The sequence below is a fragment of the Pseudomonas sp. W2Aug9 genome (assembly GCF_023127755.1).
Taxonomy (GTDB): Bacteria; Pseudomonadota; Gammaproteobacteria; order Pseudomonadales; family Pseudomonadaceae; genus Aquipseudomonas; species Aquipseudomonas synxantha_A.
Genome location: NZ_SPKL01000035.1, coordinates 118,191 through 233,533 on the forward strand (window position 1 = coordinate 118,191; position 115,343 = coordinate 233,533).

Sequence of the window (115,343 nt, forward strand, 5' to 3'; positions counted from 1 at the left end):
CAAGGTCATGCGTCCTCGATCAAAAGGTCCGTCATCGCGAAATCATTACCGCTAGCTCCCGAAGCGAGGTGAGACACAACTTGCATCTGCATCGACGAGCTGGAAGCGACGAAGACCCCCTCTATTCTTTTCCACGCCATGGCTGTGAACAGCGTTGCCGCAGTAACGGCACCTGCATTCGTACGTAGCGACAACTGTGGGAACGGGGCAGCCCCGTTATAAGTACAGCCAAGCATACTGAAGCGATAACTACGCCCCACCTCAAGCCCAGTCACATTTTTGTATAGAATGACGCCAGCGGTGCCTGAACTGGCAGTACCGTTGGCGATGCAAGACTTTCCAAAAAACGAGGCGTATCTGTTTTCCCCCTGAGAGGCCGCCCCATCGAGCCAACCATTCCGACTGCCGCCTGTAAACGATGTGAAATCCCGGTACTCAGAACGGAAAATCAACCTTAACGATGGGAACATGACCTCGTAACCTTGGTCAGAACGCGGGTTGGGCCTGGCAAAAAATGTAAACGTCAGCGCAGAGTTATTCTTCAAAACCGCCAAGTCAGATCGCTTCACGATATCTGATAATCCTGCGCTGGTATCTGTCACTGGCTTTTTCAGATACACATCAAAGGCGTAGAGACCACCGTTTTGTCGAGTGCCTTCCGCCCGCATCCTGCCTTTCTGCTGCAGCAGGATAAACCACCACTTCTCTACGTCGATATCAGCGTTGCCGGCAAACGCACTTAGGTTCAGAACACCATCCTGAGTAGCGACCGGTGTCGCTTGCCGTACCACAGGAGTCGGTAAACGGTGGGGCACGAGGACTTTCAACAGCAGACTTTCGGACGTTTTAATCCCACAGCGGGTGGTCACTGTGTATTTGATTTCCACGGAGCTACCGATGGAAGCAATCACCGCTGGCGCTGGCAAACGGAAGGTGACAGAGCCTGTTCTGTCACCGGTTTGAGGATCCAACGGCCAACAATTGTCTTCATCATCCTTCCAGCAAAGCTCGATGGTTTGCCTGTCGCTCATACGTAGATAACTCACCACCACGTCTACGCCATCTCGCGCATTCCAGGGTTCCAATTCATCACCCTCAGCCTTGTCGACTTCGGGCGTGGGCAGCACCAGGTCTTCCTGGACGATATGGAAAGTCGCCGCCGGAGCCTCGATAGCTTCTGATCGGTCAGAGGCCTCGCAGAAACTCACGGCAAAATGCAGTTCAAAATCACTGCAATCAGCCAGTTGTTGCAGCTTGTCTCTCGAGATAAACGTCTCAACACCTTTATTCTTCCAGTCCTCAGTAACAGGCGCCTTCGTCAAAATTTCCGATTGGTAGCTACTTCCGTCCTCATGTTCACCGGTGATCCACATCCAGCAGAACGTTGAGCATGTGGCATAGTCGCCAATATGAACAAACGCCGATGCGTCCTCATCGAAAATATTGAGGTTAACCTTGCCGTGAGTGGCCTCTGCAATTTCCGACTTGGAAAGTCTAGGCTTCAGCACATCGACCACCCGCTCCGGCGACTGAGGCTCTGGACCCATCAGATTAGGAAATTGAACGGTATAGCTCAGCGTCATCGGCTTATTAAAGAAACAAGCAATCACACAGCGCGGTAACTTGACGGACGCCGGGTCCCCATCGCTTTCAATATCCACACAACCCAGTAACTTCGATCCGTAGCCGGGACCGCTTACGTAGAAGCAGATCTGATCACCGGCATAAGTGTCCAGCTCCGGCGCATCTATATCTCCCCCATTTTTAGTGAGCTCCGGATTGAGGCACCACTTATCATCGAAAAACGCAGACTGCCGCAAATGGGGAGGCAGCAAATTCTCCAGGCCTTGATCCCCAATGAAAGCAGCGGTACGACGATGTTGGATTTGAAGAGCGTTCCTGGGAAGACGGGTCTCTTCATCAGGGTTTTCAACTTCAGCCGGCGGTTGGGGCTCCTCGCCACTGGTGATCCAGGCAGCCTGACAAGTAATTGATTCGTAACGTGGCTTTTGACGTGCCAGCCAACCACGAGGAATCGGAAATTCAAGTTTTTCGCCTGATGCTATATCTTCGAGCGTTAATGCATACCCGTAAGCCACGATATAGAAAACGGGTTTTCCACTGAATTGCTCAATAACGACACTGCAATAAATTTTATCTCCAACCTGGGCAAGTGGAGGAATAGGTATTTCAACTATCTCATCGCCTTTGTGATCGTGCATGTCATAGGTTGGCGTATTTTGGAATATCTTTTCATCTCTTAATCGAGGCGCTAGCGCTTTACTTTGTTCTGCAGAGTAAAAAGTCACCCCCACTTCCTTGGTCAGTGAAACGGCTGGTTTACCGCTCACTGTGCCCTCGTACCATACGATCAGCGTGTACCCCATGGACGTGGTCAGGTATTTCTGAGGAATCAGGATTTCCCTGGCACCCGGCTGCCCGCTTGAGTCAACAACATCATTCAAGCGGATCTCTGGCGCCTCCTTTATGCTGAACTTTACGGTAATGTCCAACCTGTCCATGCGCGAGTCGACAGTCAGGTATGAGTCCTTCTCCATCGCTTCTGCCGTAATCGTCCCGTACAGCTCACTGGAGATGATGGGCGCGTCGACTTCTAGCGCCTGCGGCTGTGGCGTAATTGAAGGCGTTGACGCATTGTCGGTATTTGAGGGGGTTTCAGGAATGGATGTTTGCTTGGCCACTTTCAGAACTCCGTGTTCAAGAGAGGTAGGTATCCTCGACCAGCCCAGTCCGGCCAAGGCACTCCCTTAAGTGAGTCCTATTTTTTCGCCCCCGCCTACTGTCAGAATTGACAGTTCGCGCTAAAAAAACGGCGCTGCCCGACCAACGGACAGCGCCCTTTGCGCCTTAGAGCCCCTCCAACTCCGCCATCAAATCACTCAACCGATCCACCTTCTCGGCACTGATTTCATTGGCGGCCAACCCGTGGATATACGCGGCCAACTCCGCCACCGTGCTGCACTCGAACATCGCCCGCAGCGGCACATCGCGCTGCAACGTCTTCTGCACCCGCGAAGCGATCTGCGTAGCCAGCAGCGAGTGCCCACCCAGTTCGAAGAAATTGTCCTGCACCCCTACCCGCTCGACTTTCAGCACTTCGGCCCAGATAGCCGTCAACGTGGCTTCCAGTTCAGTGCGCGGCGCCACATAGTCCTGGCTGTGCAACTGGCCGATCTCCAGGGCCGGCAGGGCCTTGCGGTCGAGTTTGCCGTTGGCATTCAGGGGCAGGCGATCAAGCCATAGCCAATGCAGCGGCACCATGTATTCGGGCAGTTCGGCACGCAGGCGTTGCTTGATGCGCTCCAAGTGTTCGCTCGGGTCCAGCGTGGCGTCGGCAGCCACCAGGTAGCCAACCAGATGTTTGCCATTGACGCCCTCTTGCACACCCACCGCCGCGTCGCGCACCTGCGGTTGCTCGTGCAGGCGCGCTTCGATTTCACCCAGTTCGATGCGGTAGCCGCGAATCTTCACCTGGTGGTCAATACGACCGACATACTCCAGCACACCATCGCTGCGACGCCGCGCCAGGTCGCCGGTACGGTAGAGGCGCTCGCCGGGCGCGCCAAAGGGGTTGGGTACAAACACCTGGGCGGTGCGCAGCGGATCGCTGACGTAGCCGCGACCGACACCGGTGCCGGCGACGCACAATTCGCCGACAGCTCCTTGTGGCACCAACTCCAAGGCGCCATCGAGCAGGTACAAACGGTTGTTGTCGGTCGGCGTACCAATCGGCAGGTAAGTGCCACGGGTCGAGGCCAGGTCGACGCGGAAGAACGCCACATCATCCGAGCACTCCGCCGGGCCATAAGCGTTAACCAGACCAATCTGCGGATAGCGCAGTAACCACTGGTGCGCCAGTTCCGGAGGCATTGCCTCACCCGTCGGCAACATCCAGCGCAAACCATCCAGGCCGATACGCTCCTGGGCCAACATGCCCTGGATCAGCGACGGCACACTCTCCAGCACAGTGATGCCCTGTGCTTGAACGTGCGCCAGCAACCCCTGCGGATCATGGGCAATGGTGTTCGGCACAATATCTACCCGCGCACCAAACAGAGGCGCGGCGAGGAACTGCCAGACGGAAATATCAAAGCTTTGCGAAGCGGTCTGGGCGATCACATCCGCGTCGCTCAGCCCCAGATACGGCACCTTGCTCAACTGGTTATTGAGCATCCCGCGCTGTTCGACCATCACGCCCTTGGGCAAGCCGGTGGAGCCCGAGGTATAGATCACGTAGGCGAGGTTGTCCGGGCCGCTATAGAAGCCTGGGTTATCGCCACGGGCAGGGATTTCCTCCCACACCAGCAGTTGGCAATCGACCCCTTCGAGCAGTTCGATGGCCTGTTCCCGGCACGCCTCGGTGCACACCAGCAAGGGCGTGCGGCTCAGGTCGATGATGCGGCTCAGGCGCGGACCCGGCAGCCCCGGATCCAGCGGCAGGTAGCCGGCACCGGCCTTGAAGCTGCCGATGATCATGCCCAGCAGGTCCAACCCACGTTCAGCCAGCAACGCCACCGGTTGGTCCAGGCCCACACCCGCCGCAATCAGCGCGTGGCCCAGGCCATTGCTGCGGCGGTTCAGCTCGTCATAGCTCCATTGCTGGTCGAGGCAACTGGCGGCGATACGCTGCGGATGCTGCGCCACCTGTTGCTCGAACAACTCGATGTAGCTGCGCTCCAGCGGGTAGGCATGTGCGCTCTGGTTACAGCCTTCCACCAGGAATTCACGTTCCTGCTCGCCAATCAGCGGCAAATCAGCCATGTCGCCATGGAAGCCTTGCACCAGCGCCAGCAGCAGGCGCTTGAACTCACTGAGCATGCCTTGCACGGTGCTTTCGTCGAAGTAGCGCTGGTCGTAGGACAGGTGCAAACCAAGGTCATCCCCTGGATAACACACGGCTGTCAGTGGGAAGTTGGTGTGGGTGCGCCCGGAATCGGACGTGGCATTCAGGCTTTGCGCACGGTCCAGCACCGAGACTTCCACCGGGGCGTTTTCGAACACAAACAGGCTGTCGAACAACGGCTGGCCCTTGGGCAATTCGCTGTGCTCCTGGATGGTCACCAGCGGCAGGTATTCGTACTCGCGCAGCTGCATATTGCTGTCGAGCAAACCGCTCAACCACTGGCGCACGCTGCAAGGCTGGCCGTCCTCGGGCAGTTTCACCCGCAGTGCGATGCTGTTGATAAACAGGCCGACGGTACGTTGCATCTCAGGCATCTCTACCGGGCGCCCGGCCACCGTGACACCGAACAACACATCGCGATCGCCACTCAAGCGACGCAGCACCAATGCCCATGCCGCCTGGGCAAAGGTGTTGACGGTGAGCTGGTGCGCCTGCGCCAGTTCACGCAGTTGCGCACCGTCACGGGCATCGAGGCGGGTGTAGCAGTCGCCCACCACCATGCCGCCGCTGCCGCCGGCATGTTCGCGCAGGAACGGGCGATCGCTCGGGATCGGCGTGGTGCGTTCGAAGCCTTGCAGGTTTTGTTGCCACCACTGGCGCGCTTCATTGAGGTTCTGGCGTTGCAGCCAGGCGATGTAGTCGCGGTAGCGCGGCGGCGTCGCCAGTTGCGCGTCGCGACCCTCGCCCAGGGCCATGTAGATATCGAAGAAGTCATTCATCAACAGCGAACGGCACCATGCATCGATGAGGATGTGGTGGTTGCTCATCATGAACCAGTAACGTGCCTCCCCCACGCGGATCAGGCGCAAGTGGAACGGGGCCTGGTTGAGCAGATCGAATCCTGCTTCACGCTCGGCCTTGAGCAACGCTTGCAGGCGCGGTTCCTGCTCATCCTGCGGCTCGGCGCTCCAGTCCAGGTATTCAATCGGCGTGCTGCCGGGCTTGTGGATCACTTGCAGCATGTCTTCGCCGACGTTCCAGCAGAACGAGGCGCGCAAGGCTTCATGGCGGGCGATCACCGTTTGCCAGGCCTGGGCGAAACGCTCGGGGTCCAGGGCACTGTTGATGCGGTAACGGTCCTGCATGTAATACAGGCCGGTGCCCGGTTCCAGCAAGGTATGCAGCAACAGGCCCTCTTGCATCGGGGTCAGCGGATAGACGTCTTCGATGGCGCTGGCCGGAACCGGCAAGGCATCCAGTTGCGCCTGGGTCAGGTGCGCCAAGGGGAAATCGGACGGTGTGAGGCCACCGGCATCGTCCTGCAGGCAATGGGCGATCAGGCTGCGCAGTTCGGCCAGGTAGGCGTCGGCCAGATTGCGGATGGTGTGCGCATCGTGGCGCTCACGGCTGAAGGTCCAGCGCAGCACCAGCTCACCGCCGTAGACCTGGCTGTCGACACTCAGCTCATTGGGCAGCGGTGCGTCCGGATCATGGGCCAGGCCGGCGGACTCATCCAGCGGGTGGAACAGCGCCTCGGCGCCAAAGCTCTGGTCGAACTGACCGAGGTAGTTGAAGGTGATGTCGGCGCCTGGCAATGCCGCCATGCTGCGTTTGCACAGGTCGTCCGCCAGGTAGCGCAGCACGCCGTAGCCCAAGCCCTTGTGCGGCACGCCGCGCAGTTGCTCCTTGATCGCCTTGATCGAGGCGCCCTGCTCGGCCAGCGGGGTCAGACGCAACGGGTAGGCGCTGGTGAACCAACCGACGCTGCGCGTCAGGTCGATCTCATCGAACAACGGTTCGCGGCCGTGGCCTTCCAGCTGAATCAAAGCCGAGTCGTGGCCGCTCCAGCGGCACAGCACGCGGGCCAGGGCCGTCAACAACAAGTCGTTGACCTGGGTGCGGTAGGCGCTCGGCGCTTGCTGCAACAGTTGGCGCGTGGTCTCTGCGTCCAGGCGCACGCTGACCGTCTCGGCGTCACGATTGCGCAAGCTGCCTTGCGCGCGTGCCACCGGCAGTGTCACGGCCGGGCCGGCCAACTGGTCCGGCCACAGGCTTAACTCTTCGCGCAGGGATTCGCTGCCGGCGTACGCCTGCAAACGCGCGGCCCAATCGCGCAACGCGCTGGTCTTGGCCGGCAGGCTGACAGACTGGCCGTCACTGAGTTGGCGATAAACGTTTTGCAGATCCTCCAGCAATACACGCCACGACACGCCATCGACCACCAGGTGATGGATCGCGATCAGCAAGCGCTGCTGGCCCTGCGGCCCGTCCACCAGCAACGCACGCAACAGCGGCCCGTGCTCAAGGTCGAGGCTGCGCTGGGTATCGGTGAACAGCGCGGTGCATTGCTCCATGTCGCGCACCTGCGCCTGCATCAGCACGCCGCCTTCCGGCACGGCCAGGTGTTCGGCATGCCACTGCGCGTCGCGCCGGGTGAAGCTCAGGCGCAGCGCGTCGTGATGTTCCAGCACCGCCAGCAACGCTTGCTCCAGGCGATGGGGGTCGAGCAGTTGCAATGGCTTGAGCACCAGCGCCTGGTTCCAGTGCTGGCGCGCCGTAATATCGGTGTCGAAGAACCAATGCTGGATCGGCGTAAGCCCAGAGCTGCCGGTCAATACACCTTGCTCGGCGGTGACCTGCTGCGAACGGGTGGCGACAGCGGCCAGGGTTTGCACGGTCTGGTGCTGGAACAGGTCACGGGGGCTGAAATGGATCCCGGCCTGGCGCGCCCGGCTGACCACCTGGATCGACAGGATCGAGTCACCGCCCAGCTCAAAGAAGTTATCGTCGAGGCCGACTTGCTGCACATTCAACACCGCGCACCAGATGGCGGCCAGGCTGTGTTCCAGCTCACTGCGGGGCGCCACGTAGGCTTGGCGATTGGCCTCAGGGTCCGGCTCAGGCAAGGCGCGGCGGTCGAGCTTGCCGTTGGCGGTCAGCGGCATACTGTCCAGCACGATCAAATGCGCAGGCACCATGTAGTCCGGCAGTTGCGCCTTGAGGTGCGCCTTCAGCGCCTCGCGCAAGGCGACAGGGTCGGCATCGCTGACCAGGTACGCCACCAGTTGCTTGCCGCTCGGTGCATCCAGGGCCAGCACTACCGCTTCGCGCACGGCGGCATGTTCGAGCAAGCGCGTTTCAATCTCGCCCAACTCGATACGGAAACCGCGAATCTTCACCTGGTGGTCGATACGCCCCAGGTATTCCACCAGGCCATCGGCGCGTTGGCGCACCAGGTCGCCGGTGCGGTACAGGCGCCCGCCCTTGGCGGCAAACGGATCGGCGACAAACCGCTCCGCCGTCATCCCTGGCCGGCGGTGGTAGCCCTGGGCCAGGCCGGCACCGCCGATATACAACTCACCACTGGCGCCTTGGGGCACCAGCGCCAGGTCGGCGTCGAGAATGTAGGCCACGCGCTCACCGATGATGCTGCCAATCGGCACGCTGCCGGCGCCCTCCTCCAACTGCTGCGGCGCCAGGCTGGCCAGCGGCATCACCACGGTTTCGGTGGGGCCATAGGCGTTGAAGAACACCTCAGGCATGAACGCCGCACGAATACGTTGCAGGTGCTCGCCGGTCAAGGCTTCGCCACCGGTGATGCACATGCGCACCGGCAAGGTCTGCTGCCGGGTCGCCAGCCACTGCGCCAACTGGCTGCCATAGCTGGGGGTAAAGCCAAGGACATTGATGCGATGGGTACGAATCAGCGCGCAGATTTCTTCGGCATCCCACTGGCCCTGGGCGCGCAATACCACGTGGGCACCGCTGAGCAGCGGCACCAGCAAACGCTCGGTGGCGGCGTCGAAGTTGATCGAATAAAAGTGCAGCTCGCAGTCATCCGGACGCATACCGAACCGTTCGATCACCGCCTGACAATGCATGGCGATTTCACCGTGGGACACCACCACGCCCTTGGGCTTGCCAGTGGAGCCGGAGGTATAGATCAGGTACGCCTGGTGTTGCGCCAGGCTCACAAACGGCAGCGCATCGGCAGGGTAATTCTCTAGCACCGGCAGGTCGTCTTCCAGGCACCAGCACGCCACGGTCGTCGGTAATTCGCCGAGGGCTTCGAACATCGCCGCATCGCTGAGCAGCAGGCCGATGTCGCTGTCCTCGATCATGTAATGCAGGCGGTCCAACGGGTATTCCGGGTCCAGCGGCACATAGGCGCCACCGGCCTTGAGGATCGCCAGCAGGCCGATGACCATTTCCAGCGAGCGCGGCAGTGCCAGGCCGACCCGTACCTGCGGGCCCACCCCGCGCTCGCGCAGCATCCAGGCCAGGCGGTTGGCGCGGGCGTCCAGCTCTGCATAAGTGAGGGTCATACCGGCAAAGGTCAGCGCTGGGGCATCGGCACGCTGGCTGGCTTGATGGCTGAACAGCTGATGGATGCATTGGTCGAGGCGATGCTCGCCCTTCTCAACCCCGAGGCTGTCCTGCAATGCGCGCTGTTCATCTGCGCTCAACAACGGCAATTCGCTGAGACGCTGCTGCGGGTTGGCGATCAAGGCGTGCAACAGGTTGCGCCAATGTTCGGCCATGCGCGCAATGCGCGGTTCATCAAACAGGTCGGTGCTGTAGGTCAGGCAGCAACCCAGGCGATGGTCGAGGTCGGTGACTTCCAGGTTAAGGTCGAACTTGGTCGCCCGCGCATCGTTGGCCAGGTACTCGACGGTCATGCCCGCCAGTTGGCGGCTCTGCTGGAACTCCCAGCGCTGCACGTTGCACATCACCTGGAACAGTGGGTTATACGCGGCACTTCGCGCCGGTTGCAGGGCTTCCACCAGATGATCGAACGGCAGGTCCTGGTGAGACTGGCCCTCGATCACCGTATGACGGACTTGCTCGAACAGCTGGGCGACACTCATCTGCCCATCGAGCTGGCAACGCAGCACCTGGGTGTTGAGGAACGCGCCGATCAGCCCTTCGCTTTCCGGACGAATGCGGTTGGCGACCGGCGCGCCGATGCGCAGGTCGGTCTGGCCGCTGTAGCGGTAGAGCAACACGGCCAGGGTGGCGGTCATGGTCATGAACAGCGTGAGGCCACGCTCGGCATTGAAGGCGCGCACGCGGGCGGCCAACTCATCGCTCAGGTCAAAGCGGTACAGCTCGCCCTGGTGGCTTTGTACCGCAGGCCGTGGGCGATCACCGGGCAGTTCCAGCAGAGGATGTTCAGTGCCCAGTTGCGCGGTCCAGTAATCCAGCTGGCGTTGGCGCTCGCCGGACTCCAGCCACTGGCGCTGCCACACGCTGTAGTCGAGGTACTGCACCGGCAGCGGCACCAGCGGCGAATCGCGTTCGTCGATAAAAGCTTCGTACAAGGCGCTGAGTTCACGGGCAAAGATGTCCATGGCCCAGCCTTCGGTGACGATATGGTGCAGGGTCAGCACCAGGTAGTGTTCCTGCTCGCCGGCCTTGACCAGGCAGGCCCGCAGCAGCGGCCCGGTTTCCAGGTTGAACGGCGTGTGCGCTTCTTGATCCGCCAGTTGCTGCAAACCCAGCTGGCGTTCAGCTTCACTAAGCGCTGAGAAATCCTGCCAGTCCATGCGTACGCCGGTCTGCGGTGCGACCTTCTGGCGCGCCACGCCGTCGACGCTCGGGAAGGTGGTACGCAGGGTTTCGTGACGCATGATCAATGCCTGCAACGCCGCCTCGAAACGTTGCACATCCAGCACGCCGCGCAGGCGCGCCATGCCGCCGACGTTGTAGGCCGGGCTGTCCGGTTCCATCTGCCAGAGGAACCACATGCGCTGCTGGGAATAGGACAACGGCACCGGCGCGCTGCGGTCGACCTTGGCGATTGCGCTTTGTTGGTTGCGCTGCCCCGCCGCCTGGATCAGCCCGACCTGCTCGACAAAGGCGCCCAACTCACTGGCTTCGAACAGGGTGCGCAACGGCAGTTCGACGTCACACGCCTGGCGGGTGCGCGAGATAATTTGTGTGGCCAGCAACGAGTGCCCGCCCAAGGCGAAGAAGTCATCGCGCAGGCCAATGCGCGGCAGGCCCAAGACCTCGCGCCAGATCGCGGCGATTTGCAGCTGCAAAGGCCTGTGCGGTTCGACGTGTTCGCGGGCTTGCCAGACCGGCTCGGGCAAGGCGCGCCGGTCGAGCTTGCCGCTGGGGCTCAGGGGCATGGCGTCCAGGCGCATCAGCAGCGCGGGCACCATGTATTCCGGCAATTGGGCGGCTAGGGCGGTTTTGACCTGTTGCTCATCCAGTTCGGTGTGGGCGGTGTAATAGCCGATCAACTGCGCGTCGCGCACCAGCACCACGGCTTGGGCGATACCGTCCTGGGCCAGCAGGCGTGCTTCGATTTCTTCCGGTTCCACCCGGAACCCACGCAGTTTGACCTGCTGGTCCAGGCGCCCGAGGTATTCAAGCACGCCATCGGCACTCCAGCGCGCCCGGTCACCGGTGCGATACAGGCGTGCGCCCGCCTCGCCCAACGGGTCCGCAACAAAGCGTTCAGCAGTCAGCCCGGCACGACCAAGATAACCACGCGCCAGGCCGATGCCGCCGATGCACAACTCGCCCGGCACCCCGGCCGGCAGCGGGTTGAGCTGCTCGTCGAGCACGCGGCAGATCACATTGCCCAACGGCCGACCAATCGGCGAGCGCTCACCATCGGTGGCGGAACAATGCCAATGAGTAACGTTGATTGCGGTTTCGGTCGGGCCATAACGGTTGTGCAACTGCACTGCCGGCAACTGCGCCAACACGCGGTTGCGCAACTCGGCGGGCAAGGCTTCGCCGCCGGAGAACATACGGCGCAGGCTGGTGCATTCGGCTGCCAGCGGTTCATCGATAAACAGCTGTAACAACGGTGGCACAAAGTGCAGCGTGGTCACGCCATGTTCCTGCACCAACTGCGCGATGCGGTGCGGGTCGCGGTGTTCACCCGACCCCGCGAGCACCAGGCGGCAACCGGTGATCAGCGGCCAGAAACACTCCCACACCGACACGTCGAAACTGATCGGCGCCTTTTGCATCAGCACATCGGTTTCATTCAATTGATAGGTGGCCTGCATCCACTGCAAACGCTCGGCCAGCGCGCCATGGGTGTTGCCCACGCCTTTGGGCAGGCCGGTGGATCCGGAGGTGTAGATCACATAGGCGAGGTTATCGGCGTGCAGGTGCAAGCCTGGCGCTTGGGTCGGCCAATTGTCGAGGTGCAGGCTGTCCATGGCGATCACGCACACGCCTTCGGCAGTCGGCAACTGCTCCAGCAACGCGGTTTGGGTCAGCAGCAGGTGTACGCCACTGTCCTTGAGCATGTAGGCCAGGCGCTCGGCAGGGTAATCCGGATCGAGCGGCACGTAGGCGCCACCGGCCTTGATGATGGCCAGCAGGCCGATCAGCAGTTGCGGCGAACGCTCGGCGGCGATGGCCACACACACGTCCGGGCCGACGCCTTTGTCGCGCAGGTAGTGAGCCAGGCGGTTGGCCTGGGTATGCAGTTGGGCGAAGGTCAGGCTGCCGTGCTGCCAGACCAGCGCAGTGGCGTCCGAATTCTGTTGGCTGAGCAACTCAGGCAACCACTGCCGGGCCGGCTCGCAGGGCGCTTCGCCCCAGGGTTGCTGCTGGCCGGGCGGCATCAACGGCAGGTCGCCGATGGCCTGTTGCGGTTGATCGCAGACCGCTTGCAACACGCTGACGTAGTGCTCGGCCAGGCGCTGGATAGTCGCGCTTTCGAACAGCTCATCGGCGTAGTCGAACGACAGGCTGAAGCGCCCGTTGCGGTCTTCTTCGCTATGCAGTTGCAGGTCGAACTTGGCTTCGCGGCTGTGCCATGGCAGTTCATCGGCCAACAGCCCCGGCAAGCGGCGCAAGGCACTCAGGTCACGTTGCTGGTGGTTGAACATCACCTGGAACAGGCCCTGTTCACGGGCCTGGGGGAAGGCTTCCAGCAATTGTTCGAAGGGCAAGTCCTGATGGGCCTGGGCCCCCAACGCACTGTGGCGGGTGGCGGCCAGCAGTTGGTCGAACGGCAGGCGCCCGTCCAGCTCGGCACGCAGTACCAGGGTGTTGATAAAGAAACCGATCAGGCCCTGGGTTTCCTGGCGCGGGCGGTTGGCATTGGGCACGCCGATGCGAATATCGCGCTGGCCGCTGTAGCGATGAAGCAAGGTCTGGAACGCCGCCAGCAACAGCATGAACGGGGTCGACTCATGAGCCTGGGCGGTTTGGCGAATCGCGGCGCTGAGGCGTGTATCCAGACGCAGACTGTGGCGCGAGGCGCTGTGCCGATGCTGGGCCGAACGCGGATGATCGGTGGCCAGGTTCAAGGCCGGATGCTCCTCACCCAACTGCGCCGTCCAGTACGCCAGCTGGCGCGAGCCTTCGCCTTCGGCCAGCCATTGGCGCTGCCAGCTGCCGTAGTCGGCGTAGTGCAGGGCCAGCGGCGGCAGCTCAAGGGGCTGGCCCTGGACGGCAGCGGCGTATAGGCGCGAGAACTCGTCGATCAGGATATTCAGCGACCAGCCGTCGGCAATGATGTGGTGCAGCGTCACCAGCAGTTGGTGGTCTTCATCGTCCAGGCGCACCAGGGTGACCCACAGCAGCGGGCCTTTCTCCAGGTCGAACTGGGTACGCGCTTCATCTTCGCGAATCTGCTGCGCACGCGCTTGGCGCTCGGCAGCGGGCAAGTCACTGAGGTCGATGACTTGCAGCGCAAAATCCGTCGCGGCCTCGACACGCTGAAAGCCCTGACCATCGCGCTCGTAAAAGCGCGTACGCAGGGCTTCGTGGCGTTGGATCAGTTGCTGGAAGCTTGCGCGCAACGCCTCTTCATCCAGCTCGCCACGCAGGTGCAAGGCGCCGGGAATGGTGTAGGCGCTGCTGTGCGGGTCCAACTGCCAGGTGATCCACAGGCGGTTCTGTGCCAGAGACTGGGGCAGCTCTTCCTGGCGCGACAACGCGTGAATCACGCCCTGGGCAACGCCGCCGTCCTGTTGCAATTGCGCCACGCCCGCCGCAAAGGCAGACAGCGTCGGTGCTTCGAACAGCAGGCGCAGGTTCAGTTCCAGGCCCAGGGTTTCACGCAGGCGGGCGACCACTTGGGTGGCGCTGATGGAGTTGCCACCCAGCAGGAAGAAATGGTCATCGGCGGCCACGCTGGGCAGTTGCAGTTGCTCGCACCAGATCGCCGCGATCTGTTGTTGCACATCAGACGCCAGCGCCGCCCCGCTCGCAGCCTCTTGTACTCCGGGGTATTGCGCATAGCTATCGAGGCTGCCATCGGCGTGGCGAATCGCACAGGCTGCGCGCTGTACCTTACCGCTGGACGTCTTCGGCAGCGCACCGGGGTTAAGCAGCACCACCACGCTCGGGGCTTGCTGGCAGGACTCGGCCACCGCTTGGCGGATCGCTTTGATCAGTGCTTCTGGCGGCAGGATTTTCTGCACGCTGCGGCTGATTTCCGCAGCAATGCCGATGCCCTCCAGGCCCTGGTCATTCACGGCAAAGGCGGCGACGCGACCTTTGCGCACCACCTCCACTTCACGCTCGATGGTCTGTTCAATGTCCTGGGGGTAGAGGTTGTGGCCGCGCACGATCAGCAGGTCTTTGAGGCGACCGGTGATATACACCTCGCCGTCGCGGATGAAACCCAGGTCACCGGTGCGCAACCAGGTGCGGCCGGCGTGCTGAACGAAGGTCTTGGCGCTGGCTTCGGGGTTGCGCCAGTAACCGTGGGCGATACTCGGCCCCGTGGCCCAGAGTTCGCCGACACAGTTGTCGGCAAGCTCGGTGAGGGTATGCGGGTCGGCGATCAGCACAGCGTGGTCCGGCTGGCTGGTGCCGCAACTCATGATCGCACTGCCCTGGCCCGGTTCGGCACGGTTGGCGGCCAGCGCTTGCTCGTCCATGTGCATCGCGGGAATCCCGCAACCACGGGTGCCGCCGGCAACAAACAGGGTCGCTTCGGCCAAACCGTAGGAGGCGAAGAAGTTGTTCGGAGTGAAACCGCAGACGGCGAATTTTTCCGCGAAGCGCTCCAGGGTATCGAGGCGAATCGGCTCGGAGCCGGAATAGGCCACGCGCCAGCGGCTCAAATCCAGGCGTTCGAGGGCCGACTCGCTGACCCGCTCGCTGCACAGGCGGTAGGCGAAATCCGGACCGCCACTGATGGTGCCGCCGTATTCGCTGATCGCTTCCAGCCAACGCAACGGTCGGCCGAGAAAATAGGCCGGCGACATCAACACACAGGGCACGCCGCTGAAAATCGGTTGCAGCAAACCACCGATCAGGCCCATGTCGTGATACAGCGGCAACCAGCTGACGATCACATCATCGGGGTTGAGGTCGATACCGAAGCCACGACGGATCAGCACTTCGTTGGCCACCAGGTTGCCATGGCTGACTTGCACGCCCTTGGGCAAGGCGGTGGAGCCCGAGGTGTATTGCAGGAAGGCGATGTCGTCGGCCTGCAACCGGGGCTCGACCCAGTGCTCGGCAAGCTGCGCCTCCAGGGTGTCCACGCTCAGGACCGGCGGCGCATTTTCAATCTGCGCCAGATCCTCGCTGAGGCTGGCAATCGTCAACAACAGGCGCGGCTCGGCATCGCTGATGATCGACAGCAGGCGCTCCTGGTGATGGCGGCGCGTGGACTCCGGCGGATACGCCGGCACCGCGATCACCCCGGCGTACAGGCACCCAAAGAACGCTGCGACGTAGTCCGGGCCGCTGGGGAACAGCAGCACCGCCCGTTCGCCCAGGCCGGCATTGGCTTGCAAGGCGGCGGCGATGGTGCGGGCGCGTTGGTCCAGGTCGCGGTAGCTGAGTACCACACTGTGCTCGGCGCTGTCGGCGAGGAAGCGCAACGCGACCTGATCCGGTGTCTGCGCAGCGCGGCGTTGAAGGGACTGGGCCAGGGTGCGGGGGAGTTCGAAGGCGTCCATCATGGGGTTCCTGCCTGAAATCGGCTTACGGGAAATTCGGGAAATCGGTGAGGTTCAGCCGGCGGCAAGTTGCCGTGCCGCGCCAATGCGCCAGCGCGCCAAGTGCTCGTCGGCATAGCGCCGCAGGCAGCGCAATACGGCGCTTTCGTGCTGTACGAGAAAGAAGTGATGGCCGTCGAACATATCCAGGGAGAAACCGCTGGCGGCGTCGAGTTGCCAGTCGAGCAACTGGTCGGCGCGTACGCTGTCCTGCTTGCCGCCAAACACATGGATTGGCAGGCCAAGCGGCTCGCGCTCGCCGTATATGAAACTGCCGCACAGCAGAAAGTCGGCGCGCAGGATCGGCAACATCAACTGCATCAACTCGGGGCTGGCCAGGGCTTCTTCGGCAGTGCCCTGCAATTCGCGCAGGCGGGCGATGAGTTGGGCATCGGTCTTCTCGATAGCGTATTCGCTGACATCGCGCCGCGCCGGGCCAGCCGTGCCTGAAGCAAATAACGCCAGGGGCGCAGGCACATTGCGCGCGCTCAAGGCATGGGCCAACTCAAACGCCAACAGCCCACCCAGGCTGTGACCGAACAAGGCATAAGGACCGTCGAGATCACGGCTGATTTCCTCAGCCAATTGCGCCGCCAGAGCCTTGATATCGCGCTGCAACGGCTCGTCCATGCGCCTGCCGCGCCCGGGTAATTCCAGCGGGCATACCTGCAACCAATCCGGCAGGACGCGGCGCCAGCGAGCATAGACCGAGGCGCTGGCGCCTGAGTGGGGCAGGCAAAACAGACGCAGCCGGGTGGGCGTATTCATCACGCAAGCACTCCAAACCGACACATGCCCAATGCACGATAAAAACCCATCTGCTCCTCCTGCGGGTGCTGATCCTTGGCCGTTTGTTAACAAGCCTGTCACCCAGAAGAACGGACGGCCCCGGCAAATAATTAGTCGCAGGCGGCGAGCGAGACGTAGTTCACACCTTCCACAAAGGCATAAGATTAGTTCGCCTTCTCATTTGACAATCATTATCATTCAGCATAATTTGTTGCCCGATGTGTAGGAGGCCTCAGCAAGGACGCCCTCCCCTAACCTCTTTTGCGACAAGGTGATTTCCATGACGGAACAAGTATCCACAGGCAGGTGCGACTCACCCCTTCTGCAGGCGTTCGTCGATAATCGACTGATATTGGTAAAGATCGCCGCACGCATTACCGGGTGCCGCTCCCGTGCCGAAGACGTGGTACAGGACGCCTACTTCCGATTGCAGTCAGCGCCGACGATCACTTCATCGTTCAAAGCCCAACTGAGTTACCTGTTCCAGATCGTGCGTAACCTGGCGATCGATCATTACCGCAAGCAGGCCCTGGAGCTCAAATACTCCGGGACCGAAGAGGAAGGCTTGAATGTGGTTATTCACGGCGCTTCACCGGAAACGTCGCACATCAATTTCAACACCCTGGAAAACATCGCCGACGCCCTGACGGAATTGCCCCAGCGCACTCGCTATGCGTTCGAGATGTACCGCCTGCATGGCGTGCCGCAAAAGGATATCGCCAAGGAGTTGGGGGTTTCGCCGACATTGGTGAACTTCATGATTCGCGATGCGCTGGTGCATTGCCGCAAGGTGTCGGGCAGCCACAGCGATACGTTTGCACGCAGGGTTTGAGCGCGGCATAAACATATAGTGTGGAAGGAGCGGCGCGGGCAATCGGTAACCACGATGCGAAGCGAGCCGCTCTTGATCTGCTTTTGATCTTGATCTTAGGCGCCCCGTCAAACCACGCTGGCCGTAATCCGCCATCGGGGGCAAGCCCCCTCCCACATTTGGATCTTGGCGTGTCAGGTAGATATGCGCCAGCTATCCGACCGTCACGGGAGCCAGCTCCCTCGCGCCCCATCAAAAAGGTTTCAAATCCCCCTCAGGGCACTGGCGTCAGATCAATACGATACGGCTCGAAAATCTTCAGCATCTGCCCACTGTCCCGCAAGCCCTTGAGCAATGCGGAAAACGCCTCTGCCGTGATCGGTGCCTTGGGCCGCAGCAACGCGTAATGGTGATACACCTGGTCAATGCGCTCGGACACCAGAAATTGCCCGGCCATGTCCACATTGCGCACCAGAAAATCACTCAGGTACGAACGCGTCACCAAGGCAATATCAGCCCGCCCACGCGCGACCATCAACAGGTTGCTGTCATGGGAATAAGTCAAGGTGGCGTTGAAGTGCTGGGCCATGTTCCTGGGATCCGGGTTGAAACCCGCAAAGGCATAGTGATAGCCGCTGAACACTGCCAGGCGCTTGCCGGCAAGGTCGGCAAAATAGCTTTCGTCGCGACCTGGCTGACGTTGGGCGACGAAGATTTCTGCGTCTTCCAGGCCCATGTCGACGCTGGTATGGGCAATATCCCGCCAGCCCCAGGACGGGTTTTCGAAGATCGCCATGTCGACCCGGCCTTGCTCGAAATCACGGAAACGCCGGGGAATAGATGTGGGTACCAAGACAAACTGGTAGTCGGTTTGCGCAGCGTTCAGGGCCTCGATCAATTGCGGCAGCAAACCGGTATCGGCACCTTGTTCAGGACGTACGGTGTAAGGCGGAAAGTGCGCCGCGCCGATCCTCACCAATTGCGCAGCGCCCGCCTGCGTCCACGCGGCGCTGCCCAGTGCCCATAATGCAAGTCCTGCAGCCAGCCGCCATGGCGAAAACATCGAGGCACACACCGTTGAATATTCTGATGGCGCTAAGCTAGGCGTTTTTATCGGGGGAGACAACGTTCGCCCTCAAATTAATAACGTGCACCTCAATCCGCCTTTAACACCATCAGCAGGGCCTCTTCGGCCAATTCTTCAAGGGTCAGGCTGCCCTGTGTACGGAACCAGGTAGTGGTCCAGGACAACGCGCCCGTCAGGAAGCGCCGAGTAATAAACACGTCACCGCGGATATACCCGGCGGTCTTGGCCTCACCCAATACCTGCAACCAGATATCTTCATAAACGTCGCGCAAGGCCAGCACCTGGGCCTGGCCCTCGGCCGACAGCGAACGCCATTCGTAGACCAGCACCGCCATGGCCTCGCCGCTGCCGCCCATGATCGACTGCAACTCGCAGCGAATCAGCGCCAGCACACGCTCGCGCACAGTGCTCGCCTCTTCCAGCGCGGCGCGCATCATTGCGGTGTTGTAGTGGATGGTTTCTTCCATCACCGCCCGCAGAATCTCGTCCTTGCTCTTGAAATGATGAAAGATGCTGCCCGACTGTATGCCCACGGCGCTGGCGAGGTCACGCACGGTCGTGCGCTCAAAACCCTTGTTGCGAAACAGGTGAGCCGCGGTTTGCAGCAATTTGCCCCGGGCGCTCTCGGGGTCGGTCAATCGGCCACCGGCGACCATGGCGCGCATCACCCCCAGGGCTTTGTGCTCATCCATGCTGCTCTCCTTCACTTGTGCTGACATCTTGGGCGGCAATTTAGGCCGTGGCCGCCACCCAAGCAAGCGCTTGGGTAAAACTTGTGCGCACAGTTTACAAACCAAGCGCTTGCTTGGTAGTCTCGACGCCAGCCCCTGGAGGACGGATTTCTCATGAGCAAAACGGTTCGTATCGGCTGCGCCAGCGCCTTCTGGGGCGACACCTGCACGGCGGCCGCTCAATTGGTGCACGGCGGCGCCCTGGATTACCTGGTGTTCGACTACCTGGCGGAAGTCACCATGTCGATTCTCGCCGGAGCACGCATGAAAGACTCCAAGGCCGGTTACGCCACGGACTTTGTCGAGGTCCTCACGCCCTTGCTGGCGGATCTCCAAAGCCAGGGCATCCGCGTGATCAGCAATGCCGGCGGCATCAACCCCAAGGCCTGCGCCGCCGCCCTGCAAGCGGCCTGCGACCAGGCCGGCATTGCGCTGAAAATCGCGGTGCTGCTCGGCGATGACCTGCACCCCCAACTCAAACACCTGCCCAACGTCACCGACATGTTCAATGGCGCCCCGCTGCCACCTTTGTGCGTGTCCGCCAATGCCTACCTCGGCGCGCCGGGGATTGCCCAGGCCCTGGGGCTTGGCGCCGATATCGTCATCACCGGCCGAGTGGTCGACAGCGCGGTGGTCAGCGCGGCCTTGGTGCATGAGCTCAACTGGTCATGGCAGGACTACGATCATCTGGCCCAGGCCGCCCTGGCCGGGCATATCATCGAATGCGGTGCCCAGTGCACCGGCGGCAATTTCACCGATTGGCGCGACGTACCGGACTACGAGCACATCGGCTTCCCCATCGTCGAAGTCAGCGCCGACGGCCAGTTCACCGTCAACAAAGTCGAAGGCAGCGGCGGCCTGATCAGTGAACTCAGCGTGGCCGAACAGCTGCTGTATGAAATCGCTGATCCGCGCGCCTATCTGCTGCCGGATGTGATCTGCGATTTCAGCCAGGTCAAGTTGCAGCAGCAAGGCAAGCATTCAGTGCGTGTGCACGGCGCCAAGGGGCTACCACCCACCGATCAGTACAAGGTCAGCGCCACCTATCCTGATGGTTTCCGCTGTACCGCCAGTTGTCTGCTTGCCGGGATCGACGCGGTGGCCAAGGCCGAGCGGGTCAGCCAGGCGATCATCAACAAGACCGAGCAACTGTTCAGCCAACGCGGTTGGGCGCCCTACACCGACGTGAACATTGAGCTGCTGGGCAGCGAAGCCACCTACGGCGCCCATGCCCGGCGTGAGGATTGCCGCGAAGTGGTGATGAAACTGGCCGTGAGGCACCCGAGCAAACAGGCCCTGGTGCTGTTCGCCCGCGAGATCGCGCAAGCGGCCACCGGCATGGCGCCGGGGCTCACCGGCATCGTCGGCGGGCGGCCTACGGTCTACCCGTTGATTCGGCTGTTTTCGTTTCTGATCGACAAGGCGGCCTGTGCACTGAGCATCGATTATCAAGGCCAACGCCATGCCGTCGAACTGCCCGCCGCGCTCCCCCTACGCACGCCCGCTGCCCCCATCGAACCGCCCAAACCCCAAGGCCGCGCCGACGCCAGCGTGCCCCTGGTGAAACTTGCCGTGGCGCGCTCCGGTGACAAGGGCAACCACAGCAATATCGGCGTGATCGCCCGCCACCCCGACTACCTGCCATGGATCGCCGAAACGCTGACCCGGGAGGTGATCGTCGACTGGATGAGCCACGTGCTCGACCCCCTTCACGGCCGCGTCGAGCGCTGGTATCTACCCGGCAGCCACAGCCTGAATTTCCTGCTGGAAAATGCCCTGGGCGGCGGTGGTATCGCCAGCCTGCGCATCGACCCGCAAGGCAAAGCCTTTGCCCAGCAACTGCTGGAAATCCCCATCGCCGTGCCGCAACACATTGCCGACCAACTCACCTAAAGGACCGTCGCCGTGGCCTTCGACTCGATCTTCAAAGCCGACCTGTTCCAGGGGCAAACCGTGATTGTCACCGGAGGCGGCAGTGGCATTGGCCGCTGCACCGCCCATGAGCTGGCGGCCTTGGGCGCTCGCGTGATCCTGGTGGGTCGCAAGCCGGAAAAACTGCAGAAGGTCGCAGCGGAAATTGTCGAAGATGGCGGCGTCGCCCATTGGCATGTCTGTGATATTCGTGATGAAGAGGCGGTGAAGGCGCTGGTCACGCAGATTCTGCACGACCATGGCCCCATCCATGGCCTGGTCAATAACGCCGGCGGCCAATACCCCTCGCCCCTGGCCGCCATCAACCAAAAGGGCTTTGAAACCGTACTGCGCACCAACCTGGTGGGTGGTTTCCTGGTGGCGCGGGAAGTGTTCAACCAGTCGATGAGCAAGCACGGTGGATCAATCGTCAACATGCTCGCCGACATGTGGGGCGGTATGCCCGGCATGGGCCATTCCGGCGCAGCGCGCGCGGGCATGGATAATTTCACCAAGACCGCCGCGTTTGAATGGGGCTATGCCGGGGTGCGCGTCAACGCCGTGGCGCCCGGCTGGATTGCCTCCAGCGGCATGGACACCTATGAAGGCGCGTTCAAGGCCGTGATCCCCACCTTGCGCGAGCATGTGCCGCTCAAACGCATCGGCACCGAGTCGGAAGTCAGCGCGGCCATCGTTTTTCTACTCAGCCCGGCCGCGGCCTTTGTCAGCGGCAGCACGCTGCGCATCGACGGTGCCGCCAGCCTGGGCAGTCGGGCATGGCCGCTGCACAAGGCGCAGGCGCCGAGCCAACCCTTCAATGGGTTCCACCGCGCCTATCTGCCGGATGTGCTCAAGACGGAGCAATAACACGATGCCGACGATTGAAACCCTGGTCGATCCCCACAGCCCACAGTTCGCACAGAATCGCGCCGCCATGCTGGCCGCCATTGCCCAGTTGCACCAACTGGAACACAACCTGCTGGCCAAGGCTGAGGAGGCCAGGCCCAAGTTCGACAAGCGCGGCCAATTGCTGCCCCGCGAGCGCCTCAACCTGCTGCTCGACCCGGGCGCGCCGTTTCTGGAACTGGCCAGCCTGGCCGGCTACAAACTCCACGACGACAAGGACGGCAGCGCCGCCGGTGGCGGGCTGATCGCCGGCATCGGCTATGTCAGCGGCGTGCGTATGTTGGTGGTGGCCAACAACAGCGCGATCAAGGGCGGCACCATTTCCCCCTCGGGCCTGAAGAAATCCCTGCGCCTGCAACAGATCGCCATGGAGAACAAACTGCCGGTGGTGACCCTCGCCGAAAGCGGCGGCGCCAACCTCAATTATGCCGCCGATATTTTCGTCGAAGGCGCGCGCAGCTTTGCCAACCAGGCGCGCATGTCGGCGATGGGCCTGCCGCAGATCACCGTGGTGCATGGCTCGGCCACGGCAGGCGGTGCCTATCAGCCGGGCTTGTCGGATTACGTGGTGGTGGTGCGCGGCAAGGCCAAGCTGTTCCTTGCCGGGCCACCACTGCTCAAGGCCGCCACCGGCGAAGTCGCCAGCGACGAAGATTTGGGCGGTGCGCAGATGCACGCGCAAACCGCCGGCACCGCTGAATACCTGGCGGAAAATGATGCCGATGGCGTGCGTATCGTGCGAGAAATTGTCGGCCTGCTGCCGTGGAATGACCGGCAGCCGCCAGCGGTAAAAAACACCTATGCCGAGCCGCTGTACCCCATCGACGAGTTACTGGGGCTGATCCCCGATGATCCGAAAAAGCCCTACGACGTGCGCGAAATCCTCGCGCGCCTGGCCGACGCCTCTCATTTCCTGGAGTTCAAAAGCGAGTTCGACGCCCATACCGTCTGCGGCCATCTGCATATCCAGGGCCGCGCCGTTGGTGTGATCGGCAACAACGGCCCTATCACGCCGAAAGGCGCGAGCAAGGCCGCGCAGTTTATCCAGCTGTGTGATCAGAGCCGTACGCCGCTGCTGTTCCTGCACAACACCACCGGCTTCATGGTTGGCACCGAGTCCGAACAGCAAGGGGTGATCAAGCACGGTGCAAAGATGATTCAGGCGGTGGCCAACGCCCGCGTGCCCAAGCTCACGGTGGTGGTCGGTGGCTCCTACGGTGCCGGTAACTATGCGATGTGCGGGCGCGGCCTTGACCCCCGCTTTATATTCGCCTGGCCCAACAGCCGCACAGCGGTCATGGGCGGCGCGCAAGCCGGCAAGGTGCTGCGCATCGTCACCGAGGCCAAGCAGTTGAAGGACGGCCTGGTGCCCGACCCAAAGGTGCTGGACATGCTCGAACAGGTCACCGCGCAGAAGCTCGACAGCCAGTCCACGGCGCTCTACGGCAGCGCCAATCTGTGGGATGACGGGTTGATCGATCCACGGGATACCCGCACCTTGCTTGGGTTCCTGCTGGATATCTGCCATGAGGCTGAACTAAGGCAACTGCAACCGAACAGCTTTGGTGTGGCGCGATTCTAATCAGGAGAACAATAAAAATGATCTTCACCCAGGAACACCAGGAACTGCGCCGCACCGTGCGCGCCTTCGTCGACCGCGAGATCAACCCCCATGTCGACGAGTGGGAAAAAGCCGGGCGCTTTCCCATCCACGAGATCTTCCGCAAGGCCGGCGACCTGGGCCTGCTGGGCATTTCCAAGCCGCAGCAGTTCGGCGGCATGGGCCTGGACTACAGCTACTCCATCGTCGCCGCCGAAGCGTTCGGCAGCATCCGCTGTGGCGGCATCCCCATGTCCATCGGCGTGCAGACCGACATGTGCACCCCGGCCCTGGCCCGCTTCGGCTCCGATGAATTGCGCGAGGAGTTCCTGCGCCCGGCCATCAGCGGTGAACAGGTCGGCTGCATCGGCGTGTCGGAAACCGGCGCCGGCTCCGACGTGGCCGGGCTCAAGACCCATGCGCGTAAAGACGGCGACGACTATGTGATCAACGGCAGCAAGATGTGGATCACCAACTCGCCCAGCGCCGACTTTATCTGCCTGCTCGCCAACACCTCCGATGACAAGCCGCATATCAACAAGTCGCTGATCATGGTGCCGATGAACACGCCGGGCATCAGCGTCAGCCCGCCCCTGGAAAAGCTCGGCATGCACAGCTCCGAAACCGCCCAGGTGTTCTTCGACGACGTGCGTGTGCCGCAGCGCAACCGCATCGGCCATGAAGGCGCAGGCTTCATGATGCAGATGCTGCAGTTCCAGGAAGAACGCCTATTTGGCGCGGCCAATATGATCAAGGGCCTGGAGTACTGCATCGACAGCACCATCGAATACTGCAAAGAGCGCCAGACCTTCGGCAAGGCGCTGATCGACAACCAGGTGATCCACTTCCGCCTGGCCGAACTGGCCACCGAAATCGAGTGTCTGCGTGCGTTGGTCTACCAGGCTACCGAGCAGTACATCAAGGGCCAGGACGTGACTCGCCTGGCGTCCATGGCCAAGCTCAAGGCCGGACGCCTGGGCCGTGAGGTCAGCGACAGTTGCCTGCAATATTGGGGCGGCATGGGCTTCATGTGGGACAACCCGGTGGCCCGCGCCTACCGCGACGTGCGCCTGGTATCGATTGGCGGCGGTGCCGACGAAATCATGCTGGGCATCATCTGCAAACTGATGGGCACCCTGCCCGGTAAAAAACTATGAGTACCCTGCTGCTGGAAGCCCATAACGGCGTGCTGCATATCACCCTCAACCGGCCCGCATGCCGCAATGCAATGAGCCTGGCCATGGTCAGGGAACTGCGTGCAGTACTGGCGCAATTGGACAGACAGGTACGCGCCGTGGTGATCAGCGGTGCGGGGGGGCATTTCTGCGCGGGGGCCGATGTGAAGGACCTGGTCGGCGCGGGGGATCAGTTACACGCGTTGAACCGCGCGTTTGGCACCTTGCTGCAAGAGGTGCAAGCGCTGCCGCAGGTGGTAATCGTAGTGCTGCAGGGCGCGGTGCTGGGCGGTGGGTTTGGGTTGGCCTGTGTGAGCGATATTGCGATCGCCGAACACAAGGCGCAGTTCGGCTTGCCGGAGACCAGCCTGGGGTTGTTGCCGGCGCAGATAGCGCCGTTTGTGGTCAAGCGCATCGGCTTGACCCAGGCACGGCGGCTGGCGCTGACGGCGGCGCGGTTTGATGGGATCGAGGCTGGCCGTTTGGGCGTGGTGCATTTTGTCGAGCACGATGCCCAGGCACTGGCGCAGCGGCTGGATGAAGTGTTGGGGCAGGTATTGCAGTGCGCGCCGGGGGCCAATGCGCGAACTAAATCCCTGTTGCTGGCAAGCGTGGATGAGCCGCTTGATGCAGTACTGGACCGCGGGGCGCAGTGGTTTGCCGAGGCGGTGAGAAGCGAGGAAGGGATTGAGGGGACGCAGGCGTTTGTGCAGAAGCGAAAGCCGGGTTGGTCTCGATGACGCCATCGAAGGCAAGCCAGCTCCCACAGGGAACACATTTCAAATGTGGGAGCTGGCTTGCCTGCGAAGAGGCCCCAACACACGCCACATCCAGTAAGGGATAACCCAATGCCCGCCTTCACCAAAATCCTGATCGCCAACCGCGGCGAAATTGCCTGCCGTATCCAGCGCACGGCCCAAGCCTTGGGCTACCGCACCGTGGCCGTGTACAGCGACGCCGACGCCCATGCCCTGCACGTGCAGATGGCCGACGAAGCCGTGAATATCGGCCCGGCTCCCGTACAACAGTCATACCTGAACATCGCCGCCATCCTCGACGCCGCCCGACGCACCGGCGCCGACGCCATCCACCCCGGCTACGGCTTCCTTTCGGAAAACCCCGACTTCGCCCGCGCCTGCCAGAACGCCCATATCGTTTTCATCGGCCCCAGCAGCGAAGCCATCGAGCTGATGGGCAGCAAGCGCCTGTCGAAGATCGCCATGCTCGACGCCGGTGTGCCCTGTATCGCCGGTTACCAAGGCAGCGCCCAGGACGACGCCACGCTGCAACAGGAAGCCGAGCGCATCGGCTTCCCGCTGATGATCAAGGCCAGCGCCGGTGGCGGCGGGCGTGGCATGCGCCTGGTACACCAACCTGAACAGCTGCTGGAGCAACTGCGCACTGCGCGCTCCGAGGCAATGAACGCTTTTGGCAGCGACGAACTGATTCTTGAGCAGGCCCTGATCGACCCGCGCCACGTTGAGGTGCAAGTGTTCGGCGACCGCCATGGCAACCTGATCTACCTGGGCGAGCGCGACTGCTCGATCCAGCGCCGCCATCAGAAAGTCATCGAAGAAGCGCCCTGCCCCGTGATGACGCCCGAACTGCGCCAGGCCATGGGCGACGCGGCGCTCAAGGCCGGGCGGGCGGTGAGCTACGTCGGCGCCGGTACCGTGGAGTTTCTGCTCGACCGCAATGGCCGGTTTTATTTCCTGGAAATGAACACGCGCCTGCAAGTCGAACATCCGGTGACCGAGCTGATCACCGGCCTCGATCTGGTGGCCTGGCAACTGCACATCGCCGCCGGCCAGCCGCTGCCGCTGGCACAAGCCGATGTGGTGCTGAGCGGCCACGCCATGGAAGTGCGCCTGTACGCCGAAGACCCGGCCCAGGGCTTCCTGCCGCAAACCGGTGACGTGCTGCGCTGGGAGCCTGCCGCCTGCGTGCGCATCGACCATGGCCTACGCGAAGGCGAAACCATCAGCCCGTTCTACGACCCGATGCTGGGCAAGATCATCGCCCACGGCGCCACTCGCGAAGAAGCTCGCCGAAAGTTGCTGCGGGCAGTGGAAGACACCGTGCTACTGGGTGTCACCACCAATCAGCGGTTTTTGGTTGATTTGCTCAAGCAGCCGGATTTTATCGCCGGCGAGTTCAGCACCGCCTTTATCGCCGAACGCTTCGGCCAGCTACCGCCCCAGGCGCCATCGACTGAACAGCTTAGCCTGGCCGCAGCGCTGTTTTACCGGCACAGCGCCGACCAGCATCCTCAAGGCCTGGCGGGATGGCGCAACACCGCCAATGTGCCGTGCACCTACCGCCTGGAGGTCAATGGCCAAACCCACACCGTGAGTGCCGACGACCTGCAACTCACCATCGACGGTCGCTGGGCCACCTGGGTGCTCAACGGCATCCGGCGGCGTACCGCCTACTACATCGACGATACCCAACTGTGGCTGCCCGGCGTGAAGGTGACCAACCGCACCCAGCAGGTCGCCAGCCGCCAGGTGGATGCCAGCAGTGGCACGGTCAAGGCGCCGATGGATGGCGCCATTGTCGATATCCAGGTCAGCGTCGGCGACACAGTCACCAAAGGCCAACTGTTGCTGGTGCTCGAAGCGATGAAAATGGAGCACCCGCTGAAGGCCGGGATCGACGGCATCGTCAAGGCGGTGCAGGTCATGGCGGGCGATCAGGTGCGCAATCGTCAGGTTTTGCTACAGATCGAATAACGCCCTAGGCGGAACTACAGGGCCGGGCTACGCTCTATCCCCATCAGAAAGGGACGAGTACGGGAACCTGCACCATGCCTCATTGGCTGATTATTGACCTTGAAGCCACAACGGATGACGGCGGTTGGCCCGTGACGGAGATGGAAGTCATCGAGATCGGCGCCAGCCTGGTCAACCGCCAGGGCCGCGAACTGGATCACTTTCAGCGCTTTGTGCGGCCACTGCGACGGCCGTTGCTGACGCCCTTTTGCCGCAAGCTGACCCATATCACCCAAGCCAATATCGACGCAGCCACACCGATCACCGAGGTGTGGCCGCTGTTCGAGCGCTGGCTGGGCCAGCACCAGGCACGCCTGGAAGGCTGGGCCAGCTGGGGTGATTACGATCGCGTGCAACTTGAACTCGAATGGCAGCGCCATGGCCTGTCCAGCGCCCTGGGGCAAACGCCCCATGTGAACCTCAAGCAACGCTTTGCCAAGGCCCGGCGCCTGGACAAACCACTGGGGCTCAATGGTGCGCTGCAATTGGCGGGAATGCAGTTCAATGGCCAACAGCATCGCGCCCTGGAAGACGCGCGTAACACCGCACGCCTGTTACCGTTGATTTTGCCGGTCTAGGCAGCTCCCGTGGGCTTGGGCATACTGGCCGACCTTTCCAGACCCTTTTTCCGAGGATTCACCCATGTTCAAAGTCAACGAGTACTTCGACGGCACCGTCAAGTCGATCGGTTTCGGCACTGCAGAAGGTCCGGCGACCATCGGCGTGATGGCTCCGGGTGAATACGAATTCGGTACCGCCCAGCGTGAAATCATGCATGTGGTCTGCGGCGCACTGATTGTCAAACTGCCCGACGCCGAGTGGGAAACCTTCGCCGCCGGCAGCCAGTTCAACGTACCGGCCAACAGCAAGTTCCAGTTGAAGGTCGCCGTAGACACCGCTTACCTGTGTGAATACCGCGGCTAAGTATCACCGGTAAACAAAAATGCCCGTCTCCAGCGAGACGGGCATTTTTTATTCCAGGACCGTCACCGGCATCCCGACTTCCAAGTGGCCGATGCCATCGTTGACCAGGTTCTGGCCGAACATCGCGCCCTTCTCGGTCTTGCGATAGGTCTCCAGCGTCGCGAAGGGTTCGCGGTCGGGGCTGCGCTCGCCGGTGCGGGGATCAATGGTGGTGAGGATGCAACGCGAGCACGGCTTGACCACCCGGAACTCCACATCGCCGATGCGCAAGCGCTTCCAGCCATCCTCGGCAAAGGCTTGGGCGCCTTCGATCACCAGGTTGGGACGAAAACGCAGCATCTCCATCGGGCGGCCGATCTTCTCACACAAGTCATCCAGGGAGCCTTGGCCGATCAGCAACAGCGGGTAGCCGTCGGCAAAGCCGACCTTGTCGTCATCCTTGCCGTAGCCGGCTTCGGTGGTGCGCGCACGTTCCAGGGGAAGCTGCACCAGGCGCGTAGGCTTGCCGATAAACTCGCTGACCCAGGCGGCCGCCTCATCGCCAGCATCGGGTACGCGCAGGGTGTCGCGCCAGATGGTCACGCCGCGCAGTTCACTGGCACCCTCCGGCAACGCCACCTCCAACGATGAGTAGCCCGGCGAACTCAAGGTCAGGCCGCCCGCGTCGTTCCACAGCGCCGACAGTTGGCTCATCTTCGCCACCGCCCGCTGCGTCAGGAACCGCCCACTGGCTTCGTCCACCAGCATCCAACGTCGATCCCCTTGCAGGCCGAGTTTATCCAGGCCGATGTGCTGCAAGGCTTCGGCCTTGCCGGATTTGAGGGGGTAACGGTACAACGCGCTGAGACGAAGCATGGGCCTGCCTTCCTGGGAAACAAAGTGTCATCCTAAAGTCAGGCGGGCACTTCGTCCAACATCAGTCGCTCGCGCACCACATCCACCAGCTTGTCCGGCTGGAATTTGGAGAGGAAATTGTCGCAGCCGACCTTCTTCACCATTGACTCATTGAAGCTGCCCGACAGCGAGGTGTGCAGCACCACATAGAGGCCGCGCAGGCGCGGGTCGTTGCGGATTTCGGTGGTGAGGCGGTAGCCGTCCATCTCGGGCATTTCGGCGTCGGTGAAGATCATCAGCAGCTTGTCGGTCATCACCTGGCCGCTGTCGGCCCAGGCTTTGAGCATGTTCAACGCCTTGAGACCGTCGCTGGCGATGTGCATCTTCACCCCCAACTGTCCCAGGGTATCGCGCAACTGCGACAGGGCCACGTTGGAGTCGTCCACCAGCAGCACTTCGCGACCACGGGCACGTTCGAGCACCGGGTCTTCGAGTTTTTCCCGCGAGACCTTGGCGTTATAGGGCACGATCTCGGCGAGGACTTTTTCCACGTCGATGATTTCCACCAACTGGTCATCGACCTTGCTGATGGCAGTAAGGTAGTGCTGGCGACCGGCGCTGGTCGGCGGCGGCAGGATGGCTTCCCAGTTCATGTTGACGATGCGGTCAACGCCGCCCACCAGAAACGCCTGCACCGAACGGTTGTATTCGGTGACGATGATGGTGCTGTTGGGCCCCGGCACCAAAGGGCGCATACCGATGGCCTGGGACAAGTCGATCACCGGCAAGGTCTGGCCCCGCAGGTTGACCACCCCGCACACGAATGGGTGGCGCTGGGGCATCAGGGTCAGCTTGGGTAACTGCAGCACTTCCTGCACTTTGAACACGTTGATCGCGAACAACTGCCGACCGAAGAGGCGGAACATGAGAATTTCCAGGCGATTCTCACCCACCAATTGCGTGCGTTGATCTACCGTGTCGAGAATGCCGGCCATTAAAAGCTCCTGGTGTACACGCCGCAGGCGCGTTGAGAGGGTGTGCAGTCGTATAGGTACATTATCGGCGGCAAGCGCCGGACCTTGACCCCAATAAAATGCCATGTAAATCCATTGATGTCACACTGACATCATGCTTTACTGCTTCGGCCCTTAATACTGTTTCAAGGCGCCGTGCGCGACAGTCGAACCGACGTGCAGTTCCACCATATAGGGGGTTCCCCTATACGCAATCAGGCCCAACCTGATATTCGCGATATCTAATAGCCATTAATGTGACGCCATTCTCATTGCATGAATGGAGTCAGGCTTTTGTTTGCCATCCCCAGCCCTTGGCCCACGGGCCTTTCAGGCACTCACGTATCGGCAACTGAAGTCGTGTCATCCCGCACCCCAGGGGCTACATACGACTTTCGTGAGCATTTCAATAAACGTCCTACTGAAACATCGGAAGCGACCTACAAGTCCAAGTCGTATTTCAGCGCTAGTTTTAAGCCATTCACCCGGTGCGACATCTCATCACCCGACCTTACGTTGCGGAGACTTGCATGATGAATAGCGCAAACGAATGGCAAACAGCACTTCTCGCGTTTCTGGGCGAGGCTCAACTGCTTCTGGGCAAATCCGAAGAGTGTTTGAGCCATCTGCATTTGATCCGCAACGACAGCGACGCCATCGACTGCATGAAAGCCAGCTTGGCCAAACTGGCTGAAAAAGCCGATGGCCTGGCGCTGCAGGCAATCAGCGAGTTCTCGGGGCATCTGCAAAATCTGATCGCCAATGCCCAAAGCCCTCTGCAGTTGCATGACGAGGCGCTGGACGCGCTGCATGACTGCCTGACCCTGCTGGCCTGGCAACTGGAACTGATCGACACCCGCACCGGTGAACTGAGCCTGGATGACAGCGAGCAAACTTCATTGATCGCAACGGTTGCCTTGCAGATCCCGCAAAAGGATTTGAGCCGTACACCGCCGCAGCATCTGCATCATGGGTCGTGAGCGTCGTGCAGGTCGTATTTAACTGCCGAGTTATCTAAAAACGACCGGCTTGGACGCAATGGGAAAATATCAATTAGCCATCAATGTAATAATTATACAAACCAACTTCGTTAATACAACTTTCCGCTTTCAACTCTGGGATTAACGGCCAGAGTATTTGTGTGGGCCATAAACCAATCAGGCGACCAACGGTAAGCGGGGTGGTACTATGCCCCGCTCGAAGTGATTTAACTTCAACATGCTTAAAGACGATTTGGCAGCGCACTCCAAACAGAGCCCGGTCAACCGGCCTCACCGCAGTGAACCCTCATTGGCTCCATCCGCTATGTACGCGAGTTTCAAGTCACTTATCGCCAGGTCCGTGTCCCGCAGCCATGTGCGCCGACTCACCCTTGCGCTGTGCCTGTGCTCATTGCTGGGCAGCCTGTGGGCCTATCTGCAGGACGCACCGCTGCCGTTGCCGATCCTGCTGCTCAACTTCGCCACGCTGGTGGTGGTGGGGCTGCAACAGTGGAATTCGCGCAAAGCCATCAAGTTCGAGCCCCAGGAGCTGGCCGACCGCTTGCTGCAAGTGCAGGAGAACGAACGCCACCGGCTCAGCCGCGAACTGCATGACGATATCGGCCAACTGCTGACCGCCGCCAAACTGCAAAGCGAATGGTTGCAGCGCCGCCTGCCCCCGGACCTGAACACACATTGCACGGTGCTGTGCAATACGCTCAATGAAACCCTGGCCAAGGTGCGCGACGTCTGCGCCATCCTCAACCCCCGCCAACTGACCAGCCTGGGCCTGGAAGCCAGCCTGCGCGCGCACCTGCTCAAGACCCTGGAAAACACCCAGGTGTGCTGGAGCCTGGAGTGTCAGCAACGGCTCACCGGCATCCCCGAAGAAGTGGCCGTGGCGGCCTTTCGCATCACCCAGGAAGCGGTGACCAACATGCTTCGCCATGCAAAGGCGCGCAACCTGCTGGTGCGCCTGCAACGCCTGCCTGAAGGCCTGTCGCTGATGATCTGCGATGACGGCCAGGGGTTCTCGCCTGCCCCCGACCCGGGCCGGGAAGGCCAACGGGGCATGGCCGGTATGTGCGAACGGACACACCAGCTGGGGGGCACCTTTTCCATCAGCAGCCAGCCTGGCAACGGCACCCGTATCAACGCACTTTTCCCCTGGGCGCCCCGCGCTCTCGAACGGGCCAGCGCCCCTAAGGTTCTCGAGTGACCTGCAATTTACTCCTGGTGGATGACCACGCACTGATTCGCGCCGGTGTGCGTGCGCTGATTCTGGATATTCCCGGCTACAGCGTCATCGGCGAAGCCAGCGATGGCGCACAACTGCTGGCGCAATACAGCGCCTTGCAGCCGGATATCGTGCTGCTCGATCTGTCGATGCGGCACACCGGTGGGCTGGATGCCTTGCAGCAACTCAAGCGCTTTTACCCCAACTGCAAGGTGCTGATTCTGTCGATGCACACTGAACCAGACCTGATCATGCGCGCGCTGGAGTCCGGAGCCCACGGCTACCTGCTCAAGGACACCACCGCCAACGAGCTGGAACATGCCCTGCTGGCCCTGCGTAACAACGAACGCTACCTGAGCCCCGCCATCGCCCACACGGTGATCAACCAGGCGCTGATCCGCAGCCAGAGCCCCAGCACCCCCGTTGCCCACAGCCATAACCTGACGGCGCGGCAACTGGAGATTTTGCGTTTGATCGTACGTGGCAAGTCCACTCGGGAAATCGCCCATGGCCTGGGCTTGAGCATCAAGACAGTGGAGGCCCATCGCTCGCAGATCATGAAGCGCTTGCAGATTTTCGACGTGGCGGGCCTGGTGTTATTCGCCGTGCGTGAGCAAATCATCAGCCTGGACGACTAACGGCGAACCCAGCGGCAGATGCACGCGAAGCGCCTTGGGCAACGCTTCGAAATGCAGGTCGTCGCCTTCCAGCGGCTCGCCATCGAGGTTGATGTACAAGCCTTGGGCGACCTTGATATTGACCCATGGCAGACGTGCGCGAACGAACATGGTGTCCAGCCCCCAGCCATTGTTCATCAATTCACGCAGGGTGCCGACCACTTCCTGGGGGGCTGGCAGGATGCTGACGTCGAGCAATCCATCATCGGCCAATGCGCCGGGGCACAGGACATGCCCGCCACCGGCCTGGCGACCGTTGCCGATACCCAGCGCGAGCAGCTCGCCTTTCCAGTGGAAATCCGGGCCTTCCAGCTCCCCGTAGGCGGCCTTCAATTCACTGAAGCGCGACAAACCGGTGAACAGGTAGGCGGCGCCGCCGAGGACTTTCTTCAGGTCTTCGGAGGTGTTGGCCGTGACCTGGCTACCGAAACCGCCGGTGGCCATGTTCAGGAAGATCTGCCCGCCCACCTGGCCGAGGTCGATGGCCTTGGGCTCGACGTCAAGCAACGCCAGGGCGCCGGCCGGTTCCAACGGCACGCCCGCGGCCTTGGCAAAGTCATTGGCGGTGCCCAGGGGCATCAACACCAGGCTGGCGTCGGCCTTGGCCAGCGCCATGGCCTCGGCCACATCGCGCAGCGTACCGTCGCCGCCGCCGGCGATGATATGGGTGTAGCCGTCAGCCAGGGCTTCATCGACCAGCCGCTGGGCATCACCACCCTCCCACGTCACCCGCACCGCCAACTCCCAACCCTGCTCACGTCGGGCCAGCACGGCGGCACGCACGTCCTCGTTCAGGGCTTGTTTGCCGTGAAGGATCAACAGGGCTTTGGGGGTAGTCATTTGAGGGTATCTCCTGGGTCAAGGTGCTTGAAGGATGTTGACCCTTGGAGAACGGGAAAAGTCTGTGGATGGAGAAAAATTGACTGATGATCAAAAGGTGGGAGGGGGCAAGCACCCTCCCACCTTTTGATCATCAGTCAGCCGAATCAGCTCTTGTGCAATTTGCTCATCAACTGCGCCTCGGCCTGGGTCAAGCCGCACGACTGGGTCAGTTCGTCCACCGTCGCCCCCATCCCCACCAGCTTGGCCGCCTGGGCAAAGGACAGGTTCGAAGGGTCGCGCTGTTCCAATTGCACCAACTTATCCGGCAAAGGCCCGAGAATCGCGCGCAGTTCATGCACTTCATCGCCGACCCGCACCGCACTCTGCTGGTAATGATCCACGCGCTTGACCAGCTCCAGAATGCGCCGATCACGCACGGCATCGCGTTCGGCCTGTTGCAAGGCCAATTCCCGTTGCTGACGCATATAGCGCAGTACAAACGCCAAGGTCCCGGCCCACAACAGGGCCAGGACAATCACCGCTGCCTCAAGGAACAATCAGATGCTCTCCAGTTCCGACCACTCTTCTTCGCTCATCATCTTGTCCAGCTCAACCAGGATCAGCAGTTCGTTGTTCTTGTTGCACACGCCCTGGATGAACTTGGCCGATTCTTCGTTACCGACATTCGGTGCGGTTTCCACTTCCGATTGGCGCAGGTAAACCACTTCGGCCACGCTGTCGACCATGATCCCGACCACTTGCTTGTCGGCTTCGATGATCACAATACGGGTGTTGTCGCTGACTTCAACCGTGTCCAGGCCAAAACGCTGGCGGGTGTCGATGACTGTCACCACATTGCCACGCAGGTTGATGATGCCCAGCACATAGCTCGGTGCACCCGGTACCGGAGCGATCTCGGTGTAGCGCAGCACTTCCTGCACGCGCATCACGTTGATGCCGTAGGTCTCGTTGTCGAGTTTGAAGGTAACCCATTGCAGGATCGGATCATCCAAACCTTGTGCGGACGCTGACTTGTTCATTCGTGTAACCCCTTCAAATGCCGCTATCGACGGCGTGTATGCTATTGCGCCGCGCAACCGCACGGCCCTTATTGTTCAATCAACTACGTTTGTTCTGTGGCATCGCCTTGACCGCACCGCTGGCAATCAACTCGGCCAGTTCAGCGACATCCAGCAATGCGCACATGTGCTCAATCACGGTGCCCGCCAGCCAGGGGCGCTGGCCGCGGTGGCTGCGCCATTTGATTTCATTGGGGTCCAGGCGCAACGAGCGGCTGACTTGATGCACCGCCAGCCCCCACTCGTAGCCCTGCACCGAAATCACGTATTGCAGGCCCTGGCGGAAATCGTCGCGGTAGCGGTCGGGCATCACCCAGCGCGCGGTGTCCAGCACCTTGAGGTTGCCGGCCTGGCTGGGCAGGATGCCGAGAAACCACTCCGGCTGACCAAACAGCGGTGTCAGCTCCTGGCCTTCCAAAGAATAGATCGAGCCCAGGCACACCAGCGGCACTGCCAGGGTCAAGCCGGCGACGTCGAACAGCAGGCACTCGAACGGCTCGGCCGCCCACGCCGGGCGGCCGTCACCGGTTACCGGCGGTGGCGTGATACTCGGCGGCAGGTGCACGTCCACCACCGGTTCGACCACCATCGGCGCCACCACCGCAGGGGTGATCGGCACCACGACTGGAGCCTCCACCGCCTGCGCATCACGCGCCTGCTCTTCCATGACGGCCTGCTGGAAATCGTCCAGCGTAGTGTCAGGCTCGACAGCAGGCTCAAGTATCAGAATCGGTTCCGGCAGCGCTTCGTCAGTCGCATCCTGCAGCAGGGCATCCAGGTAGGATTCCAGCGCCAGTTGCGGCCGGGTCTTGAATTCGACAGGACGGTTCATCACGCCACCTGCGCCACAAGCTGCTGCGACAGCAGATGCTTGAGCAACGCACGGTAGGCCAGCACACCACGGCTCTTGCCATCGAACTGCGACGGCGTGAGCCCCGCACGGCTGGCATCACGCAGGCGCGTATCCACGGGGATGTAGCCGTTCCAGATGGTGTCCGGATAGGCATCGCGCAATACACGCAAAGTGCTGAGGGATGCCTGGGTACGGCGGTCGAACAAGGTCGGCACGATGCTGAACGGCAGCGCCTGTTTGCGCGAACGGTTGATCATCGCCAGGGTGCTGACCATGCGTTCCAGGCCCTTGACCGCCAGGTGCTCGGTTTGTACCGGGATCACCAATTGTTGGCTGGCCGCCAGGGCGTTGACCATCAGCACGCCCAGCAACGGCGGGCTGTCGATGATCGCGTAGTCGAAATCCTGCCACAGCTGCGCCAGGGTCTTTGCGATCACCAGGCCCAGGCCGCTCTGCCCCGGCGACTGGCGCTCAAGGGTGGCCAGCGCGGTGCTCGACGGCAACAGCGAAATGCTCTCGTTGCTGGTGGGCAGCAGCAATTGCCCGGGCAAATCCGCCGGCACGCTGCCCTTGTGCAGGAACAGGTCATAGCAGCTGTGTTCCAGCGCATCCGGGTCGTAACCGAAATAGCTGGTCATGGAACCGTGGGGGTCGAGGTCGACCACGACCACACGCTTGCCCGCTTCGGCCAGCAAGCCGGCTAAGGCGATGGAGGTGGTGGTCTTGCCGACTCCACCCTTTTGATTGGCAACTGCCCAGACTCTCATTCGGTTGGTTCCTCCCGGTGGGCACAGGCGCGACCGAGACATGGCATAAGGTTATTGAGCCGGTGACGGAGAATTGACGGCGTTTGCCCGAACCGGCGACTTTACAGGGGCCGGTGCAGTTTGTGTGCCAGCGCGCTTCAACGCCGCATCCGGTGTTGCATTGGCCGTGCCGGTGCCGGTCAGACTGCGACGTACATCCAGGTTGCGCGACACCACCAGCACCACCCGGCGGTTGCGTGCCCGCCCTTCCACCGTGGCGTTATTGGCCACCGGCTGGAATTCACCATAGCCCACCGACGCCAGCCGCTGGGGGTTCACACCCTGCATGGCCAACATGCGCACGATGCTCGATGCACGGGCCGATGACAGTTCCCAGTTGGTCGGGTACTGCGCGGTGCTGATGGGAAAATTGTCGGTGAAGCCTTCCACATGGATCGGGTTTTCAAACGGTTTGAGGATTGCCGCCACCTTGTCGATGATGGTGAACGCCTGGTCACTGGGCAACGCATCGGCACTGGCAAACAACAGGCTGGAGTTGAGTTCGATCTCCACCCACAACTCGTTGCCGCGTACGGTCATCTGATTGGAACTGATCAGGTCACCAAAGGCGGCACTGATGTCATCGGCGATGCTTTTGAGCGGGTCACTGGTGCCGCCGACACCGGCAGCGATCTCATCGCTGTCGTTAACCAGCGGCTTGGCCGGGGTGACAGTCTTGGGCCGCTCGTCACCGATGGGAATCGGCTTGAGCGCACGCTCGGTATCGTTGAACACGCCCACCAGTGCCTGGGAAATGATCTTGTACTTGCCTTCGTTGACCGACGAAATCGAATACATCACCACGAAAAACGCAAACAACAAGGTGATGAAGTCCGCGTAGGACACCAGCCAGCGCTCGTGGTTGACATGTTCTTCAGGCTCGCGACGGCGACGGCTCACAGGCGGTTCCTCCCCATCAATCCATGAAGCCCTGGAGCTTCAATTCGATGGAGCGCGGGTTCTCGCCCTCGGCAATCGACAGGATGCCTTCAAGCAGCATTTCGCGATAACGCGACTGGCGCATAGCAATTGACTTGAGCTTGCTGGCCACCGGCAACAGCACCAGGTTGGCACTGGCCACGCCGTAGATGGTCGCCACGAACGCCACGGCAATACCGCTGCCCAGTTGCGAAGGATCAGCCAGGTTGCCCATCACGTGGATCAGGCCCATCACCGCGCCGATGATGCCGATGGTCGGCGCGTAGCCGCCCATGCTTTCAAAGACTTTGGCCGCATTGATGTCACGGCTTTCCTGGGTGTAGAAATCCACCTCCAGGATGCTGCGGATCGCTTCCGGCTCGGCGCCGTCCACCAGCAATTGCAGGCCCTTGCGTGCGTAGCTGTCGGGCTCGGCATCGGCCACGCCTTCCAGGCCCAGCAAACCTTCCTTGCGGGCAGTGAGGCTCCAGTTGACCACGCGGTCGATGCCGCCGGGCAGGTCGACCCGTGGCGGGAAAATGATCCACACCAGGATCTGCATGGCCCGCTTGAACGAGCTCAGCGGCGACTGCAACAGCGCCGCGCCCACGGTGCCACCAATCACGATCAGCGCCGCCGGGCCATTGGCCAGGGCGCCGAGGTGGCCGCCTTCGAGGTAGTTGCCGCCGATGATGGCGACAAACGCCATGGTGATCCCGATCAGGCTCAAGACATCCATCAGAGGCAGGCCTCCACCAGATGCTTGCCGATGTCGTCCAGGCTATAGACCGCGTCAGCCAGGTCAGCCTTGACGATGGCCATGGGCATGCCATAGATCACGCAGCTGGCTTCGTCCTGGGCCCAGATGGCGCTGCCACCTTGCTTGAGCAGGCGTGCGCCTTCACGGCCGTCGGCGCCCATGCCGGTGAGCACCACCGCCAGAACTTTGTCACCGTAGGACTTGGCCGCCGAACCGAAGGTGATATCCACACACGGCTTGTAGTTCAAGCGCTCGTCGCCCGGCAGGATTTTGATCGCACCACGGCCGTCCACCATCATCTGCTTGCCACCCGGCGCCAGCAGCGCCAGGCCAGGACGCAGGATGTCGCCATCCTCGGCTTCCTTGACGGTGATTCGGCACAGCTTGTCCAGGCGCTCGGCGAACGCCTTGGTGAACGCCGCGGGCATGTGCTGCACCAGCACAATCGGCGCCGGGAAGTTGGCCGGCAGCTGGGTCAACACCCGCTGCAAGGCCACCGGGCCACCGGTGGAGGTACCGATGGCAACCAGCTTGTAAGCCTTGCGCTTGGGCGCTGGCGAATGGGTGCTCGGTACAGCGGCGGCACGTACCGGCGCCACCGCAGGCCGAGCCACCGGCGCAGGGGCCGGGCGTGCAAACGATGAGGTCGGTGCAGCCGCTACGGGCGCAGGCGCAGGTGCCGGCGCAGGTGCACTGAACAGGCTACGACGGTTACTGCGGGAAATGCTGTGCACCTTCTCGCACAGCATCTGCTTGACCTTGTCGGGGTTGCGCGAGATGTCTTCGAAATTCTTCGGCAGAAAGTCCACCGCGCCGGCATCCAGCGCGTCGAGGGTCACCCGTGCGCCTTCGTGAGTCAGCGACGAGAACATCAATACCGGGGTGGGGCAGCGCTGCATGATGTGACGCACGGCGGTAATGCCGTCCATCATTGGCATCTCGTAGTCCATGGTGATCACGTCCGGCTTCAACGCGATGGCCTGATCGATCGCCTCTTTACCGTTGGTGGCCGTGCCGACCACCTGGATCGTTGGATCGGCGGAAAGAATTTCCGAGACGCGGCGGCGGAAGAAACCCGAATCGTCCACCACCAGGACCTTGACTGCCATAAACACTCCGTTAGGTGGGGCGGGCATGACCGCCCTGCCCCACCAGAATCAAATACGCCGTGCGGCGTAACGCTTGAGCATGCTTGGAACATCGAGAATCAACGCGATCCGACCGTCACCGGTAATGGTCGCGCCCGACATGCCCGGGGTGCCCTGCAGCATCTTGCCCAAAGGCTTGATCACCACTTCTTCCTGGCCCACCAGTTGATCGACCACAAAGCCGATGCGCTGGGTGCCCACGGACAGAATCACCACATGGCCTTCACGCTGCTCTTCATGCTTGGCCGACGCCACCAGCCAACGCTTGAGGTAGAACAATGGCAATGCCTTGTCGCGCACGATCACCACTTCCTGGCCGTCCACCACGTTGGTGCGCGACAGGTCGAGGTGGAAAATTTCGTTGACGTTGACCAGCGGGAAAGCGAACGCCTGGTTGCCCAGCATCACCATCAGGGTCGGCATGATCGCCAGGGTCAACGGCACCTTGATGACGATCTTGGAGCCCTGGCCCTTGGTCGAGTAGATGTTGATCGAGCCGTTGAGCTGGCTGATCTTGGTTTTCACCACGTCCATGCCGACGCCACGGCCGGACACGTCGGAAATCTCGGTCTTGGTCGAGAAGCCCGGGGCGAAGATCAGGTTGTAGCACTCGGTGTCGGTCAGGCGGTCGGCGGCGTCCTTGTCCATCACGCCGCGCTTGACCGCGATATTGCGCAAGATGGTCGGGTCCATGCCTTTGCCGTCATCGGTGATCGACAGCAGGATGTGGTCGCCCTCTTGCTCTGCAGCCAGGATCACCTTGCCGTTACGCGACTTGCCGGCGGCTTCGCGTTCTTCCGGGGTTTCTACCCCATGGTCGACCGCGTTGCGCACCAAGTGGACCAGCGGGTCGGCGAGGGCCTCGACCAGGTTTTTATCCAGGTCGGTTTCTTCGCCCACCAGTTCCAGGTTGATTTCTTTCTTGAGCTGGCGCGCCAGATCGCGGACCAGGCGCGGGAAGCGGCCAAAGACTTTCTTGATCGGCTGCATCCGCGTTTTCATCACGGCGGTTTGCAAGTCGGCGGTGACCACATCGAGGTTCGACACGGCCTTTTGCATGGCTTCGTCGCCGCTGTTCAGGCCCAGGCGCACCAGGCGGTTACGCACCAGCACCAGTTCGCCGACCATGTTCATGATGTCGTCCAGGCGTGCGGTATCGACGCGCACGGTGGTTTCGGCTTCACTGGCGGGTTTTTCCGCCGCGGCCGGTGCCGCTGCACGGGCAGGTGCCGGCGCGGGTGCTGGCTTGGCGACTGGCGCAGGCGCTTTGGCAGCCGCCGGTGCGGCAGTGGCGACCGCTGCGGCGGCAGCCGGCGCGACTTCGGTGAACTTGCCTTTACCGTGCAGCTCGTCCAGCAGCGCTTCGAACTCGTGATCGGAGATCAACCCGTCGTCGGCAGGCCCAGCCTTGGTGGTCGGGGCGGCAGCCGTGGCGGCGACTTCCGGCAGGGCTTCGGCCACAAAGGTGCCTTTGCCATGCAGTTGGTCGAGCAGTGCTTCGAACTCATCGTCGGTAATGTCGGTGCTGGCATTGGCATCCGGCACTTGCGGCGGCGCCACAGGGGCCACGGCATCGGCCGCGAACTGGCCCTTGCCATGCAACTGGTCGAGCAAGGATTCGAATTCTGCGTCGGTAATGTCTTCGCTGGTCGGCGTGGCGACAGGCGCCGCCGGGCCTTCGGCTTCGGCCTTGACCGCATTGAGCGAGTCGAGCAGCTGTTCGAACTCGCTGTCGGTCACGTCCGGCTCGGCTTCTACCACCGGCTCAGGCGCCGCTTGCGCAACCGGCGCAGCGGCAGCCGGTTCAGCCAGGCGCGCCAGGGCGGCCAGCAGTTCCGGGGTAGCCGCCGTGATCGGCGCACGTTCACGCACCTGGCTGAACATGCCGTTGACCGCATCCAGTGCTTCGAGAATCACGTCCATCAATTCCGAATCAACGTGACGCTCACCCTTGCGCAGGATGTCGAACACGTTCTCGGCGATGTGGCAGCACTCCACCAGTTCATGGAGCTGGAGGAAGCCGGCGCCCCCTTTTACAGTGTGAAAACCGCGAAAAATTGCATTGAGCAGGTTCGCATCATCCGGTCGGCTTTCCAGCTCGACCAGTTGCTCGGACAGTTGCTCTAGAATTTCGCCGGCCTCTACAAGGAAATCCTGAAGGATTTCTTCATCGGCGCCGAAGCTCATGGGTGTGCTCCTTAGAAGCCTAAACTGGATAACAGGTCATCTACGTCATCCTGACCTGACATAACGTCTTCACGTTTATCGGCATGAATCTGCGGACCTTCACCCTTGGCGAGATGTTTTTGTGGATCTTTTTCCGAGAGGATCGCTTCGCGGTCGTGTTCGATGCCGGCAAAACGGTCGACCTGGCCGGCCATCAGCACCAATTTGAGCAAGTTGCTTTCCACTTCGGTGACCAACTGGGTCACGCGCTTGATCACCTGGCCGGTGAGGTCCTGGTAATCCTGGGCCAGCAGAATGTCGTTGAGGTTGCTGGCCACCGTGCGGTTCTCTTGCTCGCTGCGCGACAGGAAACCGTCGACCCGACGCGCCAACTCACGAAATTCCTCAGCGCCCACTTCACGGCGCATGAAGCGGCCCCAGTCAAGGCTCAGGGCCTGGGCTTCGCTGGCCATGCCGTTGACCAGAGGCGTGGCGTTTTCCACCAGGTCCATGGTGCGGTTGGCCGCGGCCTCGGTCAGCCTGACCACATACGACAAGCGTTCAGTGGCGTCGGTGATCTGGGAAATTTCTTCGGCCTGGGGCATGCGCGGGTCAATCTGGAAATTGACGATCGCACTGTGCAGCTCGCGTGTGAGCTTGCCCACTTCCTGGTACAGGCCGCGGTCACGGGTCTGGTTAAGCTCATGGATCAACTGCACCGCATCGGCGAACTGGCCTTTTTCCAGGCTGTCGACCAACTGGTGAGCATGTTTTTTCAGGGTCGACTCAAAGTCGCCCTGTGACGTTTCGTTATGCTCCATAGCTCCCCCGTGGCGACATCAATGACCGATGCGTTCGAAGATTTTTTCAATCTTCTCTTTCAAGGCCAGCGCCGTGAATGGCTTGACCACGTAACCGTTGACCCCGGCTTGGGCGGCTTCGATGATCTGTTCACGCTTGGCTTCGGCGGTCACCATCAGCACAGGCAGGCTGCGCAACTTTTCATCGGCGCGCACGTGGCGCAGCAGGTCGATACCGGTCATACCCGGCATGTTCCAGTCGGTTACCAGAAAGTCGATGCTGCCACTGTTGAGGATCGGAATCGCCGTAATGCCGTCATCCGCCTCGACCGTGTTGGTGAACCCAAGGTCACGCAACAGGTTTTTAATGATCCGCCGCATCGTTGAGAAGTCATCAACGATGAGGATTTTCATGTTCTTGTCCAATTCGACCTCCAAGCAGTCTTAAACGCGCCCAGCACCTGGACGCGCCATTTCAATCAACAGGCGTTACACAAAAAGGACTGCCCAGGGCACCACGGTACTCACCCGCAAAACCCTGCGGTTTCGCGGTAGCGTCTGCAGTGTCCCCACACTGCCTGTCAGCGCGCGCGCCACTCTCCCAATCGCCCCCGCAAGCGGGCTGCGCACTGGCTATGCAATTGGCTGACACGCGACTCGCTGACCCCCAGGACCTCACCGATTTCCTTGAGGTTCAGCTCTTCGTCGTAGTACAGCGCCAGCACCAGGCGCTCACGCTCCGGCAAGTTGGCAATCGCGTCCGCCAACGCTTTCTGGAAACGTTCATCTTCCAGATCGCGCGACGGTTCAAGATGTGCACTCGCGCCGTCCTCGTGCAGCCCTTCGTGTTCGCCGTCCTGTAAAAGGTCGTCGAAACTGAACAGGCGGCTGCCCAAGGTATCGTTCAAAATCCCGTAGTAATCGTCGAGACTCAATTGGAGTTCGGCCGCAACTTCATGATCTTTAGCGTCACGACCGGTTTTTGCTTCAATTGCACGAATTGCATCACTGACCATGCGGGTATTGCGGTGTACCGAACGCGGCGCCCAATCGCCTTTACGCACCTCGTCGAGCATTGCGCCACGAATACGGATACCCGCATACGTCTCGAAACTCGCACCCTTGCTCGCGTCGTATTTGGTCGACACTTCAAGCAGGCCGATCATGCCGGCCTGGATCAAGTCTTCGACCTGCACGCTGGCCGGCAGGCGCGCCAACAGGTGATAGGCAATGCGCTTGACCAGAGGCGCATAGCGCTCGATCAATTCGCCCTGGCTGTCACGTGCCGACTTTTTGTAAAGGTTGTAGCCGCTGGATGTCATAGCACCGGTCCCGCACTCGTCTGATGCACCAAACGCTCGACGAAAAACTCCAGATGCCCACGCGGATTGGCGGGCAACGGCCAGGTATCGACCTTCTGGGCAATGGCCTTGAACGCCAGTGCGCATTTCGAACGAGGGAACGCTTCGTAGACCGCACGCTGCTTTTGCACGGCCTTGCGCACACACTCGTCATAGGGAACTGCGCCGACGTATTGTAAAGCCACATCGAGGAAGCGATCCGTGACCTTGGTCAACTTGGCGAACAGGTTGCGCCCTTCCTGCGGGCTCTGGGCCATGTTGGCCAGCACGCGAAAGCGGTTCATGCCGTAGTCACGGTTAAGCAGTTTGATCAGCGCATAGGCGTCGGTGATGGAAGTAGGTTCGTCGCACACCACCAGCAGCACCTCCTGCGCGGCGCGCACAAAGCTGACCACCGATTCGCCGATCCCGGCGGCGGTGTCGATCACCAGCACATCGAGGTTGTCGCCGATATCACTGAAGGCCTGGATCAGCCCGGCATGTTGCGCGGGGCTCAGGTGCACCATGCTCTGGGTGCCCGAGGCAGCCGGCACGATACGAATGCCACCGGGCCCCTGGAGCAGCACATCGCGCAGCTCACAGCGGCCCTCGATCACATCGGCAAGGGTATGTTTGGGTGTCAGCCCCAGCAGAACGTCCACGTTCGCCAAGCCCAAATCAGCATCCAGCAGCATGACGCGACGGCCAAGCTCTGCCAGGGCCAGGGACAAATTCACTGACACGTTAGTTTTGCCGACGCCACCTTTGCCGCCGGTCACCGCGATCACCTGTACGGGATGCATGCTGCCCATTTTATTTCTTTACCTTGTCTTGCTTAGACGCAGGCTACATGGCTTGGCCGCTTGAAACGCTTGCAGACCATCGATGTAGGTACATTTCACGGTGTTCATCCTGCCTCAACCGACCCGTTTTGCCGGGTGGTGGTAAAGGTCGGCGAACATATCGGCCATCGCTTCCTCGCTAGGCTCTTCTTGCATTTGCACACTGACGGCACGGCTGACCAACTGATGACGGCGCGGCAGATGCAGATCATCAGGGATCCGCGGCCCGTCGGTCAGGTAGGCGACCGGTAATTCATGACTGATGGCCAGGCTCAACACTTCGCCCAGGCTCGCGGTTTCGTCGAGCTTGGTGAGGATGCAGCCGGCCAGACCGCAGCGTTTGTAACTATGGTACGCGGCGGTAAGAACCTGTTTCTGGCTGGTGGTTGCAAGCACCAGGTAGTTTTTCGACTTGATGCCACGCCCGGCCAGGCTTTCGAGCTGCATACGCAGGGCCGGGTCGCTGGCTTGCAGGCCGGCGGTATCGATCAGCACCACGCGCTTGCGCAGCAACGGGTCGAGGGCATTGGCCAGGGACTGGCCCGGATCGACGTGCGTCACCGGCACATTGAGGATGCGGCCCAGGGTCTTGAGCTGCTCCTGGGCGCCGATGCGGTAGCTGTCCATGCTCACCAGGGCGATATTCTGTGCGCCGTACTTGAGTACGTAGCGTGCGGCCAGCTTGGCCAGGGTGGTGGTCTTGCCCATGCCGGCGGGGCCGACCATGGCAATCACACCGCCCTCTTCCAGGGGTTCGATTTCCGGGGTGGCGATCATGCGCGCCAAGTGCGCCAGCAACATGCGCCAGGCCTGACGCGGCTCTTCGACTTCGGCGGTCAAGGCCAGCAGGTCGCGGGACAAAGGGCCGGACAAGCCGATGCGTTGCAGGCGGCGCCACAGGTTGGCTTGCTGGGGCTTGCTGCCTTGCAGTTGCGTCCAGGCCAACGAGCCCAGCTGCACTTCCAGCAGTTCACGCAGGCCATTGAGTTCAAAGCGCATCGAATCGAACACACGCTGGTCGACAGCAGCAGCCGGGGCGGGCGCGGCTGGACGCGGCGGTTCGACAAATGTCGGCTCTACCAGCGGCTCGGCGGCGGTCAACGGCAGGCCGGCGAACAATTGACGATTGGTGCTGGCATCGCTGTCGCCACGCATACTCAGTTCAGCCTGGGCCGATACAATGCGCGAGGCGGTCTTGCGCAGCTCGTCTTCGAGTTCCATGTTCGGCACGCGCGGGGCCAGCGCCTGGGGGGTGTAATCCAGGGCAGCCGTCAGCTCGACACCGCCGGCAATCCGACGGTTACCGATAATCGCGGCATCGGCGCCCAGCTCATCACGGACCAGTTTCATGGCCTGACGCATATCGGCGGCGAAAAAACGCTTAACTTGCATAACCCACTACCTCAGCCATTGGGCCCAACTGTCGCGACGATAGTCACTTGCTTATTGTCAGGAATTTCCTGGTAAGCCAACACGTGCAAATTCGGTACAGCCAGGCGTCCAAACCGCGACAACATCGCCCGAACCGGGCCGGCCACCAGCAGGATCACCGGGTTGCCTTGCATTTCCTGGCGCTGTGCGGCGTCGATCAACGAACGCTGCAGCTTTTCAGCCATGCTCGGCTCCAGCAAAACGCCCTCTTCCTGGCCTTGCCCTGCCTTCTGAATACTATTGAGCAATATTTGTTCCAACCTGGGTTCCAGGGTGATCACAGGCAGCTCGGACTCAATGCCTACAATGCTTTGCACGATTGCACGGGACAATCCGACGCGCACCGCCGCCACCAGAGCGGCAGTATCTTGACTCTTGGCGGCATTGTTGGCGATGGCCTCGGCAATGCTGCGAATGTCACGTACCGGCACCTGCTCGGCCAACAGCGCTTGCAGCACCTTGAGCAACTGCGACAGTGTCAGGACACCCGGCACCAGCTCTTCGGCCAGTTTCGGTGAGGATTTGGCCAGCAAGCCCATCAATTGCTGGACTTCCTCATGACCGATCAGCTCGTGGGAGTGCTTGTAGAGAATCTGGTTGAGGTGCGTGGCAACCACGGTGCTGGCATCCACCACGGTGTAACCCAGCGATTGAGCCTGACTGCGCTGGCTGACTTCGATCCACACCGCTTCCAGGCCAAAAGCCGGATCTTTGGCGGTAATGCCGTTGAGCGTGCCGAACACCTGCCCGGGGTTGATCGCCAGCTCGCGATCCGGGTAGATCTCGGCTTCGGCCAGGATCACGCCCATCAGGGTCAGGCGGTAGGCACTGGGGGCCAGGTCGAGGTTGTCGCGGATATGCACGGTGGGCATCAAGAAGCCCAGGTCCTGGGACAGCTTCTTGCGCACGCCCTTGATCCGCGCCAGCAATTGCCCGCCCTGGTTGCGGTCCACCAGCGGGATCAGGCGGTAGCCGACTTCCAGGCCGATCATGTCGATCGGGGTCACATCGTCCCAGCCCAGCTCCTTGGTTTCCTGGGCGCGGGCCGGGGATGGCAGCAGATCCTGCTGGCGGGCAATCTCTTGCTGGGCCTGGACCTTGACCGCGTTCTGCTTTTTCCAGAACAGGTAAGCTGCGCCGCCGGCCAGGGCCGCCATGCTCAGGAACGAGAAGTGGGGCATACCCGGCACGATGCCCATGATCGCCATGATGCCCGCCGCCACGGCCAGGGCCTTGGGCGAGGCGAACATCTGGCGGCTGATCTGCTTGCCCATGTCTTCGGAGCCCGAAGCGCGGGTAACCATGATGGCCGCAGCTGTCGATAACAACAGTGATGGCAATTGCGCCACTAAACCGTCACCGATGGTCAGCAAGGCGTACACCTTGCCCGCATCGCCGAAGGTCATGCCGTGCTGGAAGATACCGACGGCCATGCCGCCGATCAGGTTGATAAACAGAATCAGCAGGCCGGCGATGGCGTCACCGCGCACAAATTTGCTGGCACCGTCCATGGAGCCGTAGAACTCGGCTTCCTGGGCGACTTCCGCCCGGCGTGACTTGGCCTGGTTCTGGTCGATCAGGCCGGCGTTTAGGTCGGCGTCGATGGCCATCTGTTTGCCGGGCATGGCGTCGAGGGTAAACCGCGCGCTCACCTCGGAAATCCGCCCGGCGCCCTTGGTCACCACCACGAAGTTGATGATCATCAGGATCGCGAACACGACGATACCGACCACGTAGTTGCCGCCGATCACCACCTCGCCGAACGCCTGGATCACCTTACCGGCAGCGGCATGGCCGTCCTGGCCGTGAAGCATCACCACCCGCGTGGACGCCACGTTCAGCGCCAGGCGCAGCAGGGTCGCCACCAGCAGAATGGTCGGGAATACCGCGAAATCCAGCGGCCGCAGCGCGTACACGCAGACCAGCAGCACGACGACAGACAGGGCAATGTTGAAGGTGAAGAACACATCGAGCAGGAACGGCGGCATCGGCAACATCATCATTGCCAGCATCACCAGCAACAACAACGGCACACCCAGATTGCCCCGCGACAGGTCAGTCAGGGTGCCACGGGCCGTGTTGAGCATTTGAGAGCGATCTACCACCGGTATTCCTCGTGTCCTTGAAGCAAAGTTTTGACGCTGGGAGGCGACTTGGAGGCGGGGTTGCAAGAAGCCTTCCAACTTTGCTTTTGGGCCCGGAGAACCTCACAAACACCCCGGGCCACCGGGTGTAAATCAATCCAAATGTGGGAGGGGGCTTGCTCCCGATTGCTGAGTGTCAGGCACTGATGTTTGGCTGATTCACCGCTATCGGGAGCAAGCCCCCTCCCACATTTGATCTGTGTACAGCCGGGGCTATCGAGGAAATTTCTGACAAGGATTTGGGGTTGCCCCTAGGAAACCGGCTCTCTAGTCTCCGTACACCACTGGTGTTGCGCAGTTGATCGAACTGGCGCAATTACTGGCTGATCGCCTGCACCTTGGCGCCACAATGGCGGGCAAAGCAAGCAGCGGATAATACGGACAAGGGTGGGAGCTGGCTTGCCTGCGATTGCGGTGTGTCAGCCACTGGGATATTGGCTGTGAGTCAGCCATCGCAGGCAAGCCAGCTCCCACCTGTGATTCAGTTTCTAAACTGGCCGTATATTCTCAGCCTGTGGGCCTTTTGGACCTTGCGTGATGTCAAACTCTACTTTTTGATTCTCCTCCAGGCTTTTGTACCCAGCCGTCGCAATTGCCGAGTAATGGGCAAACACATCGGGCCCTCCATCATCTTGGGTAATAAAACCAAACCCCTTCTCCGCGTTAAACCACTTCACCGTGCCAGTTGCCATTGCCATTCTCCCTACACTTCACTTGAGACCCGGTTCACCTGGGTTGCACAGTTTGACGGGCAACGCATAAATACCCTCGGGTCGATGGACCATTTGGAACTCCATGCGCTTGCCAAACCACAGCGCAGTGCAACGCCAGTCTCTGCCATTGATAAACACATCCTCTCCCCCGCCATCGGGCTTGATCAACCAATCGCCTCTGAGCCAGACGTAATACCTGACCGTACCCGTAACCACCTTCACAACCGCTCTCCCTGCATCTCGTTTACTACATACGCGCAGTGCATGGAGGGTAATAAAACAGCGGGCAACGCCCTTTGGCTACTGTCAAAGTTGACAGGTAGACGCGGGCTTCCAGTGAGTGTAGGCATGGCAATGTTGCGGATCATGCATCCCCTGACTTTTTGCGTTTGCGGAGTTTGCGCTGCTCGGCAGGCGCTTGCGGGGGTTCGGCGCATTTGACATTCGTCGATTGGACGGCAACCGCATTGCCATCGCGATCCCGAGCAATAAAACCAATGCCCTTGACCGCATCGAACCACCTGACCGTGCCCCTATCCATCACCGCCTCCCGAGCCGCGCATGGCTGCGCGCCTCATCGCTGTATCAAACAGTGAAGGCGGCGTAATGGCTACTGTCAAAGTTGACAGGTCAGAGAAGAATCAGGTGTCGCGACGCAAATCCGGCGGTATCGGCAAATCCTTGAGCGGATCAGGCCGCTTGCCCTTGCCGGCGCGGTATTGGCGGATTTGGTAAACGTAGGCCAGTACCTGTGCAACGGCCAGGTACAACCCGGCGGGGATTTCCTGGTCGAGGTCGGTGGAATAGAAAATCGAGCGCGCCAGCGCCGGCGATTCCAGCAGCAGAATGTCGTTGGCCACGGCGATTTCGCGGATTTTCAGGGCGGTGAAGTCGCTGCCCTTGGCCAACAGCATCGGTGCGCCACCCTTCTCCGGGTCGTACTTGAGGGCCACGGCGTAGTGGGTCGGGTTGGTGATGATCACGTCGGCGTCGGGTACCGAAGCCATCATCTTGCGCTGGGACATTTCGCGCTGCAGTTGGCGAATGCGTTGCTTGACCTCTGGGCGCCCTTCTTGATCCTTGTGTTCGTCACGCACTTCCTGCTTGGTCATCAGCAGTTTCTTGTGGCTTTCCCACAGCTGGATCGGCGCATCCACGGCGGCAATCAGGATCAGGCCGAGGGCCATCCACAAGGCGCTCCAGCCCACCACCTGCACACTGTGGATGATCGCCGACTCCAGTGGCTCATGGGCAATGCGCTGCAAATCGTCGATGTCAGACGACAACACCGCCAGCGCCACGAACAGAATCAGGAAAAACTTGGCCAGGGCCTTGAGCAATTCAATCAAGGCCTTGGCGGAGAACATGCGCTTGAGCCCCGCGCCCGGGTTCATGCGGCTGAACTTGGGCGCCATGCTGCCCGCAGCGAACAACCAGCCGCCGAGGGCAACGGGGCCGATCAGCGCGGCGAGCAGCAAGGTGATCAAGATCGGTTGCACCGCCAATAGGGCGATTTTGCCTGAGTGCAGCAGGTACTGGCCCATGGCGTCGGGGTTGAGCAACACTTCGCGAGGCAAGCTGAAGTTGTGTTTCATCATCTCCAGCAAGTCCAGCGCCAGGCCCCCGCCGTAGATCAGCAAGGCACCGGCACCGGCGATCATGGTGGCAAAGGTGTTGAGCTCTTTGGAGCGCGCGATTTCGCCCTTTTCCCTGGAGTCCTTTTTACGTTTCTCCGTGGGGTCTTCTGTTTTGTCCTGACCACTCTCGCTCTCGGCCATGGCTCAGCGCGCCCGTGCCAGATCACGTAAGAACTGCAAGGCGTCGGTAGCCAGCGGTTGATACTGATTGAGAATGTCGGCCAGGCCGACCCAGAAAATCCCCATGCCCAACACCAGGGTCAGGGGGAAACCAATCGAGAAGATGTTCAGTTGCGGCGCCGCACGGGTCATCACCCCAAACGCGATATTGACCACCAGCAGCGCCGTGATCGCCGGTAACACCAGCAACAGCGCCGCGCCGAGTACCCAACCGAGGCGCCCCACCAGTTCCCAGAAGTGGTTGACCACCAAGCCTGCGCCCACCGGCAAGGTGGTGAAACTCTCGGTCAGCACCTCGAACGCCACCAGGTGTCCGTTCATGGCCAAGAACAGCAAGGTCACCAGCATGGTCAGAAATTGCCCGATCACTGCCGCCGACACGCCGTTGGTGGGGTCGACCATGGACGCGAAGCCCATGCCCATCTGGATCGAGATGATTTGCCCGGCCACCACGAAAGCCTGGAAAAACAGGGTCAGGGAAAACCCGAGCATGGCGCCGATCAGGATCTGTTCGGCGATCAACAGCAAGGCGCTGAGGTCCAGCGCGTTGACCGGCGGCATCGATGGCAGGCCCGGCACAATCACCACGGTGATCGCCACGGCAAAGTACAAACGCACGCGACGCGGAACCAGGGTGGTGCCGAACACCGGCATGGCCATCAACATCGCCGTGACGCGGAACAACGGCAGGATAAACGAGGCCACCCAGGTGCTGATCTGAGTGTCGGTCAACGCCAGCAAGGACTGCATCGGCTCAGCCGATCAACTGCGGAATACTGCCGTACAACTGCAGGATGTATTCCATGAAAGTTTGCACCAGCCAAGGGCCGGCGACGATCAGGGTCACCAGCATCACCAGCAGACGCGGCAGGAAGCTCAGGGTTTGTTCGTTGATCTGGGTGGCCGCCTGGAACATCGCCACCAGCAGGCCGACCAACAGGCTCGGCACCACCAGCACGGCGACCATCAGGGTGGTCAGCCACAGCGCTTCTCGGAACAGGTCGACGGCGACTTCTGGGGTCATGGCCCTATATCCCTCCGAAACTGCCGGCCAGGGTGCCAATAATCAGCGCCCAACCGTCCACCAGCACAAACAGCATGATCTTGAACGGCAACGAGATGATCAACGGCGACAGCATCATCATACCCATGGCCATCAGCACGCTCGCCACCACCAGGTCGATGATCAAAAACGGGATAAAGATCATGAAGCCGATCTGGAACGCGGTCTTCAATTCGGAGGTGACGAACGCCGGCACCAGAATGGTCAACGGTGCCTGGTCCGGAGTGGCGATGTCGGTACGCTTGGACAGGCGCATGAACAGTTCAAGGTCGCTGGAGCGGGTTTGCGACAACATGAAGTCTTTGATCGGGCCCTGGGCTTTGTCGATGGCGTCCTGGGCGTTGAGTTTTTCCGCGAGGTAAGGTTGCAGGGCTTGCTGGTTCACCTTGTCGAACACCGGCGCCATGATGAACAGCGTCAGGAACAAGGCCATGCCGGTGAGGATCTGGTTCGACGGCGTCTGTTGCAGGCCCAGGGCCTGGCGCAGGATCGAGAACACGATGATGATCCGCGTAAAGCTGGTCATCAACATCACGAAGGCCGGGATAAAACTCAGCGCGGTCATGATCAGCAGGATCTGCAAACTGACCGAATATTCCTGCGCGCCGGCCGCGTTGGTGCCCAGGGTGATCGCCGGGATCGACAACGGGTCGGCGCCCAGGGCCAGCGGCGCGGCCAGCAACAGCATGAGCGTCAGCAAAACGCGCATTACTTCTTATCCTTCTGATCCTTGCCCAGCAACTCCATCAGGCGCTGGGCGAATTCTGGCGTGGCGGTCTCGGTCTTGGCCGCGTCCACCGGAGTCTTGAGTACATGCAGCGGGGTGATGCGTCCGGGGGTGATGCCAAGCAGGATCTGCTCCTCGCCGACTTGCACCAGCACCAGCCGATCACGCGGGCCGAGGGCGCGCGAACCGACCAGCTCGATCACCTGGCCATTGCCCGGGCCGATGCGCTGTACGCGGCGCATCAGCCAGGCCAGCACAAAGATCAAGCCGATCACCAGCAACAGGCCCAGCACCAGCTGCGTCAATTGCCCGCCGACGCTGCCGACCACCGGTGCCGCAGCCGCTTGCGCGACCGGCTCCACCGCCCGGGCGCTCAATGGCAGCGCCAGCAACAGTCCCGCCATCGAGTACTTCATCTCAGCGCAACTTCTTGATGCGTTCGCTCGGGCTGATCACGTCCGTCAGGCGGATGCCGAACTTCTCATTGACCACCACCACTTCGCCGTGGGCGATCAGCGTGCCGTTGACCAGCACGTCCAGTGGCTCACCGGCCAGGCGGTCCAACTCGATCACCGAGCCCTGGTTGAGTTGCAGCAAGTTGCGGATATTGATTTCGGTGCTGCCCACTTCCATGGAAATCGACACGGGGATGTCAAGAATCACATCCAGGTTCGGACCGTCGAGGGTCACCGGCTCATTGTTCTTCGGCACGCTGCCAAATTCTTCCATCGGCAGGCGCTTGCCGGCAGGCGCAGTGGCGGCGTCGGCGGCCAGCAGTGCGTCGATGTCGTCCTGGCCGACATCGCCGGTTTCTTCCAGGGCCGCGGCCCACTCGTCAGCCAGGGCCTGGTCTTCGGCGGAAGTGTTTTCGTGTTCGGTAGCCATTACATGTCCTCGGCGCAGCAAACAATCATGAATTAGGGTTGAATCAGCGTCGGTTGATCGGCTCAACCACTTGCAACGCCAGGTTGCCTTTGTGGGAACCGAGCTTGACCTTGAACGACGGCACGCCATTGGCGCGCATGATCAGTTCTTCCGGCAGGTCGACAGGGATCACATCCCCGGGCTGCATGTGCAAAATATCGCGCAGGCGCAACTGCCGACGGGCCACGGTGGCGCTCAGGGGCACGTCGACGTCCAGCAGGTCTTCGCGCAGGGCCTTGACCCAGCGCTCGTCCTGGTCGTCGAGGTCGGACTGGAAACCGGCGTCGAGCATTTCGCGCACCGGCTCGATCATCGAGTACGGCATGGTCACGTGCAGGTCACCGCCACCGCCATCGAGCTCGATGTGGAAGGTCGACACCACAATCGCCTCGCTGGGGCCGACGATGTTGGCCATGGCTGGGTTCACTTCCGAGTTGATGTACTCGAAATTGACTTCCATGATCGCTTGCCACGCTTCCTTCAAGTCGATGAAGGCTTGCTCCAGCACCATGCGCACGACACGCAGTTCGGTGGGGGTGAATTCACGCCCTTCGATCTTGGCGTGACGGCCGTCGCCGCCGAAGAAGTTGTCCACCAGCTTGAACACCAGTTTGGCGTCGAGGATGAACAGCGCGGTGCCGCGCAGCGGCTTGATCTTGACCAGGTTGAGGCTGGTGGGCACGTACAGCGAGTGCACGTATTCACCGAACTTCATCACCTGCACGCCGCCCACCGCCACGTCCGCCGAACGGCGCAGCATGTTGAACATGCTGATACGGGTGTAGCGGGCGAAACGTTCATTGATCATTTCCAGGGTCGGCATACGTCCACGGACGATGCGATCCTGGCTGGTCAGGTCATAACTTTTGACGCTGCCGGGTTCGGCAGCCATTTCGGTCTGTACCAGACCATCGTCCACGCCGTGCAACAGCGCGTCGATTTCATCCTGGGACAGCAGGTCTTGCACGGCCATGTCGTGATCCTACTGCAATACGAAGTTAGTGAAGAGCGCCTGCTCGACCACGACTTTGCCGAGTTCTTTCTGGGCCACTTCCTGCACGCTGGCAGTGACCTTCTGGCGTAGCATTTCCTGGCCGACCGGGGTGGCCAGGCTGTCGAAGGCCTGCCCGGAGAACAGCATCACCAGGTTGTTGCGGATCACCGGCATATGCACCTTGAGGGCATCCAGGTCCGCCTGGTTGCGCGCCAGCAAGGTAATGCTCACTTGCAGGTAGCGCTGGCGACCGTTGACGTTGTAATTGGCAACAAACGCCGGGAGCATCTGCTCGAAGATTGCCGGTTGCTTGACGTTGGTGGCGGCATCGGCGGCGGGTGCCGGCTTGCTTGCACTGCTGTGCATGATGTACCAGGTGCCGCCAATCGAGGCACCGATAGCCAAAAGCAGGCCCAGCACAATCAACAGGATCAGCTTGAGCTTGCCTTTGCCTGCTGCGGGGGGAGTTGCTGCGTCGTCGCTCTTCGCCATGCCAATAATCCGTCACTATTCGGGAATTCATAGATCTACGGGAAGGCAAGAGCAAGTGTTATGCCAGAGTTGTCTGGCGCGAAGGCAACCCAAATAAAATGTGGGAGCTGGCTTGCCTGCGATGGCGGTGGGTCAGTTCACATATGTGTCACTGATACACCGCCATCGCAGGCAAGCCAGCTCCCACACTGACCGGGTTTGGACAGGAAGTCAGGCGTAGTAGTCGACCGCGCTGGAGCCGATCACGCTCTGGCTCACGGGCCCCGCCACTTCGGCCAAGTCCACAGGGCCACCAGCGTCGCCGCTGTCAGCACGCCTGCCGCTGCCGCTCACCCCCCGCGCCTGGCCCTGCTGTTGCTGCTGGTCCTGCCCACGGGACTGGTCGGACACATTCACATCCACCTGCCCCATCCCCTGCTGGGCAAACATCTCACGCAAGCGGCCAGACTGGCTTTCCAGCGCTTCACGCACCACCGCATGGCCGCTCATGAAATTGACCTGGGCCTGCTGGTCCGCCGTCATGTTGACCTTGATATCCAGACGTCCCAGCTCAGCCGGCTGCAACTGGATCTCGGCCGACTTGAGGTTGGCGCTGGAGAGGTACATCACGCGGTTGACGACCTCTTCGGTCCAGCCGCTCTGGTGCATGGCCAGCGGTGCATTGGCAACCGGCGGCAAGGCGTTGGCGGTTTTGGGCGTGGCGGCCTGGGTCAGCGCGGCGAGGCGGTTGGCGAAATCGTCCACGCGGGTGTCGCTGCTGGCGTTCTTGAGGTCCTTGAGGCCGTCATCGATCAACGCGCCAAACGCCTTGTCGCCACCCTGGTCGGTGCTGTCCTTGGTGGCTTGCTGGTCGACCATCGTGGCCAGGCCAGCGGCAAAGCTCTGCGCGGCGGTCGGTTGATCCGTAGGGGCGGCTGCGCTTTTCTGCGGCGTCTGGCTGCTGGCCGACACATGACCGCCCTGCTCCATCGCCAGGCGTACGGCCGGCATCGCATCCAGGGGATCAGCCTGCGGGTCGAAGGCCTCCTCGACCACAGCGACCACCGGCTGGGCCTTGGCGTCCTCGTCAACCGCCGACACTTGTACAGGCACCGCCACCGGCGTCGCGGCGGCGATTACCGCAGGGTCGACAACAGGGTCTACCGCAGGTGACTGCGCCAGAACTGGATCGCTGGGTTTATCGCCCTCGGTGCCGGCGCTGTCATCGGGCTTGGCCGACGGCTTGGCAGGCAAGGGATTGCCGCTATCGGCAACCGCCGGCTTGCTGGCGGCAGGCTTGTCGCTGCCGGCAGCCGGTTTGGCGCCGGTATCGGAAGGCTTGTCACGCGTGACCTTATTGGGGGTGTCGTCGCCCTTCAGCGTCGGCTTGGCGCCCTGGTTGGCAAACACTTGAGCAAAGCCTGCGCCCTTGTCTCGCGGGGCCGCAACCGCTACCGGCGGGTTAGCGGCAGGCGCTGACGGCTTGGCCGCAGGGGCAGCCTGAAGGAGCGAATTGGGGGCGACTGGCATGGGTAAGGTTCTCCACTGCATGGGGTCGGGGATGCAGTCTGTGGAGATAGAGCAAGAGTCGGGCCAGGTTTAGCGCGATGATTCAGAAACTGAACGTTGGCGCTCCGACTCATACAGCGGCCGGACCAACGCGAACTCATGATCGATCTGGTCAACCAATTCGCCCAGATCCGATGATGGCTTGACGGACTCAGCCTCCAGGCGCTGACACAGCTGCGCCAGCCGCACCGCCCCAAGGTGGCCACTGCTGCCTTTGAAACTGTGCGCAATCTGTCCCAATGCCTTGGCATCGTCGCGCGCGTCGCGCAGCGCTTCGATGCGCTTTTGCGAGTCATCGAGGAAGGTGTCGAGCAGTTTGGGATACTCACCCTCCATGACGTCCTGCAAACCCGACAACACGTCGGGGTCCAGATGAATCTCAGCCACTTGCTCGCTCCTTGATCAAGAATCAGCGGATTATGCCAGAGCTTCCCAGCAAAACTCCACGCAGACACGGCGCCCGCCCTCGGACCAGCGTACAGCGCTGCTCAGTTGACGCACCAGGTTCAGCCCTCGGCCAGACAGACGGTCAACTTCCAAGGGCCGCGCCAGCTCCTGTTCGACATCAAAACCCGGCCCGCTGTCTTCGATGCACAGGGTCATCTTGCCGCCCTTATCGGTCGGTACCACCTGCACATCCACGCGCACGTAGCCACTGCTCAGCTGCGCCAGACGCTCATTGCGCTGATGATAATACTGCGCAAAACCTTGCGCATCGCGCTTGAGCCGTGAGTCCAGGCCCAGCACACCATGTTCCAGGGCATTGGAATACAACTCCGCCATCACGCTGTACAGCGCGCCGCTCTGCTCGCGCAACCCATGGATCTCCAGCAGCAGTTGCAGCAGGTACGGCAGCGGATTGTAGCGCTGCAGCGTCTGGGCGCGAAACTCGAAACCCACCGACCAATCCAGCGGGCACGACTGGCCGCTGTCGGCATACATCGGCTCGGCCACTCGCAGCGCCTGGTCGGAGAGCAGAGTGATCTCGACCATGCTGACGTCATCGCGCGCCAGCCCCCGAAACGTAGCCAGGGCGTGCTCGATATCCTCAAACAGGCGGTCAGGCTCGCGGTTGGCAGCGAACACCTGTTGCAACCGCTCGGCGCCGAACAGTTGATCATTGGTGTCAGCCGTATCCAGCACGCCATCGGAGAGCAGAAACACCCGGTCGCCCAAGGCCATGGGCCAGACCTCGGTGCTGTCATCAAAGCTTTCCGCCGACAGCACGCCCAGGGGCAGATGCCGCGACATCAGCGGCGTGCGCTTGCCAGTGGCGACTTCATGCACATAGCCTTCGGGCATACCGCCGTTCCACACCTCGACCGCACGCCGCTGGGCGCTCAGGCACAACAAGGTGGCGCAACAGAACATGTCCACCGGCAGGATGCGCTTGAGCTTGGCGTTCATCTCCCGCAAGGTCTGCGTAAGGCCGTAGCCCTTGGCAGTCATGCCGTAGAACACTTCGGCCAACGGCATGGCGCCAATGGCGGCCGGCAAGCCATGGCCGGTGAAATCGCCGAGCAGCACGTGCATGTCACCGGACGGCGTGTAGGCCGCCAGCAGCAAATCACCGTTGAACAAGGCATAGGGCGATTGCAGGTAGCGGATATTGGGTGCGGCATTGATACAGCCGGAGTGGGCAACCTTGTCGAACACCGCCTTGGCTGCCCGCTGCTCATGCATCAGGTGCTCGTGGTGCCTGGCGATCAGGTCGCGTTGTTGCAAGACCGTGGCCTGCAGGCGGCGCAGGCGATCCATGGCGTTGATCTTCGCCGCCAATATCAGGGGGTTGTAAGGTTTGGGCAAGAAGTCGTCGCCGCCGGCGTCCAGGCATTGGGCCAGCGCTTCGCTTTCGCGCAGGGAGGTGAGGAAGATGATCGGCACCAGCGCCTCCCCCGCCAACTGCTTGATCTGCCGGGCGGCTTCAAAGCCGTCCATCACCGGCATCAGCGCATCCATCAGCACCAGTTGCGGGCGCTCATGACGGAAGATCTCCACCGCCTCGGCACCGTTGCTGGCAGTCAGCACCTGATGGCCCTGGCGGCGGATGATGGTCGACAGCAACAGCCGATCGGCGGCGCTGTCTTCGGCGATCAGGATAGTCAGCGCCTCAAGGACCGGGGCCAAGGCGCTCAACTGATATCGAACAGTTTGTCGAAGTTGGAAATGGCGAGGATCTTGCGCACGTCGGGGTTGCTATTAACCACGCGAATATCGGACGTATCGCCACCCGTGTGGTCACGCAGCAACAAGAGCATGCCCAGGGCCGAACTGTCCATGTAGGTGGTCCTCCTCAAGTCCACCACAACAGTCTCCGGCTTGGGGTAAACATGCTCGTAGACATTGCGAAAGTCTTGGTGGCTGCCGAAATCGAACCGGCCCTTGATTGCGATCGTCAACTTCTTCCCATCCAGGGATACATCGGACTCGATTGACATGTGACTGCTTCCTTGTCATTGGCACTGTGCAACAAGGTTTAGCAGGCGAACCGGATCTGAGCAACACATCTATCCTGCGTCGCTGGTTAGAATTGTTCCTGGCGGGGCAGGCGTTGGGACAATTCATCAAGCAGCTTTTGCTCGCGCTTATCTTCAATCGCCCGCGCTTCGTCGATATAGCGCTGCACCAGCTTGCGCAAACCTTCCACGCGGGCAAACGCCTGCTGCCAGCTTTCCCGGGCTTTATCGAGGTTGTTCTGGTGCCAGGCCAGGCTCTGGCGCTGTTGGCCGACGGCTGTTTCAAGCTGATTGAGAAAGCCCTGATACCCCATCAACCACTGGCCCGATACGCCCTTGCTGCCGCGCTCGATCCACTGTTGTTGGTACTCCAGGCGAAAGCGTTCCAGGTCGCCCAGCTTGCTCTCTGCCAGGCGCACCTGGCCTTGAAAGTAACCCAGGCGTTGCACGGCGGTTTTCTCGGCCTTTTCGGCCATTTCCACCACCGGGGCCAGGCGCGCGGCGCGGCTGTTGGCCATGGCTTAACCGCCTGGCGCGGGGGCGAAGATGGACTGCAGATGCGCTTCGCTTTCGCCCATGCTGATCTTGTCATTGAGGCCCTGGCGCAGGTAGTTCACCAGCTGTGGTTGCAAGGCAATGGCCAGGTCGGTGTCGCGATCGCCGCCGGCCACATAGGCGCCGACGCTGATCAGGTCGCGGCTCTGCTGGTAACGCGACCACAGTTGCTTGAACTGCTGCGCACGGGCCATATGCTCAGGGGTGACCACCGCCGGCATCACCCGGCTGATGGACGCTTCGATGTCGATGGCCGGGTAGTGCCCTTCTTCTGCCAGGCGTCGCGACAGCACAATGTGGCCGTCGAGCACGCCCCGCGCCGAGTCGGCAATCGGATCTTGCTGGTCGTCGCCTTCGGACAACACGGTATAAAACGCAGTGATCGAGCCACCGCCGGCCTCGGCATTACCGGCGCGCTCCACCAGCTTGGGCAGTTTGGCGAACACCGACGGCGGATAGCCTTTGGTGGCCGGTGGCTCACCAATGGCCAAGGCGATTTCCCGCTGGGCCTGGGCGAAACGCGTGAGCGAATCCATCAGCAGCAGCACATTCTTGCCCTTGTCACGGAAATACTCGGCGATGCGTGTGCAGTACATGGCTGCGCGCAGGCGCATCAGTGGCGCATCGTCCGCAGGCGACGCTACCACCACCGAGCGCTTGAGCCCTTCTTCACCAAGGCTGTGCTCGATGAACTCCTTGACCTCACGGCCCCGCTCACCGATCAGCCCGACCACGATGATGTCGGCCTCGGTAAAGCGCGTCATCATGCCCAGCAACACCGACTTACCCACGCCGGTACCGGCGAACAGGCCCAGGCGCTGGCCGCGGCCGACCGTCAATAAACCGTTGATGCTGCGAATGCCCACGTCCAGCGGCACGCTGATGGGGTTGCGGTTGAGCGGGTTGATGGTGGGGCCGTCCATCGGCACCCAGTCTTCGGCCTTCATGCCGCCCTTGCCATCCAGCGCACGCCCGGCGCCGTCGAGTACGCGGCCGAGCATACTCATGCCCATGGGCAGGCGGCCAGTGTCGGCCAGCGGTACCACGCGAGCACCCGGGGCGATACCGGCCAGGCTGCCCACCGGCATCAGGAAAATCTTGCTGCCGGAAAAACCCATCACCTCGGCTTCGACCTGCACCGGGTGGTAGCTGTCGTCATTGATCACCAGGCAGCGGCTGCCCATGGCGGCGCGCAAGCCCTCGGCTTCAAGGGTCAGGCCAACCATGCGCAACAAGCGCCCTTCAAGGATCGGCTGGCCAGGCAATTCGGTTGCCTCGGCGTAGCTGCTCAGGCGCTTGGCAAAGCTGGTGCGATCAAGGCGCATCGGGGGCGTCCAGGTCAACGCTCACGTCAGGCGCTGCCGGATGCAGGGCTTGCTCATGCAGTTGATCCAACAATTTGGCCATGATCTGGCTGATGCGGGTTTCCACCGTGGCATCGATGCGGCTGTGTTCGGTTTCGACACGGCACCCACCGGGTTGCAACGAAGCGTCCTCGACGATGCGCCAGGTTTCTTCATGGCGCTCGCGCAAGGCTTTGACCTGCTCGAAATCCTGGGGGTTGATGTACAGCCGCACATTGCCGACGCCCAGGGGCAGCAACTTGAGGGCTTCACGCATCACGCTTTCGATCTGGCTGGAGTCCAGCACCAGTTCACGCTGGATCACCTGGCGGGCAATGTGCTGCACCAGGTCGACCATGGATTTTTCCAGTTGGGTGTCCTGCTCGGCAATCGGGTCGAACAGGTTGCCCATCAGGCGTTCCAGGCTGGCCAGCTGGGTGCCCAGCGCTGCCTCGGCTTCCTGGCGGACCTTGAGGGTGGTGCTGCGAAAACCGTCTTTCTCACCCGCCGCAAAGCCTTCGTTGTAGGCTTCCTGGCGGATGGCTTCAAGCTCTTCGAGGGTCAGTGGCTGGACTTCATCCAGCGGCACTTCTTCCATTTCCACCGGAAGCTCTTCGACCGGCTCAGGCTCGGGCTCCGGCACATGGGGGTCGAAGCTGGGCAACGACCAGATGTCGAACCCGCCGACATCCCGCGCGCGAATCAGATCGCTGGGCGTCTCATCTTTGTTCGACATGCAAGGCGCCTTAGATCATTTCTTCGCCGCCCTTCCCGCCGAGAACGATTTCTCCGGCTTCGGCCATACGGCGGGCAATGGTGAGGATTTCCTTCTGCGCGGTTTCCACATCGCTGACGCGCACCGGGCCCTTGGCTTCCAGGTCGTCACGCAACAGTTCGGATGCGCGCTTGGACATGTTCTTGAAGATTTTCTCTTTGACGTTTTCGTCCGAGCCCTTGAGGGCCAGCACCAACACGTCGGAGGAGACTTCACGCAACAGCGCCTGGATGCCACGGTCGTCGACATCGGCAAGGTTGTTGAAGACGAACATCAGGTCTTCGATCTGACCGGACAGGGTGTCGTCGATCTCGCGGATCGAGTCCATCAACTGGCCTTCGACCGAGCTGTCGAGGAAGTTCATGATGTCGGCCGCGCGCTTGATGCCACCCAGGGTGGTGCGCGAGGCATTCGAGTTGCCGGAGAACTGCTTCTCCAGAATCGTGTTGAGTTCCTTGAGGGCCGCCGGTTGTACGGTGTTGAGCGACGACACGCGCAGGATGATGTCCAGGCGCACTTTGTGGTCGAAGTGGCCAAGCACTTCACCGGCCTGGTCCGGGTCCAGGTAAGCCACCACGATCGCCTGGATCTGCGGGTGTTCGTAGCGGATCACGTCGGCGACCGCACGTGGTTCCATCCACTTGAGGCTGTCCAGGCCGCTGGTGTTGCCGCCCAGCAGGATGCGGTCGATCAGGCCGTTGGCCTTGTCTTCGCCCAGCGCCGAGGTGAGCATCTTGCGAATGTAGCTGTCGGAGCCGACGCCCAGGCTGGTCTGGTCGCCGACGATCTCGACGAACTCGCTCATCACCTGCTCGACTTGCTCGCGGTGCACGTTGCGCATCTGCGCCATCGCCACGCCGACACGCTGGACCTCTTTGGGGCCCATGTGGCGCAGCACTTGGGCAGCGTCGGTTTCACCCAGGGACAGCAGCAACACGGCGGCTTTGTCGACCCGAGAGAGCTTGGCCACAGCGGCTCGATCATTCATCAGCGTTAATCCACTCTTTCACGACCTGGGCCACACGGCCCGGGTCTTCTGCCACCAGACTCTTGATTGCGTTCAACTGAGCGTCATAGCCTTCGCTCGGGCTTGGCAACAGGATGCTTTGCGGGCCGCCAAGGCTGACGCGGTCGTTGGCCAGTTCGCCATCCAGGCCGCCCATGCCACCCAACTCGACGTCGCCACCTGCGAGCGCAAGCTGTTTCTTGCCGCCGCCGGTGATGTTGTTGAGCACCGGGCGCAGCACGCCGAACACCAGCACCAGGATGAACAACACCCCCAGCACTTGCTTGACGATGTCCCAGAACCACGGCTGGGTGTAGAACGCAGGGTCGCTGATCACTTCAGCGCGCTCGGCGGAGAACGGCATGTTGATCACACTGACGCTGTCGCCACGGCTGGCGTCGAAACCGACGGCGTCCTGTACCAGGCGGGTGAAGCGCGCCAATTCGTCGGCGGTCCAGGGCGCACGGGTCACGGCGCCATCGGCTGGGTTGACCTTGACCTGGTCATCGACCACCACCGACACCGACAGGCGATTGATCTTGCCCTGTTGCTGCTTGGTGTGGCTGATAGAGCGATCGAGTTCGAAGTTCTTGGTGGACTGGTTACGCTTGTCCGCCGGGTACGGTGCGAGCATCGGCTGGCCGGTGGCCGGGTCCATGATCTGCTGGCCGTTGGCATCCAGCAGCGGCTGGCCAGGCTGGATCGCGCCAGCAGTGGCAGCGGCGCCGCCAGTGGTCTGCGGTGCCGAGGCGGCTGACGGTGGCTGGTTGCTCAAGGCCCCCGGCACACCTTGCGGGCCATTGGCGGCGGTGCGCTGCTCGCTGGTGGACTGCTCGCTGCGCAGGGCCGGCTGGTCAGGGTTGAACTGTTCGGAGGTCGATTCGACAGCGCTGAAGTCTACGTCGGCGGACACTTCAGCCTTGTAGCGGTCGTTGCCCAGCACCGGTTGCAGGATGTTGTGCACGCGCTGGGTGAGCATGCTTTCCATGCGGCGGCTGTAGTCGAATTGCTTGCCGGCCTGGGTCAGCGCGGAGTTTTCGGCCATGTCGGAGAGCAGGTTGCCCTTCTGATCGACCACGGTGATTTGCGACTTGCTCAATTCGGGAACGCTGGTGGCCACCAGGTTGACGATCGCCAGCACCTGGCCAGGCTCCAGGGAGCGGCCGGCAAACAGTTCGACCAGTACCGAAGCGCTGGGCTTGCGTTCGTCACGCACGAACACCGAGCTTTTCGGAATCGCCAGGTGCACACGGGCACCCTTGACGTTATTCAGGCTGGAGATGGTGCGCGCCAGTTCGCCTTCCAGGCCACGGCGATAACGGGTGGCTTCCATGAACTGGCTGGTGCCCAGGCCCTGGTCCTTGTCGAGAATCTCGAAACCGATATTGCTGTCGGACGGCGCCACGCCAGCGGCGGCCAGTTTCATCCGTGCACGGGCCACGTCATCAGACTTGACCAGCAAGGCGCCGGAGTTGGGCTCCACGGTGTAAGCGATGTCGGCAGCGGCGAGGGTTTCCATGATCTGCTTGGAATCCATGCCCGACAGGCTGCCGTACAGTGGGCGGTAATCGGGTTGTTGCGACCACAACACCACGGCAAAACCAATCGCCACGCTGGCCGCCAGGCCGACCATCAGGCCCACCTGACGCAGCATGGTCATTTGCGAGAGGTTTTCCAGGAACGACAGGCCAAACAACGGCGGCTTGCCGTCTGCCTTGGCGGGGAGGTTGTCGGAGAGTGCTTCTGCCATGACTTAAATCTCGTCCTTAAACCGGCATCTGCATGATGTCTTGATAAGCCTGAACCAGCTTGTTACGCACTTGAGTCAAGGCCTGGAAGGACACACTGGCCTTTTGCGAGGCGACCATCACATCGGTGAGGTCCACGCCGCTTTTACCGATCTCGAACGCCGTTGCCAACTGGCTGGAGGCCTGTTGGGTATCACTGACTTTATTGATTGCCTGACCGAGCATGTCGGCAAAACTGCTTTGGCCCAATTCCGGCGCTGGCGCGACGGATTTCGGTTGAGCCATGGCATCCATTTGCATGGCGCGCATATCCAACATCAACCGATTGAACTCAATACCCTGGCTCATGACCTTCTCTCTCCGACGACCCGCAATTTTTTGACACTACGCAGCGGTTACTAGGGGTGGAAGCAACAAGGGTGCCAGCTCTGGAGCAACTCGTAAGAAAAGGCGACAAAGCTTGTAGAACTTGTTACCGGTCATGTGGCGAAAAGATAAGCTTCCACATCCATACCAGCATCGCGCATCTGCGCCAGCTTGTAGCGCAAGGTGCGCGGGCTGATGCCGAGGCGCTCGGCCGCTTCTTTGCGGCGGCCACGCTCAGCGCGCAGGGTGTCGATGATCATCTGGAATTCACGGCGGCGCAGGTCATCGCCCAGGGCACCGGCCGATTCTGCCTCGGCAACCACCGGCGCTGGCGCCAGGCTGGGCAACGGCGCAGCACCATTGCCCATGGCCAGGCAAAAATCCTGGGGCTGGATCAACCCGCCCTGCTGCAAAATCAGCGCACGCTGGATGGCATTGTCCAGCTCGCGCACGTTGCCCGGCCACGGATAGCTGACCAGGCACGCCTGAGCCTGCGGCGATAACCGCGCCTGGGCATGCTTCATTTTTTTGACGTGGTTGTTCAGCAGGCGCTCGGCCAACGGAATGATATCCGCCGGGCGCTCGCGCAACGGGCGCCAGGCCAGGGGGAACACCGAGAGGCGGTAGAACAGGTCTTCCCGGAAGCGCCCCGCCGCCACTTCGCCGGCCAGGTCGCGGTTGGTGGTGGCAACCACGCGGATATCCAGCTGGATCGGCTTGCGTGCCCCCACGCGCTCCACTTCACGCTCCTGCAACACACGCAGCAACTTGGCTTGCAGGCCCAGGGGCATTTCCGAGATTTCGTCGAGCAGGATGGTGCCGCCGTCGGCCTGTTCGAACTTGCCGGCCTGGGCCGCGATGGCGCCGGTGAACGAGCCCTTTTCATGGCCGAACAACGTCGCTTCGAGCATGTTGTCGGGGATCGCCGCACAGTTGATCGCAATGAACGGTTGCTGGGCACGGCTGGACTGCTGGTGGATGTAGCGTGCCAACACTTCTTTACCGGTGCCGGATTCGCCGGAAATCAGCACAGTGGAATCACTGCGCGCCACCCGCGCTGCCAGTTCCAGCAATTGCGCGCTGGCCGGTTCAAAGGCTATCGGGCCGTCACCCTCGCCCGCCGACATCACACCCAGGGCATGTCGGGCGACCAGCTCGATCAACGCCTTGGGCTCGAACGGTTTGACCAGGTAATCCGCCGCACCCTGGCGCATGGCGTCCACCGCCCGCTCCACGGCGCCATGGGCAGTCATCAGCAGCACCGGCAGCTGCGGCTGGCGCGCACGCAGCAGGCCGAGCAACTGGTGGCCGTCCATGCCGGGCATGTTCACATCGCTGACCACCAGGCTGAAGGCTTCCTGCTCGACCGCCGCCAAGGCCTCCTCGGCAGAGCCGACCGCACGGTAGTCATGGCCCGCCAACAGCAGCGTGTCAGCCAATGCTTCACGCAGGGCGCGATCGTCTTCCACCAATAAAACCTTGATAGCCATAATCCTTTTACTCCGCGCTCGCAGCGCTGGAAAACAGCGGCAAGGTCATCAATGCACAGGTGCCGCGCCCCAACCGGGAGCGCAACTGCAATTCTCCCTGATGGGCGCGTGCCACTGCCTTGACCACGGTCAGGCCCAGGCCAGTGCCGTTGGTCTTGGTGGTAAAAAACGGCTCGCCCAGGCGTTGCAGCACCTGGGGGTCGATGCCGCTGCCGCTGTCGCTGATACACAGGCGCAGGGTTTGTTCGCGGGCGTAGAGGTGCACTTTGAGGCGTGCATCCGGGCCGCTGGCCTGAGTGGCGTTTTCGATCAGGTTGAGCAAGGCGCCGACCAGGGTGTCGCGGTTGCACAGCAACTCGCCTTGGTGGCTGTCACATTGCCAACGCAGGTTGGCGCCCTGTACATGGGTCGCCGCCGCTGCTTGCAAGGCCTGCATCAACCCGGCAGGCGTGACACGGTCGGTCAGCGGCAATTCGCCGCGGGCAAACACCAGCATGTCGCGCACCTGGTGCTCCAATTCATGCAAGCGCTCCTTGAGGCGCCCGGCAAATCGTTGCTGAGTGGCTACAGGCAATTGCTCATCAGTCAAATGACTGGCGTAGATCAACGCCGCCGACAAGGGCGTGCGGATCTGATGCGCCAACGAGGCGACCATCCTGCCCAACGACGACAGCCGCTCATGACGGGCCAACTGGTCTTGCAGGTGACGGGTTTGCGTCAGGTCATTGAGCAGCACCAATTGGCCTGGCTCGGCATCCAGGGAGCGAGTGGCGATAGACAGGCGGCGTCCGTCCTTGAGGGAGACTTCGTGACCGTCATCTTCTCGCGGCGCAAAGCAGCGGGTGATGACATGGCGCCACAGCTCGCCTTCCAGCGGTAGGCCCAGCAGGTCGCAGGCCGCCGGGTTGGCTTCGCGCACACGGCCCTGGTCGTCGATGACGATCACGCCACCGGGCAACAGGTCCAGAAGATTTTGCAGACGGTTGGCCAGGCGTTCCTTTTCCGCCAGCTCTTGCATGCGCTGGGCGCTGACCACCGCCAGCTCGCCTTTAAGCTCGGACACCCGCGCCTCAAGCAGACTGTAGGAGTCGGTCAGTTGGCTCGACATCTGGTTGAACTGCGAGAACGCTTGTTCCAGGCCCTGGCGGGTCGGCGGTTCTACAGGCGAAACCAGCCCCTGGATGGCAGGGGCCGAAGATAGTTGGGCGGCGTGGGGCATGATGCTCTCTCGCTTGGCTGACCGTCAGTTAAACGGAACGTTGCGAGGGCTGTAGCAATACCCGTGCCGAAAAAAATCTACCTATAAATCAGCTAGTTGAAAAACAGGCGTCAATCATCCGCCTGTTCATCACCTTCTTTGCGGCTCATACCGTACTTGCGCATCTTCTCCACCAGGGTGGTGCGGCGGATGCGCAGACGCTCGGCGGCGCGGGCAACGATGCCATGCGCATCGTCCAGGGCCTGCTGGATCAACCCTTGTTCCAGGTTACCGAGGTAGTCCTTGAGGTCAAGACCTTCGGGCGGCAGCATGGCGGTGGCACCGAAGTCCGGGGTATGACCGTTGATGGCCACGCGCTCTTCCATGTCACTGCGCAGGCTGTCCATCTGCTCGTCTTCATCATCGACGTAGCGGAATTTCTTCGGCAACTCGACCACGCCGATCACCCCGTACGGATGCATGATCGCCATGCGCTCCACCAGGTTGGCCAGCTCACGCACGTTACCCGGCCAGCCGTGGCGGCACAGGGACATGATCGCAGCGGAGTTGAAACGAATGGAGCCGCGTTTTTCGTGCTCCATGCGCGAGATCAGCTCGTTCATCAGCAACGGGATGTCTTCCACGCGCTCGCGCAGCGGGGCCATCTCGATGGGGAATACGTTGAGGCGGTAGTACAGGTCTTCGCGGAAGCTGCCGACCTCGATCATGCTTTCGAGGTTCTTGTGGGTGGCGGCAATGATGCGCACGTCCACGCTCTGGGTCTTGTTGCTGCCCACGCGCTCGAAGGTGCGCTCCTGCAACACACGCAGCAACTTGACCTGCATCGGCAGTGGCATGTCGCCGATTTCGTCAAGGAACAGCGTGCCGCCATTGGCCAGCTCGAAACGCCCGGCACGGCTGGTGATCGCCCCGGTAAAGGCGCCCTTCTCGTGGCCGAACAGCTCGCTTTCCAGCAGCTCTGCCGGGATCGCCCCGCAGTTGACCGGCACAAAAGGCCCGTCGCGACGCTTGGAGTGATAGTGCAGGTTACGTGCGACCACTTCCTTGCCGGTGCCCGACTCGCCGAGGATCAGCACGCTGGCGTCGGTGTCGGCCACTTGCTGCATCATCTGACGCACGTGCTGGATCGCCCGGCTGGTGCCGACGAGGCTGCGAAACAGGTTGGGTTCACGGTGACGGCCACGTTCGCGGGCCTGGTCGTACATCTCGCGATAGACCTGGGCGCGGTGCAGCGAATCGAGCAATTTGCTGTAGCTGGGCGGCATTTCCAGGGTGGAAAGCACGCGGCGGCGCTGGTCTTCCGGCAGGTCCACAGAAGAAATATCGCCCATCAGCAACACCGGAAGGAACTCATCCCAGGTTGACAGTGTCTTTAACAGGCCCAGAACTGCGCCAGGAGCGTTTACCGTCCCGATCAATACACAGATGACTTCACGGCTCGACGCCAACGAGCTGACCGCCTGCTGCCAATCGTGGCTGCCGCAGGGTAAATTTTCTTCACCAAGAAAATTTAAAATCACCGCTAAATCGCGGCGGCGGACGCTATCGTCATCGATCAGCAGAATTTTGGTTTCACGCCACATGCAATAGCAACTTCCCTAGTAAAACTTCCTGCCCCGGAATGAGGGCAATCAAGACGCCTGTAAGATTTGTTACCTACTAGACGTCTGAAATCTGAAAACAGCACTAGTTAAGTCAAAAATGCTGGCACAGTCAAATATATGACGCGCCGTGCGGATTAACTGCGCCCGTTCAACCGAAGAGATGGTAAACCTTTGACGCATTTTTCGCTTGGTTGATCTGCGACATCTCTTCGAAAATCGCCTGGCGCTCGCCGGTCGTGACCTCCAGCAACTGCTGATACACCACCAACAGGCTTTCCAGTTTCTCGCGCAAGGCGCCCTCGTCCACCGGCGCTTCGCTGAGCACCTCATCAATCACCGCGCGGCAACCCAGGTCCAACTCGCCCACGGCTTCCCAATTGCGCTCAGCCAGCGCGCCGAGAAGGGCTTCGCGGGTTTCGTCGATGCGTTGCAGTGCATGGCTCATGATGTGTCCCTCAAGGCGATCGGCCTCATTGTGGAGCGATGGCATCCCAGCCGGTCTTGACGGTGATCAGCAAGCGCGCAACTTCGTCGATCATCTCGGCGTCATTGACTTGGTTGGCCTCGACCAGACGATTACCCATGTAGTTGTACAAGGCATCCAGACGCTGGATCGCTGCCGGATCTTCGGCCTTCTCCGGCTCCAGGCCATCGCGCAAGCCAGAAATGATTTCGATCGCCTTGCCCAGCATCAGTCCTTTTTGCGCGACGTCACCGCGACTCAACGCCCCCTTGGCCTGTGCCAATCGGTCGAGGCCACCCTCCATCAACATCTGCACCAGGCGGTGCGGGCTGGCTTCGGAGACCTGCGCATGGGCGTTGACCTTCTGGTACTGACGAAGGGCTCTCATTGGGTTCATGTTGCTACCTCGTAACTGGCGACAATCGAATCGGTTTGCTTAACCAGTTTTTCGACCGTGGCGACGAAAACTTTAATCCCCAACCATACGCCAAGGCCCTGAATCAGGGCCTGAAAGCGCGCCGCCCATCAGTTCGATTTCGGATTGTTCAGCGAGTTGAGGGTAGTCAGGATGCTGGAGCTGCTGGCGTTGATCTGCGCGATCATGGTGTCCATGGCCGTGTACTTGGCGGTCAGGGATTTTTGCAAGGCGTCCATACGTCGTGTCAGGTCGGCCGTCTCTTTGGTCAAGTCGGTCAACTTGTTGTTGAGATCCGTCGCCCGGGTTGCCAGGGTGCCGGTGGTGCCCACGTAGCTCTTCGTCGCCTTGTTCATGCGCGTGATCAAACCAGTGTCGCCGGTGAACAGCTTGGCAATATCGCCAGCGCCTTTGACTACCGCCTTGTCCCACGTCTTGTCATCCAGGCTCAGCAGGCCGGTTTTCTGATCGGTGGTGATACCCATCTGGGCCAGGCTGGTCATGGTGCCCGCGCCGGAGCCGTTGACCAGTTCGGAGCGTAGGCTGTTCACCAATTGACGCATTGATGCATCGCCGGTCAACGCACCGGCAGTGGTAGTCGACGCGTCACCGGTTGCAGTAACTTTGGTCTGGGTATTGATGGAGGTCATCAGCGTGTTGTACGCACTGACGAAGGACTGTACCGAGGTTTTCAACGTGTCAGTGTTACTGGCCACGGTAATGGTCGTCGGTTTTTTCACATCAATGGTGTCCAACAGCTCCAACGTGACGCCACTGATCGCCGACGTGATTTTGTTGCTGCTGGATGACATTGCAATGCCGTCGATGGAGTACTTGGCGTTGGTCGGCGGCGTGCCTTTGTCATACCCGCTGGCCAGTTGCGAATCACCGCTGAGGGTGATGTCGGTGCCTTCGCCCATATTGGTCGAGGTCAGTACCAGTCGCGCACCATTGGAGTCGCTCAATACGTTGGCACTGATACCCTGCGACGAGAGCTGGGTATTGATTGACTCTCGCACCTGTTGCAGGGTCGCGCCACCTGGAATCACCACATCGAAGCTTTTACCCGACTGGTTGATGGTCAGCGTCTGGTCTTCGTCTGTAGTGTTGGCCTTGCCCGAGGCACCCTCAGCATTCACCGCAGTGGTAACTTTTGAAGCGGTTGCCAGGTTATCGACTTGCAACACGTACTTGCCACTGGATGCTCCGTCACCCAACGTCACCTTGGCGTTTTTCTCTTCCGAAGAACTTGCCGCCAGCCCATTGAACGCGGAGGGGTTATTCAACTTGGTGATCGCCGCCTGATAGGCCTCCAACGCCGTCTTGATCGAACCAACTGCCGACAACTGGACGGTGGCAGTTTTCTGCTCGTTGGTGATCTGCTGTTGTTTAGGCGCTTGTTCAGCCCCCACCAACGCCTTGACGATAGCTTGCGTGTCGTAGCCCGAACCAGGGCCGGAAATCGTTGAACTAGCCATTTTTCATTCTCCTTGTCCTGCGGCGGCCGTTTTTTTGGCGCTTAAACGCCTAGACCGCAATCAGAAACATGTTTCGTGCCAACTCAAGCCTTGCTATCAAACAACAGGCTGCCGGCATCGCTCAGGTTCTGCGCCAGTTTCAGCGCGGTCTCCGATGGAATCTGTCGAATCACTTCACCACTGTCGGTGGCGATCACCTTGACCACTACCTTGCCGGTAGAGTCATCGATGGAAAAATCCAGGTTGCGCTGTGAAGCCTGCACAAACTCACGCATATCGGTAACAGCCTTCTCCAGCGCCACGCGCTGAGGCTCTTCACTCTTGATCGGCTCATTGCTGGCCACAGGCTTGGCCTGGGTCACCACTGCGCCAAGGTTGGCCGAAGCCGTGGCTGCGGGGTAAGACGAGGTCAGCTTGATGCTCATGTCCATGTCACCACCTCCAAACTGAAAAAACGGAAGGGCACGTCGTTAAACGCACCCTCCCGTTATTTAACCGCTAGCGCTATTACTGAAGCAGCTTCAGTACAGCGGATGGCAGTTGGTTGGCCTGGGACAGGATCGCAGTGGAAGCCTGTTGCAGGGTTTGTTGCTTGGTCAGCTCAGCGGCTTCAGAAGCGAAGTCAGCGTCTTCTACGCGGCCTTTGGCAGCGGAGGAGTTCTGCGAAATGCTCTGCAGGTTGGCCACGGTGCTGGTGAAGCGGTTTTGTACGGCACCCAGCTGCGAACGCTGGCTGTCGATCTGCTGCATGGCATCGTCCAGAGCCTGGGTAGCCTGTTGCGAAGCAGCGGCAGTCAGGATGTTCAGGTCGGAAACGCTGGTTTCCATGGTGACGGCGGTTTTGGTGCCGGCCGCTGCAACAGCGGTCAGACCCAGTGCAGCCAGGCCAGTACCGGCGCTACCATCCTTGATGGTGATGTCTTTGTCAGCGAACAGGTTCAGGGTGCCGTCAGCGTTTTTGCTGGCTTGAACACCGGTGCTGGCGCTGTTGATCGAAGAAACGATCGCGTCAGCGGTGTCACCCTTCTTGAACTTGACTTCAACACCGTTCACATCGATGGAGGTGTCAGCGGTCAGTTTGGCTTGGGAAGTACCAGCGGAAAGACCCAATTGCGACAGCGAACCCGCAGAGGTGTTGGACAGCTTGATGTCCTGGCCACCACCGGAGGTCACTTTGACACGACCATCAACCAATGTAGCGGTTGCACCAGCACCCGCAGCAGCAGCGATGTCAGTCAGCACGTCAGCCATTGTATCAGTGGCAGTCCAGGCTACAGCAGTGCCGTTAACCGAGATACCGCCAGTCAAACCCATTGCGGTGGTGCCGGTAGGGGTACTGTTGGTAGCTGGAGTAGCACCTGCAGTCAGACCGAGTTTGGCCAGGCCCGCTGTTGCGCCGCCGGTAGCGGAAGCGCCCAGGGTAATAGCACTTTTCGAGGTCAGAGTAACGACACCGGCAGCATCAGCGCTAGCAGTAACACCAGTGGTAGCTGTTTGAGCGTTGATAGCAGTAACGGCAGCAGTACCGGCTGCTGCACCAGCAGCGGCAACACCCAGAGTAATTTCAGTACCGTTAATGGTGAACGCGTCAGTTGCAACAGTTGCCAGTGCTGCGGCACCACCGGTTACAGTGGCTTTAGTACCGCCCAACACGGAGCCGGTCGAAGTAGCAGCCAGACCAGTCATCGCGGTGCCATTTACAGCAGCCTCTTTGTAGTTACCCTTCAGCGCAGTCGAGCTGATGTCGGTCATACCGAACGAGATAGTCTCGTTGGCGTTGGCGCCGATCTGGAAGGCTACGTTGCTGAACGAGCCGTCGAGCAGGTTACGACCACCGAAGGTGGTGGTGCTGGCGATACGGTTCAGCTCGCCCACTTTAGCGGTGAATTCCTGCTGCAGGGAAACACGGTCAGCGTCGCTTTTGTCACCGTTGGACGCTTGCAGGGCGAGTTCACGCAGACGCTGCAGGGTGTTGGTGGATTCTTGCATCGCGCCTTCAGCGGTCTGGGCGATCGACACGCCGTTGTTGGCGTTGGCGATGGCAACGTTCAGGCCTTTGACCTGGTTGTTCAGACGGTTGGCGATCTGCATGCCGGCAGCGTCGTCTTTGGCGCTGTTGATTTTCAGGCCGGAGGACAGACGGTTCATCGACTGGCTCAGGGCGTCGGAAGCTTTGTTCAGGTTCTTCTGGACACCCAGGGAGGTGATGTTGGTGTTTACTGATAATGCCATGACGAAATCCTCGTGGTTTGGATACTGCGGCTTCCGGCCCTGGCGACCGCCGGGTGTGGCCTAGAGAACCTACGTAATAGTTATCGTCGTGGTAGCCGGTTGCTTGAGGATTTTTTTGATTTTTTTTAGTAGCCCTGTGCCAGCCCTTGTATTTCAAGGGCTTATGCAGGCACAGAAGCCCGGTTTCATTGGCTTTTCTGGCGCCAATAAAAAAACGCCGATGATCGTGGGATCATAGGCGTTTTTTTGTGCAGCGGCTAAAGCATCACGGACGATAGAGAATCGCCGAGCCCCACGACAGGCCCACACCAAACCCGCTGATTGCCACGCGCTTCCAGGTAGCGTCCATCACGTGCTTTTCCAGCAGCAGCGGGATGCTCGACGACACGGTGTTGCCGGTCTCGACCATGTCCTTGATGAACTTGTCCACCGGCGCCTCTTCAAAGCGACGCGCCACGGCATCGACGATGGCCGCACTGCCCTGGTGGATGCAGAACGCATCGATGTCATCGGCCTTGAGGTCCGACTCGGCGAGCAACTCGTGCAAGTGCGCAGGCACTTTCAGCAGTGCGAAATTGAATACCTGGCGGCCGTTCATGAAGAACACGCCGTCGCTGACTTTGAGGTGCGGCGCGCCGGAACCGTCGGTGCCGAACTTGGATTTGCCGAGCAACCACGGCGCATCTTCGCCCATCCAGGTGGCGGTGGCGGCATCGCCGAACAGCATGGTGGTGTTGCGGTCTTCCGGGTCGACGATCTTCGAATACGGGTCTGCAGTGATCAGCAGGCCGTTTTTCAGGCCGGCGGCTTCCATGAAGCCCTTCATCGCGTAGATGCCGTAGACGTAGCCGGAGCAGCCCAGGGAAATATCGAAGGCGGCAACGTGGGTAGGCAGGCCCAGTTTGTCCTGAACGATGGCGGCGGTATGAGGCAGGCCCTCTTCATCGCCGTTCTGGGTGACGACGATCAGCGCGTCGATGGACTCACGCTTCAATTCGGGGTTGTTGGCAAACAAGGCGTTGACTGCTTCGACGCACAGATCGGAAGTCTCCTGTGCAGCTTCCTTGCGCGGCAGGAACGCCGAGCCGATCTTGCCAATGATGAATTCTTCATCCTTGGCGAACTTGGCACCCTGGGCGTAGTTATCGATCCCGTCCGCCGGCACGTAACTGGCGATGCTTTTTATGCCAATCATTGTGGCTTCCCAATACTAAATAGCTGGAGAACACCCCTCGGGCTATGCCGGAAGTGCTGACAATAAAGGGGATAACCCCATAAAAATCCCGGTGAAAGCCGCCCGATGAAGGCCCTGTGACGACTTATCCTTTTCACACGATACAGTGAAGATGCGCTTTATGACTCACAGGTCACTCAATTTTGCGTGGTTTATGCAAAACGTTTCAACAATTGCGCCACGGAAACGACGACGGCCCAGCCTGTTTCCAGGCTGGGCCGTCGTGCACAGCGCCGATCACATCTTGTTGAACAGGCTCAACTGCGAGATTTTCACAAAGGCCAACTGCGAAGCCTGCAACATGGTCTGCTGCAAGCTCAGGTTGATGGCGGCCTCGGCGAAGTCGACATTGCCCAGGGCATTCATGGTGGTGGTATTGGCCAGGTCCAGGCTGACGTTTTCCTTGGACTGAATATCCAGGCCATTGAGGCGCGCACCCAGGGAACCGCGCGCCTGGTCGATCTGACTGTAGGCATTGGTCAGGTTGCCAATGGACTTGGCCACCACATCCTTGAGCTCCTTCTGCGCCGCCGGGTTGCCGTCTGACGGCGTTTCCAGGATTTTGCGCAAATGGCTCAAGGTGTCGAGGACATTCTCGTTCTTGTTGCTGGTGGCACTGATCGAAAACTGGTCGCCGGCTGCCGGCGCCGGTGCGGTGGTGACATCGAAGGTCACGCCCGCCGCCGTGATTGACGTTGCACCAGCTGCCAGGGTGCCACTGGCAATGGATTTACTGTCTGCGGTATACGGCTGCGCATACAGATCATAGGCACCGGCCGCGCCAAACTTGACGACGACACCCGAGTTGGGAAAGGTGCTGGCGTATGCCGCCGGATCGCTCACCGTGCCGCCGCTCAGTTGCGCAGTGGACGGATTGCTCGGGGTGCGTGAAACACTGAAGGTGTCCGGCTTGACCGACAAGCTGAACTCGCGATCCTTGACGATGGCGTCCGATGGCGCGCCGGGCAGTATGTCTTTGCCCAGTGCGTCCTTGCCCAGGTTCAAGCCGATGTCAAACTTGACCCCGCGCAGATTGATACTCGAACCGCCTTCCTTGGTGGCATCGAAAGTGCCGTTGCCCGGAATCTCCGAGGTGATGTCCTTGCCGGCATTGTCCGTTACGACATATTGGGTGCTGCTGGTGAAGGTCAGCTTGTACGGCTGGCCGTCGGAAAAACTGCTGTTATAGCTGGTGTTGGCCGCGATCAACCCGGCAGACACGGTGACCTTGCCATCATCGATCGCTGGCGGCACGAGGATCGGCGCCGTTTGCGTACGACCTGTATTCGCCGAGCTTTCCAGCATGCTCTTGGCGGTATTGCCCATGGCGACCGACAGGTTCTCAGCCACCTTCAGGCTCAACGGCGTGTCATCGCCCTGGTAGCTGTAGGTGCCGTCATTGTTGCGGGTGTAGGGAGGCGTGTCGGTCTTGCTCCCGGAGAACAGGTAATTACCGCTGGCGTCCTTGGTATTGAGCAGGCCCAGCACCTGATCTTCAATGGCGCCGATCTCGGCGGCAGTCGATTTGCGGTCAGCGTCGCTGATACCAACGTTACCCGCCTTCAACGCCAGCTCACTGGCCCGCTGAATCGCGATATTGATGTTTTCCAGCACGCCGTCCTGGGTGGTCAGCGAGTTCTTCAACGTGTCGATATTGCCGTTGAATTGCGCCAGCATATCTTTCTGCTGTTGCAGCATCAGCAACCGCGCCGCCGCTACCGGATCATCCGCGGCGGTTTGCACACGGACACCGGTGCTGGCCTGGTCCTGGGCCTTGACCACGCTGGAATAGTTGCTCTGGTACTTGGCAGAGCTGGTCTCGAAATACTGCTGTGTAGAAATACGCATCGTCCCAGCCTCCCTTAAAGAGCATTCATCAGTGTGGTGAAGGTTTCCTGCGCAGCCTTGATGATCTGCGACGACGCGGTGTAGTACTGCTGGAACTTGATCATGTCGCCGGCTTCGTCATCCAGGTTGACCCCGGACACCGAGTTGCGCGCATCTTTATTGGCGCTCAGCAACGCACCGGTGGCGGCGCTGTCGACCCCGGCCTGGCTGGCCTTGGCGCCGACAGTGGAGACCAGCTTGCTATTGGCCCCCACCAGGCTGGTGCCCCCGTTGCCCTCGCCCATGCCAACGGTGGCCTTGGTTTGCAGGTTCAGCAGTTCCTGGGCGTTTCGGCCATCGGATTTGCCGCCGCTGTTGAAGGCGAAGGTAGTGCTGTCGCCGTCTGCCGGGGAGCCATTGACGGTGGTGTCGAACTTGAAGCTCTTGCCGGGGATGGCTGCACCGCTGGCGTCGCGCATCGGTACGTCGACGGTGATCTTGTTGCCCTGCCCCGGGATGATTGAGCCAGTGCCAATCGGGTTGCCCTTGGAATCGCTGATCGTATACGACTGCGTGCCGTCAGCGGCGGGCTTGCCAAACACCATCTTCACCGGCATCGAGTTTTCAATACCGGCGCGCAACTGTGCGGTGTCGGTGCCGCCATGGATGTCCAGCGGCACCGTCAACGACGGCTGGGTAAATGTGCCTGTGCCGCTGTTGGTCTTGCTGCTGGTACCCGCCAGCGGGCCGGCAAACGCCAGCTTGTTGGCATCGGTGAGCGCTACACCCATACCGCTTGCGCCGGTGGCGGTCGGGCTGACTTTGAAGCTGTCGCCAAACGCCATGGCGCCCTTGCCGTCCAGCGCCAGGGTAAAGCCATCCATGGTCGGCGGCGGTGTGGAGCCCATGTCAAAGGTGCCCATTGCCTTGCCGTCCGAACGCAGTACCGTGACCTTGTTGGGGTCGGTCTTGTCGCTGAAGGTCACGGTGTAGTCAAACGTGGACAACTTACTGCTGTCCTTGATCGTCACATTCAGGTTGCCGGCCCCGGCACTGTTGCCCGAGGCGCCCTGGCTGCGCGAAGCAATGGCGGCGGCACTGTTGATGTCTTTGAACAGCGAAACGCCAAAGTCACCATTGAGGTCCAGGCCTTGGCCCAGTTGGTTATTGATGGTGTCTGCGGTTGCGATGGCGATACGGCCCAGGTCGTTGATAGCGGGCATCAAGGCATCACTGCGATAACGCAACAGGCCGCCGATGCTGCCGCCACTGATGACGCCGCCCAGGTCCATGGTGGTGCCGTTCATGTCCAGCTGAATGGTGTACTGGCTGTTATCGGTTTTGCTCGGCACTGCGGAAATCGTATTGGAGATCCCGCCCTCCACCAGGGACTGGCCGCTGCCGGTGGTCACGCTGAACTGGCCGTTCTTCTCGGTGGCCGTTACGCCGATCAGCTCATTGAGCGAGCGTACCGCCTCGTTACGCGAGTCCAGCAGGTTGGCCGGTGCATTGCCAGACGCGCCTTGCACTTGGGAGATCTGCTTGTTGAGCGAGGCAATCGAGGCGGTCAATTGATTGACCTGCTCACTCATGCTGCTCAGTTGGTTGTTGATAGTCTCTTTCTGCTGGGTCAACTGCGTCGAGATCGCGTTGAAACGGCTGCTCAGGGTCTGGGCGTTGGTCACCAGCAGTTGGCGGGCCGACAGGTCGCTGGGGTTGGACGCTGCAGTTTGCAGGGTAGCGAAGAACGAGCTGAGCACCGATGACAGACCGGTGGTCTTGTCCGACAGCACTTTGTCGACGGCGCCGACCTGATCCAGATACGCCTTGGCATCGTTGTTCAGGGCCGTGCTGTTCTGGTAGGCAGTGTCCAGGTACTCGTTGTACACCCGGCGCACGTCGGCCAGGGTGGTACCAGTGCCGATGAACACACCGCCGAACGGGTTCGACGCGTTGGTATTCTGCGTGGTCTGCTGACGCGAATACCCCGGGGTGTTCACGTTGGCGATGTTGTTACTCAAGACCGACAGCGATCCTTGAGCGGCGTTGAGCCCTGACATCCCGATACTGAGCAAACTCATGGTTCAGACCTTATAAATGTGTGGTTGCGCCAGCGGCAGCGTAGTTCTGGTAACTGTTCATGGTTTTTGCGATCTGCGAAATCTTGCTGGCGTAATCCGGGTCGGTTGCATAACCGGCTTTTTGCAACTCGCGTACAAACTGTTCCGGGTTGTCGGCTGATTTCACAACTTCTTTATAGCGATCATGGCTTTGCAGCAAGGTCACGAGGTCGTGGAAGCTGTCCTGGTAGGAGCTGTAGGAACGGAACTGCGCCGTTTCCTTGACCATCGCCCCATCGCGAAACTCGCTGGTGATCGCACGGGCCTGGCCGCCCTGCCAACTCTGGCCGGCCTTGATGCCGAACAGGTTGTGGCTGCTGCTGCCGTCTTCGGCACGCATGACCGATTTGCCCCAACCGGTTTCCAGCGCTGCCTGGGCCACCAGGTACTTGGGATCGATGCCAATCCGTGCGGCGGCGGCCTTGGCCATCGGCAGCATGGTGGCAACGAATTCGTCCTGGGAGCTGAAGGCTTTCTTCGCCGGTGCCAGCGGTGGCTGGGCAATGGCGCGGCCATACACCTGCATGCGCCCGCTCGGTATGGCAAAGGTGCGCGCACTGCTGTTGATGACGTTGTCATCGGCGGCACTGTTGCGCAGCGGCGCGGCCTTGGCCTCGACCTGGGTACTGGGCACGATGCCGGCAAGCAAACGGTCAGTCAGCTTGCTGGGCAAGGCGATACGGCGCTGGTTCATCAGCTCCATGTCGTTGCTGTGAGACGCAACGGCCCCGGCCTGCGGCTCGGCCACGCGATAGGCCCACAATGGACGCTGCCCATTGGAGCGCCCCAACGGGCCCTCAGCCTGGGTACCGGCAGCAATCTCGGTCGGCACATCGACTTTCCTCACCGGCCCATCCGCTGCCGGGCCTTGCAAGGTGGCGGCCTGGGCCTCCACCGGTTTGTTCTTTTGCATCTGGCGCATCAGCACGTCGGCCAGGCCGATACCACCGCCCTCGCGGGACATCGACACCGCCAGTTGCTGGTCGTACATTTCCTGGTACTGCTTGGCCGCCGGGGTGTTCAACGGGTTGTCCTTGCCCAGGGCATCGGTGGCCGAGCGCATGGACTTGAGCATCTCGTTCAAGAACAGCGATTCGAATTCCTGCGCCACCTTGCGCATGTTGCCTTCGCTGTTCTTGTCATCACCGACCTTCAGCTGGTTAAGCCGATTCAGGTCGGAGTAAGACCCCGAGTCCGCCGTGCTGCTGATGCCGCTCTTGCGCATATCCATGGCCATGGCCTCAGATCACGATCAGGTCGGCTTGCAAGGCGCCGGCCTGTTTCAAAGCTTCGAGGATGGCCATCAAGTCGCCGGGCGCTGCGCCCACCTGGTTCACCGCACGGACAATCTCGTCCAGGGTGGTGCCGGGGCCGAACTTGAACATCGGCTTGGCTTCTTGCTGGGCATTGACCCGCGAGCGCGGGACCACGGCGGTCTGGCCGTTGGACAGCGGGCCCGGCTGGCTGACGATCGGGTCTTCGGTGATGGTCACCGTCAGGCTGCCGTGGGTCACCGCTGCCGGCGAGACCTTGACGTTCTGACCGATCACGATAGTGCCGGTACGCGAGTTGATGATGACTTTTGCCACCGCCTGGCCAGGGTCGACCTCCAGGTTTTCCAGGATCGACAGGTAGTCCACACGCTGGCTGGGGTCCAGTGGTGCGGTGACGCGAATCGAACCGCCGTCGATGGCCTGGGCCACACCTGGGCCGAGCATGTCGTTGATCTTGTCGACCACGCGCTTGGCAGTGGTGAAGTCGGAGCGATTGAGGTTCAGGGTCAGGCTGTTGCCCTGGTTGAAACCGCTCGGCACGGTGCGTTCAACCGTCGCGCCACCGGGAATGCGCCCGGCCGACGGTACGTTGACAGTGATCTTCGAACCATCGCGGCCTTCAGCGTCAAACCCGCCGACCACCAGGTTGCCCTGAGCAATGGCGTAGACGTTGCCGTCGATACCTTTGAGCGGCGTCATCAGCAAGGTGCCGCCACGCAGGCTTTTGGAGTTGCCCATGGACGAAACGGTAATGTCCACCACCTGGCCCGGCTTGGCGAATGGCGGCAAATCGGCACTGATCGACACCGCGGCAACGTTCTTCAATTGCACGTTGCCCGAGCCTGGCGGCACCTTGATACCGAACTGGGACAGCATGTTGTTGAAGGTCTGCAGGGTGAACGGCGTCTGGGTGGTCTGGTCACCCGTGCCATTGAGCCCCACCACCAGGCCATAGCCGATCAACTGGTTGGAGCGCACGCCGGAAATACTGGCGATATCTTTGAGCCGCTCGGCCTGGGCCACAGTGCTCAAGGCCAGCAAGAGCGCCGTCGCCATCAGCTGTTTGAAATTCAAAATGGCCACCTAGAAAGGGAACAGCGGGCTAAGGAAGAAACGATCAAACCAGCCCGGCTGGCTTGCATCAGCAAACGAACCCGTCCCCGAGTAGGTGATGCGCGCATCGGCAATGCGCGTCGACGGCACGGTATTGTCGGTGGAAATATCATCGGCACGGACCATCCCGGCAATGCGCACCAGCTCGTCGCCGGTGTTGAGGGTCATCCACTTTTCACCGCGTATGGCGATGATGCCGTTGGGCAATACGTCGGCCACGGTCACGGTGATCGAACCGGTCAGGCTGTTGCCCTGCCCCGCCGCACTCTTGCCGTTGGTGGCACGGTCGCCGCTGTAGCCGGCGTCCAGGCTCAGGTCACCACCGCCCAGCGGGTTGTTGGTGTTCAGGCCACCGCCGAACAGCGACGTCAGGCCGATGCTGGTCTTGCTGTTCTTGCCGATCTGCGAGTTGGCGTTCTTGCTGGCCTGGGTCTTCTCGTTGAGGGTGATGGTGATGATGTCACCGACCCGGAAGGCCTTGCGGTCGCTGTACAGGTTCTGTTCGAAACCAGCCTGGTAGATCGAGCCGTTATTGGCCGCCGCCGGCAGCGGCGTGCGTGGCAACACCGGCGCGTAGTACGGGTCATTGGGCTTTGGCGTTGGGGCAACACAGCCCGCGAGCACGGCGATCCCACTCAATGCCAAAACGGAAACATAGCGATTCATGACCCTTACCTCATGGTGTTGCAGGCGCCGTCAAGAGCGACCCATAAACGTGATTACAGATTCTGCGTGACGAACGAGAGCATCTGGTCGGCGGTGGAAATCACCTTGGAGTTCATCTCGTAGGCGCGCTGGGTGGTGATCATGTTGACCATCTCCTCAACGGTGCTGACGTTGGAGGTTTCCAGGGTGCTTTGCAGCGTGGTGCCAAACCCGTTCAGGCCCGGGGTGCCGATTTGCGGCGCGCCGCTGGAGGCAGTTTCCAGGAACAGGTTATTGCCCATCGCTTGCAAGCCGGCCGGGTTGATGAAGTCGGCGGTTTGCAGGTTGCCGATCACTTGCGACGCCGGGTTGCCGGCCACAGTGATAGACACGGTGCCGTCGTTGCCCACGGTAAAGGTCTTGGCATCCGCCGGAACCACCACGGCCGGTTCCAGGGCGAAACCGTTGGCGGTGACGATCTGGCCGTTGGAGTCCAGGTGGAAAGTACCGTCGCGGGTGTAGGAGGTAGTCCCATCCGGTTGCAGGATCTGGAAGAAGCCACGGCCATTGATGGCCATGTCCAGCGGCTGGCCGGTTTGCTGCAGGTTACCGGCGCTGAAGTTTTTCTGGGTGCCGACGATCTGCACACCAGTACCCAATTGCAGGCCCGACGGCAATTCGCTGTCCTGGGTCGATTGGGCACCTGGCTGCTTCTTGATCTGATAGAGCAGGTCCTGGAACTCGGCGCGATCACGTTTGAAGCCCGTGGTCGACACGTTCGCCAGGTTGTTGGAAATGGTCGTCAGGTTGGTGTCCTGGGCGGACAGGCCTGTCTTGGCAACCCATAGAGCCGGAAGCATGCTGTTCTCCTTCGTGCGCCGGGTGGTGGGCGCTACGTTGCAAATTAGTTAATGGGCTTGAATCAGCTCATCTGCATGACGCGCGTCATGGCCTGGTCGTCTTCTTTAGCGCTGTTCATCATCTTGATGTGCAGCTCGAACTGCTTGGAAAGCGCCAGCACCGCGGTCATTTCTTCCACGGCATTGACGTTGCTCGCCTGCAGGAAGCCCGAAGTCAGCTTGACGTTCGCATCGGCCTGGGCTGGCTGGCCATCCTTGGTGTGGATGGTGCCGTCCAGGCCTTTGGTCATGTTCTTGAGGTCGGGCTGGACCATCTTGATCCGGTCCACTTCCGCCATCACCCGCGGGCCTTCGCCCATGGCGCGGATGCTGATGGTGCCGTCGGCACCGACTTCGATTTTCTGCTGGGGCGGCACGGCAATCGGGCCACCGTTACCCATGATCGGCATACCATTGCCGGCACGCAGCACCCCCAGCGCATCCACGTTCATGCTCGCGCTGCGTACGTAGGCTTCGCCGCCATCGGGGGTTTGCACGGCCATCCAGCCGTCGCCGCTGACGGCCACATCCAGGTCGCGACCGGTTTCGATCATCGCGCCCGGGGAGAAGTCAGTGGCCGGCCGCTCGGTCATGGCAAATGCCCGCGCCGGAAAGCTGTCACCGAACACCGGCATCGAACGCGCCTGCTCCAGGTCGCGCTGGAAACCGTTGGTGGAAATGTTCGCCAGGTTGTTGGCATGGGCCTTCTGCGCCAGTGCATTCTGGCTGGCGCCGGTCATTGCCACATAAAGGTACTTGTCCACGCTCTTTCCTCTTTCTGACGGACGCTTGCCGCCCACCGCTGTACTGAGGAGGCTTAAGCAATTTGCGAACCAACTTTAAAAAAAACGAAGGAGCCCCCTGAATACGGGGGGGTTGAGGGCTGGAGCGTCGAGCAGACCCACTCTCAAGAGTCGAAAAAACGGCGGACTTATGCCGCTTGCGGCAAGACCTGACGCCCGAAGCCCTCCCCATGCCTGAATTACGCCGGTGCGTCGCCATTTCAGCTTCCTGGGCCGCTCTTATCGAGGGAAATGTTGCGATGGGTTATTAATACACACGCGGTGACTACCAGACTTATTATTTCAAATTCACGTACAGCGAGTGAAACCCATCTTTATCAGGCGCTTGAGCATTTAGTTAATACATGTTTTTACGCTTGCTTTCTCGGACATCTCACAACACTTACACCAAATTAAAACGTCTCGACACACGCTTACAATTACTAAACAACGACAACTTGAACACACCCTACTGCCTGCGTAAATTCTGTCCATCGCAACATCACCACCCCGAGTATTTAAAGTTGCGTGTTTGCGACACACCTATCACTAACTACAGGATCAGTATCATGTCCACTATTTCACAAGTACCCACCCTGCCTTTCAGTGTTCCTTACTTTCCTACAAGAGCGGGTGGCAGACCGGACCATGATGTATACCGACCTAACTACCCATCGGCCGCGCCCCATTATCACGCGTGCACCCACGAGCACAGGGCCGATGTTTCAGACTATCGTCCTGACCGATACTTTCCAGAGATGCACCGTGCCAGGGACTATTACCCCGACCGACGCATCTCGGACATGCAACCAGACTGGGACTATCGCCCTGGCCGGGATTTGCCGCAAATGCGTCGCGACTGGGACTACCTTCCCGAGCGGCGCGTACCAGACATGCGCCGTGACTGGAACTACCCTACTGACAGGTATGCTGATCAGCGGCCAAGTTATCTTGTCTCTCCAAGGCTCGCAGACGAATTCGCACCAATAAATCAACATTGGAACCCAGCCGTAAAGGCGCTGGATAAACTTATCGACACACTGCCACAGGCCATGATCCGTATGGACATGGATATCACCACCAAGGATCTGCTTGGCGGCAAATATGGGCCACTCTCCCCCAGTATTACCAAGGAACTGGGGAAACTGGATGAACATAGGGACTACCGGATGGTGACTCAGTTTAACGGATACGCATTGACCTACCTCTGGGCACCCGTCGACGGTGGCAGGCCTGTATTTATTGAACAGCCAGAAAACGGCTATATGACGCCAACGAGCGGTACGGATTTATTAAAGCTGTTGAATTCGAATTCCGAAGCCCAACAATTCAAGGATTACGGCGTAACTGCCAAGGACCTGAAAAACGGCAAGTACGGAAAACTCTCTCCCGAGATTCAAAAAAGTTTGAGCAACTTGGAACATGACAAGAACTACAGCCTGATTGAGCTCTTTAAAATTGACAACGAAAACACAACGCTGGCCTGGAGGGACAAAAGTACAGGCAAGATTGAAGAAATAGGCCAGTACAACATTGTCTACGGCTGACACACTGGACAGTTGTCAGATCGGACACTGCGTTCACAAGACGCAGTGTCCAGCATCGCGATACCCTTACTTGATCACCTTATAGTCGCGCAACTTATTCGCAATGGTGGTGTGCGATACACCCAAGCGCTTACCCAGTTGCCGGCTGCTTGGGTGCTCGGCGTAAAGGCTTTCCAACACGGCCTTTTCGAACCGCCCCACGATATCCTCCAAACCGCCTTCCAACGAAAAATCCCCAAGCGGCTGACGCACGCCGTAATCCGGCAGACGAATATGCTCGACCTTGACCGTGCCGCCCTCACACAACGATACCGCCTGAAACAACACGTTTTCCAACTGCCGCACATTGCCTGGCCAGTGGTAGTGGCTAAGACGCTCCATGGCAGCGGGCGCCAACTTGGGCAGCGGGCAACCGATCTGCCGACTGGCTTGGTCAAGAAAATGCTCGACCAAGGGCGCCAGGCCGTCCAGGCATTCACGCAAGGGTGGAATGTGCAGCGACAGCACGTTCAGTCGGTGATAGAGATCCTGGCGAAACTCACCCCGGGCGCAGAGTTCCGACAAGTCCACCTGGGTCGCACAGATCACCCGCACATCCAGATACACCTCTTCATCACTGCCGACCCGACGGAAACACCCATCCTGCAAGAAGCGCAGCAACTTCACCTGCAATCTCGCGCTCATTTCACCAACGCCATCAAGAAACAAGGTACCGCCCGCCGTCAACTCCAGCAGCCCGAGCTTGCCCTCCGCTCGCGCCCCCTCAAAAGCACCGGGGCCGTAGCCGAATAGTTCAGTCTCAGCCATCGACTCGGGCAACCCCGCACAATTGAGGGCCATCAAAGGCGACTGCCCTCGCGGGCTGGCCAGGTGACACGCACGGGCCAGCAGTTCTTTGCCGGTGCCGGTTTCGCCTTCTATTAATAGCGGCGCATCCAGCGGTGCCATGCGCCGTGCTTCGCGGACCACCGCAGCCATCACTTTGGAGCTTTGAAAGATGCTGTCAAAGCCGCGCAGCTCTTGCTTGCGCACGTTGTAGATGCGCTCACCCACACGGTCAGCGCGATGCAAGGTCAGCACGGCACCGGCCATGGCCTCACTGTCGTCATGCTCACTGGATTGCAGTGGGGCGATATCCGCCAAAAACACGTCACCTTTGACCTTGACCCGCAAGCCGTTGATCCGCGATTTGCTGGCACGCACCAGTTCCGGCAAATCGAAGTCCTCGGCATAGCGCGACAGTGGAATACCCGGCACCTCATCCACCCGCACACCGAGTAACTGTGCCGCTGCACGATTGGCAGCGACGATAGAACCGCCCATGTCGATGGACAGCACCGGAAATTCCAGGGCGCCAAGCAGCGCATTGAGTTCCATATGCCGCCGCTCGCTCGGCATCAGCCCCACCCTTTTGACGCCGAATACGCCGGCAATCGCCTCGAACTGCGGGCGCAATGCCTGGAATTGCATGTTCACCAGGTTCGGGCAAAACAGGTAGATGGCATTGCCATGCTCACCGCCGACCTCGCCCTTGGCGACGTTGACGCCGTACTCCACCAACAGGTTGAGGATGTCCCGCAGGATGCCGATGCGGTTCTGGCAGTGCACTTTGATACGCATGGAAAGGCTCGAAAAGTAGGGAAGCACCGCGTCTTTTTGCCGCTGGGCGCAGATAGTCGTCAAGATTATGTGACAGCGCGTCACCTTTTCACAGCCCAAGACACAGATAAGGCCTACACCCGTAACGAATACTTTACGAAAACGGGTAGTTTTTCCTACGCACCCAGGCAAGACCGCGATGGAATCCGGCGCTGTTCGGGTTATCAATAGGTGCATCGCAGGACATAACAAGAACGAATGCCTAGCAGGAGAGCCGTATGAAGCAGACGCACTACGTGGCCCGCGAGCCCGATGCGCAAGGTTTTATCCATTACCCGCCAGAAGAACACGCGGTATGGAACACGCTGATCACTCGCCAACTCAAAGTGATCGAAGGCCGTGCCTGCCAGGAATACCTGGACGGCATCGACAAGCTCGGCCTGCCCTTGGATCGCATCCCCCAGTTGGGCGAAATCAACAAGGTGCTGGCCGAAACCACCGGCTGGCAAGTCGCGCGTGTACCCGCACTGATTCCCTTCCAGACCTTTTTTGAATTGCTCGCCAGCAAGCAATTTCCGGTGGCGACCTTTATTCGTACCCGTGAAGAACTGGACTACCTGCAAGAACCGGATATTTTCCACGAGATCTTTGGCCACTGCCCGCTGCTGACCAACCCCTGGTTCGCCGAATTCACCCACACCTACGGCAAGCTCGGCCTGGCGGCCACCAAGGAGCAACGGGTGTACCTGGCGCGCCTGTACTGGATGACCATCGAGTTCGGCCTGGTGGACACCCCCCAAGGGCGCCGCATCTACGGTGGCGGCATTCTGTCTTCGCCTAAAGAAAGCGTGTATTGCTTGTCGGATGAGCCCGAGCACCAAGCCTTCGATCCGCTGGAAGCGATGCGCACCCCTTATCGTATCGACATCCTGCAACCGCTGTACTTCGTATTGCCCGAACTCAAGCGCCTGTTCGACGTGGCGCAGGAAGACATCATGGGCATGGTCGAGCGCGGTATGGAATTGGGCTTGCACGCACCGAAATTCCCGCCAAAGCCCAAGGCTGCTTGAGCTGTGCCTTTTTAGGCCAGGTGAGTCTGTTCCCTGGCCGCGCGTTGCTTTAGGGTAACGCCACTGACCTTCAAACATTCGAATTCAGGACACCTCCCATGACCACCTTGAACCAAGCCCACTGCGAAGCCTGCCGCGCCGATGCCCCGCAAGTCAGCGATGAAGAACTGCCGGTGCTGCTCAAGCAGATCCCTGACTGGAACATCGAAGTGCGCGACGGCGTCATGCAGCTGGAAAAGGTCTTCCTGTTCAAGAACTTCAAGTTCGCCCTGGCCTTCACCAACGCCATGGGTGAAATCTCCGAAGCAGAAGGCCATCACCCTGGCCTGCTCACCGAATGGGGCAAAGTCACCGTGACTTGGTGGAGCCACTCCATCAAGGGCCTGCACCGCAACGACTTCATCATGGCTGCGCGCACCGACGAAGTGGCCAAGACTGCCGAGGGCCGCAAGTAATGCACTTCGATGCGATTGGCCGCGTGCCCGGTGACCCGATCCTCGGGCTGATGGACCTGTATGCCCAGGATGCCAACCCGAACAAGTTCGACCTGGGCGTGGGCGTGTATAAGGACGACCAGGGCCTGACGCCGATTCCCCACTCGGTGAAGCTGGCGGAACAGCGCCTGGTTGATACCCAGGTGACCAAGACCTACATCGGTGGCCATGGTGACGCGGCTTTCGGCACCCTGATCAGCGAACTGGTGCTCGGTGCCGATTCGGCCTTGTTGCGCGAACGCCGCGCCGGCGCCACCCAGACCCCAGGCGGTACCGGCGCCCTGCGCCTGAGCGCTGACTTTATCGCCCAGAGCCTGCCTGGCCGTGGCGTGTGGTTGAGCAACCCGACCTGGCCAATCCACGAAACCATCTTCGCCAAGGCTGGGCTTAAGGTCAGTCACTACCCTTACGTAGGCAGCGACAATCGCCTGGATGTGGCGGCGATGCTTGCGACCCTGTCCACGGTACCCAAGGGTGACGTGGTGCTGCTGCATGCCTGCTGCCATAACCCGACCGGCTTCGACCTGACCCAGGATGACTGGCGCCAGGTGTTGCAGATCGTGCGGGAACGCCAGTTGCTGCCGCTGATTGACTTTGCTTACCAGGGCTTTGGTGATGGCCTGGAGCAGGACGCGTGGGCGGTGCGCCTGTTTGCAGCCGAGTTGCCGGAAGTGCTGGTCACCAGTTCCTGCTCGAAGAACTTTGGTCTGTATCGCGACCGGGTCGGCGCACTGATCGTGTGTGCTGCGGATGCCGAAAAGCTCACCGATGTGCGCAGCCAACTGGCGAACATCGCCCGCAACCTGTGGTCGACGCCGCCGGATCATGGCGCTGCCGTGGTGGCGACCATCCTCGGTGATACCGAGCTGAAAAAACTGTGGAGCGAGGAAGTCGAGGCCATGCGCTCGCGTATCGCGCACTTGCGCTCCGGGTTGGTGGAAGCCTTGAAGCCCCATGGCTTGGCCGAGAAGTTTGCCCATATCGGCGCGCAGCGCGGGATGTTTTCCTATACCGGTTTGAGTGCCGAGCAGGTCAAGCAACTGCGCGAGGAGCACAGCGTGTATATGGTCAGTTCAGGCCGGGCCAACGTGGCCGGGGTGGATGCGACACGTTTGACGCTGCTGGCCCAAGCTATCGCCGACGTTTCCAACTGAAAACTGCGGGATCAAAAATGTGGGAGGGGGCACGCCCCCTCCCACATTTTTACCGAGGCGAGGCTTTTAGCCAGCGACCATTTCAGCCTTGAGCTGCGCCTCCCTGGCCTGGACGTCCGCCAACCGATACAACTCGATATGCCCATCCCAGTGCTCGATCAGCGCGGTGCACGATTCCACCCAATCCCCACAATTGAGGTAATCCACCTCGCCCACTTTGCGAATCTCGGCATGGTGGATATGCCCGCACACCACCCCATGCAGTTCGCGCCTGGTGACTTCGTGGGCAATCGCTTCTTCGAAATCGCTGATAAAGCTCACGGCGGTTTTCACCTTGTGTTTCAGGTACGCCGACAGCGACCAGTAGCCATAACCGTAGCGCGCGCGCCAATGGTTGAGCCAGCGGTTAAGCGTGAGGGTGAATTCGTAGGCCGAGTCGCCGAGGAACGCCAGCCAACGGTGATAACGGGTGATCACATCGAACTGGTCGCCATGGATCACCAATAGATGCCGACCGTCGGCGGTCACATGCACTGCCTCATCGACCAACTGGATATTGCCCAGGATCAGCTTGGAATAGCGTCGTAAAAATTCATCATGGTTGCCAGTGACGTAGATCACCTCGGTGCCGCGCTTGGCCATGGTCAGCAGTCGACGGATCACATTGGTGTGGGCCTGGGGCCAATACATGCCGCCACGCATTTTCCAACCATCGATAATATCGCCCACCAGGTAGACCTTGTCGGCGTGGTAGCCCTTGAGAAACTGCGACAAGTGCTCGGCCTGGCAATCCCGGGTGCCTAGATGCACGTCGGAAATCCACAGGGTTCGCACCCGTTGCTTGCGGCTGGGCTGGGTGAACTCGGCATGGGTCATGGGCATCCCTCGACGCTGTTTTCGCGAGCTTGCGCCTTGGCGATTAATAGCCCATGACAGCTGTGCGTCAGTCTGATGACAGCGCTCAATGCCCGCAAAGCGTTGTAGACTGGCGCCTTGCCGCCCTGGAGATTGCGATGAGCCCGAGCCTCACGCTACGCCACTACCTCGAAGCCCCCATCGCTCACAGCCATGATCATGCGCAGTTGGTGTTCGGCCTGTCCGGGCACCTGGAGCTGGAAGTCGATGGCCGTGGCAGCCAAGTGCGCGAGAGCAGTGTGATGGTGCTGCCCTTCTCCACTCACCATGCCTGTGGCAGCCGCGATGGCAGCCGCTGCCTGGTGCTGGATGTGCCGACCGAGCATTGGGTGGTGCAATCCCTGGGCGAGCATGCCGATGCCAGTCGCCGCTTGCTCGGGCAACCGGCGCGACTGACGCTGGATCCGCGGCAAAGCCAACTGGTGCAGTGGCTGGCGCACAGCCCGGTGGACGACCCGCTGATCGTCCAGCAAGGTGCGGTGCTGTTACTGGCCAGCCTCAATCATCCCCAGGCTAAATCGCAGCCTGGCCGGCGCCTGCCTTATGCAGCGTTCAATGCCCATATCCAGCGCCATGCTGCGCGCCCGTTGCAGGTGGCCGACCTGGCGCGCATCGCCGGGCTTTCCGTGGCGCGCCTGCATGCACGCTTCATGGCCGAATGCGGGCAAACGCCGATGGATTATCTTCGCAGTCGTCGCTTGCACATGGCGCTGGGGCTTTTGCGCGGCACACCGCTTGCCATTGGTGAGGTTGCCGAGCGCGTCGGCTACGCCTCGCAAAGCGCATTCAGTGCCGCCATGTTGCGCGAGTTTGGCGCCACGCCCAGCGCCCTGCGTCGGGCCGACTGACAAGAGCCCCACGCTAAAAATCGCGAGGCCGGCGACAGACGCCCGCAAACCATGCCTCTAGACTGCGAGGTTGTTACCCCCGTTGCTTCAAGGATCGCAATGACTCCCCGCTCAGCCCTTGGCGCCCTGCATATCGGCGCATTGATGTTTGGCCTCACCGGCGTATTCGGCAAGCTGGCGGCGGCCTCCCCTGCCATCATCGTGTTTGGTCGCGCCGCGTTTGCTGTGCTCGCCCTGGCGGTGTTTGCCCGCTTTGCCAGCAACGCGCCCTGGAAGACACTGGAGATGCGCGACTGGCGCCGCCTGCTGGTCAGCGGTGTGTTGCTGGCCGCGCATTGGGTGACGTTCTTTATTGCCGTCAAAGTCGCCGGCGTGGCCGTGGCGACCCTGGGGTTTACCGCCTTTCCGGCCTTTACCGTGATCCTTGAAGGGTTGATCTTCCGCGAGCGCATTCGCGCCAATGAAGTGCTGCTAGTGGCCCTGGTCACCGTTGGCCTGGTGCTGGTGACCCCGGATTTCAACCTCGCCAGCGAGGCCACCAGCGGCCTACTGTGGGGGATCGCCTCGGGGCTGTTGTTCTCGTTGTTATCGCTGAACAATCGCGCCAGCTCCGGGCGCATTCCTGCGGTACAGGCCGCGCTGTGCCAGAACGTGGTGGTCGCGGCCTGCCTGCTGCCGGTGGCCGCACCAGGGCTGGCGGATGTACGTGGGATTGACTGGCTGTGGATCGGGTTGCTGGGAGTGTTTTGTACTGGTCTTGCCCATAGCCTGTTTGTCGCCAGCCTTGCCGTGATCAAGGCGCGCACCGCCTCGGTGGTGTTTGCCATGGAACCTGTCTACGGCATCACCGTGGCCTGGCTGTTGTTTGCCGAAACCCCGACCTTACGCATGTTGCTGGGCGGCGCCTTGATCATCCTCGCCATCGTGCTTTCCGGCCTGATGGGCAGCGCCAGCCAGGCCAAACAACCGGCAACCACAGCCTGATCTATACTTTAAACGTCCGCAACAGTCTGTAGTCGTTCAACGGATAAAGACTCCTCGACGACAGCCATGGTGCTTTCTGAAGTTGCTGCAAGCGAGTGGTCACCCCTCAATGCGATGCAGGAGTTTCATCATGGAAATGCTCATCAGCTTGCTGGTCCAGATCATCAGCGGTGCCGTCGGTGGCAACATCGCCGGCATGACCAAACAGAGCCTGGGGACAGGGCTCAATACCTTTCTCGGCGGAGTCGGCGGCTTGGTGCTGGGCCAGATTGTCGCCGCACTCACGGGCACCACCAGCGGCGAAGCGCTGGATGTTGCCGCGATCGGCAGCAATATTGTCGGCGGTGGCGTCGGTGGGTTGGTATTGACGTGGGCCGTCGGTTTTATCAAACAAAAGCTCGCTGCCAAGTAGCGGTAGGGTCACCGCCCCTCTGTGGCGGTGACTTTCATTGCGTACGATCGTTATGGCCCAGATCGCGCTGCGGGTCGATCTGGTCGCGTACCCGCTGTTTTAGTACCTTGGCCTCGGGAAAGCCGCCGTCGGCTTTGCGTTCCCAGATCTGCACGCCATCACAGGTGATGCGAAAGGCGCCACCGGTGGCCGGCTCCAGCGCCACGCGCCCCAGGTCATCGGCAAATGTACTGAGCAACTCCTGGGCCAGCCACGCGGCGCGCAGCAACCACTGGCACTGGGTGCAATAAGTGATAACGATCTCGGGTTTGCTTGCAGACATAATTTAAGCGGCTCCTGACATGACGGGCCCAGCGAATCGAGTGGCTATAATAGCGGCCTTTATCGCCCAGCCTCGAGATTGATGATGCGCCGCCTGCTGTCTTGCCTGTTCCTGTGCCTAGTCCCCCTGCTTGCCGAAGCCTTGGAAGCGCCCCGCCCTAAAATCGGCCTGGTGTTGTCCGGTGGTGCCGCCCGTGGCCTGGCGCATATCGGTGTGCTCAAAGCCCTTGAGGAACAGGGCATCCATATTGATGCGATTGCCGGCACCAGCATGGGTGCGGTAATTGGCGGGCTGTACGCATCGGGCTACAAAATCGACGAACTGGAGAAGCTGGCGCTGGGCATCGACTGGCAACAGGCCCTGTCGGACGCCCCACCACGCGAAGACGTACCGTTTCGGCGCAAACAGGACGACCGGGATTTCCTGGTCAAGCAGAAACTCAGTTTCCGCGACGACGGCAGCCTCGGCCTGCCACTGGGTGTGATCCAGGGCCAGAACCTGGCGCTGCTGCTGGAAAGCATGTTTGCCCACAGCAGCAACACGCGTAACTTCGACAAGCTGCCGATCCCGTTCCGCGCAGTGGCCACCGACATTACCACCGGCGAAAAAGTCGTGTTCAGCAAGGGCCACCTGCCCCAGGTGATACGCGCCAGCATGTCGATCCCCGCCGTGTTCGCCCCGGTGGAACTGGACGGCCGCCTGCTGGTGGACGGCGGTATGACCGACAACATCCCGTTGGATGTGGCGCGGGAGATGGGCGTCGATATTGCCATCGTGGTCGACATCGGCACCCCGCTGCGCTCGCGCAAGCAATTGGCGACCGTGGTGGACGTGCTCAACCAGTCCATCACCCTGATGACCCGGCGCAATTCCGAGGAGCAACTCAAGGCTCTGAACCCCAAGGATGTGCTGATCCAACCGCCTCTGGCCGCCTATGGCGTGACCGACTTCGGCCGCGCCAAAGACATGATCGACGCCGGTTACCGCGCCACCCGCGCTCTCGATGTGCGCCTGGCGAACCTGCGTCCGGTCGAGCCCATCGACGCGCAACTGGTGGCTGCACGCACGCCGGGCGAGCGCACCCCGGTGATCACCGCTATCAAGGTGGAGAACGACTCCAAAGTCAGCGACGACGTGATCCGCTATTACATCCGTCAGGGGCTGGGAGAACCGCTGAACCTGGGGCGCCTGCAATCGGACATGGGCACACTGTACGGCCTGGATTACTTCGAGCAGGTGCAATACCGCGTGGTCAAAAAGGGCCAGGACAACACCCTGGTGATCAGCGCGCGGGGCAAGCGCAGCGGCACCGACTACCTGCGCCTGGGCTTGAACCTGTCGGATGACATGCGCGGCGACAGCGCTTTCAACCTTGGCGCCAGCTATCGAGTGAACGGCATCAACCGCCTCGGCGCGGAATGGCTGACTCGGGTGCAGATCGGTGATCGACAGGAGCTGTACAGCGAGTTCTACCAACCGATGGACACCGGGTCGCGCTACTTCGTCGCGCCTTACATCAGAGCCGAGGCGCAGAACGTTGAGCTGATCCTGGACAACGACCCCATCTCCGAATATCGCCTGGAACGCTATGGCTTTGGCTTGAACGTAGGACGCCAGATCGGCAACAGCGGCGAAATCCGCTTCGGCGTAGGTGAGGCGTGGGGCAAGGCGGACGTGCGTATCGGCGAGCGCGACCTGCCGAGCGTGAGTTTCAGCGAAGGGTTCTATGAGCTTAAATATTCCTTCGACTCCCTCGACAACGTCTACTTCCCGCACAGCGGCGAAGACATAGGCCTGGCCTTTCGCGAATTCGAACCCGGACTGGGTTCGGACCAGCGCTACCGTCAATGGGAGTTCAAACTGGACAAGGCCATGAGCCATGGCCCGGACACTCTGATACTCGGCGGTCGCTATGGACGCACGCTGGATAATTCCGATGTGGTGATCTCCAGCTTCCTGCTGGGTGGGGCGCGGCAATTGTCGGGCTTTCGCCAGGATGCGATTTCGGGCCAGAACGTCAGCCTGATGCGCGCGGTGTACTTCCGCCGGCTGACCCCACGCTCGTACCTGCCACTGGACTTCCCGTTGTACCTGGGTGCCTCACTGGAACGGGGCCGGGCGTGGAACAACGACAACGAATTCGACAGCGGGTATATCAATGCCGCGAGTATTTTCCTGGGGTTTGATACGCCACTGGGGCCGCTGAATTTCAGCTATGGGTTCAATGATGATAATCAGAAGGCGGTGTACCTGAACCTGGGGCAGACCTTCTGACACAGCACAGAACTAATGTGGGAGGGGGCTTGCTCCCGATGGCGGGGTATCAGTCAACAATTCTGTAGCTGGCCCACCGCAATCGGGAGCAAGCCCCCTCCCACATTTGGTTCTCGGCGAATTGGGAGTCAGGACTTTTCCAGGTTCGCCAGAATGTGCTCGTGCACACGCATGCACACGCGCAGATCCTCTTCATTCACCCCAACGAACAGCTCATGGCGCAAGGCCGTGGCGATGGTCTCGATCTGGTCGATCAGCGGTTGAGCGGTATCACACAACAAAATGCGTTTGGCGCGGCGGTCTTCCACCACGGCCTGGCGTTGCACCAGGCCCTGGCCTTCCAGGCTGTCGAGCAGGCGCGCCAGGGTCGGCCCTTCGACGCCGACACTTTGTGCCAGTTCACGTTGGGTAGGTGCTTCGACAAAACGGGCCAGATGCAGCAGCACCAGCCAGCGCGCCTGGGACAACCCTAGCCCCGCCAAACGACGGTCCAGCTCAGCGCGCCAACCTCGGGACATTTGCGCCAACTGCATGCCAAAACGGTGTTGATCGGTTAACGGCATAAAAAACTCATGTTTAAGACTGAAAATAAAGTGTGGCTAATTATTAGTCAGCTAAGCATGAGCCATGCCAGTAGGCAAGGCCCGGTATGTACTGATTCGTTACATTGTCGTAATTGCCACACTAAATTTCGAATTCCGACTGCAAAGCGGCACGCACGCAGTACAAAACACCCTCGGGAACACGCCCGGTGAACAACGGAGCGATCTCCACTACAGGTGGCAATTCGCCTTCTCCGTCGAGGAAGGCATCCTGGATTTCGCCGAGTAAATCCTCAGGCAAATCAAGGGCCTGCTCCAGCGACAACTGTTGCTTGCCAATGGCTTCGGCGAGCAGGGTATACACATTTTTTTCCGAGCATTGCAGTTGGCCGGCGATCTGGATCGGAGTCATGCCAGCGCGGGCCAGGCTGATCAGTTCGTGGCGAATATCGGCGATTTCCTTCGGCGCTTCTGCCTGGCCGCCGAGCACTTCGAGGAAGGCCTGGCCGTAACGCTCCAGCTTGCGCGCACCCACGCCACTGACCCGAGCCATCTCGGCCATGGTGGTGGGTTGCTCGCGGAGCATTTCCAGCAAGGTGGAGTCGGGGAAGATAACGTAGGGCGGCACGCTGTGTTCCTGCGCCAATTTGCGCCGCAGGGTACGCAACGCCTCCCACTGCTCGCGCTCCTCGCCCCGCACCAACTGGCTGGCCTGGCTGGTGCTGCTGCTTTTGGCGCTGGCCTGCGGCTTGAGGTCGCGGCGCAGTTCCAGGCTGACTTCACCCTTGAGCAACGGCCGGCAACTGTCGTTCAGGCGCAGCCCGCCATAGCCTTCGATATCAATGTCGACGAGGCCACGGGCAACCATCTGGCGAAACAGCGAACGCCATTCGCCCTCGGCACGGGCCTTGCCGACGCCATAGACCGACAGTTTTTCGTGGCCGAAGCTACGAACTTTTTCATTGTCCTTGCCGAGCAACACATCCACCAGATGGCCCACGCCATAGCGCTGGCCAGTGCGATAGATCGTCGACAACGCCTGGCGCGCAGGCTCGGTAGCGTCCCAGGTTTGCACGCCGTCGATGCAGTTGTCGCAGTGACCGCAGGGTTGCGGCATGTCTTCGTCGAAATACGCCAGCAGCGTCTGACGGCGGCAGCGGGTTTCTTCGCACAACGAAAGCATGGCGTCGAGCTTGTGCTGCTCCAGACGCTTGTGACGCTCGTCACCTTCGGAGTTCTGCAGCATCTGCTTGAGCATCACCACGTCCTGCAGGCCGTAGACCATCCAGGCATCCGCCGGCAGGCCATCTCGGCCGGCACGACCGGTTTCCTGGTAATAGGCCTCAAGGGACTTGGGCAGGTCCATGTGCGCCACGAAACGCACGTTGGATTTGTCGATACCCATGCCGAAGGCGATGGTCGCCACCATGATCAGGCCTTCCTCGTTGAGGAAGCGTTTCTGGTGCGCAGAGCGCGTTTCATTGGGCAGGCCGGCGTGGTAAGGCAGTGCCGGGTAGCCTTGCTCGCACAGGAACGCAGCGACTTCATCGACCTTCTTGCGTGACAGGCAGTAGACAATACCCGCATCGCTGCGCCGCTCGGACAGGAACGCGAGCAACTGCTTGCGTGGCTGCTCCTTGGGTACGATGCGATAGAAGATATTCGGCCGGTCAAAGCTGGACAGGAAGCGCTCGGCATTCTGCAAATGCAGGCGCTCGACGATCTCTTCACGGGTACGTTTGTCGGCGGTGGCGGTCAGGGCGATGCGCGGCACGTCGGGGAACAGCTCCGCCAATTGACCAAGCTGCAGGTATTCGCGGCGGAAATCGTGGCCCCACTGCGATACACAGTGGGCTTCGTCGATGGCGAACAGGGCAATTTCAAGGCTCTGCAAAAAGGCCAACATGCGTGGCTGCACCAGACGCTCCGGCGCCAGGTACAACATCTTCACTTCACCGCGCTTGATTCGTGCGGCCAGGTCGCGCTGCTGCTCGGCGCTGAGAGTGGAGTTCAGGGAAGCGGCGGCGACGCCCAGCTCTTCGAGGGTGGCAACCTGATCGTCCATCAACGCGATCAGCGGCGACACCACCACCGCCAGGCCGTTGCGCAACAGCGCGGGTACCTGGAAGCACAGCGACTTGCCGCCACCGGTAGGCATCAGCACCAGGGCATCGCCGCCGCTGGCCACACGCTCAATGATCGCACCCTGGCGGCCACGAAAACTGTCGTAGCCGAAGATGTCCTTGAGGACGCGTTGAGCCTGCTCGAGCATGTAAAACTCCAAAATGGTGCCGAAATCCCTCTGTACAGGCTGGCCGAAAAAATACGCTTTCACGGAAAATAATCCGTAAGCGAAGTTTTCCCGGATTGGCGCTAAGCCTGCAGGGGCATCACAAAACGCGGCAGTATACCCGAGCGTCATCGGCCAAAGGGCGCGACTGACGAATAGACGCCTGCTCTAAAACCGGGCAAATATGCCGTGCGGCTGGCCTGGGCGCTCAAGAAAGCCTAGAATTCAGCATCGTTTATTCCCAAGGTAGCCCTTCAATGTCCTTCGCTGAGCAACTAACCCGCCTGCAAGCCTTCCTCGACGCCGATGAGCTGCATGACGAGGCGCTGGACTACGTGGCCGCCCACGGCTACCTGACCGCCCTGTCGATCTGCTCCGAAACCGTCCCGGACCGTGAATGGATCGACGCGCTGTTCGCTGAAGAGCCTCATTACAGCGACGCCGCCCAGCGCGAAGAAATCGAATCCACCCTGATCGCCCTCAAGGCCCACATTGCGCGCCAACTGGCCTCCGACGAAGAGTTCGAGCTGCCATGCGACCTCGACCTGGGCGACGACCCGGACGACTCCGACCTGCGCGGCTGGTGCATCGGTTTCATGGAAGGCGTGTTCCTGCGTGAAGCCGCCTGGTTCGAGACCGCCGAAGAAGAAGTCAGCGAAATGCTCCTGCCGATCATGGTTGGTTCGGGCCTGTTCGAAGAGGAAGCAGAGTTCTCCGACATCGCCGCCGATGCCAACCTGATGGACGACATGATCGTGCAGATCCCGGAAGCCCTGACCGCGCTGTACCTGCTGTGCAACGCGCCTGACGAAAAACCGGCGATCCTCAAGCCACGTCACCACTGAGTCGCTTGCCCGTGGCACCCATGGGCGACCGCTCACTGCTCCTGCGCTACGTACTGCTGGCCATCGGCTGGCTGAGCGTAGCGCTGGGAGTGATTGGCATTTTCCTACCGGTATTGCCGACCACGCCCTTTCTACTACTGGCCGCCGCCTGCTTCGCTCGAAGCTCCCCGCGGTTCTATCACTGGCTGGTGGAACACCCACGGCTGGGCCCATGGATTCGTGATTACCTGGATGGCAACGGCATTCCACTCAAGGGTAAGGTCTACGCCATCGGCCTGATGTGGCTGAGCATCGCGCTATCCTGTTACCTGGTGCCCTTGCCGTGGGCTCGCGGCTTCATGCTGACCAGCGCCGTGCTGGTGACGATCTACATCCTGCGCCAGAAAACCCTGCCCCCGCGCTGAACGCACCTGCGACATTAGATCCCACGCGACCTTGGTCGACACTGACTAACAACAGGCATCATGCGAGACTGTCCAACCGGGCCCGGAATGCCCGGGTGTTCTTATGCTCGGAGTTACCATGACGCTGTCCAGCGGGCTGATCGCCGCCGTTGCCCTGGCCTATATGGCCATTATGTTTGCCATCGCTTTTTACGGTGACCGCCGCCATGCGCCGCTGCCACCCCGGGTGCGTGCGTGGGTCTATAGCTTGTCGCTGGCGGTGTACTGCACCAGTTGGACGTTCTTCGGAGCGGTAGGCCAAGCCGCCGAGCAGTTGTGGGCATTTTTACCGATCTACCTGGGGCCGGTGCTGTTACTGGTGTTGGCGCCTTGGGTGCTGCAGAAGATGATCCTGATCAGCAAGCAGGAAAACATCACCTCCATCGCCGACTTTATCGCCGCTCGCTATGGCAAATCCCAATCCCTGGCGGTGGTGGTCGCGCTGATCTGTCTGGTCGGCGTGCTGCCCTATATCGCGCTGCAACTCAAAGGCATCGTGCTGGGCGTAAACCTGCTGATCGGCGCCGGCCCCGACACCACCGGTACCCGGGCTCAGGACACCGCCTTGATCGTGTCGCTGGTGCTGGCGCTGTTCACTATCGTGTTTGGTACGCGCAACCTCGATGCCACCGAACACCACCGGGGCATGGTGCTGGCGATTGCCTTTGAGTCTTTGGTCAAGCTGTTCGCATTTCTCGCGGTCGGCGCGTTTGTGACCTACGGCTTGTACGACGGTTTCGGCGATCTGTTCAGCCAGGCCATGCTCGCGCCGCGCCTGGAGGAATACTGGAAAGAAACGATCAACTGGCCATCAATGGTGGTGCAGACTGGCGTCGCCATGATGGCGATCATCTGCCTGCCCCGGCAATTCCATGTGACTGTCGTTGAGAACATTGACCCGCAGGACCTGCGCCTGGCCAAGTGGGTATTCCCGGCGTACTTGATCCTCGCCGCGTTGTTCGTGGTACCGATCGCCCTGGGCGGAAAAATGCTGTTGCCCGGTTCGGTGCTGCCCGACTCCTACGTGATCAGCCTGCCGATGGCCCAGGCCCACCCGGCCCTCGCCGTACTGGCGTTCATCGGCGGGGCTTCGGCAGCCACCGGCATGGTCATCGTGGCCAGCATCGCGTTGTCGACCATGGTCTCCAACGACATGCTGTTGCCGTGGTTGCTGCGCCGCTCCAGCGCCGAGCGGCCGTTCGAAGTGTTCCGCCACTGGATGCTCTCGGTACGCCGGGTGAGCATTGTGATCATTCTGCTGCTGGCGTATGTGAGCTACCGTCTGCTGGGCTCGACTGCCAGCCTGGCCACCATCGGCCAGATCGCTTTTGCCGCGGTGACCCAACTGGCCCCGGCGATGCTCGGTGCGCTCTACTGGAAGCAGGCCAACCGGCGCGGTGTATTTGCCGGCCTGGCCGCCGGTACATTCCTGTGGTTCTACACCTTGGTCCTACCGGTGACGGCGAAAAGCCTTGGCTGGTCGCTCAGCCTTTTCCCCGGCCTGACCTGGATGCACTCCCACCCATTCGGGCTGTCGGTGACGTCGCTGACCTTGGGTACAGTGTTCTCCCTGGCGGGTAACTTCACCCTCTTCGTCTGGGTATCGATGCTGTCGCGCACGCGAGTTTCCGAGCACTGGCAGGCAGGCCGGTTTATCGGCCAGGAAATCAACCAGCGCGCCAATGCTCGTTCCATGTTGTCGGTGCAGATCAGCGACCTGCTCAGCCTGGCTGCACGTTTCGTCGGCGAAGAACGTGCCCAGCAGAGCTTCATTCGCTTTGCCTATCGCCAGGGTAAAGGCTTCAACCCCAACCAGAATGCCGACAACGATTGGATCGCCCATACCGAGCGTTTGTTGGCCGGCGTACTCGGCGCCTCCTCGACGCGGGCAGTGGTGAAAGCCGCGATCGAAGGCCGGGAAATGCAGCTGGAGGACGTAGTACGCATCGCCGACGAAGCCTCCGAGGTGCTGCAATTCAACCGCGCCCTGCTGCAAGGCGCTATCGAGAACATTACCCAAGGCATCAGTGTGGTGGACCAGTCGCTCAAGCTGGTGGCCTGGAACCGGCGCTACCTGGAGCTGTTCAACTACCCGGAAGGTTTGATCAGCGTCGGCCGGCCGATTGCCGACATTATTCGCTACAACGCCGAGCGCGGCCTGTGCGGGCCGGGTGAAGCCGAAGTGCACGTGGCGCGACGCCTGCACTGGATGCGCCAGGGCCGCGCGCACACCTCCGAGCGCCTGTTTCCCAATGGCCGGGTGATCGAGTTGATCGGCAACCCGATGCCCGGTGGCGGTTTTGTCATGAGTTTCACCGACATCACCGCGTTCCGCGAAGCCGAACAGGCACTGACCGAGGCAAACGAGGGCCTGGAACAGCGAGTGACCGAGCGCACCCATGAGTTGTCGCAGCTCAACGTGGCGCTGACCGACGCCAAAGGCGTGGCCGAATCTGCCAGCCAATCGAAGACGCGATTCCTGGCGGCGGTGAGCCACGATCTGATGCAACCGCTGAACGCCGCACGTCTGTTCTCCGCCGCCCTCTCCCACCAGCACGACGGCCTGTCCGACGAGGCGCGGCAACTGGTGCAGCATCTGGACAGCTCGTTGCGCTCAGCCGAAGACCTGATCAGCGACTTGCTGGACATATCGCGCCTGGAAAACGGCAAGATCAATCCACAACGCCAGCCCTTTGTACTCAATGAGCTATTTGACACCCTGGGCGCAGAATTCAAGGCGCTGGCCCATGAGCAAGGCTTGCGCTTCCGTTGGCGCGGCAGCCGCCTGCGAGTGGACAGCGACATCAAGTTGCTGAGGCGGGTGTTGCAGAACTTTCTGACCAATGCCTTCCGTTATGCCGACGGGCCCGTACTGCTGGGCGTACGTCGACGTCAGGGCGAACTGTGCCTGGAAGTATGGGACCGAGGCCCGGGCATTCCGCCGGACAAGCAAAAAGTGATCTTCGAAGAATTCAAGCGCCTGGACAGCCACCAGACCCGCGCCGAGAAGGGCCTGGGCCTGGGCTTGGCGATTGCCGACGGCCTGTGCCGCGTGTTGGGCCATCGCCTGAGCGTGCGCTCGTGGCCGGGCAAGGGCAGCGTGTTTAGCGTGTGCGTGCCGCTGGCGCGCAACCAGGCCAGCCCGCAGCCAAAAGCCGCCGTGGAGAACGGCCTGCCCCTGAGCGGTGCGCGGGTGCTGTGCGTGGATAACGAGGAAAGCATCCTGATCGGTATGCGCAGCCTGCTGACACGCTGGGGCTGCGAAGTCTGGACCGCCACCGACCAGACCGAGTGCGCAGCGCTGCTGGCCGACGGTATGCGACCGCAACTGGCGCTGGTGGATTATCACCTGGACCACGGCGAAACCGGCACCGAACTGATGGGCTGGCTGCGAGCGCAATTGGCCGAGCCTATTCCCGGCGTTGTGATCAGTGCCGACGGGCGCCCGGAGATGGTGGCGCAGGTGCATGGGGCGGGGCTGGACTACCTGGCCAAGCCGGTGAAGCCGGCGGCGTTGAGGGCACTGTTGAGCAGGCACCTGCCCTTGTAAAAGGGTCGTGCGTGGTCAAAATGTGGGAGGGGCTTGCCCACTCCCACATTTGGCCCCAAGTCTATTCGGGGAGATGCGCCACGCCATCCGAATCTGTCATCGCTCGCTCCAGCAAATCCGCCGGAAGGCTCTTGCTGGCTCGGGCGCCGAGCAACCTTAACTGCTCGGTACGGCTGACCAGATTCCCACGCCCGTCCGTCAATTTGTTGCGCGCCGCACTGTAAGCCTTGTCCAACTGCTGCAGCCGGTTGCCCACTTCGTCCAGGTCCTGGATAAACAACACGAACTTGTCGTACAGCCAACCGGCACGCTCGGCGATTTCCCGGGCGTTCTGGCTCTGACGCTCCTGCTTCCACAGGCTATCGATCACCCGCAGGGTGGCGAGCAAGGTGGTGGGGCTGACAATCACGATATGGCGATCGAAGGCTTCCTGGAACAAATTCGGTTCAGCCTGCAAGGCCGCGGAAAAAGCCGCCTCGATCGGTACGAACAGCAGAACGAAATCCAGGCTGTGCAAACCTTCCAGGCGCTTGTAGTCCTTGCCGGCCAAGCCCTTGACGTGATTGCGCAAAGACAGCACATGCTGCTTCAACGCCGCCTGGCCAATCACTTCGTCATCCGCCGCCACGTACTGTTGATAGGCGGTCAAGCTGACCTTGGAGTCGACCACCACCTGCTTGTCACCCGGCAACATGATCAGCACGTCCGGCTGGAAGCGCTCGCCATCCGGGCCCTTGAGGCTGACCTGGGTCTGGTATTCGCGGCCTTTTTCCAGGCCTGCGTGTTCCAGCACCCGCTCAAGAATCAGTTCCCCCCAGTTGCCCTGGGTTTTCTGCCCCTTGAGGGCGCGGGTCAGGTTGGTGGCTTCGTCCGACAGGCGCAGGTTCAGTTGCTGCAGGCGCTCAAGCTCCTTGGCCAGGGAGAACCGCTCACGGGCTTCGTTTTGATAGCTTTCTTCAACGCGTTTCTCGAAGGACTGGATGCGCTCCTTGAGCGGGTCGAGCAACTGGCCCAGGCGTTCCTGGCTGGTTTCGGCGAAGCGCTGTTCGCGCTCGTCGAAGATTTTACCGGCAAGCTCGGCGAACTGCGCACGCAGCTCGTCCCGTGAGCCTTGCAGGTCAGTGAGGCGCTGCTGATGGCTCTCCTGTTGCTCGCGCAATTCCGCGCTCAGGGCTGCGGCCAAGGCGTCGAGACGGCGCAGTTCGGTTTCCTTGGCGCTGCGATCGAGGTTCCAGGCATGGGCGGCATCGCGGGCGTTATCGCGGTCGATCTGCAACAGTTCGACTTCGCGACCCAGTGCCGCCAGGTCGGCCTGTTTGGCGGCGTTGGCCTGGCTCAGGTCGCTGATTTCATCGCGACTGGCATCCAGCTGGGCGGCGAGCCCCTCTTGGGCCAGTTGCGCGTTTGCCAGGCGTTCTTCCAGCAGTTCCCAACCGGTGTTGCGCGCGTTCAAGCGCCGCTGAATCTGCCAGCACAGCGCCAGTAACGGTACGGCTGCGCCAACGAGCCCCAAGGCAATACTGGTCCAGTCAAAAACCATAGCCATTTCTGCCATCACCAAAAAAGATCAAGGGTAACCAAGCACAGGGCCCGAAGACAGCTCAGTCTTCGACCTGGCGCAGTTCACTCTGGGCGCGACGATCGCCGGCGCGAGCGGCCGAGCGTAATAGATCATGACCAATGCGCCGGTCACGTGCGTTTCCGCACTCGCGGCACATCAGCTGGCCGAGACGACTCTGTGCGGCCACCACGCCTTCCCGGGCAGGCTGCTTGAGCAAACGCCCAGCGAAGTGCTTGACGTTGCGGCTCTGGCCCAGACGCGGGCTGTCGAGTAGCCACAGAGCGACCTTCAAGGAAAAACGCTTGGGTGCGGTAACAGTTTGAGTAGTGTCGGTAACAGAAGGTGATACTGAGCGAAACTTCATAAAGCACTGTGGGACAGAACGGAAGGCGCGCCACTCTACTCTTTTTTTCGTACAGGTAAAGCTGAAAAAAACCTGCACGCCCGTCCTAGAGCAAGCGCTTGGGACAATCCACAGAAGCTGTGGATAACTCAGTGGACAACCCTCCTTGAACTCGCGCAAAGGCCCATGGAACGGGGCCCCCGGTCAAACTGACGATTTTTTCACCAATAAAAAAAAGCCAGATTTTTCATTGACTTAAATTTTGATTACAGGCAAATGGGCGCCCTTCGCGGTGAGTGGCAGGAGGGTTACACATGCCGCAACCAATGTGCACAAGTAACTATTCAAGGGTTATATCGCCGGCGTTTTTTGATTCAACACGCGTTAAACATGTTACTGCCAGGACAAACCCGGGGGCTTTTCAAATCTGTCCCGGCTCGCCACACTGCGCCACCGTCAACGCAACTCTGTAGGGCCGATGAAAGGAATTCTGCTTTTCGCCATGCTGCTGTTGGCCATCTGCGCGACATCGTTGGGAATCAATGCAGCGCTACCCTCTCCGGACGGCGCGTTGTTCGCTATCGCGATTTTGCTCTCGGCCGCCTTTACCGCCGCGAGCCTGTGCATCGAACTGAGTGACGGCCGGATCAATGATCTTCACGAGGTCATGAAACTGATCGAGACCGGCCAGTCCTTGCGCCTGACGCTCGCCGCTTACGCACTGGGCTGCGCCCTGGCTGCGTCTGTGACCGTATTGGTCTATCGTGGAATGCTCGGCGGCTGATTAAAGTTTTTTGCCAACCCCCTTCCCTTCCCTGCTTCATTCCGTTACTATCCGCGGCGTTAGTACCAAGCTGAAAGTCAATTCTGGTCGAACAAGTCCCCTGAACCACACGGGATCGACCACCTCGATGGTTTCCAGGTATCGCTTGCGACGACACTGCCTTTGAACAAGCAAAGGGTGTCGCGAAGTTTACATACTCTGACCGAACCAACCTGCAAATTGATCAGGATCTTCACCCCGGGCCCAGAACCTTTGCCCCTGTTGTGTTGCCTGCCCTCCTAAGTACCTACCTGCCAGCCCAAGCGCGCCTAAATTATTAGCGCTTCAAACTGGCTGCTTTGTTCCAGTCAGGTTCTTCGTTTGATCAATGGTGATCAGCGTTACTGGAACGTTTTAACGTTGCACGGTTCTTATCCGTGTCATTTGTAGGAACACCAATAATATGAACGCTCAAATCCACACTCAGGATGCCATTCGCACCCTCACTAACGCTTTTGCCCCAATGAACTGCCTGATCATGGCCGCTCGCAAAGGCTGCTTCAGCTTCACCCTGGTCAATGAACACGGTATCGCTCGTCACAGCGAACGCCTGTACCCCGATCAATACTCCAGCGCAGAACCGCTGCAGGCCGTGATCGAGCGTACCCGTCAGGCACTGACTGCCTGATCGACCGAGTCGCTGAAAACAAAAACCCTGTCTGAAAAACAGGGTTTTTTATTGCCTGAAATTTGGCGCGGGCCGGTATTTACTAAGCACCGATAGATATAAACGTTATAACTGAATAGATAAGATGTTTTAAAAACAGTCCTTTACATCATGAATATGACACTACACTTCAACTCAAGCGGCATCGTCCGCTTGCGACGGGCCTGAGATCCGATTCACCGCTGCCAAGCCCTCCTTCTCAGGCTCGTCAACCCCATTTATGGACTGAGGCTTGTATGGGTATTGCCGCCAGCGAATTGTGTCGTTATGTGATCAGGCCGACCTTGACCTACCTCGGCTGCCATAACCCAACAGCCGAGTCCTTGTTACTGGGGATCGCCGCCAGCCAGTCAGAACTGGGGTCGGCCCTGCATGATCGGCGCGGCCATGGCCTCTATAGCATCACTGAACCCCGCCACCGTGCCCTCTGGGACGAATACCTGGCGCTGGACCCGGAACGCGCAAGCCTGGTGCGCGGGCTGGCCAGCCAACATGCGTTTCTGAGTGCGCCCCAGTTGGAGTTGACGGTAAACCTGCGATACGCCACGGCAATCGCCTGGCTGCTGGTAGAACAACATCGCCCAGCACTCCCCGCCCCAGGCGACGTATTGGCCATGGCGCGTATCTGGAAAGAAATATTCCACCCTCAAGGTCGGCTGCGGGATTTCACCCAAGCCTGGCAAACCTGTGTTCCAGCCATGAAACAGGTGATCTGCTGACCGGGTAAATTGCAAGATTCGGCAAAAAACAGCGAATCTGGTCGGATTGTCCTACAAAACCGCTCTATCTCCTGCATTACACCCTATAGCGCGATCGCAAATTTATTGTTACTTTCCGCTGCGGTGATCACCTCGGAGTTCTAATAATGAAAAAAGTAATGCTCAAGACCACACTTAGCCTCGCCGTTGCCATGGCATCCTCCCAACTATTCGCCAGCGGCTTTGCCCTGAACGAACAGAGCGTCAGCGGGATGGGTACTGGTTTTGCAGGTCGATCTTCTTCTGCCGATGATGCAAGCACTGTGTTCGGCAACCCTGCCGGTATGGCACGCCTGGAAGGTCAACAGATCACCGGCGGCGTTGCAGCCATTGATGCTTCTACTGATATCAGCGACGTCAGCGGCCGCTCCCGCGGCAGCAACAAAGGCGACATGGTGCCATTCACCGCCGTCCCTTTCGGTTTCTACACCAATAAACTCAACGATCAGTGGGCTGTCGGCTTCGGTGTCTATGCACCGTTCGGCCTGGTAACCGACTACGAAAGCGGCTTCCAGGGCCGTGGCTTTGGCAGCAAGAGTGAAGTGAAAGTCATCACCTTCCAGCCAACGGTCAGCTACGCCTTCAACGACCGTGTTTCCGTTGGTTTTGGCCCGACCATCAACCGCATCGCCGGCACCCTGGAATCAGACCTGACGCTGAACGCTCTCGCGCCAGACACCAACATCAAGATCAAGGGTGACGACACCGCGCTGGGCTTCAACATCGGCGTGCTGGTACAAGCCACCGATACCACCCGCGTCGGCCTGACCTATCACTCCAAGGTCAGCTACAAGCTGGACGGCCACACCGAAGTCACCGCACCAGCCGCGACCGCTGCCGCCCTGCGCAGCAATCGCTACGATGCGTCGCTGAAGATCGATACGCCTGAGTCCTACGACCTGTCGGTGACCCAAGACCTGACCGACGCCTGGAAACTCTATGCAGGTGCAACCTGGACACGCTGGAGCCGCTTGAAAGACATCACCGTCAAGAACGACGGCGTGTCCGGCGCAACAGGCGGCGCGCTCGCCCCTGCCTTGGTAGGCACTATCAAGGAAGACCAGAACTGGCACGATACCTGGGCCTATGCCGTGGGTACTTCGTATCAGCTCACCAAGCAAGTGGTGTTGCGTACCGGCCTGACTTTCGACCAGTCGCCTACCAACAACACGGATCGTTCGCCACGCATCCCGACCGGCGACCGCACGATCTTCAGCCTGGGCCTGGGCTACGAGGTCATGCCGAACATGACCATCGACCTGGCCTACTCCTACCTGAAGGAAGAAGACGTCAAGGTTTCGCGCTCCAACCAATTGGCCAGCTACAACGCCAAGTATGAAAACAGTGCCAACGGTTTCGGCCTGGGCATGACCTACAAGTTCTAAACCGCGACCGTATAAAAAAGCCCCGCTCTCCTGTGAAGGAGGCGGGGCTTTTCAGTGGCTGGTTATCAGGGTTTGGATGCTATCGCCTGCTCGACCGCCTTGATCAACTCCGGGCTGTCCGGCTTGGTCAGGCTGGAAAAGCTGGCGACAACATTGCCCTGGCGATCCACCACGTACTTGTAGAAGTTCCACTTCGGCGCCGCGTCGGCCTGCTCGGCAAGGACCTTGAACAGATGCACCGCATCCGGCCCCTTGACCTTCTGCGGCTCGGTCATGGTGAAGGTCACGCCATAATTCACGTAGCAGACCTTGGCGGTCTCCTCCCCGGTCTTGGCTTCCTGCTTGAAGTCATCGGACGGCACGCCAATCACTTCCAGGCCTTCGCCCTTATAGCGTTGATATAAGCCTTCCAGGCCCTTGAACTGCGGGGCAAAGCCGCAGAAGCTCGCCGTATTGACGATCACCAAGGGTTTGCCAGCGAATTGCTGGCACAGGTCAATGGATTCCTTGGCCCGCAGTTTGGGCAATTGGCCCGTAAGCAGCGACGGGCAGCTGGCGGCCATGGCCACGCTGCCAACAGCCATGAGGACGGGTACAGCGAGCCAGCGCATCAACATGATCAAAGTCCTTGAGTCAGTTCAGGCATTGAACTTAACAGATCGCCATGCCCAGTTGCATCAACGCCAGGCCACCTTGCTGCCAACCCCACCAGGCCAGTAGCAACAGAAGCAACCCTGCCGCCATCACCATCAAGCGCACCGCTACCCTCATGCCGCCTCCATCTGCGCCTGCACACGCGCCACTGGCCGCTCACGCACCGGCCAGTTCAAGGCCGCGGCGAGCAGGCTGAGCAGAATCGCCACCTGCCAGATCAAATCGTAGTTGCCGGCTCGATCATAGACTACCCCGCCCAGCCAACCGCCGAGGAACGAACCGAGTTGATGGAACAGGAACACAATCCCGCCGAGCATCGAAAGGTTGCGTACGCCAAACAACGTCGCGACGGTGCCGTTGGTCAGCGGCACGGTGGACAACCACAGAAACCCCATCGCCATGCCAAACAGATAGGCCGTCACTTCAGTGACTGGCGCCCACAGGAACAACACAATCACCACCGCCCGCAGCAGGTACAGGCCGGTCAGCAAGCGCGGCTTGGACATGCGCCCGCCCAGCCAGCCAGCGGTATAGGTGCCGAACACATTGAACAGACCGATCAAGGCCAGCACCGTGGTGCCCACCGTGGCCGGCAGATGTTGGTCGACCAGGTACGCCGGCAAGTGCACACCGATAAACACAACCTGGAACCCGCACACAAAAAAACCGAAAGACAGCAGCCAGAACCCGGAGTGAGAGCAGGCTTCCTTCAACGCTTCGCGCAGGGTTTGCTGACCGACCGTGACCGGCAACGGCCGGTCCTTGAGCATGGCAACCAGCGGCAGGATCAACGCCACCATCAAGCCCAACGCCAGCAACGCTGCGGACCAGCCCAGCCAACCGATCAAGCCGAGGGTGCCGGGCACCATGGCGAACTGGCCGAAGGACCCGGCGGCGCTGGCAATGCCCATGGCCATGCTGCGTTTTTCCGGCGGTACGGCGCGACCGACCACACCGAGAATCACTGAAAACGAGGTACCGGACAGGCCGATGCCAATCAGCAAGCCTGCACTCAGGGACAATGACCACGCGGAGTCGGACATCCCCATCAGCACCAGGCCCACGGCGTACAACACGCCGCCGACAAACACCGCTCTGGTTGCGCCGAAACGGTCGGCCAAGGCACCGGTAAACGGCTGCGCCAGGCCCCAGATCAAGTTCTGCAAGGCAATGGCGAAGGCGAAGGTCTCACGCCCCCAGCCGAATTCGCTGCTCATCGGCGCCAGAAACAGGCCGAAGCCATGCCGTACGCCCAAAGACAACGCCAGGATCAGCGCACTCCCCACAAGGATCCAACCGCTGGTGCGCCACATCGAGGTCATTTTTTATTCTCCGCTCACGGGTATATACCCGCTTGTAGTCGAACAAACCGCCGTTCAGGCGAGTTCATCCAGCAAGGCCAACAAGGTTTCGCGCTTTTCAGCGCCGAGCTTATCAATCAGTTTCTGTTGCGCCGCTTCCCATGCCGGCAACGCGGCGGCCAATCGCTGCTGGCCACTTTCAGTCAACAGCACAAGGCGGTTTCGCAGGTCATCGCCCTCGACCAATTGCACCAACCCCTCTCCCTCCAGAACACGCAGGTTGCGCCCCAGGGTGCTGCGATCCAGGCCCATGGCTTCGGCCAGGCTGGAAATGCTCGGTTGGTCAAGGCGCTGCAGGTTACACAGCAAAGAATACTGGGCGACGTTGATCCCGAAGCCGTCGAGAGCGCCGTCGTAATGCCTGCTGACGCCACGGGCGGCGCGTCGCAGGTTGGTGCATAAACATTGGGAAGCAAGCATAGAGCGTGTATATACCCGGAGTTAAGGAATTGCAAGAAAGCGTTACAGCGCCAACCCGACCAGGACAGCGACTTCCAGTAGTTCCAATAGCGCGCCTGCCGTGTCGCCCGTGGTACCGCCAAGGCGCCTGATCATCAAGTGACGCAGCCCCATAAAGCACAGCGCCGCCAGCAACACCGCAATACCGCCGTTGAAACCACCGATCAGGATGCAGGTCAATCCGCTGAGGATCAGCACCTGCTGGCCGACAATCCGCGGTAAGTAGTCCGACAAGGCCTGGCCCAACCCTCCTACCCGCACATAGCGCGTGGTAAGAAACAGCGCCAGCATCGAAGCCCGTCCGATCAACGGCGCCAGGATCAGGGCGGCGCCATTATGCTGCTCGATCAAGGCCACCAACGCGCTGAACTTGAGCAATAGCACCAAGCCCAGGGTAACCACCGCAATCGGCCCGCTGCGCGGATCTTTCATGATGCTGAGGGTGCGCTCGCGATCACCAAAGCCACCCAACCAGGCATCGGCGCTGTCCGCCAGGCCATCCAGGTGCAGGCCACCGCTGAGCAGCACCCAGGCCGTCAGCAACAGCGCGGCGTGCAGCAGCAAGGGCGCGCCCATCAATACCAGGTTCAACCCCCACAGCAATAGACCGAACAGCAGTCCCACCAGCGGATAAAACAGTAACGAACGGCCTAGCTCCTGAGGCTGCGGCATACCCGGCAAGCGGATCGGCAGGCAGCTGAGAAATTGCAGGGCGATCCAGAACGGCAACATCGTCACGATCCTTCTTTCAGTACGCCGTCGGCACCGACCTGCAGGCTGAAAAGCGCGCCGTGGCCGACCTCGACGTTCAGCAGTTGCTCGCGCGGCATCCCACGCGCCCGGGCCAGCAGCAGGCGCATCACGCCGCCATGGCTGACCAACAACACGCGCTGGCCGGCGTAAGCCTGATGCAGGCGTGACACCGCGCCGAGCACCCGCTCGGAAAATGCACTGACAGGCTCGCCTTGGGGCGGCGTGAACGCGTAGGGATCGGCCCAGAACAAACCCAGCCCTTCGGCATCGGTCTCCATCAGCGCCGCGGCGCTCTGGCCTTCCCAGGCACCGAAGTGGAGTTCTTGCAAAGCCGGCTCAAGGCTGACCGGCAAGCCGAGCTGTGCTCCCAGCTCCTGGGCAAACAAGGCGCAGCGTTGCAACGGTGAGCCGATCAACCGATCCCATGGCCCCTGCCCCACCACCGCGGCTCGCATCTGCGCCCAGCCCTTGGCGGTCAAGGCATCGTCCAGGCTGCCGCGCAGGCCGCCGCCCAGCTCGGTTTCGCCGTGGCGCAGCAGGTCCAGGTGCAAGGTCATGCGGGGCGATCTGCCACGGCCGCTTCGGCGAAGGTTGCCATCTGCCCGTGCAACGCACAGGCCAAACGCAACAACGGCACCGCCAGCGCCGCGCCGCTGCCTTCGCCCAGGCGCAAGCCCAGTTCCAGTAGCGGTTCGGCATCCAGGCTGTGCAACACATGGCGATGGCCCGGCTCGGCACCGCGATGCCCGAACACCAGCCATTCGCGGCACGCCGGGTTCAAGCGCACCGCCACCAGCGCGGCAACGCTGCAGATAAACCCATCCACCAGCACCACGATACCTGCCTGCGCACAGGCCAGGTAAGCGCCAACCAACGCGGCAATTTCAAAACCGCCGAGATTGAACAGCGTTTGCAACGCATCACCCCGTTGCCCGGCATGCAGCGCCAAAGCGCGCTCGATGACCGCGACCTTGTGGCTGACGCCCGCTGCATTCAAACCTGTGCCCGGGCCAGTCAGGTCGCTCACCTGGCAATCCAGCAATGCACAGGCCAACGCGCTGGCCGCGGTGGTATTGCCGATACCCATCTCGCCGCCGATAAACACCTGCGCACCGCGTTCCAGAGCGCGGTGCGCGCTGTCTCGGCCGGCTTGCAATGCCAACAGCCCTTGAGCCTGGGTCATCGCCGGGCCATCGACGAAGTTGGCCGTGCCCGCGCCGATATTCACATGACGCACGCCGGGCAAGTTCAGCGAGGGCGTCACCGTGCCAAGATCAATCACTTCCAGCTGCGCATCCAGTTGCCGCGCCAACACGCTGATCGCTGCACCACCGGTGACGAAGTTATGCAACATCTGCCCGGTCACTTCCTGAGGAAATGCCGACACGCCTTCGGCGACCACACCGTGATCACCGGCAAAAATCGCGATCCACAGTTGCTCCACCGACGGCTTGACCTGGCCCTGCAAACCCGCCAGCTGCACCGCCAGCGCCTCCAGCTGGCCGAGGGAACCGGCGGGCTTGGTCAATTGTTGCTGACGCGCCAGCGCCTGTTCATGGGCCGCAGTATCAATGGCCTTGCAGGGGTTGAGCCACCAGGAGTCCGTCATAACGCAGTACCTTTCAAAGTCAGGGGCAGGCCGGCAACCGTCAACACCACACGCTGACACCGCTCGGCCAAGGCTTGATGCAGCCAACCGGCTTCATCCACATAGCGGCGAGTCAATTCGCCCAGCGGCACGACACCCAGACCGGTCTCGTTGCTGACAAAAATGATTTCACCCGGCAGCGAGGCCAGGGTCTGCAGCAGTTGATCGCGCTCGAACACCAGACGATCGCTATCGTCGAGCATCAGCAGATTGGTCAGCCATAACGTCAGGCAGTCCACCAACAGGCAGCGGTCGGTAGCGGCGTTTTCACGCAGCACATGCGCCAGCTCGATGGGTTCTTCAATCAGCCCCCAATGATCCGGGCGACGTTCGCGATGCAGCGCCACCCGCTGATTCATTTCACCATCCAGCGGTTGGCTGGTGGCGATATAAGTGACCGGCAAAGCGCTGTCGCAGGCGAGCTTTTCAGCCAGGCGACTCTTGCCCGAACGGGCACCACCGAGGATTAATTGATACATGAGCAAATACCTTTTCCAGCCAGCCGAAAAAATTGCGATTGACACCATCCATTGTGGAAGGGGGCTTGCTCCCGATTAAGGTGTATCAGTCGATGCCTCAGTGACTGTGAAGCACTTATCGGGAGCAAGCCCCCTCCCACATTTGCGTCCTATACATGCCGTCAAATCCCGCACAATCGACGCAATAAATCCGTATCCAGGTGGTTCTCCACCAAGTCCGCCAACCGTTCGATATCACGCTCGCGCAACCCGTGATAATCCACCTCTTGCACCTCCTGCAATCCGGCCCACCGCAGCAAGGCACTGCACGCCGCCGGTGTTTCGAACAGCCCGTGCAGGTAAGTGCCGAGAATCTGCCCGTCAGCGCTCAGCGCGCCATCGCTGCGACCATCCTCCAGCAGCACCGCAGCGCTGAGCAGGGCATCGCCTGATGTCACACCCGCGTGAATCTCATACCCACTCACTTCAGCACCTTCGAGCACCAAGCGTCCGCGCACATTGCGCAGCTGCTTCTGCTCCTCCAGCGTTGTAGTAAACGCCAGCAGCCCGAGGCCGGCACTGGACCCGGCCACACCCTCCAGCCCAAGCGGGTCATGCACCTGCTCACCCAGCATCTGCAAACCGCCGCAAATCCCCAGCACCTTGCCGCCATAACGCAGATGCCGCGCCACGGCCGCATCCCAGCCATTGGCGCGCAAGAAGGCCAGATCGCTGCGTACGCTTTTGGAGCCAGGCAGGATGATCAGGTCAGCCGCAGGCATCGCCTGGCCCGGCCCGACAAACTGCAAATCCACCTGAGGATGCAGGCGCAGCGGGTCAAAGTCAGTGTGATTGCTGATCCGCGGCAACACCGGCACCACCACCTTGAGCACGTGGGCGGCCTTGTCGATCTGGCGCTGGTCGATGCCGTCTTCCGCTTCCAGGTGCAGGTCCATCACATAGGGCAACACGCCGACAACCGGCTTGCCGGTGCGCGCCTCCAGCCAATCCAGGCCGGGCTGCAACAGCGTGATATCACCGCGAAAACGGTTGATGATGAAGCCCTTGACCCGTGACTGCTCGCTGGGCGACAGCAATTCCAGGGTACCGACCAGATGGGCAAACACGCCGCCGCGATTGATATCGGCGATCAACAGCACCGGGCAATCCACCGCTTCGGCGAAACCCATGTTGGCGATGTCATTGGCGCGCAGGTTGATCTCGGCCGGGGAGCCCGCACCTTCGACCATCACCACCGGATAGGCTTGACTCAAACGTGCGTGGGAAGCCAACACCGCCTGCATCGCAATGGCTTTGTAGTCGTGATAGGCCACGGCGTTCATGCTGGTCACGGCGCGACCGTGGATGATCACTTGCGAGCCGGTGTCGCTGTTGGGCTTGAGCAGCACCGGGTTCATATCGGTGTGGGGTGCCAGGTTGGCGGCCTGGGCCTGCACTGCCTGGGCGCGGCCGATCTCGCCGCCTTCGGCCGTCACCGCGCTGTTG

General features: G+C 60.8%; 100 protein-coding genes (1 of these 100 only partly in view). 27 read left to right on the forward strand and 73 right to left on the reverse strand.

Going from position 1 to position 115,343, the window contains the following annotated elements; genetic code table 11:
* Positions 1-5: 5 nt before the first annotated feature.
* The 3 genes from E3O56_RS21300 to E3O56_RS21310 all read right to left on the reverse strand — a co-directional run bounded on the left by E3O56_RS21300 (position 6) and on the right by E3O56_RS21310 (position 16,569).
* The gene (locus E3O56_RS21300) at positions 6-2,702 is read right to left on the reverse strand and encodes a hypothetical protein (RefSeq protein WP_148852718.1); all 2,697 of its coding nucleotides are present in this window, start codon (positions 2,700-2,702) and stop codon (positions 6-8) included.
* Positions 2,703-2,868: 166 nt separating this feature from the next.
* The gene (locus E3O56_RS21305; protein WP_248128961.1) at positions 2,869-15,765 is read right to left on the reverse strand and encodes a non-ribosomal peptide synthetase; all 12,897 of its coding nucleotides are present in this window, start codon (positions 15,763-15,765) and stop codon (positions 2,869-2,871) included.
* A gap of 51 nt (positions 15,766-15,816) precedes the next feature.
* The gene (locus E3O56_RS21310) at positions 15,817-16,569 is read right to left on the reverse strand and encodes an alpha/beta fold hydrolase (protein WP_005789988.1); all 753 of its coding nucleotides are present in this window, start codon (positions 16,567-16,569) and stop codon (positions 15,817-15,819) included.
* A gap of 301 nt (positions 16,570-16,870) precedes the next feature.
* Between E3O56_RS21310 and E3O56_RS21315 the strand changes: the two genes are divergently transcribed.
* Complete coding sequence (locus tag E3O56_RS21315; protein WP_005789991.1) at positions 16,871-17,422, forward strand: RNA polymerase factor sigma-70; 552 nt, start codon at positions 16,871-16,873, stop codon at positions 17,420-17,422.
* 253 nt (positions 17,423-17,675) lie between these two features.
* Here the strand turns inward: E3O56_RS21315 and E3O56_RS21320 are convergent, their stop codons facing one another.
* Both E3O56_RS21320 and E3O56_RS21325 read right to left on the reverse strand, forming a co-directional pair.
* Complete coding sequence (locus tag E3O56_RS21320; RefSeq protein ID WP_248128962.1) at positions 17,676-18,464, reverse strand: transporter substrate-binding domain-containing protein; 789 nt, start codon at positions 18,462-18,464, stop codon at positions 17,676-17,678.
* 92 nt (positions 18,465-18,556) lie between these two features.
* The gene (locus E3O56_RS21325; protein WP_005789994.1) at positions 18,557-19,180 is read right to left on the reverse strand and encodes a TetR/AcrR family transcriptional regulator; all 624 of its coding nucleotides are present in this window, start codon (positions 19,178-19,180) and stop codon (positions 18,557-18,559) included.
* A gap of 153 nt (positions 19,181-19,333) precedes the next feature.
* On the opposite strand from E3O56_RS21325, the gene E3O56_RS21330 reads away from it, so the two are divergent.
* The 8 genes from E3O56_RS21330 (at position 19,334) to E3O56_RS21365 (ending at position 28,506) form a co-directional block, all read left to right on the forward strand.
* A complete protein-coding gene (locus E3O56_RS21330) occupies positions 19,334-21,112 on the forward strand; it encodes an acyclic terpene utilization AtuA family protein (RefSeq protein WP_248128963.1) in 1,779 nt (592 codons plus the stop codon).
* A gap of 12 nt (positions 21,113-21,124) precedes the next feature.
* Complete coding sequence (locus E3O56_RS21335) at positions 21,125-21,997, forward strand: SDR family oxidoreductase (RefSeq protein WP_103733698.1); 873 nt, start codon at positions 21,125-21,127, stop codon at positions 21,995-21,997.
* Between the two features lie 4 nt (positions 21,998-22,001).
* Entirely contained in the window at positions 22,002-23,618 is a 1,617-nt protein-coding gene (locus E3O56_RS21340) for an acyl-CoA carboxylase subunit beta (protein WP_032880088.1), read from the forward strand.
* Positions 23,619-23,635: 17 nt separating this feature from the next.
* On the forward strand, positions 23,636-24,793 hold the full coding sequence (atuD, locus tag E3O56_RS21345) for an acyl-CoA dehydrogenase family protein (protein ID WP_248128964.1): 1,158 nt from the start codon (positions 23,636-23,638) through the stop codon (positions 24,791-24,793).
* Positions 24,790-25,551 (forward strand): enoyl-CoA hydratase-related protein, encoded by a 762-nt coding sequence (locus E3O56_RS21350; protein ID WP_248128965.1) that lies wholly within the window; start codon positions 24,790-24,792, stop codon positions 25,549-25,551. The genes atuD and E3O56_RS21350 overlap by 4 nt, the downstream gene beginning before the upstream one ends.
* Before the next feature lie 108 nt (positions 25,552-25,659).
* Complete coding sequence (locus E3O56_RS21355) at positions 25,660-27,543, forward strand: acetyl/propionyl/methylcrotonyl-CoA carboxylase subunit alpha (RefSeq protein WP_248128966.1); 1,884 nt, start codon at positions 25,660-25,662, stop codon at positions 27,541-27,543.
* A 74-nt stretch (positions 27,544-27,617) separates the two neighbouring features.
* Complete coding sequence (locus tag E3O56_RS21360) at positions 27,618-28,160, forward strand: exonuclease domain-containing protein (RefSeq protein WP_005790007.1); 543 nt, start codon at positions 27,618-27,620, stop codon at positions 28,158-28,160.
* A 64-nt stretch (positions 28,161-28,224) separates the two neighbouring features.
* On the forward strand, positions 28,225-28,506 hold the full coding sequence (locus tag E3O56_RS21365; protein ID WP_248128967.1) for a pyrimidine/purine nucleoside phosphorylase: 282 nt from the start codon (positions 28,225-28,227) through the stop codon (positions 28,504-28,506).
* A gap of 48 nt (positions 28,507-28,554) precedes the next feature.
* On the opposite strand, the gene E3O56_RS21370 is transcribed toward E3O56_RS21365, so the two are convergent.
* Positions 28,555-29,361: an MOSC domain-containing protein gene (locus E3O56_RS21370; protein ID WP_005790011.1), complete on the reverse strand. Its 807-nt coding sequence runs from the start codon at positions 29,359-29,361 to the stop codon at positions 28,555-28,557.
* A gap of 38 nt (positions 29,362-29,399) precedes the next feature.
* The gene (locus E3O56_RS21375) at positions 29,400-30,335 is read right to left on the reverse strand and encodes a chemotaxis protein CheV (RefSeq protein ID WP_005790014.1); all 936 of its coding nucleotides are present in this window, start codon (positions 30,333-30,335) and stop codon (positions 29,400-29,402) included.
* 548 nt (positions 30,336-30,883) lie between these two features.
* Here E3O56_RS21375 and E3O56_RS21380 point away from each other — a divergent pair.
* The 3 genes from E3O56_RS21380 to E3O56_RS21390 all read left to right on the forward strand — a co-directional run bounded on the left by E3O56_RS21380 (position 30,884) and on the right by E3O56_RS21390 (position 33,208).
* Positions 30,884-31,333 (forward strand): hypothetical protein, encoded by a 450-nt coding sequence (locus E3O56_RS21380; RefSeq protein WP_103733692.1) that lies wholly within the window; start codon positions 30,884-30,886, stop codon positions 31,331-31,333.
* A gap of 325 nt (positions 31,334-31,658) precedes the next feature.
* A complete protein-coding gene (locus E3O56_RS21385) occupies positions 31,659-32,552 on the forward strand; it encodes a sensor histidine kinase (protein WP_032880081.1) in 894 nt (297 codons plus the stop codon).
* On the forward strand, positions 32,549-33,208 hold the full coding sequence (locus tag E3O56_RS21390; protein WP_032880079.1) for a response regulator transcription factor: 660 nt from the start codon (positions 32,549-32,551) through the stop codon (positions 33,206-33,208). The genes E3O56_RS21385 and E3O56_RS21390 overlap by 4 nt, the downstream gene beginning before the upstream one ends.
* Here the strand turns inward: E3O56_RS21390 and yegS are convergent.
* The 51 genes from yegS to E3O56_RS21645 form a co-directional block, all read right to left on the reverse strand.
* Positions 33,167-34,087: a lipid kinase YegS gene (yegS, locus tag E3O56_RS21395; RefSeq protein WP_032880078.1), complete on the reverse strand. Its 921-nt coding sequence runs from the start codon at positions 34,085-34,087 to the stop codon at positions 33,167-33,169. The two genes, E3O56_RS21390 and yegS, sit on opposite strands and share 42 nt — an antisense overlap.
* Before the next feature lie 146 nt (positions 34,088-34,233).
* Complete coding sequence (locus E3O56_RS21400; protein WP_005790023.1) at positions 34,234-34,626, reverse strand: DUF2802 domain-containing protein; 393 nt, start codon at positions 34,624-34,626, stop codon at positions 34,234-34,236.
* Positions 34,627-35,109 carry a chemotaxis protein CheW gene (locus E3O56_RS21405; RefSeq protein WP_005790025.1) on the reverse strand — a complete coding sequence of 161 codons (483 nt, stop codon included), beginning with the start codon at positions 35,107-35,109 and terminating at the stop codon, positions 34,627-34,629.
* A gap of 79 nt (positions 35,110-35,188) precedes the next feature.
* Complete coding sequence (locus tag E3O56_RS21410) at positions 35,189-35,980, reverse strand: CheW domain-containing protein (RefSeq protein WP_216091903.1); 792 nt, start codon at positions 35,978-35,980, stop codon at positions 35,189-35,191.
* Positions 35,980-36,768 carry a ParA family protein gene (locus tag E3O56_RS21415; RefSeq protein ID WP_005790028.1) on the reverse strand — a complete coding sequence of 263 codons (789 nt, stop codon included), beginning with the start codon at positions 36,766-36,768 and terminating at the stop codon, positions 35,980-35,982. Before E3O56_RS21415 ends, E3O56_RS21410 begins: the two co-directional genes overlap by 1 nt.
* A gap of 51 nt (positions 36,769-36,819) precedes the next feature.
* Positions 36,820-37,707, reverse strand: coding sequence for a flagellar motor protein MotD (gene motD / locus E3O56_RS21420; protein ID WP_248092054.1), 888 nt, complete (start codon positions 37,705-37,707; stop codon positions 36,820-36,822).
* Positions 37,708-37,723: 16 nt separating this feature from the next.
* Entirely contained in the window at positions 37,724-38,464 is a 741-nt protein-coding gene (locus tag E3O56_RS21425) for a flagellar motor protein (RefSeq protein ID WP_005790033.1), read from the reverse strand.
* Positions 38,464-39,594 (reverse strand): chemotaxis response regulator protein-glutamate methylesterase, encoded by a 1,131-nt coding sequence (locus tag E3O56_RS21430; RefSeq protein ID WP_103733691.1) that lies wholly within the window; start codon positions 39,592-39,594, stop codon positions 38,464-38,466. The genes E3O56_RS21425 and E3O56_RS21430 overlap by 1 nt, the downstream gene beginning before the upstream one ends.
* Before the next feature lie 48 nt (positions 39,595-39,642).
* Positions 39,643-41,820, reverse strand: coding sequence for a chemotaxis protein CheA (locus E3O56_RS21435; RefSeq protein ID WP_216091905.1), 2,178 nt, complete (start codon positions 41,818-41,820; stop codon positions 39,643-39,645).
* Positions 41,821-41,831: 11 nt separating this feature from the next.
* Positions 41,832-42,620 (reverse strand): protein phosphatase CheZ, encoded by a 789-nt coding sequence (locus tag E3O56_RS21440; protein WP_032880071.1) that lies wholly within the window; start codon positions 42,618-42,620, stop codon positions 41,832-41,834.
* Between the two features lie 18 nt (positions 42,621-42,638).
* On the reverse strand, positions 42,639-43,013 hold the full coding sequence (locus E3O56_RS21445) for a chemotaxis response regulator CheY (RefSeq protein WP_005790040.1): 375 nt from the start codon (positions 43,011-43,013) through the stop codon (positions 42,639-42,641).
* Positions 43,014-43,180: 167 nt separating this feature from the next.
* The gene (gene fliA / locus E3O56_RS21450; RefSeq protein ID WP_005790042.1) at positions 43,181-43,921 is read right to left on the reverse strand and encodes an RNA polymerase sigma factor FliA; all 741 of its coding nucleotides are present in this window, start codon (positions 43,919-43,921) and stop codon (positions 43,181-43,183) included.
* A complete protein-coding gene (fleN, locus tag E3O56_RS21455; RefSeq protein ID WP_003192912.1) occupies positions 43,918-44,751 on the reverse strand; it encodes a flagellar synthesis regulator FleN in 834 nt (277 codons plus the stop codon). Before fleN ends, fliA begins: the two co-directional genes overlap by 4 nt.
* Positions 44,752-44,856: 105 nt before the next feature.
* Positions 44,857-46,173: a flagellar biosynthesis protein FlhF gene (gene flhF, locus E3O56_RS21460; RefSeq protein ID WP_005790047.1), complete on the reverse strand. Its 1,317-nt coding sequence runs from the start codon at positions 46,171-46,173 to the stop codon at positions 44,857-44,859.
* 11 nt (positions 46,174-46,184) lie between these two features.
* Entirely contained in the window at positions 46,185-48,299 is a 2,115-nt protein-coding gene (gene flhA, locus E3O56_RS21465) for a flagellar biosynthesis protein FlhA (RefSeq protein ID WP_032880069.1), read from the reverse strand.
* 545 nt (positions 48,300-48,844) lie between these two features.
* Positions 48,845-49,048: a cold-shock protein gene (locus tag E3O56_RS21470; protein WP_032880068.1), complete on the reverse strand. Its 204-nt coding sequence runs from the start codon at positions 49,046-49,048 to the stop codon at positions 48,845-48,847.
* An 18-nt stretch (positions 49,049-49,066) separates the two neighbouring features.
* On the reverse strand, positions 49,067-49,291 hold the full coding sequence (locus E3O56_RS21475; RefSeq protein WP_032880067.1) for a hypothetical protein: 225 nt from the start codon (positions 49,289-49,291) through the stop codon (positions 49,067-49,069).
* Positions 49,292-49,710: 419 nt separating this feature from the next.
* The gene (gene flhB, locus E3O56_RS21480; protein ID WP_228308792.1) at positions 49,711-50,847 is read right to left on the reverse strand and encodes a flagellar biosynthesis protein FlhB; all 1,137 of its coding nucleotides are present in this window, start codon (positions 50,845-50,847) and stop codon (positions 49,711-49,713) included.
* 3 nt (positions 50,848-50,850) lie between these two features.
* Positions 50,851-51,636: a flagellar biosynthetic protein FliR gene (gene fliR / locus E3O56_RS21485; RefSeq protein ID WP_248128968.1), complete on the reverse strand. Its 786-nt coding sequence runs from the start codon at positions 51,634-51,636 to the stop codon at positions 50,851-50,853.
* A gap of 4 nt (positions 51,637-51,640) precedes the next feature.
* Positions 51,641-51,910 carry a flagellar biosynthesis protein FliQ gene (fliQ, locus tag E3O56_RS21490; RefSeq protein WP_003192936.1) on the reverse strand — a complete coding sequence of 90 codons (270 nt, stop codon included), beginning with the start codon at positions 51,908-51,910 and terminating at the stop codon, positions 51,641-51,643.
* A 4-nt stretch (positions 51,911-51,914) separates the two neighbouring features.
* A complete protein-coding gene (gene fliP / locus E3O56_RS21495) occupies positions 51,915-52,658 on the reverse strand; it encodes a flagellar type III secretion system pore protein FliP (RefSeq protein WP_103733688.1) in 744 nt (247 codons plus the stop codon).
* Positions 52,658-53,092 carry a flagellar biosynthetic protein FliO gene (fliO, locus tag E3O56_RS21500; RefSeq protein ID WP_148852731.1) on the reverse strand — a complete coding sequence of 145 codons (435 nt, stop codon included), beginning with the start codon at positions 53,090-53,092 and terminating at the stop codon, positions 52,658-52,660. Before fliO ends, fliP begins: the two co-directional genes overlap by 1 nt.
* A gap of 1 nt (position 53,093) precedes the next feature.
* A complete protein-coding gene (gene fliN, locus E3O56_RS21505; protein ID WP_005790067.1) occupies positions 53,094-53,561 on the reverse strand; it encodes a flagellar motor switch protein FliN in 468 nt (155 codons plus the stop codon).
* 43 nt (positions 53,562-53,604) lie between these two features.
* On the reverse strand, positions 53,605-54,573 hold the full coding sequence (gene fliM, locus E3O56_RS21510) for a flagellar motor switch protein FliM (RefSeq protein WP_005790068.1): 969 nt from the start codon (positions 54,571-54,573) through the stop codon (positions 53,605-53,607).
* A gap of 9 nt (positions 54,574-54,582) precedes the next feature.
* Positions 54,583-55,086, reverse strand: coding sequence for a flagellar basal body-associated protein FliL (fliL, locus tag E3O56_RS21515; RefSeq protein ID WP_005790069.1), 504 nt, complete (start codon positions 55,084-55,086; stop codon positions 54,583-54,585).
* Positions 55,087-55,296: 210 nt separating this feature from the next.
* Positions 55,297-56,595: a flagellar hook-length control protein FliK gene (locus tag E3O56_RS21520; protein ID WP_228308795.1), complete on the reverse strand. Its 1,299-nt coding sequence runs from the start codon at positions 56,593-56,595 to the stop codon at positions 55,297-55,299.
* Between the two features lie 69 nt (positions 56,596-56,664).
* Positions 56,665-57,021, reverse strand: a complete 357-nt coding sequence (locus E3O56_RS21525; RefSeq protein WP_032880065.1) for an Hpt domain-containing protein — start codon at positions 57,019-57,021, stop codon at positions 56,665-56,667.
* 30 nt (positions 57,022-57,051) lie between these two features.
* Positions 57,052-58,770, reverse strand: coding sequence for a fused response regulator/phosphatase (locus tag E3O56_RS21530; RefSeq protein ID WP_248128969.1), 1,719 nt, complete (start codon positions 58,768-58,770; stop codon positions 57,052-57,054).
* Entirely contained in the window at positions 58,767-59,072 is a 306-nt protein-coding gene (locus E3O56_RS21535) for an STAS domain-containing protein (RefSeq protein ID WP_103733684.1), read from the reverse strand. Before E3O56_RS21535 ends, E3O56_RS21530 begins: the two co-directional genes overlap by 4 nt.
* 86 nt (positions 59,073-59,158) lie before the next feature.
* Entirely contained in the window at positions 59,159-59,608 is a 450-nt protein-coding gene (gene fliJ / locus E3O56_RS21540; RefSeq protein ID WP_005790077.1) for a flagellar export protein FliJ, read from the reverse strand.
* A 3-nt stretch (positions 59,609-59,611) separates the two neighbouring features.
* Positions 59,612-60,970 (reverse strand): flagellar protein export ATPase FliI, encoded by a 1,359-nt coding sequence (gene fliI, locus E3O56_RS21545; RefSeq protein WP_194438866.1) that lies wholly within the window; start codon positions 60,968-60,970, stop codon positions 59,612-59,614.
* The gene (gene fliH / locus E3O56_RS21550) at positions 60,960-61,724 is read right to left on the reverse strand and encodes a flagellar assembly protein FliH (RefSeq protein WP_032880062.1); all 765 of its coding nucleotides are present in this window, start codon (positions 61,722-61,724) and stop codon (positions 60,960-60,962) included. The genes fliI and fliH overlap by 11 nt, the downstream gene beginning before the upstream one ends.
* Before the next feature lie 10 nt (positions 61,725-61,734).
* Positions 61,735-62,751, reverse strand: coding sequence for a flagellar motor switch protein FliG (gene fliG / locus E3O56_RS21555; protein WP_003192957.1), 1,017 nt, complete (start codon positions 62,749-62,751; stop codon positions 61,735-61,737).
* Positions 62,744-64,519 (reverse strand): flagellar basal-body MS-ring/collar protein FliF, encoded by a 1,776-nt coding sequence (gene fliF, locus E3O56_RS21560; RefSeq protein WP_032880061.1) that lies wholly within the window; start codon positions 64,517-64,519, stop codon positions 62,744-62,746. Before fliF ends, fliG begins: the two co-directional genes overlap by 8 nt.
* Before the next feature lie 16 nt (positions 64,520-64,535).
* Positions 64,536-64,865, reverse strand: a complete 330-nt coding sequence (gene fliE, locus E3O56_RS21565; protein WP_005790083.1) for a flagellar hook-basal body complex protein FliE — start codon at positions 64,863-64,865, stop codon at positions 64,536-64,538.
* Between the two features lie 131 nt (positions 64,866-64,996).
* Complete coding sequence (locus tag E3O56_RS21570; RefSeq protein WP_032880060.1) at positions 64,997-66,373, reverse strand: sigma-54 dependent transcriptional regulator; 1,377 nt, start codon at positions 66,371-66,373, stop codon at positions 64,997-64,999.
* Positions 66,374-66,380: 7 nt separating this feature from the next.
* Positions 66,381-67,592, reverse strand: a complete 1,212-nt coding sequence (locus E3O56_RS21575) for an ATP-binding protein (protein WP_005790086.1) — start codon at positions 67,590-67,592, stop codon at positions 66,381-66,383.
* A gap of 110 nt (positions 67,593-67,702) precedes the next feature.
* Positions 67,703-69,175 carry a sigma-54 dependent transcriptional regulator gene (locus E3O56_RS21580; protein WP_032880059.1) on the reverse strand — a complete coding sequence of 491 codons (1,473 nt, stop codon included), beginning with the start codon at positions 69,173-69,175 and terminating at the stop codon, positions 67,703-67,705.
* Between the two features lie 169 nt (positions 69,176-69,344).
* On the reverse strand, positions 69,345-69,641 hold the full coding sequence (locus E3O56_RS21585) for a hypothetical protein (protein ID WP_014719354.1): 297 nt from the start codon (positions 69,639-69,641) through the stop codon (positions 69,345-69,347).
* Positions 69,642-69,666: 25 nt separating this feature from the next.
* Positions 69,667-70,056, reverse strand: coding sequence for a flagellar export chaperone FliS (fliS, locus tag E3O56_RS21590; RefSeq protein ID WP_148852733.1), 390 nt, complete (start codon positions 70,054-70,056; stop codon positions 69,667-69,669).
* 128 nt (positions 70,057-70,184) lie between these two features.
* Complete coding sequence (fliD, locus tag E3O56_RS21595) at positions 70,185-71,552, reverse strand: flagellar filament capping protein FliD (protein ID WP_248128970.1); 1,368 nt, start codon at positions 71,550-71,552, stop codon at positions 70,185-70,187.
* A gap of 83 nt (positions 71,553-71,635) precedes the next feature.
* Entirely contained in the window at positions 71,636-71,983 is a 348-nt protein-coding gene (locus E3O56_RS21600) for a flagellar protein FlaG (RefSeq protein ID WP_078821974.1), read from the reverse strand.
* A gap of 76 nt (positions 71,984-72,059) precedes the next feature.
* On the reverse strand, positions 72,060-73,784 hold the full coding sequence (locus E3O56_RS21605; protein WP_005790094.1) for a flagellin: 1,725 nt from the start codon (positions 73,782-73,784) through the stop codon (positions 72,060-72,062).
* A gap of 265 nt (positions 73,785-74,049) precedes the next feature.
* On the reverse strand, positions 74,050-74,979 hold the full coding sequence (locus E3O56_RS21610) for a ketoacyl-ACP synthase III (RefSeq protein ID WP_005790096.1): 930 nt from the start codon (positions 74,977-74,979) through the stop codon (positions 74,050-74,052).
* Positions 74,980-75,255: 276 nt separating this feature from the next.
* Entirely contained in the window at positions 75,256-76,866 is a 1,611-nt protein-coding gene (locus E3O56_RS21615) for a flagellar hook-associated protein 3 (protein WP_078821976.1), read from the reverse strand.
* 14 nt (positions 76,867-76,880) lie between these two features.
* The gene (gene flgK, locus E3O56_RS21620; protein WP_005790099.1) at positions 76,881-78,926 is read right to left on the reverse strand and encodes a flagellar hook-associated protein FlgK; all 2,046 of its coding nucleotides are present in this window, start codon (positions 78,924-78,926) and stop codon (positions 76,881-76,883) included.
* A gap of 10 nt (positions 78,927-78,936) precedes the next feature.
* On the reverse strand, positions 78,937-80,202 hold the full coding sequence (flgJ, locus tag E3O56_RS21625; protein ID WP_103733680.1) for a flagellar assembly peptidoglycan hydrolase FlgJ: 1,266 nt from the start codon (positions 80,200-80,202) through the stop codon (positions 78,937-78,939).
* Positions 80,203-80,206: 4 nt separating this feature from the next.
* A complete protein-coding gene (locus E3O56_RS21630; protein WP_164699565.1) occupies positions 80,207-81,295 on the reverse strand; it encodes a flagellar basal body P-ring protein FlgI in 1,089 nt (362 codons plus the stop codon).
* Between the two features lie 27 nt (positions 81,296-81,322).
* On the reverse strand, positions 81,323-82,018 hold the full coding sequence (gene flgH, locus E3O56_RS21635; RefSeq protein ID WP_005790104.1) for a flagellar basal body L-ring protein FlgH: 696 nt from the start codon (positions 82,016-82,018) through the stop codon (positions 81,323-81,325).
* A 53-nt stretch (positions 82,019-82,071) separates the two neighbouring features.
* Positions 82,072-82,857 carry a flagellar basal-body rod protein FlgG gene (gene flgG / locus E3O56_RS21640; protein WP_005790105.1) on the reverse strand — a complete coding sequence of 262 codons (786 nt, stop codon included), beginning with the start codon at positions 82,855-82,857 and terminating at the stop codon, positions 82,072-82,074.
* A 62-nt stretch (positions 82,858-82,919) separates the two neighbouring features.
* Positions 82,920-83,660, reverse strand: a complete 741-nt coding sequence (locus E3O56_RS21645; RefSeq protein WP_032880052.1) for a flagellar basal body rod protein FlgF — start codon at positions 83,658-83,660, stop codon at positions 82,920-82,922.
* 587 nt (positions 83,661-84,247) lie between these two features.
* On the opposite strand from E3O56_RS21645, the gene E3O56_RS21650 reads away from it, so the two are divergent.
* Entirely contained in the window at positions 84,248-85,225 is a 978-nt protein-coding gene (locus tag E3O56_RS21650) for a hypothetical protein (RefSeq protein WP_143508474.1), read from the forward strand.
* Positions 85,226-85,291: 66 nt separating this feature from the next.
* Here E3O56_RS21650 and E3O56_RS21655 read toward each other — a convergent pair whose 3' ends face one another.
* Positions 85,292-86,845: a sigma-54-dependent phenylalanine hydroxylase transcriptional regulator PhhR gene (locus E3O56_RS21655; protein ID WP_005790109.1), complete on the reverse strand. Its 1,554-nt coding sequence runs from the start codon at positions 86,843-86,845 to the stop codon at positions 85,292-85,294.
* Positions 86,846-87,102: 257 nt separating this feature from the next.
* On the opposite strand from E3O56_RS21655, the gene phhA reads away from it, so the two are divergent.
* The 3 genes from phhA (at position 87,103) to E3O56_RS21670 (ending at position 89,542) form a co-directional block, all read left to right on the forward strand.
* Positions 87,103-87,894: a phenylalanine 4-monooxygenase gene (gene phhA / locus E3O56_RS21660; RefSeq protein WP_043049667.1), complete on the forward strand. Its 792-nt coding sequence runs from the start codon at positions 87,103-87,105 to the stop codon at positions 87,892-87,894.
* 98 nt (positions 87,895-87,992) lie between these two features.
* Complete coding sequence (locus E3O56_RS21665; RefSeq protein ID WP_005790113.1) at positions 87,993-88,349, forward strand: 4a-hydroxytetrahydrobiopterin dehydratase; 357 nt, start codon at positions 87,993-87,995, stop codon at positions 88,347-88,349.
* Positions 88,349-89,542, forward strand: coding sequence for an amino acid aminotransferase (locus E3O56_RS21670; RefSeq protein ID WP_078821979.1), 1,194 nt, complete (start codon positions 88,349-88,351; stop codon positions 89,540-89,542). The genes E3O56_RS21665 and E3O56_RS21670 overlap by 1 nt, the downstream gene beginning before the upstream one ends.
* A 66-nt stretch (positions 89,543-89,608) precedes the next feature.
* Here the strand turns inward: E3O56_RS21670 and E3O56_RS21675 are convergent, their stop codons facing one another.
* Positions 89,609-90,418, reverse strand: a complete 810-nt coding sequence (locus E3O56_RS21675; protein WP_228308799.1) for a UDP-2,3-diacylglucosamine diphosphatase — start codon at positions 90,416-90,418, stop codon at positions 89,609-89,611.
* 137 nt (positions 90,419-90,555) lie between these two features.
* Here E3O56_RS21675 and E3O56_RS21680 point away from each other — a divergent pair, with 137 nt between their 5' ends.
* The 3 genes from E3O56_RS21680 (at position 90,556) to E3O56_RS21690 (ending at position 92,701) form a co-directional block, all read left to right on the forward strand.
* Positions 90,556-91,305 carry an AraC family transcriptional regulator gene (locus E3O56_RS21680; protein ID WP_032880047.1) on the forward strand — a complete coding sequence of 250 codons (750 nt, stop codon included), beginning with the start codon at positions 90,556-90,558 and terminating at the stop codon, positions 91,303-91,305.
* A 99-nt stretch (positions 91,306-91,404) separates the two neighbouring features.
* Positions 91,405-92,289 carry a DMT family transporter gene (locus E3O56_RS21685; RefSeq protein ID WP_032880046.1) on the forward strand — a complete coding sequence of 295 codons (885 nt, stop codon included), beginning with the start codon at positions 91,405-91,407 and terminating at the stop codon, positions 92,287-92,289.
* A 130-nt stretch (positions 92,290-92,419) separates the two neighbouring features.
* Entirely contained in the window at positions 92,420-92,701 is a 282-nt protein-coding gene (locus E3O56_RS21690) for a hypothetical protein (protein ID WP_003193002.1), read from the forward strand.
* Between the two features lie 34 nt (positions 92,702-92,735).
* Here E3O56_RS21690 and E3O56_RS21695 read toward each other — a convergent pair whose 3' ends face one another.
* Entirely contained in the window at positions 92,736-93,023 is a 288-nt protein-coding gene (locus E3O56_RS21695; protein ID WP_043049661.1) for a SelT/SelW/SelH family protein, read from the reverse strand.
* 84 nt (positions 93,024-93,107) lie between these two features.
* Between E3O56_RS21695 and E3O56_RS21700 the strand changes: the two genes are divergently transcribed.
* Positions 93,108-95,297, forward strand: coding sequence for a patatin-like phospholipase family protein (locus tag E3O56_RS21700; RefSeq protein ID WP_005790125.1), 2,190 nt, complete (start codon positions 93,108-93,110; stop codon positions 95,295-95,297).
* Between the two features lie 128 nt (positions 95,298-95,425).
* Here E3O56_RS21700 and E3O56_RS21705 read toward each other — a convergent pair whose 3' ends face one another.
* On the reverse strand, positions 95,426-95,860 hold the full coding sequence (locus E3O56_RS21705) for a MarR family transcriptional regulator (protein ID WP_003193007.1): 435 nt from the start codon (positions 95,858-95,860) through the stop codon (positions 95,426-95,428).
* Between the two features lie 121 nt (positions 95,861-95,981).
* Positions 95,982-98,111 (reverse strand): DNA helicase RecQ, encoded by a 2,130-nt coding sequence (gene recQ, locus E3O56_RS21710; RefSeq protein ID WP_005790127.1) that lies wholly within the window; start codon positions 98,109-98,111, stop codon positions 95,982-95,984.
* Positions 98,112-98,386: 275 nt separating this feature from the next.
* On the opposite strand from recQ, the gene E3O56_RS21715 reads away from it, so the two are divergent.
* From E3O56_RS21715 to E3O56_RS21725, 3 genes are all read left to right on the forward strand, one after another.
* Positions 98,387-98,974 (forward strand): YecA family protein, encoded by a 588-nt coding sequence (locus E3O56_RS21715; RefSeq protein ID WP_005790129.1) that lies wholly within the window; start codon positions 98,387-98,389, stop codon positions 98,972-98,974.
* 20 nt (positions 98,975-98,994) lie between these two features.
* On the forward strand, positions 98,995-99,378 hold the full coding sequence (locus E3O56_RS21720; protein ID WP_103733678.1) for a YbaN family protein: 384 nt from the start codon (positions 98,995-98,997) through the stop codon (positions 99,376-99,378).
* Positions 99,379-99,496: 118 nt separating this feature from the next.
* Complete coding sequence (locus E3O56_RS21725) at positions 99,497-102,967, forward strand: PAS domain-containing hybrid sensor histidine kinase/response regulator (protein ID WP_103733677.1); 3,471 nt, start codon at positions 99,497-99,499, stop codon at positions 102,965-102,967.
* A 61-nt stretch (positions 102,968-103,028) separates the two neighbouring features.
* On the opposite strand, the gene rmuC is transcribed toward E3O56_RS21725, so the two are convergent.
* Positions 103,029-104,393, reverse strand: coding sequence for a DNA recombination protein RmuC (gene rmuC / locus E3O56_RS21730; RefSeq protein WP_177464428.1), 1,365 nt, complete (start codon positions 104,391-104,393; stop codon positions 103,029-103,031).
* Positions 104,394-104,568: 175 nt separating this feature from the next.
* On the reverse strand, positions 104,569-104,892 hold the full coding sequence (locus E3O56_RS21735; RefSeq protein WP_032880044.1) for a hypothetical protein: 324 nt from the start codon (positions 104,890-104,892) through the stop codon (positions 104,569-104,571).
* 457 nt (positions 104,893-105,349) lie between these two features.
* On the opposite strand from E3O56_RS21735, the gene E3O56_RS21740 reads away from it, so the two are divergent.
* The 4 genes from E3O56_RS21740 to E3O56_RS21755 all read left to right on the forward strand — a co-directional run bounded on the left by E3O56_RS21740 (position 105,350) and on the right by E3O56_RS21755 (position 108,504).
* Positions 105,350-105,655, forward strand: coding sequence for a hypothetical protein (locus E3O56_RS21740; protein WP_248128971.1), 306 nt, complete (start codon positions 105,350-105,352; stop codon positions 105,653-105,655).
* A 442-nt stretch (positions 105,656-106,097) separates the two neighbouring features.
* Positions 106,098-106,322, forward strand: coding sequence for a hypothetical protein (locus tag E3O56_RS21745; RefSeq protein WP_005790139.1), 225 nt, complete (start codon positions 106,098-106,100; stop codon positions 106,320-106,322).
* Between the two features lie 275 nt (positions 106,323-106,597).
* A complete protein-coding gene (locus E3O56_RS21750) occupies positions 106,598-107,080 on the forward strand; it encodes a hypothetical protein (protein ID WP_078821982.1) in 483 nt (160 codons plus the stop codon).
* Positions 107,081-107,226: 146 nt separating this feature from the next.
* A complete protein-coding gene (locus tag E3O56_RS21755) occupies positions 107,227-108,504 on the forward strand; it encodes an outer membrane protein transport protein (RefSeq protein ID WP_005790143.1) in 1,278 nt (425 codons plus the stop codon).
* A gap of 65 nt (positions 108,505-108,569) precedes the next feature.
* On the opposite strand, the gene E3O56_RS21760 is transcribed toward E3O56_RS21755, so the two are convergent.
* The 8 genes from E3O56_RS21760 to E3O56_RS21795 all read right to left on the reverse strand — a co-directional run.
* Positions 108,570-109,121 (reverse strand): redoxin domain-containing protein, encoded by a 552-nt coding sequence (locus tag E3O56_RS21760; RefSeq protein ID WP_005790144.1) that lies wholly within the window; start codon positions 109,119-109,121, stop codon positions 108,570-108,572.
* Positions 109,122-109,271: 150 nt separating this feature from the next.
* Positions 109,272-110,471 carry an MFS transporter gene (locus tag E3O56_RS21765; protein WP_187432764.1) on the reverse strand — a complete coding sequence of 400 codons (1,200 nt, stop codon included), beginning with the start codon at positions 110,469-110,471 and terminating at the stop codon, positions 109,272-109,274.
* A gap of 63 nt (positions 110,472-110,534) precedes the next feature.
* Positions 110,535-110,939: a MarR family transcriptional regulator gene (locus E3O56_RS21770; RefSeq protein ID WP_005790150.1), complete on the reverse strand. Its 405-nt coding sequence runs from the start codon at positions 110,937-110,939 to the stop codon at positions 110,535-110,537.
* Positions 110,940-110,981: 42 nt separating this feature from the next.
* Complete coding sequence (locus E3O56_RS21775; protein ID WP_148852860.1) at positions 110,982-111,710, reverse strand: adenosylcobinamide-GDP ribazoletransferase; 729 nt, start codon at positions 111,708-111,710, stop codon at positions 110,982-110,984.
* A gap of 2 nt (positions 111,711-111,712) precedes the next feature.
* Positions 111,713-112,288 (reverse strand): alpha-ribazole phosphatase family protein, encoded by a 576-nt coding sequence (gene cobC / locus E3O56_RS21780; RefSeq protein WP_148852742.1) that lies wholly within the window; start codon positions 112,286-112,288, stop codon positions 111,713-111,715.
* Positions 112,285-113,340, reverse strand: a complete 1,056-nt coding sequence (cobT, locus tag E3O56_RS21785; protein ID WP_032880037.1) for a nicotinate-nucleotide--dimethylbenzimidazole phosphoribosyltransferase — start codon at positions 113,338-113,340, stop codon at positions 112,285-112,287. The genes cobC and cobT overlap by 4 nt, the downstream gene beginning before the upstream one ends.
* On the reverse strand, positions 113,337-113,858 hold the full coding sequence (gene cobU, locus E3O56_RS21790) for a bifunctional adenosylcobinamide kinase/adenosylcobinamide-phosphate guanylyltransferase (protein ID WP_032880036.1): 522 nt from the start codon (positions 113,856-113,858) through the stop codon (positions 113,337-113,339). Before cobU ends, cobT begins: the two co-directional genes overlap by 4 nt.
* A 161-nt stretch (positions 113,859-114,019) precedes the next feature.
* Positions 114,020-115,343, reverse strand: partial view of a cobyric acid synthase gene (locus tag E3O56_RS21795; protein ID WP_248128972.1) — the 3' portion only. The gene runs 128 nt beyond the window's last position; the window shows 1,324 of its 1,452 coding nt (coding positions 129-1,452); the start codon falls outside the window, past its right edge — the gene reads right to left on this strand; it ends in the stop codon at positions 114,020-114,022.

Bases quoted from the DNA above. Each gene is read 5' to 3' on its own strand.
- E3O56_RS21670 (WP_078821979.1), top strand. From the start codon at position 88,349: ATGCACTTCGATGCGATTGGCCGCGTGCCCGGTGACCCGATCCTCGGG.
- E3O56_RS21775 (WP_148852860.1), bottom strand. From the start codon at position 111,710: ATGTTGCCGTTCTGGATCGCCCTGCAATTTCTCAGCTGCCTGCCGATC.
- E3O56_RS21605 (WP_005790094.1), bottom strand. From the start codon at position 73,784: ATGGCATTATCAGTAAACACCAACATCACCTCCCTGGGTGTCCAGAAG.
- E3O56_RS21320 (WP_248128962.1), bottom strand. From the start codon at position 18,464: ATGTTTTCGCCATGGCGGCTGGCTGCAGGACTTGCATTATGGGCACTG.
- fliF (WP_032880061.1), bottom strand. From the start codon at position 64,519: ATGGCAGAAGCACTCTCCGACAACCTCCCCGCCAAGGCAGACGGCAAG.
- E3O56_RS21580 (WP_032880059.1), bottom strand. From the start codon at position 69,175: ATGTGGCGTGAAACCAAAATTCTGCTGATCGATGACGATAGCGTCCGC.
- E3O56_RS21755 (WP_005790143.1), top strand. From the start codon at position 107,227: ATGAAAAAAGTAATGCTCAAGACCACACTTAGCCTCGCCGTTGCCATG.
- flhB (WP_228308792.1), bottom strand. From the start codon at position 50,847: ATGGCCGAGAGCGAGAGTGGTCAGGACAAAACAGAAGACCCCACGGAG.
- fliM (WP_005790068.1), bottom strand. From the start codon at position 54,573: ATGGCCGTGCAAGACCTGCTGTCCCAGGATGAAATCGACGCGCTGTTG.
- E3O56_RS21410 (WP_216091903.1), bottom strand. From the start codon at position 35,980: ATGAACCGTCCTGTCGAATTCAAGACCCGGCCGCAACTGGCGCTGGAA.
- fliA (WP_005790042.1), bottom strand. From the start codon at position 43,921: ATGACATCCAGCGGCTACAACCTTTACAAAAAGTCGGCACGTGACAGC.
- E3O56_RS21665 (WP_005790113.1), top strand. From the start codon at position 87,993: ATGACCACCTTGAACCAAGCCCACTGCGAAGCCTGCCGCGCCGATGCC.
- E3O56_RS21405 (WP_005790025.1), bottom strand. From the start codon at position 35,109: ATGAACAAGTCAGCGTCCGCACAAGGTTTGGATGATCCGATCCTGCAA.
- fliJ (WP_005790077.1), bottom strand. From the start codon at position 59,608: ATGGCCAACAGCCGCGCCGCGCGCCTGGCCCCGGTGGTGGAAATGGCC.
- E3O56_RS21750 (WP_078821982.1), top strand. From the start codon at position 106,598: ATGGGTATTGCCGCCAGCGAATTGTGTCGTTATGTGATCAGGCCGACC.
- cobT (WP_032880037.1), bottom strand. From the start codon at position 113,340: ATGACGGACTCCTGGTGGCTCAACCCCTGCAAGGCCATTGATACTGCG.
- cobU (WP_032880036.1), bottom strand. From the start codon at position 113,858: ATGTATCAATTAATCCTCGGTGGTGCCCGTTCGGGCAAGAGTCGCCTG.
- E3O56_RS21470 (WP_032880068.1), bottom strand. From the start codon at position 49,048: ATGGCAACTGGCACGGTGAAGTGGTTTAACGCGGAGAAGGGGTTTGGT.
- E3O56_RS21740 (WP_248128971.1), top strand. From the start codon at position 105,350: ATGAAAGGAATTCTGCTTTTCGCCATGCTGCTGTTGGCCATCTGCGCG.
- flgG (WP_005790105.1), bottom strand. From the start codon at position 82,857: ATGCTTCCGGCTCTATGGGTTGCCAAGACAGGCCTGTCCGCCCAGGAC.
- E3O56_RS21445 (WP_005790040.1), bottom strand. From the start codon at position 43,013: ATGAAAATCCTCATCGTTGATGACTTCTCAACGATGCGGCGGATCATT.
- E3O56_RS21680 (WP_032880047.1), top strand. From the start codon at position 90,556: ATGAGCCCGAGCCTCACGCTACGCCACTACCTCGAAGCCCCCATCGCT.
- E3O56_RS21385 (WP_032880081.1), top strand. From the start codon at position 31,659: ATGTACGCGAGTTTCAAGTCACTTATCGCCAGGTCCGTGTCCCGCAGC.
- E3O56_RS21770 (WP_005790150.1), bottom strand. From the start codon at position 110,939: ATGCTTGCTTCCCAATGTTTATGCACCAACCTGCGACGCGCCGCCCGT.
- E3O56_RS21355 (WP_248128966.1), top strand. From the start codon at position 25,660: ATGCCCGCCTTCACCAAAATCCTGATCGCCAACCGCGGCGAAATTGCC.
- E3O56_RS21585 (WP_014719354.1), bottom strand. From the start codon at position 69,641: ATGAGCCATGCACTGCAACGCATCGACGAAACCCGCGAAGCCCTTCTC.
- E3O56_RS21535 (WP_103733684.1), bottom strand. From the start codon at position 59,072: ATGTCAATCGAGTCCGATGTATCCCTGGATGGGAAGAAGTTGACGATC.
- E3O56_RS21705 (WP_003193007.1), bottom strand. From the start codon at position 95,860: ATGCCGTTAACCGATCAACACCGTTTTGGCATGCAGTTGGCGCAAATG.
- E3O56_RS21720 (WP_103733678.1), top strand. From the start codon at position 98,995: ATGGGCGACCGCTCACTGCTCCTGCGCTACGTACTGCTGGCCATCGGC.
- fliR (WP_248128968.1), bottom strand. From the start codon at position 51,636: ATGCAGTCCTTGCTGGCGTTGACCGACACTCAGATCAGCACCTGGGTG.
- E3O56_RS21700 (WP_005790125.1), top strand. From the start codon at position 93,108: ATGCGCCGCCTGCTGTCTTGCCTGTTCCTGTGCCTAGTCCCCCTGCTT.
- flgH (WP_005790104.1), bottom strand. From the start codon at position 82,018: ATGAATCGCTATGTTTCCGTTTTGGCATTGAGTGGGATCGCCGTGCTC.
- E3O56_RS21600 (WP_078821974.1), bottom strand. From the start codon at position 71,983: ATGGACATGAGCATCAAGCTGACCTCGTCTTACCCCGCAGCCACGGCT.
- E3O56_RS21675 (WP_228308799.1), bottom strand. From the start codon at position 90,418: ATGACCCATGCCGAGTTCACCCAGCCCAGCCGCAAGCAACGGGTGCGA.
- E3O56_RS21315 (WP_005789991.1), top strand. From the start codon at position 16,871: ATGACGGAACAAGTATCCACAGGCAGGTGCGACTCACCCCTTCTGCAG.
- fleN (WP_003192912.1), bottom strand. From the start codon at position 44,751: ATGGGCAGCATGCATCCCGTACAGGTGATCGCGGTGACCGGCGGCAAA.
- E3O56_RS21310 (WP_005789988.1), bottom strand. From the start codon at position 16,569: ATGAATACGCCCACCCGGCTGCGTCTGTTTTGCCTGCCCCACTCAGGC.
- E3O56_RS21440 (WP_032880071.1), bottom strand. From the start codon at position 42,620: ATGGAGCATAACGAAACGTCACAGGGCGACTTTGAGTCGACCCTGAAA.
- fliQ (WP_003192936.1), bottom strand. From the start codon at position 51,910: ATGACCCCAGAAGTCGCCGTCGACCTGTTCCGAGAAGCGCTGTGGCTG.
- E3O56_RS21340 (WP_032880088.1), top strand. From the start codon at position 22,002: ATGCCGACGATTGAAACCCTGGTCGATCCCCACAGCCCACAGTTCGCA.
- E3O56_RS21690 (WP_003193002.1), top strand. From the start codon at position 92,420: ATGGAAATGCTCATCAGCTTGCTGGTCCAGATCATCAGCGGTGCCGTC.
- flgK (WP_005790099.1), bottom strand. From the start codon at position 78,926: ATGAGTTTGCTCAGTATCGGGATGTCAGGGCTCAACGCCGCTCAAGGA.
- fliD (WP_248128970.1), bottom strand. From the start codon at position 71,552: ATGGCTAGTTCAACGATTTCCGGCCCTGGTTCGGGCTACGACACGCAA.
- E3O56_RS21735 (WP_032880044.1), bottom strand. From the start codon at position 104,892: ATGAAGTTTCGCTCAGTATCACCTTCTGTTACCGACACTACTCAAACT.
- E3O56_RS21650 (WP_143508474.1), top strand. From the start codon at position 84,248: ATGTCCACTATTTCACAAGTACCCACCCTGCCTTTCAGTGTTCCTTAC.
- E3O56_RS21370 (WP_005790011.1), bottom strand. From the start codon at position 29,361: ATGCTTCGTCTCAGCGCGTTGTACCGTTACCCCCTCAAATCCGGCAAG.
- E3O56_RS21715 (WP_005790129.1), top strand. From the start codon at position 98,387: ATGTCCTTCGCTGAGCAACTAACCCGCCTGCAAGCCTTCCTCGACGCC.
- fliG (WP_003192957.1), bottom strand. From the start codon at position 62,751: ATGAATGATCGAGCCGCTGTGGCCAAGCTCTCTCGGGTCGACAAAGCC.
- E3O56_RS21695 (WP_043049661.1), bottom strand. From the start codon at position 93,023: ATGTCTGCAAGCAAACCCGAGATCGTTATCACTTATTGCACCCAGTGC.
- E3O56_RS21375 (WP_005790014.1), bottom strand. From the start codon at position 30,335: ATGGCCGGCATTCTCGACACGGTAGATCAACGCACGCAATTGGTGGGT.
- flgJ (WP_103733680.1), bottom strand. From the start codon at position 80,202: ATGGCCATGGATATGCGCAAGAGCGGCATCAGCAGCACGGCGGACTCG.
- E3O56_RS21325 (WP_005789994.1), bottom strand. From the start codon at position 19,180: ATGGATGAGCACAAAGCCCTGGGGGTGATGCGCGCCATGGTCGCCGGT.
- phhA (WP_043049667.1), top strand. From the start codon at position 87,103: ATGAAGCAGACGCACTACGTGGCCCGCGAGCCCGATGCGCAAGGTTTT.
- E3O56_RS21575 (WP_005790086.1), bottom strand. From the start codon at position 67,592: ATGCCCCACGCCGCCCAACTATCTTCGGCCCCTGCCATCCAGGGGCTG.
- cobC (WP_148852742.1), bottom strand. From the start codon at position 112,288: ATGACCTTGCACCTGGACCTGCTGCGCCACGGCGAAACCGAGCTGGGC.
- E3O56_RS21425 (WP_005790033.1), bottom strand. From the start codon at position 38,464: ATGGATGTCTTGAGCCTGATCGGGATCACCATGGCGTTTGTCGCCATC.
- atuD (WP_248128964.1), top strand. From the start codon at position 23,636: ATGATCTTCACCCAGGAACACCAGGAACTGCGCCGCACCGTGCGCGCC.
- E3O56_RS21520 (WP_228308795.1), bottom strand. From the start codon at position 56,595: ATGCCAGTCGCCCCCAATTCGCTCCTTCAGGCTGCCCCTGCGGCCAAG.
- E3O56_RS21430 (WP_103733691.1), bottom strand. From the start codon at position 39,594: ATGGCAGTCAAGGTCCTGGTGGTGGACGATTCGGGTTTCTTCCGCCGC.
- E3O56_RS21765 (WP_187432764.1), bottom strand. From the start codon at position 110,471: ATGTGGCGCACCAGCGGTTGGATCCTTGTGGGGAGTGCGCTGATCCTG.
- E3O56_RS21360 (WP_005790007.1), top strand. From the start codon at position 27,618: ATGCCTCATTGGCTGATTATTGACCTTGAAGCCACAACGGATGACGGC.
- E3O56_RS21380 (WP_103733692.1), top strand. From the start codon at position 30,884: ATGATGAATAGCGCAAACGAATGGCAAACAGCACTTCTCGCGTTTCTG.
- flhF (WP_005790047.1), bottom strand. From the start codon at position 46,173: ATGCAAGTTAAGCGTTTTTTCGCCGCCGATATGCGTCAGGCCATGAAA.
- fliI (WP_194438866.1), bottom strand. From the start codon at position 60,970: ATGCGCCTTGATCGCACCAGCTTTGCCAAGCGCCTGAGCAGCTACGCC.
- E3O56_RS21350 (WP_248128965.1), top strand. From the start codon at position 24,790: ATGAGTACCCTGCTGCTGGAAGCCCATAACGGCGTGCTGCATATCACC.
- E3O56_RS21415 (WP_005790028.1), bottom strand. From the start codon at position 36,768: ATGAGAGTCTGGGCAGTTGCCAATCAAAAGGGTGGAGTCGGCAAGACC.
- E3O56_RS21615 (WP_078821976.1), bottom strand. From the start codon at position 76,866: ATGCGTATTTCTACACAGCAGTATTTCGAGACCAGCTCTGCCAAGTAC.
- fliN (WP_005790067.1), bottom strand. From the start codon at position 53,561: ATGGCTACCGAACACGAAAACACTTCCGCCGAAGACCAGGCCCTGGCT.
- fliL (WP_005790069.1), bottom strand. From the start codon at position 55,086: ATGGCGAAGAGCGACGACGCAGCAACTCCCCCCGCAGCAGGCAAAGGC.
- flhA (WP_032880069.1), bottom strand. From the start codon at position 48,299: ATGCTCAACACGGCCCGTGGCACCCTGACTGACCTGTCGCGGGGCAAT.
- E3O56_RS21610 (WP_005790096.1), bottom strand. From the start codon at position 74,979: ATGATTGGCATAAAAAGCATCGCCAGTTACGTGCCGGCGGACGGGATC.
- E3O56_RS21630 (WP_164699565.1), bottom strand. From the start codon at position 81,295: ATGGCGACGGCGCTCTTGCTGGCCTTGAGCACTGTGGCCCAGGCCGAG.
- yegS (WP_032880078.1), bottom strand. From the start codon at position 34,087: ATGACTACCCCCAAAGCCCTGTTGATCCTTCACGGCAAACAAGCCCTG.
- E3O56_RS21655 (WP_005790109.1), bottom strand. From the start codon at position 86,845: ATGCGTATCAAAGTGCACTGCCAGAACCGCATCGGCATCCTGCGGGAC.
- recQ (WP_005790127.1), bottom strand. From the start codon at position 98,111: ATGCTCGAGCAGGCTCAACGCGTCCTCAAGGACATCTTCGGCTACGAC.
- fliS (WP_148852733.1), bottom strand. From the start codon at position 70,056: ATGAACCCAATGAGAGCCCTTCGTCAGTACCAGAAGGTCAACGCCCAT.
- E3O56_RS21570 (WP_032880060.1), bottom strand. From the start codon at position 66,373: ATGGCTATCAAGGTTTTATTGGTGGAAGACGATCGCGCCCTGCGTGAA.
- E3O56_RS21745 (WP_005790139.1), top strand. From the start codon at position 106,098: ATGAACGCTCAAATCCACACTCAGGATGCCATTCGCACCCTCACTAAC.
- E3O56_RS21685 (WP_032880046.1), top strand. From the start codon at position 91,405: ATGACTCCCCGCTCAGCCCTTGGCGCCCTGCATATCGGCGCATTGATG.
- E3O56_RS21330 (WP_248128963.1), top strand. From the start codon at position 19,334: ATGAGCAAAACGGTTCGTATCGGCTGCGCCAGCGCCTTCTGGGGCGAC.
- fliP (WP_103733688.1), bottom strand. From the start codon at position 52,658: ATGCGCGTTTTGCTGACGCTCATGCTGTTGCTGGCCGCGCCGCTGGCC.
- E3O56_RS21435 (WP_216091905.1), bottom strand. From the start codon at position 41,820: ATGAGCTTCGGCGCCGATGAAGAAATCCTTCAGGATTTCCTTGTAGAG.
- E3O56_RS21725 (WP_103733677.1), top strand. From the start codon at position 99,497: ATGACGCTGTCCAGCGGGCTGATCGCCGCCGTTGCCCTGGCCTATATG.
- fliH (WP_032880062.1), bottom strand. From the start codon at position 61,724: ATGTCGAACAAAGATGAGACGCCCAGCGATCTGATTCGCGCGCGGGAT.
- E3O56_RS21305 (WP_248128961.1), bottom strand. From the start codon at position 15,765: ATGATGGACGCCTTCGAACTCCCCCGCACCCTGGCCCAGTCCCTTCAA.
- fliO (WP_148852731.1), bottom strand. From the start codon at position 53,092: ATGAAGTACTCGATGGCGGGACTGTTGCTGGCGCTGCCATTGAGCGCC.
- E3O56_RS21760 (WP_005790144.1), bottom strand. From the start codon at position 109,121: ATGTTGATGCGCTGGCTCGCTGTACCCGTCCTCATGGCTGTTGGCAGC.
- fliE (WP_005790083.1), bottom strand. From the start codon at position 64,865: ATGAGCCAGGGTATTGAGTTCAATCGGTTGATGTTGGATATGCGCGCC.
- E3O56_RS21365 (WP_248128967.1), top strand. From the start codon at position 28,225: ATGTTCAAAGTCAACGAGTACTTCGACGGCACCGTCAAGTCGATCGGT.